The 115,343-nt window shown below is 62.9% G+C and carries 102 protein-coding genes and 1 pseudogene (2 of these 103 only partly in view); 66 read left to right on the forward strand and 37 right to left on the reverse strand.

Annotated features, from left to right (window positions below):
- On the forward strand, positions 1-3 hold the 3' end of the coding sequence (locus tag NKI15_RS08195; RefSeq protein WP_352886025.1) for an ATP-dependent DNA ligase. 1,044 nt of this gene lie to the left of the window's left edge; 3 of the gene's 1,047 nt are visible here — the last part of the coding sequence; its start codon lies beyond the left edge, outside the window; the stop codon is at positions 1-3.
- 653 nt (positions 4-656) lie between these two features.
- Here NKI15_RS08195 and ku read toward each other — a convergent pair.
- Entirely contained in the window at positions 657-1,484 is an 828-nt protein-coding gene (ku, locus tag NKI15_RS08200) for a non-homologous end joining protein Ku (protein WP_352513824.1), read from the reverse strand.
- Between the two features lie 80 nt (positions 1,485-1,564).
- Here ku and NKI15_RS08205 point away from each other — a divergent pair, with 80 nt between their 5' ends.
- From NKI15_RS08205 to NKI15_RS08235, 7 genes are all read left to right on the forward strand, one after another.
- Positions 1,565-2,110 carry a hypothetical protein gene (locus NKI15_RS08205; protein WP_352513823.1) on the forward strand — a complete coding sequence of 182 codons (546 nt, stop codon included), beginning with the start codon at positions 1,565-1,567 and terminating at the stop codon, positions 2,108-2,110.
- Between the two features lie 5 nt (positions 2,111-2,115).
- Positions 2,116-2,724: a LysE family translocator gene (locus tag NKI15_RS08210; protein ID WP_352513822.1), complete on the forward strand. Its 609-nt coding sequence runs from the start codon at positions 2,116-2,118 to the stop codon at positions 2,722-2,724.
- A gap of 101 nt (positions 2,725-2,825) precedes the next feature.
- Positions 2,826-3,311 carry a DUF6894 family protein gene (locus tag NKI15_RS08215; protein WP_352838879.1) on the forward strand — a complete coding sequence of 162 codons (486 nt, stop codon included), beginning with the start codon at positions 2,826-2,828 and terminating at the stop codon, positions 3,309-3,311.
- A gap of 23 nt (positions 3,312-3,334) precedes the next feature.
- Positions 3,335-3,955 carry a cysteine hydrolase family protein gene (locus NKI15_RS08220; protein WP_352885984.1) on the forward strand — a complete coding sequence of 207 codons (621 nt, stop codon included), beginning with the start codon at positions 3,335-3,337 and terminating at the stop codon, positions 3,953-3,955.
- Between the two features lie 296 nt (positions 3,956-4,251).
- Positions 4,252-4,527: a hypothetical protein gene (locus NKI15_RS08225; RefSeq protein ID WP_352513819.1), complete on the forward strand. Its 276-nt coding sequence runs from the start codon at positions 4,252-4,254 to the stop codon at positions 4,525-4,527.
- A 581-nt stretch (positions 4,528-5,108) separates the two neighbouring features.
- Positions 5,109-10,820, forward strand: coding sequence for a HAMP domain-containing protein (locus NKI15_RS08230; RefSeq protein ID WP_031198412.1), 5,712 nt, complete (start codon positions 5,109-5,111; stop codon positions 10,818-10,820).
- 10 nt (positions 10,821-10,830) lie between these two features.
- Positions 10,831-12,906: a PAS domain-containing hybrid sensor histidine kinase/response regulator gene (locus NKI15_RS08235; RefSeq protein WP_352513817.1), complete on the forward strand. Its 2,076-nt coding sequence runs from the start codon at positions 10,831-10,833 to the stop codon at positions 12,904-12,906.
- A gap of 118 nt (positions 12,907-13,024) precedes the next feature.
- Here NKI15_RS08235 and NKI15_RS08240 read toward each other — a convergent pair whose 3' ends face one another.
- The 6 genes from NKI15_RS08240 to NKI15_RS08265 all read right to left on the reverse strand — a co-directional run bounded on the left by NKI15_RS08240 (position 13,025) and on the right by NKI15_RS08265 (position 18,511).
- Positions 13,025-13,453, reverse strand: coding sequence for a GFA family protein (locus NKI15_RS08240; protein ID WP_081731301.1), 429 nt, complete (start codon positions 13,451-13,453; stop codon positions 13,025-13,027).
- Between the two features lie 142 nt (positions 13,454-13,595).
- On the reverse strand, positions 13,596-13,913 hold the full coding sequence (locus NKI15_RS08245; RefSeq protein WP_023687854.1) for a hypothetical protein: 318 nt from the start codon (positions 13,911-13,913) through the stop codon (positions 13,596-13,598).
- A 269-nt stretch (positions 13,914-14,182) separates the two neighbouring features.
- Positions 14,183-15,154 carry an SDR family oxidoreductase gene (locus NKI15_RS08250; protein ID WP_023687856.1) on the reverse strand — a complete coding sequence of 324 codons (972 nt, stop codon included), beginning with the start codon at positions 15,152-15,154 and terminating at the stop codon, positions 14,183-14,185.
- A 183-nt stretch (positions 15,155-15,337) separates the two neighbouring features.
- Positions 15,338-15,979 carry a hypothetical protein gene (locus NKI15_RS08255; RefSeq protein ID WP_352513816.1) on the reverse strand — a complete coding sequence of 214 codons (642 nt, stop codon included), beginning with the start codon at positions 15,977-15,979 and terminating at the stop codon, positions 15,338-15,340.
- Between the two features lie 452 nt (positions 15,980-16,431).
- Positions 16,432-17,412, reverse strand: coding sequence for a cell division protein FtsZ (gene ftsZ / locus NKI15_RS08260; RefSeq protein ID WP_023712173.1), 981 nt, complete (start codon positions 17,410-17,412; stop codon positions 16,432-16,434).
- Positions 17,413-17,641: 229 nt separating this feature from the next.
- Positions 17,642-18,511 (reverse strand): LysR family transcriptional regulator, encoded by an 870-nt coding sequence (locus NKI15_RS08265; RefSeq protein WP_352513815.1) that lies wholly within the window; start codon positions 18,509-18,511, stop codon positions 17,642-17,644.
- 237 nt (positions 18,512-18,748) lie between these two features.
- Between NKI15_RS08265 and NKI15_RS08270 the strand changes: the two genes are divergently transcribed.
- Both NKI15_RS08270 and NKI15_RS08275 read left to right on the forward strand, forming a co-directional pair.
- Positions 18,749-18,904 carry a YjiS-like domain-containing protein gene (locus NKI15_RS08270; protein ID WP_352513814.1) on the forward strand — a complete coding sequence of 52 codons (156 nt, stop codon included), beginning with the start codon at positions 18,749-18,751 and terminating at the stop codon, positions 18,902-18,904.
- 102 nt (positions 18,905-19,006) lie between these two features.
- Positions 19,007-20,143 (forward strand): DUF930 domain-containing protein, encoded by a 1,137-nt coding sequence (locus NKI15_RS08275; protein WP_245271886.1) that lies wholly within the window; start codon positions 19,007-19,009, stop codon positions 20,141-20,143.
- A 73-nt stretch (positions 20,144-20,216) separates the two neighbouring features.
- On the opposite strand, the gene NKI15_RS08280 is transcribed toward NKI15_RS08275, so the two are convergent.
- The 6 genes from NKI15_RS08280 to NKI15_RS08305 form a co-directional block, all read right to left on the reverse strand.
- Positions 20,217-20,960 (reverse strand): ribonuclease activity regulator RraA, encoded by a 744-nt coding sequence (locus tag NKI15_RS08280; protein WP_023712169.1) that lies wholly within the window; start codon positions 20,958-20,960, stop codon positions 20,217-20,219.
- A gap of 23 nt (positions 20,961-20,983) precedes the next feature.
- On the reverse strand, positions 20,984-22,147 hold the full coding sequence (locus NKI15_RS08285; protein ID WP_023748090.1) for a mandelate racemase/muconate lactonizing enzyme family protein: 1,164 nt from the start codon (positions 22,145-22,147) through the stop codon (positions 20,984-20,986).
- A 31-nt stretch (positions 22,148-22,178) separates the two neighbouring features.
- Entirely contained in the window at positions 22,179-23,276 is a 1,098-nt protein-coding gene (locus tag NKI15_RS08290) for an ABC transporter ATP-binding protein (RefSeq protein WP_023739523.1), read from the reverse strand.
- Positions 23,277-23,400: 124 nt separating this feature from the next.
- The gene (locus NKI15_RS08295; protein WP_023714612.1) at positions 23,401-24,291 is read right to left on the reverse strand and encodes a carbohydrate ABC transporter permease; all 891 of its coding nucleotides are present in this window, start codon (positions 24,289-24,291) and stop codon (positions 23,401-23,403) included.
- On the reverse strand, positions 24,288-25,247 hold the full coding sequence (locus tag NKI15_RS08300) for a carbohydrate ABC transporter permease (protein WP_023704648.1): 960 nt from the start codon (positions 25,245-25,247) through the stop codon (positions 24,288-24,290). Before NKI15_RS08300 ends, NKI15_RS08295 begins: the two co-directional genes overlap by 4 nt.
- 80 nt (positions 25,248-25,327) lie before the next feature.
- Complete coding sequence (locus NKI15_RS08305; RefSeq protein ID WP_031243165.1) at positions 25,328-26,806, reverse strand: ABC transporter substrate-binding protein; 1,479 nt, start codon at positions 26,804-26,806, stop codon at positions 25,328-25,330.
- Between the two features lie 206 nt (positions 26,807-27,012).
- Between NKI15_RS08305 and NKI15_RS08310 the strand changes: the two genes are divergently transcribed.
- From NKI15_RS08310 to NKI15_RS08330, 5 genes are read left to right on the forward strand one after another with little or no spacing between them, the layout of a single operon-like run.
- Positions 27,013-27,723, forward strand: coding sequence for a GntR family transcriptional regulator (locus NKI15_RS08310; RefSeq protein WP_023748094.1), 711 nt, complete (start codon positions 27,013-27,015; stop codon positions 27,721-27,723).
- A 53-nt stretch (positions 27,724-27,776) separates the two neighbouring features.
- Positions 27,777-28,943 carry a mandelate racemase/muconate lactonizing enzyme family protein gene (locus NKI15_RS08315; protein WP_023748095.1) on the forward strand — a complete coding sequence of 389 codons (1,167 nt, stop codon included), beginning with the start codon at positions 27,777-27,779 and terminating at the stop codon, positions 28,941-28,943.
- Positions 28,944-28,999: 56 nt separating this feature from the next.
- The gene (locus tag NKI15_RS08320) at positions 29,000-30,358 is read left to right on the forward strand and encodes a mandelate racemase/muconate lactonizing enzyme family protein (protein ID WP_023748096.1); all 1,359 of its coding nucleotides are present in this window, start codon (positions 29,000-29,002) and stop codon (positions 30,356-30,358) included.
- Positions 30,359-30,405: 47 nt separating this feature from the next.
- Positions 30,406-30,732 (forward strand): NIPSNAP family protein, encoded by a 327-nt coding sequence (locus tag NKI15_RS08325; protein ID WP_023748097.1) that lies wholly within the window; start codon positions 30,406-30,408, stop codon positions 30,730-30,732.
- Positions 30,733-30,740: 8 nt separating this feature from the next.
- The gene (locus tag NKI15_RS08330) at positions 30,741-31,943 is read left to right on the forward strand and encodes a mandelate racemase/muconate lactonizing enzyme family protein (protein WP_023748098.1); all 1,203 of its coding nucleotides are present in this window, start codon (positions 30,741-30,743) and stop codon (positions 31,941-31,943) included.
- 74 nt (positions 31,944-32,017) lie between these two features.
- Here NKI15_RS08330 and NKI15_RS08335 read toward each other — a convergent pair whose 3' ends face one another.
- A complete protein-coding gene (locus tag NKI15_RS08335) occupies positions 32,018-32,656 on the reverse strand; it encodes a MarR family winged helix-turn-helix transcriptional regulator (RefSeq protein WP_023704652.1) in 639 nt (212 codons plus the stop codon).
- A gap of 117 nt (positions 32,657-32,773) precedes the next feature.
- Between NKI15_RS08335 and NKI15_RS08340 the strand changes: the two genes are divergently transcribed.
- Together NKI15_RS08340 and NKI15_RS08345 are read left to right on the forward strand one after the other, a co-directional pair.
- Positions 32,774-34,303: an MDR family MFS transporter gene (locus NKI15_RS08340; protein ID WP_050587667.1), complete on the forward strand. Its 1,530-nt coding sequence runs from the start codon at positions 32,774-32,776 to the stop codon at positions 34,301-34,303.
- Between the two features lie 68 nt (positions 34,304-34,371).
- Complete coding sequence (locus NKI15_RS08345; RefSeq protein WP_023681200.1) at positions 34,372-35,208, forward strand: amidohydrolase family protein; 837 nt, start codon at positions 34,372-34,374, stop codon at positions 35,206-35,208.
- Between the two features lie 49 nt (positions 35,209-35,257).
- On the opposite strand, the gene NKI15_RS08350 is transcribed toward NKI15_RS08345, so the two are convergent.
- The gene (locus NKI15_RS08350; protein WP_023681201.1) at positions 35,258-36,043 is read right to left on the reverse strand and encodes an SDR family NAD(P)-dependent oxidoreductase; all 786 of its coding nucleotides are present in this window, start codon (positions 36,041-36,043) and stop codon (positions 35,258-35,260) included.
- An 83-nt stretch (positions 36,044-36,126) separates the two neighbouring features.
- On the opposite strand from NKI15_RS08350, the gene uxuA reads away from it, so the two are divergent.
- The 5 genes from uxuA (at position 36,127) to NKI15_RS08375 (ending at position 43,464) form a co-directional block, all read left to right on the forward strand.
- Positions 36,127-37,311 (forward strand): mannonate dehydratase, encoded by a 1,185-nt coding sequence (gene uxuA / locus NKI15_RS08355; protein WP_023704654.1) that lies wholly within the window; start codon positions 36,127-36,129, stop codon positions 37,309-37,311.
- Between the two features lie 201 nt (positions 37,312-37,512).
- Positions 37,513-38,802, forward strand: coding sequence for a D-arabinono-1,4-lactone oxidase (locus NKI15_RS08360; RefSeq protein WP_023704655.1), 1,290 nt, complete (start codon positions 37,513-37,515; stop codon positions 38,800-38,802).
- The gene (locus NKI15_RS08365) at positions 38,799-39,971 is read left to right on the forward strand and encodes an alanine racemase (RefSeq protein ID WP_031195786.1); all 1,173 of its coding nucleotides are present in this window, start codon (positions 38,799-38,801) and stop codon (positions 39,969-39,971) included. The genes NKI15_RS08360 and NKI15_RS08365 overlap by 4 nt, the downstream gene beginning before the upstream one ends.
- A gap of 79 nt (positions 39,972-40,050) precedes the next feature.
- On the forward strand, positions 40,051-41,763 hold the full coding sequence (locus tag NKI15_RS08370; protein ID WP_023707703.1) for an aldehyde dehydrogenase family protein: 1,713 nt from the start codon (positions 40,051-40,053) through the stop codon (positions 41,761-41,763).
- Positions 41,764-41,811: 48 nt separating this feature from the next.
- Entirely contained in the window at positions 41,812-43,464 is a 1,653-nt protein-coding gene (locus NKI15_RS08375; protein ID WP_352673011.1) for an FAD-binding dehydrogenase, read from the forward strand.
- Between the two features lie 239 nt (positions 43,465-43,703).
- Here NKI15_RS08375 and dgoD read toward each other — a convergent pair whose 3' ends face one another.
- On the reverse strand, positions 43,704-44,852 hold the full coding sequence (gene dgoD / locus NKI15_RS08380) for a galactonate dehydratase (RefSeq protein ID WP_023668116.1): 1,149 nt from the start codon (positions 44,850-44,852) through the stop codon (positions 43,704-43,706).
- Positions 44,853-44,859: 7 nt separating this feature from the next.
- The gene (locus NKI15_RS08385; RefSeq protein ID WP_245259915.1) at positions 44,860-45,549 is read right to left on the reverse strand and encodes a FadR/GntR family transcriptional regulator; all 690 of its coding nucleotides are present in this window, start codon (positions 45,547-45,549) and stop codon (positions 44,860-44,862) included.
- 245 nt (positions 45,550-45,794) lie between these two features.
- On the opposite strand from NKI15_RS08385, the gene NKI15_RS08390 reads away from it, so the two are divergent.
- From NKI15_RS08390 to NKI15_RS08405, 4 genes are all read left to right on the forward strand, one after another.
- The gene (locus tag NKI15_RS08390) at positions 45,795-46,784 is read left to right on the forward strand and encodes an arabinose ABC transporter substrate-binding protein (protein WP_023668118.1); all 990 of its coding nucleotides are present in this window, start codon (positions 45,795-45,797) and stop codon (positions 46,782-46,784) included.
- 70 nt (positions 46,785-46,854) lie between these two features.
- Positions 46,855-48,366: an L-arabinose ABC transporter ATP-binding protein AraG gene (araG, locus tag NKI15_RS08395; protein WP_352515233.1), complete on the forward strand. Its 1,512-nt coding sequence runs from the start codon at positions 46,855-46,857 to the stop codon at positions 48,364-48,366.
- 11 nt (positions 48,367-48,377) lie between these two features.
- On the forward strand, positions 48,378-49,328 hold the full coding sequence (araH, locus tag NKI15_RS08400) for an L-arabinose ABC transporter permease AraH (protein WP_023815856.1): 951 nt from the start codon (positions 48,378-48,380) through the stop codon (positions 49,326-49,328).
- Between the two features lie 24 nt (positions 49,329-49,352).
- The gene (locus NKI15_RS08405) at positions 49,353-50,132 is read left to right on the forward strand and encodes an SDR family oxidoreductase (protein ID WP_352885992.1); all 780 of its coding nucleotides are present in this window, start codon (positions 49,353-49,355) and stop codon (positions 50,130-50,132) included.
- A gap of 62 nt (positions 50,133-50,194) precedes the next feature.
- Here NKI15_RS08405 and NKI15_RS08410 read toward each other — a convergent pair whose 3' ends face one another.
- Positions 50,195-51,142 (reverse strand): GlxA family transcriptional regulator, encoded by a 948-nt coding sequence (locus NKI15_RS08410; protein ID WP_352515231.1) that lies wholly within the window; start codon positions 51,140-51,142, stop codon positions 50,195-50,197.
- Positions 51,143-51,228: 86 nt separating this feature from the next.
- Between NKI15_RS08410 and NKI15_RS08415 the strand changes: the two genes are divergently transcribed.
- From NKI15_RS08415 to NKI15_RS08445, 7 genes are all read left to right on the forward strand, one after another.
- Positions 51,229-51,936 (forward strand): DJ-1/PfpI family protein, encoded by a 708-nt coding sequence (locus NKI15_RS08415; RefSeq protein ID WP_023691357.1) that lies wholly within the window; start codon positions 51,229-51,231, stop codon positions 51,934-51,936.
- A 121-nt stretch (positions 51,937-52,057) separates the two neighbouring features.
- The gene (locus NKI15_RS08420; protein ID WP_352515229.1) at positions 52,058-52,792 is read left to right on the forward strand and encodes a FadR/GntR family transcriptional regulator; all 735 of its coding nucleotides are present in this window, start codon (positions 52,058-52,060) and stop codon (positions 52,790-52,792) included.
- Positions 52,789-53,985, forward strand: a complete 1,197-nt coding sequence (locus NKI15_RS08425; protein ID WP_023741783.1) for a PLP-dependent transferase — start codon at positions 52,789-52,791, stop codon at positions 53,983-53,985. Before NKI15_RS08420 ends, NKI15_RS08425 begins: the two co-directional genes overlap by 4 nt.
- A 26-nt stretch (positions 53,986-54,011) precedes the next feature.
- Positions 54,012-55,289, forward strand: a complete 1,278-nt coding sequence (locus NKI15_RS08430; protein WP_023685297.1) for an ABC transporter substrate-binding protein — start codon at positions 54,012-54,014, stop codon at positions 55,287-55,289.
- Between the two features lie 230 nt (positions 55,290-55,519).
- On the forward strand, positions 55,520-56,443 hold the full coding sequence (locus NKI15_RS08435; RefSeq protein ID WP_023736033.1) for a carbohydrate ABC transporter permease: 924 nt from the start codon (positions 55,520-55,522) through the stop codon (positions 56,441-56,443).
- The gene (locus NKI15_RS08440; protein ID WP_023741782.1) at positions 56,443-57,291 is read left to right on the forward strand and encodes a carbohydrate ABC transporter permease; all 849 of its coding nucleotides are present in this window, start codon (positions 56,443-56,445) and stop codon (positions 57,289-57,291) included. The genes NKI15_RS08435 and NKI15_RS08440 overlap by 1 nt, the downstream gene beginning before the upstream one ends.
- A 3-nt stretch (positions 57,292-57,294) precedes the next feature.
- On the forward strand, positions 57,295-58,362 hold the full coding sequence (locus NKI15_RS08445) for an ABC transporter ATP-binding protein (protein ID WP_023741781.1): 1,068 nt from the start codon (positions 57,295-57,297) through the stop codon (positions 58,360-58,362).
- 2 nt (positions 58,363-58,364) lie between these two features.
- Here NKI15_RS08445 and NKI15_RS08450 read toward each other — a convergent pair whose 3' ends face one another.
- Positions 58,365-59,207, reverse strand: coding sequence for an AraC family ligand binding domain-containing protein (locus NKI15_RS08450; RefSeq protein WP_081725414.1), 843 nt, complete (start codon positions 59,205-59,207; stop codon positions 58,365-58,367).
- 247 nt (positions 59,208-59,454) lie between these two features.
- On the opposite strand from NKI15_RS08450, the gene NKI15_RS08455 reads away from it, so the two are divergent.
- The 6 genes from NKI15_RS08455 (at position 59,455) to NKI15_RS08480 (ending at position 68,427) form a co-directional block, all read left to right on the forward strand.
- Complete coding sequence (locus NKI15_RS08455; RefSeq protein ID WP_023687911.1) at positions 59,455-60,921, forward strand: alpha-glucosidase/alpha-galactosidase; 1,467 nt, start codon at positions 59,455-59,457, stop codon at positions 60,919-60,921.
- A gap of 97 nt (positions 60,922-61,018) precedes the next feature.
- The gene (locus tag NKI15_RS08460; RefSeq protein ID WP_352885997.1) at positions 61,019-63,130 is read left to right on the forward strand and encodes an ABC transporter substrate-binding protein; all 2,112 of its coding nucleotides are present in this window, start codon (positions 61,019-61,021) and stop codon (positions 63,128-63,130) included.
- An 82-nt stretch (positions 63,131-63,212) separates the two neighbouring features.
- A complete protein-coding gene (locus tag NKI15_RS08465) occupies positions 63,213-64,220 on the forward strand; it encodes an ABC transporter permease (RefSeq protein WP_023668135.1) in 1,008 nt (335 codons plus the stop codon).
- Positions 64,221-65,357, forward strand: coding sequence for an ABC transporter permease (locus NKI15_RS08470; RefSeq protein ID WP_023687914.1), 1,137 nt, complete (start codon positions 64,221-64,223; stop codon positions 65,355-65,357).
- Between the two features lie 10 nt (positions 65,358-65,367).
- Positions 65,368-67,035 (forward strand): ABC transporter ATP-binding protein, encoded by a 1,668-nt coding sequence (locus NKI15_RS08475; RefSeq protein ID WP_023704663.1) that lies wholly within the window; start codon positions 65,368-65,370, stop codon positions 67,033-67,035.
- A 21-nt stretch (positions 67,036-67,056) separates the two neighbouring features.
- Positions 67,057-68,427: an alpha-glucosidase/alpha-galactosidase gene (locus NKI15_RS08480; protein ID WP_023702138.1), complete on the forward strand. Its 1,371-nt coding sequence runs from the start codon at positions 67,057-67,059 to the stop codon at positions 68,425-68,427.
- Between the two features lie 29 nt (positions 68,428-68,456).
- Here NKI15_RS08480 and NKI15_RS08485 read toward each other — a convergent pair whose 3' ends face one another.
- Positions 68,457-70,103, reverse strand: a complete 1,647-nt coding sequence (locus NKI15_RS08485) for an acetolactate synthase large subunit (RefSeq protein WP_023752111.1) — start codon at positions 70,101-70,103, stop codon at positions 68,457-68,459.
- Positions 70,104-70,210: 107 nt separating this feature from the next.
- A complete protein-coding gene (locus NKI15_RS08490; protein ID WP_023739495.1) occupies positions 70,211-71,098 on the reverse strand; it encodes an AraC family transcriptional regulator in 888 nt (295 codons plus the stop codon).
- A 147-nt stretch (positions 71,099-71,245) separates the two neighbouring features.
- Between NKI15_RS08490 and NKI15_RS08495 the strand changes: the two genes are divergently transcribed.
- Together NKI15_RS08495 and msuE are read left to right on the forward strand one after the other, a co-directional pair.
- On the forward strand, positions 71,246-71,902 hold the full coding sequence (locus tag NKI15_RS08495; protein ID WP_023752109.1) for a glutathione S-transferase family protein: 657 nt from the start codon (positions 71,246-71,248) through the stop codon (positions 71,900-71,902).
- A gap of 125 nt (positions 71,903-72,027) precedes the next feature.
- Positions 72,028-72,588 (forward strand): FMN reductase, encoded by a 561-nt coding sequence (gene msuE / locus NKI15_RS08500; RefSeq protein WP_023739493.1) that lies wholly within the window; start codon positions 72,028-72,030, stop codon positions 72,586-72,588.
- Between the two features lie 164 nt (positions 72,589-72,752).
- On the opposite strand, the gene NKI15_RS08505 is transcribed toward msuE, so the two are convergent.
- The 9 genes from NKI15_RS08505 to pcaQ form a co-directional block, all read right to left on the reverse strand.
- Positions 72,753-73,784, reverse strand: a complete 1,032-nt coding sequence (locus NKI15_RS08505) for a hydroxyacid dehydrogenase (protein ID WP_023739492.1) — start codon at positions 73,782-73,784, stop codon at positions 72,753-72,755.
- A 253-nt stretch (positions 73,785-74,037) separates the two neighbouring features.
- Complete coding sequence (locus NKI15_RS08510; protein WP_023739491.1) at positions 74,038-75,483, reverse strand: aldehyde dehydrogenase; 1,446 nt, start codon at positions 75,481-75,483, stop codon at positions 74,038-74,040.
- Positions 75,484-75,577: 94 nt separating this feature from the next.
- On the reverse strand, positions 75,578-76,363 hold the full coding sequence (locus NKI15_RS08515) for a coniferyl-alcohol dehydrogenase (RefSeq protein WP_023739490.1): 786 nt from the start codon (positions 76,361-76,363) through the stop codon (positions 75,578-75,580).
- A gap of 2 nt (positions 76,364-76,365) precedes the next feature.
- Positions 76,366-77,430, reverse strand: a complete 1,065-nt coding sequence (locus tag NKI15_RS08520; protein ID WP_352886000.1) for a branched-chain amino acid ABC transporter permease — start codon at positions 77,428-77,430, stop codon at positions 76,366-76,368.
- Complete coding sequence (locus tag NKI15_RS08525) at positions 77,427-78,323, reverse strand: branched-chain amino acid ABC transporter permease (protein WP_023729446.1); 897 nt, start codon at positions 78,321-78,323, stop codon at positions 77,427-77,429. The genes NKI15_RS08520 and NKI15_RS08525 overlap by 4 nt, the downstream gene beginning before the upstream one ends.
- The gene (locus tag NKI15_RS08530; protein ID WP_352515226.1) at positions 78,320-79,048 is read right to left on the reverse strand and encodes an ABC transporter ATP-binding protein; all 729 of its coding nucleotides are present in this window, start codon (positions 79,046-79,048) and stop codon (positions 78,320-78,322) included. The genes NKI15_RS08525 and NKI15_RS08530 overlap by 4 nt, the downstream gene beginning before the upstream one ends.
- Positions 79,045-79,719 (reverse strand): ABC transporter ATP-binding protein, encoded by a 675-nt coding sequence (locus NKI15_RS08535; RefSeq protein ID WP_502898679.1) that lies wholly within the window; start codon positions 79,717-79,719, stop codon positions 79,045-79,047. Before NKI15_RS08535 ends, NKI15_RS08530 begins: the two co-directional genes overlap by 4 nt.
- 89 nt (positions 79,720-79,808) lie before the next feature.
- Complete coding sequence (locus tag NKI15_RS08540; protein WP_023739488.1) at positions 79,809-81,107, reverse strand: ABC transporter substrate-binding protein; 1,299 nt, start codon at positions 81,105-81,107, stop codon at positions 79,809-79,811.
- Between the two features lie 276 nt (positions 81,108-81,383).
- The gene (gene pcaQ, locus NKI15_RS08545; RefSeq protein ID WP_023685275.1) at positions 81,384-82,301 is read right to left on the reverse strand and encodes a pca operon transcription factor PcaQ; all 918 of its coding nucleotides are present in this window, start codon (positions 82,299-82,301) and stop codon (positions 81,384-81,386) included.
- A 92-nt stretch (positions 82,302-82,393) separates the two neighbouring features.
- Here pcaQ and pcaD point away from each other — a divergent pair, with 92 nt between their 5' ends.
- Genes pcaD through pobA form a run of 6 tightly spaced genes read left to right on the forward strand, consistent with a single transcriptional unit; the run spans position 82,394 to position 87,209 of the window.
- Complete coding sequence (gene pcaD / locus NKI15_RS08550) at positions 82,394-83,203, forward strand: 3-oxoadipate enol-lactonase (RefSeq protein WP_023696241.1); 810 nt, start codon at positions 82,394-82,396, stop codon at positions 83,201-83,203.
- Positions 83,196-83,609 (forward strand): 4-carboxymuconolactone decarboxylase, encoded by a 414-nt coding sequence (gene pcaC / locus NKI15_RS08555; RefSeq protein WP_023685273.1) that lies wholly within the window; start codon positions 83,196-83,198, stop codon positions 83,607-83,609. The genes pcaD and pcaC overlap by 8 nt, the downstream gene beginning before the upstream one ends.
- A complete protein-coding gene (pcaH, locus tag NKI15_RS08560) occupies positions 83,599-84,354 on the forward strand; it encodes a protocatechuate 3,4-dioxygenase subunit beta (RefSeq protein ID WP_352515224.1) in 756 nt (251 codons plus the stop codon). The genes pcaC and pcaH overlap by 11 nt, the downstream gene beginning before the upstream one ends.
- Positions 84,354-84,968, forward strand: coding sequence for a protocatechuate 3,4-dioxygenase subunit alpha (pcaG, locus tag NKI15_RS08565; protein ID WP_023668155.1), 615 nt, complete (start codon positions 84,354-84,356; stop codon positions 84,966-84,968). The genes pcaH and pcaG overlap by 1 nt, the downstream gene beginning before the upstream one ends.
- Before the next feature lie 16 nt (positions 84,969-84,984).
- A complete protein-coding gene (locus NKI15_RS08570) occupies positions 84,985-86,037 on the forward strand; it encodes a 3-carboxy-cis,cis-muconate cycloisomerase (RefSeq protein WP_023749938.1) in 1,053 nt (350 codons plus the stop codon).
- Positions 86,037-87,209: a 4-hydroxybenzoate 3-monooxygenase gene (gene pobA, locus NKI15_RS08575; RefSeq protein WP_352515222.1), complete on the forward strand. Its 1,173-nt coding sequence runs from the start codon at positions 86,037-86,039 to the stop codon at positions 87,207-87,209. Before NKI15_RS08570 ends, pobA begins: the two co-directional genes overlap by 1 nt.
- A 13-nt stretch (positions 87,210-87,222) precedes the next feature.
- Here the strand turns inward: pobA and pcaF are convergent, their stop codons facing one another.
- The 3 genes from pcaF to NKI15_RS08590 are packed head-to-tail and all read right to left on the reverse strand — an operon-like array spanning position 87,223 to position 90,072.
- Positions 87,223-88,428, reverse strand: a complete 1,206-nt coding sequence (gene pcaF, locus NKI15_RS08580; protein ID WP_031205590.1) for a 3-oxoadipyl-CoA thiolase — start codon at positions 88,426-88,428, stop codon at positions 87,223-87,225.
- A gap of 1 nt (position 88,429) precedes the next feature.
- Positions 88,430-89,218, reverse strand: a complete 789-nt coding sequence (locus NKI15_RS08585; RefSeq protein ID WP_023729436.1) for a CoA-transferase subunit beta — start codon at positions 89,216-89,218, stop codon at positions 88,430-88,432.
- Positions 89,215-90,072, reverse strand: coding sequence for a CoA transferase subunit A (locus tag NKI15_RS08590; protein WP_023729435.1), 858 nt, complete (start codon positions 90,070-90,072; stop codon positions 89,215-89,217). Before NKI15_RS08590 ends, NKI15_RS08585 begins: the two co-directional genes overlap by 4 nt.
- Before the next feature lie 116 nt (positions 90,073-90,188).
- Between NKI15_RS08590 and NKI15_RS08595 the strand changes: the two genes are divergently transcribed.
- The 12 genes and pseudogenes from NKI15_RS08595 (at position 90,189) to NKI15_RS08650 (ending at position 101,944) form a co-directional block, all read left to right on the forward strand.
- Positions 90,189-90,959: an IclR family transcriptional regulator domain-containing protein gene (locus NKI15_RS08595; RefSeq protein ID WP_023729434.1), complete on the forward strand. Its 771-nt coding sequence runs from the start codon at positions 90,189-90,191 to the stop codon at positions 90,957-90,959.
- Between the two features lie 209 nt (positions 90,960-91,168).
- Positions 91,169-91,894: a GntR family transcriptional regulator gene (locus tag NKI15_RS08600; protein WP_023685264.1), complete on the forward strand. Its 726-nt coding sequence runs from the start codon at positions 91,169-91,171 to the stop codon at positions 91,892-91,894.
- A gap of 3 nt (positions 91,895-91,897) precedes the next feature.
- Positions 91,898-92,932, forward strand: coding sequence for an ADP-ribosylglycohydrolase family protein (locus NKI15_RS08605; RefSeq protein WP_023821828.1), 1,035 nt, complete (start codon positions 91,898-91,900; stop codon positions 92,930-92,932).
- Positions 92,929-93,903 (forward strand): PfkB family carbohydrate kinase, encoded by a 975-nt coding sequence (locus tag NKI15_RS08610; protein ID WP_352515220.1) that lies wholly within the window; start codon positions 92,929-92,931, stop codon positions 93,901-93,903. The genes NKI15_RS08605 and NKI15_RS08610 overlap by 4 nt, the downstream gene beginning before the upstream one ends.
- 33 nt (positions 93,904-93,936) lie before the next feature.
- Positions 93,937-94,998, forward strand: coding sequence for an ABC transporter substrate-binding protein (locus NKI15_RS08615; RefSeq protein WP_352886007.1), 1,062 nt, complete (start codon positions 93,937-93,939; stop codon positions 94,996-94,998).
- A gap of 66 nt (positions 94,999-95,064) precedes the next feature.
- Positions 95,065-95,934 carry an ABC transporter permease gene (locus NKI15_RS08620; RefSeq protein ID WP_352791002.1) on the forward strand — a complete coding sequence of 290 codons (870 nt, stop codon included), beginning with the start codon at positions 95,065-95,067 and terminating at the stop codon, positions 95,932-95,934.
- Entirely contained in the window at positions 95,934-96,722 is a 789-nt protein-coding gene (locus NKI15_RS08625) for an ABC transporter permease (protein ID WP_352497992.1), read from the forward strand. The genes NKI15_RS08620 and NKI15_RS08625 overlap by 1 nt, the downstream gene beginning before the upstream one ends.
- Entirely contained in the window at positions 96,722-97,786 is a 1,065-nt protein-coding gene (locus NKI15_RS08630) for an ABC transporter ATP-binding protein (RefSeq protein ID WP_352515218.1), read from the forward strand. The genes NKI15_RS08625 and NKI15_RS08630 overlap by 1 nt, the downstream gene beginning before the upstream one ends.
- Before the next feature lie 103 nt (positions 97,787-97,889).
- A complete protein-coding gene (locus tag NKI15_RS08635) occupies positions 97,890-98,978 on the forward strand; it encodes a Gfo/Idh/MocA family protein (protein ID WP_352515217.1) in 1,089 nt (362 codons plus the stop codon).
- Between the two features lie 54 nt (positions 98,979-99,032).
- Entirely contained in the window at positions 99,033-99,947 is a 915-nt protein-coding gene (locus tag NKI15_RS08640) for a sugar phosphate isomerase/epimerase family protein (RefSeq protein ID WP_023668170.1), read from the forward strand.
- An 18-nt stretch (positions 99,948-99,965) separates the two neighbouring features.
- A pseudogene (locus tag NKI15_RS08645) lies at positions 99,966-101,055 on the forward strand (fatty acid desaturase family protein).
- An 85-nt stretch (positions 101,056-101,140) separates the two neighbouring features.
- Positions 101,141-101,944, forward strand: a complete 804-nt coding sequence (locus tag NKI15_RS08650; protein ID WP_023725437.1) for a 3-methyl-2-oxobutanoate hydroxymethyltransferase — start codon at positions 101,141-101,143, stop codon at positions 101,942-101,944.
- Here NKI15_RS08650 and NKI15_RS08655 read toward each other — a convergent pair whose 3' ends face one another.
- Positions 101,945-103,453: an HAL/PAL/TAL family ammonia-lyase gene (locus tag NKI15_RS08655; RefSeq protein ID WP_352886011.1), complete on the reverse strand. Its 1,509-nt coding sequence runs from the start codon at positions 103,451-103,453 to the stop codon at positions 101,945-101,947.
- Entirely contained in the window at positions 103,450-104,451 is a 1,002-nt protein-coding gene (locus NKI15_RS08660) for an ornithine cyclodeaminase family protein (protein WP_023746982.1), read from the reverse strand. The genes NKI15_RS08655 and NKI15_RS08660 overlap by 4 nt, the downstream gene beginning before the upstream one ends.
- A 109-nt stretch (positions 104,452-104,560) precedes the next feature.
- On the opposite strand from NKI15_RS08660, the gene NKI15_RS08665 reads away from it, so the two are divergent.
- The 7 genes from NKI15_RS08665 to NKI15_RS08695 all read left to right on the forward strand — a co-directional run bounded on the left by NKI15_RS08665 (position 104,561) and on the right by NKI15_RS08695 (position 113,731).
- The gene (locus tag NKI15_RS08665) at positions 104,561-105,994 is read left to right on the forward strand and encodes a DHA2 family efflux MFS transporter permease subunit (protein ID WP_352515214.1); all 1,434 of its coding nucleotides are present in this window, start codon (positions 104,561-104,563) and stop codon (positions 105,992-105,994) included.
- Positions 105,995-106,265: 271 nt separating this feature from the next.
- Entirely contained in the window at positions 106,266-107,252 is a 987-nt protein-coding gene (locus NKI15_RS08670; protein ID WP_023668176.1) for an ABC transporter permease, read from the forward strand.
- 59 nt (positions 107,253-107,311) lie between these two features.
- A complete protein-coding gene (locus tag NKI15_RS08675) occupies positions 107,312-108,337 on the forward strand; it encodes a sugar ABC transporter substrate-binding protein (RefSeq protein ID WP_023668177.1) in 1,026 nt (341 codons plus the stop codon).
- A 78-nt stretch (positions 108,338-108,415) separates the two neighbouring features.
- Positions 108,416-110,539, forward strand: a complete 2,124-nt coding sequence (locus NKI15_RS08680; protein ID WP_352459566.1) for an ABC transporter permease — start codon at positions 108,416-108,418, stop codon at positions 110,537-110,539.
- Positions 110,536-111,579, forward strand: coding sequence for an SMP-30/gluconolactonase/LRE family protein (locus NKI15_RS08685; RefSeq protein WP_023696217.1), 1,044 nt, complete (start codon positions 110,536-110,538; stop codon positions 111,577-111,579). Before NKI15_RS08680 ends, NKI15_RS08685 begins: the two co-directional genes overlap by 4 nt.
- A complete protein-coding gene (locus NKI15_RS08690; protein ID WP_023736014.1) occupies positions 111,579-113,075 on the forward strand; it encodes a sugar ABC transporter ATP-binding protein in 1,497 nt (498 codons plus the stop codon). The genes NKI15_RS08685 and NKI15_RS08690 overlap by 1 nt, the downstream gene beginning before the upstream one ends.
- Before the next feature lie 248 nt (positions 113,076-113,323).
- Positions 113,324-113,731, forward strand: coding sequence for a carboxymuconolactone decarboxylase family protein (locus NKI15_RS08695; RefSeq protein ID WP_023736013.1), 408 nt, complete (start codon positions 113,324-113,326; stop codon positions 113,729-113,731).
- Positions 113,732-113,776: 45 nt separating this feature from the next.
- On the opposite strand, the gene NKI15_RS08700 is transcribed toward NKI15_RS08695, so the two are convergent.
- Together NKI15_RS08700 and NKI15_RS08705 are read right to left on the reverse strand one after the other, a co-directional pair.
- Entirely contained in the window at positions 113,777-114,664 is an 888-nt protein-coding gene (locus tag NKI15_RS08700) for an amidohydrolase family protein (protein WP_023687944.1), read from the reverse strand.
- A protein-coding gene (locus NKI15_RS08705; protein ID WP_023752948.1) for a vWA domain-containing protein crosses the window boundary here: on the reverse strand, positions 114,664-115,343 show its 3' portion. Its footprint extends 457 nt past the window's final position; the window shows 680 of its 1,137 coding nt (coding positions 458-1,137); its start codon lies off the right edge, out of view — the gene reads right to left on this strand; it ends in the stop codon at positions 114,664-114,666. The genes NKI15_RS08700 and NKI15_RS08705 overlap by 1 nt, the downstream gene beginning before the upstream one ends.

Below are 115,343 nucleotides of genomic sequence, written 5' to 3' on the forward strand. Positions count from 1 at the left end.
TGAGGCTTGGCGAAGCGTCGGCAGGTCCACACTATGGAGACCAAATCCGTCAAGCATTCGGCGCAGCCAAATCCAGTCGCATTTCACTGGCGATCTTGAACCCGGCGGCGAGATAAACGCCTTTGCAGGAGGATGCCGGACCAAACCCGTTGTTCAGTCGGTCACCACGCCTCGCTTTGGCGGATCACGGTTCTCGTCCGGATTAGGAACTGGCACTTCGTCGGGAAGAAGATCCGGCTCAGGCTCGCGTATGTCCGGCGTCCACGTCGGCGCATCCACTGGCGGCTCTTCGGTTGGCTCTGGTTTGGGGGGCACATCTATTCTCCGGGTTTCGCTTGGGCGTGGGGTTCGGCCCGCCACAGGTCGCGCGTCGCCGCGTCTGGAGGCGAAAGGGTCTTTTCACACCCCATGTATTTTACCGATGGCCAGCGGTCCTGGGGCTTGTCGGCGCTCGATCAGAGTCCTGCGTTCCGGCTCCTTTGAGCGCAATGTTGGCATCCGCTGCCTCTGGCTCTTTGAGGACTGCCCTGTCGACGTTCTTGATCTCGGCCATAAGGAATCGTCCTTGGTGGCCAACGGGCAACCGCGAGAATTGTTCCGAGCGATTTAGGGCGGCTGGGGCTGCTGTGCGGACCTTCTGGCTGGGCAGTTATCAACTATGCTGTCTTGCGTTTCGGTGAGGCTCTCTTTGTGGATCTCGCCAGCCCTTCCTGTTTGAGGCTCTTCTTCAGCACCTCAGCGAGGTTGATGACATTCTCCTGTGGCCTTGGTGCGGGCTTCGGCAGCTTCTTGCCTTTGCGCTTTGCATCGATCATGGCGATCAGCGCGTCTTCATAGGTGTCTTCAAATTTCGAGGGATCGAAGGTCGTCACTTTTTTGTCAATAAGCATGCCGGCGATTTCGAGCAGATTGGGGTCGTATTTCTGCTTGGCCAATCCATCGAACACAGTGCTTTCCGAAACCATTTCGTTGTGGTTGCGAAGCTCGGTCATCACCATCCCCTTGCCATAGGGCTGAATCAGCACTTCGCGGCCGCGCTGGTAGAGCACCACGCAGGATCGAGCGGCCACGCCCTTGTTCTTCATGGCATCGCGGATCACTCCGTATGCTTCGATTGCGGCGCCGTCGGCCGGGATCAGATAGTAGGGCTTCTCGAGATAGCGCGTATCGATATCGTCAATCGATACGAATTCGCCGACTTCGAGCGTGTGCTTCGACGTCAGCTTCAACGCCTTTATGTCGTCAGGTTCGATCTGGAGAAATTCGTCCTTTTCGATCTCGAAACCCTTCACCTGATCCGCTGCATCCACCAGCTTTCCGGTCTCCTCATCGGCGTAGACGCTCCTGACCGGCAGACCGTCCTTGCGGTTCAAAATCTTGAAATGGATCTTGGATGCTTCGCTGGTTGCGCCGACAATCTTCACGCCGCAAGTAACCGAGCCAACCTTCAAGAAGCCCTTCCAGGCAGCACGTGGCGCGGCCATTTTGCGCTTATCCCGTTTCCAGCTAGGGCAACGCGTTTCCGTTCGAATTGTTCCTGCGGTGGGGGCTCGGTGCACCGTGAATGTCCGGTGGGGGAAATCCTGTCGGTCTCGACAGCGATTTTCATTGGCACGGTGCATCTTTTGGCAACCTGTCGGCGTTGGAAGTGAGCCCATTTGCCGAGGTGATTTCCATGAAAGTGTCCACGAGGGACGATTTGAAAAGCGAGGCGCAGCTCTCGGAAGACGCTGACCTCATCGTAAATCGTACAGTCCATTTCGTCGGAGTATGGATTGAGGAGCATGTGATCGAAAAGCCTGCTCTCATGCGGAAGGGCGTCGATGCCGCAGAGGAACTCGCAAGCCAATGCATCGCGGATGCAGACGAGGAAGGCATCGCCCCAGAGGACATTCAGGACGAAGTCGGGGACCTCAAGGAGTACATTGCCGAGATGATCGTGGAGCAAGGCGGTCGCGGCTCTGCAGTTAATTCTGAACCAGACATGAGCTACTTCTGCGCAACGGCCTCGGCGCCGCAGCTTCGCGTTGACCGGCTATATCGCCGCTCCAAGTCCAACAAGAGCATCATTGTTGAGAGGAACAAGTCATCGATCCCGCCCATTGGATAGCATTCGTGGGAACGGTCGTCCTGCTGCAGATGCCGCCCGGGCCGGATAGCATGCTGGTGACGGCGCGCGGCATAGGGCAGGGACGCAGGGTTGCGCTGTTCACGGTATTGGGGATGACGGCCGGCGCCGGCATGGTTCAGCTTCCTCTCATAGCGTTCGGTATTTCGTCTCTCGTGCGAACCTCCCCACTAGCTTTTGGAGCACTGCAATGGCTTGGGGCGGCGTATCTCGTATGGCTCGGGCTAGGGCTGGTCTTTACGAAGCCGGAAACACAGACCCGGCCGGATACGACCCCGATCAAGGCCGTTGCCGCGGCACGGGAAGGCATGATTGCCAATCTGTTCAATCCGTGGCCCATCACGTTTATGGTAGCGTTCCTGCCTCAGTTCGTTGATCCGCATGGGAGTTCCGTGACGCTTCAACTGTTGCTGCTGGGAGCAACTCAGAAAATGACGGGCGTGTTGGTGTTGGGGACCTATGCCGTGGCCTCCGGCAGCATAGGCGCCTGGATCCTGAAGCGCCCTCGTGTGCGGCTTTGGCAGCAGCGGATCGCCGGCCTTCTCATTGTTGGCCTTGGGTTCCGAATGGCCTTTGGCGGCGGCGCAGGCCGTTAAGTTGCCGGGCCGGCGCCTGCATCCGCAGGAACCGAAAGCGCACCATGAACATTGTCAGACACAGGCAGGAGAGTGTCATGCAAGTCGTTCGGACCGAAGTGGTGAATGCCAGGGCGCCAGACGGGCAGTCGGTTCGCCGGGTGATATTTTGCGGCGAGGGCGGCGACTGCGTTACGGTGGACATGGCAAACGTCGGGATACAAGCTGAAGATGACGTGCTTGCCCGCGCGAAGGCAATCCTGGTCCAGACAGCGACCTTTGATCTCGCAGCCAATGAATATGACGCGAGCAGCAACGGCAATTTCGACCAGGTCGAGATAACCTCTGCAAGCGACGGCGCCGGCGACGTATATGTCTTTGAGTATCGCGATGGCGGAACCAGCCGACGCATACCGCCGTCGAGGATGGCGAGCCTTGAGGCGGCCCGGTCCGAAGCTATCCGCTGCGCAATCGATCTTCTCGCCGACCTGCAGCCTGGCACGGACGCTCTGTCCGGCTGGCTTGTGAGGGTATCCAACGAAAACGGTGAATTGCTTTACACTGTTGATGTGGCTGAGGCCGATGCAGCGCGGCAGGCAGGCCAGTAACCCAAACCCGACGGAATCCACCAGTGGCCGCCCAAGGATTGATTCACGGACCAATAGGCGACGATGGCCTGCATCTGTGCGTCGACATGCAGCGCCTGTTTGCGCCGGGTGGACCTTGGCCCGTGCCGTGGGCTGAAAAGGTGGTCCCGGCGATCGAAGAACTGGTCGCCAGACATCCCACCCGTACCCTGTTCACGCGCTTCATTCCTGCCGCCCGCCCGGGCGAGGCGCCGGGAATGTGGGCAAACTACTATCGTCGGTGGGCGGAGGTAACCCTTTCCAACATCGATCCGCGCCTGATCGAGCTGATGCCTCAACTTGCACGATTTGTACCGCCGGCGACGGTGGTCGACAAACATGTCTATTCGCCCTGGACCGAGGGGCGGCTCGACGCGCTGCTGAGTGGCTCCGGCGTGCGTGCGCTCGTGATCACCGGTGGCGAAACCGACTTTTGCGTTCTCGCGACCGTGCTTGGCGCCATCGATCGTGGCTTCCGCGTCATTCTCGTCACCGATGCCATCTGCAGCTCTGCCGACCAGACCCATGACGCACTGATGGAAGTATACCATTCCCGCTTCAGTGAGCAGATTGAGGCGGCCAGCATGGCGGAGGTGTTGGAGTGTTGGCCACAACTCACTCGCTGACCTGGGGGGCTTGAAGTGAAAGGGCCGACAATCGTCATTCTGGTCGGGCGGACTGTTTCAGTTGGCGGACGGCACTACAGTGAACCGGAAAACGTATATGAACGGCACGATTGCCTGATTGGGTCGCTCGCGTGAATCAGTGTCTGGAAGCGTACAAAGCCTTGCAGAGCTATCGACAGCGCGGCCAACCGTCATAGAATGAAAAGGATACAGCGCCGAAGACTCGATGCCGGCGTCTAGCAATCTTTGCGAGACATCCGGCGCCTCTGCCGTCGGCCTTCCGCACGGAGGGTGATGTGCTGAAAACCGAAGTCATTGACCTTGAGACCTATAGCGCAGTCTACGCGGTGATCTCTGGCTATCGCGCTGACGACATTATCTCGACGGCGTTTGCGGTCGATGAAATCCGCGCAAGGTTTCCTGAGTGTCGCTGCGACGACGAGGAATTGGTCGGGCTTATGGTCCATGCCATGTCCGGCAAGAAAATTGCCGTGAGCTTCGACCACCGGGTGGAACCGGTCAGGCGGCGTGCTGCGCTGCCGATCGCTTCGGAGAGCAAAGGACCGCGATAATTGGACCACCATAGGTCCGTTGCGATTTTGGAAGACGAGGCGTTTAACGCGCTCGAACTTGAAGACATGTTGCGCGACGCGGGGTTCGACATCGCTGGGGTCTTTTCGTCCTGCGCCGACGCGCTGGAATGGTTCAGGGCAGTTCTCCCGACATTGTTGTCATGGATATCGGCCTGGCGGACGGGGATTGCGTACGAATAGCTACGTTGCTTGACGCCCGAAACATCCCCTTTGTCGTCCATTCGGCAAGCTCCGCCAATTCGGGTTTTCACGATCCGATCTTCCTTCAAGGACATGGGTCGCAAAGCCTGCCTCGCCTTCCGAGTTGCGCAACGCAATTCATGCCTCTCTGGCAATGGCAAACGGCGATGACGTGTCGTGGTCGGCTAAAGCCCGATAAATCCACAACCGCATCATGAATCCGGCGTTCAAACCAAGGCGCAATCGTCGGCCTGGAATTCGCGGCACGATGGAACAAAATGGAAAATGCGGCGTTTGGGGTCTCGCGGCGCGATCCACCATTGGCCGCGGGGGCAACTTTATCCGTATAAATCCATAGGGCTGGGAGTGGCGCTGTGACCGTGCAGGCATCCAAGAAGCAATTGGACCGTCGAAGCATCCTGAATTCTCTGAAAGCCTTCCGGCGCGGCGATTTCTCCGTCCGCATCGACAATGTTTATGAAGGCCTCGATTCCGAGATAGCTGAGACTTTCAATGAGATCGCTGACCTCAACGACCAAGTGACGCGCGAGTTCGAGCGCTTGAGCCGGGTCGTCGGCAAGGAAGGGCGGATAGGCGAGCGCGGCCGGGTTCGCAATGCCACCGGCAGTTGGGAATCCAGTGTCCGTTCAGTCAATGATCTCATAGAAGACATGGTTCAGCCAACGGCTGAGGTTGCGCGCGTTATCGGCGCCGTCGCCAAGGGCGACCTGTCGCAGACCATGATGGTCGAAATTGACGGCCGACCGCTGCGCGGCGAATTCCTGCGCATCGGCAAGATCGTCAACACCATGGTCGGCCAGTTGGCCTCCTTCGCCTCTGAGGTGACGCGCGTGGCGCGCGAGGTCGGTACGGAAGGCAAGCTCGGCGGCCAAGCCCGGGTCAAGGGCGTCGCCGGCACGTGGAAGGATCTGACCGACAACGTCAACGCGATGGCCACGAACCTGACCGGGCAAGTGCGCAACATCGCGGAGGTTACGACCGCAGTCGCGTCGGGCGACCTGTCGAAGAAGATCACAGTCGATGTCAAGGGCGAAATCCTCGAACTGAAGAACACCATCAACACGATGGTGGACCAGCTCAATTCCTTCGCTTCGGAAGTGACGCGCGTGGCGCGCGAGGTCGGCACTGAAGGCAAGCTTGGCGGCCAGGCGCGCGTTGAGGGTGTTGGTGGTACGTGGAAGGATCTGACCGACAATGTGAATTCCATGGCCGAGAACCTGACTGGCCAGGTGCGCAACATCGCCGAAGTGACGACCGCGGTGGCTTTGGGCGACCTGTCGAAGAAGATTACGGTCGACGTGAAGGGCGAGATTCTCGAGCTGAAATCCACGATAAACACGATGGTGGACCAGCTGAATTCATTCGCGGGCGAGGTCACGCGCGTGGCCCGCGAGGTTGGCACCGAAGGCAAGCTTGGCGGCCAGGCGCAGGTGCGCGGCGTCGCCGGCACCTGGAAGGACCTCACCGACAACGTCAACTCGATGGCCGAGAACCTGACCGGTCAGGTGCGCAATATTGCCGAGGTGACGACGGCGGTCGCGTCGGGGGATCTGTCGAAGAAGATCACGGTCGCCGTGCAAGGCGAAATCCTGGAACTCAAGGACACCATCAACACGATGGTCGACCAACTGAACTCCTTTGCCTCGGAAGTGACGCGCGTGGCACGCGAGGTCGGCACCGAAGGCAAGCTGGGCGGCCAGGCAGAGGTGAGGGGCGTCGGCGGCACATGGAAGGATTTGACCGACAACGTCAATCTCATGGCCGCCAACCTGACTGGCCAGGTTCGAAACATCGCAGAAGTCACCACCGCCGTGGCGCGCGGCGACCTGTCGAAGAAGATCACCGTCGACGTCAAAGGCGAGATCCTGGAGCTCAAGGACACCGTCAACACGATGGTCGACCAACTGAACTCCTTCGCCTCTGAGGTCACGCGTGTGGCCCGCGAAGTGGGATCGGAAGGCAAGCTTGGTGGCCAGGCGCATGTCGAAGGCGTCGGTGGCACCTGGAAGGATCTGACCGACAACGTCAACGCCATGGCCGGCAATTTGACGGTGCAATTGCGCGACGTGTCCAAGGTGGCAACGGCCATCGCGACCGGCGACTTGACCCAGAAGATCACCGTCGACGCGCTGGGCGAGATCTTGCAGATCAAGGACGTCATCAACACGATGGTCGACCAGCTCAATTCCTTCGCTTCGGAAGTGACACGTGTGGCGCGCGAGGTCGGCTCCGATGGCAAGCTCGGCGGCCAGGCCCAGGTGCGCGGCATCGGCGGCACGTGGAAGGATCTGACCGAAAACGTCAACGCCATGGCGGCCAACCTGACCGGCCAGGTGCGCAACATCGCCGAGGTAACCACCGCCGTGGCGCTCGGGGACCTTTCGAAGAAGATCACCGTCGATGTCCGCGGCGAGATCCTGGAGCTGAAGGACACCATCAACACAATGGTGGACCAGCTTAATTCCTTCGCTTCGGAAGTCACGCGCGTGGCACGCGAGGTCGGCACGGAAGGCAAGTTGGGAGGCCAGGCGCAGGTGCGCGGCGTTGCCGGCACGTGGAAGGATCTCACAGACAATGTGAACTCGATGGCCGAGAATCTGACCGGCCAGGTGCGCAACATCGCCGAAGTCACGACCGCCGTGGCGCGCGGCGACCTGTCGAAGAAGATCACCGTCGATGTGAAGGGCGAAATCCTGGAGCTCAAGTCGACCATCAACACCATGGTGGACCAGTTGAACTCCTTCGCCGGCGAGGTCACCCGGGTCGCGCGTGAGGTTGGCACCGAGGGCAAGCTTGGTGGCCAGGCGCGCGTCGAAGGTGTTGCCGGTACCTGGAAGGACCTGACCGACAACGTCAACCTGATGGCGACGAACTTGACCAATCAGGTGCGCGGCATCGCCGATGTCGTGACGGCGGTCGCGCAAGGCAATCTCAGGCGCAAACTGACGGTCGACGCGAAGGGAGAGATCGCCCTGCTGGCCGACACCATCAACGGCATGATCGAGACGCTTGCCACCTTTGCCGACCAGGTGACCAACGTCGCCCGTGAGGTGGGGATCGAGGGCAAGCTCGGCGGTCAGGCGCGTGTGCCAGGTGCCGCCGGCCTCTGGCGCGACCTCACCGACAACGTCAATCAACTCGCTGCCAATCTGACCACCCAGGTGCGTGCCATCGCCGAGGTTTCGACGGCGGTGACCAAGGGCGATCTTACCCGTTCGATCAGCGTCGAAGCGTCCGGCGAGGTCGCCGCGCTAAAAGACAACATCAACGAAATGATCCGCAATCTGAAGGATCAGACGCTGAAGAATGCCGAGCAGGACTGGTTGAAGACCAATCTCGCCCGGTTTTCGCGCATGCTGCAAGGCGAGCGCGACCTTGCCACCGTCTCGCGGCTCATCATGTCCGAACTCGCTCCTCTGGTGAACGCCCAGTATGGGGTGTTCTACGTCACCAATCGCGACGAGGAGGAATCCTATCTTGAGCTGGCGGCTTCCTATGGCGCCGAGAGCAAAGCTGCCATCAAGCAGCGGCTTGATCTGCGAGAGGGCCTGGTTGGGCAAAGTGCCGCCGACAAGCGCGCCATCATGCTGGACAATGTGCCGCCAGAATTCCTTCGGGTCACATCTGGTCTTGGCAGCGCCTCGCCAGCCAATGTCATCATCCTGCCTGCCCTGTTCGAGGATGAAGTCAAAGCCGTCATCGAGCTCGCCTCGTTCGGCGAGTTTCGTGACACACACCAGTCGTTCCTCAACCAGCTCATGGAATCCGTCGGCATCGTTCTCAACACCATCGCTGCGACGATGCGCACGGAGGGCCTGCTCAAGCAGTCGCAACTGCTGACGTCGGAATTGCAAGCGCGTCAAACCGAGCTGACAAAAAAGCAGGAAGAGCTGCATGCGACGAACGAGGAGCTGCAGGAAAAGGCGCAGCTGCTCGAGAACGAAAAGAAGCAGGTCGAAAACAAGAATCTCGAAATCGAGATGGCGCGACGCGCGCTGGAGGAGAAAGCCGAGCAACTGGCACTCACGTCGAAATACAAGTCCGAGTTCCTGGCCAATATGAGCCACGAACTGCGCACGCCGCTCAATTCGCTGCTCATTTTGTCAAACCTGCTGGCGACCAACCAGCACGGCAACCTCAACGAAAAACAGGTAGAGTTCGCCCGCACCATCAATTCGGCAGGAACCGATCTTCTCAGCCTCATCAACGATATCCTCGATCTGTCGAAGATCGAGTCGGGCACTGTTTCCATCGACATCAACGATATGCCGGTGACGCATCTTCGCCAGCATATGGAACGAACTTTTCGTCAGCTGGCAGCCGACAAGGGACTTGGCTTCACCATCAAGGTCGATCCGGCGCTTCCCGACACGGTCCGCACAGATGAGAAACGCTTGCAGCAGATTGTCCTCAACCTGCTTTCCAACGCATTCAAATTCACCTCGGAAGGCGAGGTCAGCCTGAACTTCCGGGTTGAGAAGGCCGGCCGCCGCAATGGCGCGACGCAGCCGGTGAAGGCTCTCGCGATCGCCGTCACCGACACCGGCATTGGCATTCCAGAAGACAAACAGAAGCTGATTTTCGAGGCCTTCCAGCAGGCCGATGGCACCACCAGCCGCAAGTATGGCGGCACCGGCCTTGGGCTCTCGATCAGCCGCGAGATCGCTCGCTTGCTTGGCGGCGAATTGCGGGTCGAAAGCACGCCGGGCAAGGGGTCGACATTTACCCTCATCATCCCGTTCGACGGCCCCCGCGTGACGACAGTACAGTCGACCTTGGCTCCGGCGGCGGAGGCGGTTGCTGCGACAGCTCTGCTCAGCAGTCCGCCCTCGGCAGAGCTGATCGACGACCGCGATTCAATCCTACCCACCGATCGGATCGTGTTGATCGTCGAAGACGATCCGACCTTTGGCGGGTTGCTGCTTGGCCTCGCCCGGTCGGCCGGGCTGAAAGGCGTTCTGTCGACTGCAGGTTCCGGCACGCTGGCATTGGCCCGCAAGCTCGTTCCCGACGCAATCACACTTGATCTCGGACTTTCGGATATCGATGGCTGGGTGCTTTTCGATCTGCTGCGGCATGACCAGAAGACGAGGGGAATTCCTATCCATGTCATCTCGGGTGCCGAAGACATCGACAGTCTCGCACGCAAGGGGGCGTCCAGCATTTCCACCAAGCCCGTTTCCTCGGACGAGCTGATGAAGGTGTTTCAGGATATCCACTCGAAGAAGCTCCGCGTTCAGCGCCGCGTTCTGGTCGTGGACCCTGACCCGGAGCGGCGTCTGGCTCTGGTCGAGGCAATCCGCGACGGCGTAACGTCGGTCACCGCGATCGGTCGTGTTGCGGCAAATGCAGAAGACGTTGGCCTCGCCTCCTATGATGCCGTCGTGCTCGGCTTTGGACGCTCCGCCAAGGACAACGCAAAGGCGCTGGACGAGATCACCGGCCAATTCGGCGAAGCCTTGCCGCAGCTGCTGTTCTTTACGCCTCACCCGGACGCGCTTGAACAGGTACTGGCATTGAACCCGGCCTTGGCGGAAGCACCGCGGGCGGAGAACTTCGCTCAATTGGCGCTGCATATTTCGGCAACGCTGCCGGGAGAAGGTCGCCAAGAGGCCTGGGCAGGAACTGAACACAACGGCAAGTCCGATCTCGCCGGGGCGAAGGTTCTCATCGTCGACGACGACATTCGCAATATCTATTCGCTCACCAGTGTTCTGGAGACCTATGACATACAGGTTCTGCATGCCGAGCGGGGCCGTGATGGCATCGCGCTTCTTGAACAGGCGCCCGATGTCGACGTGGCATTGATCGATATCATGATGCCGGAGATGGACGGCTACGAGACGATGCGGCGGATTCGCGGCACACCGGCGATTGCTCATATCCCGCTGATTTCCGTCACCGCAAAGGCGATGAAGGGGGATCGGCAAAAATGTCTGGATGCCGGGGCTTCCGACTATATCGCCAAACCCGTCGACCTGGATCTCCTGCTGGCGCTGCTTCGTGTCTGGATCGGGCGTGCCCGATCCCGTGTCGAGAGCCCGGAAAAAATTCTCCTGGCAGCGAACTGACGGCCGTTCGATGCAAAAGCTGGCAAGAAACAGGGTAAGGAAACTTGAGGTCGCAGCTCTTGCCGAAGGGCCGGCAAGAGCCCGTATCCTGGCGGTGGACGACGATGAGCGCAATCTGCTGGCGATCAGCGAAGTGCTCGCGACTATCGGGGAGGTCATCTGCGCCCAATCGGGCGAAGAGGCTCTGCGCTTTCTGCTGAAAGAGGAGTTCGCCGTCATTCTCCTGGATGTCCTCATGCCAGGGTTGGACGGGTATGAAACGGCCGCACTTATCCGCCAGCGCGAGCAATCCAAGCGCACCCCAATCATCTTCTTGACCGCCATCAACAAGGAGGATGCGCATATGCTGCGCGGCTATGATGCCGGCGCGGTCGACTATGTGTTCAAGCCATTCGATCCGATCATGCTGCGTTCGAAAGTCGCGGTTTTCGTCGAACTCCACGAGAAGACGCTCGAGATCCAGCGCAAGGCGGAGGTCGAGCAGGGACTATTGGCGCAGGCGTTGCAGGCGCACAAGGACAAGCTTCAGGCCGAACGCGCGCTGCGCAGCGCCGAGCAACGGCAGGACGCCATCCTGAATTCGTTGCCGGTCTGCTTTCATGCTCGGGCAGCCGAGCCGCCCTTTGCGGCGCGCTTTGTTACGGAGGGCGTCGAGCGCTTGACCGGCTTTGCGCCTGAATACCTGACATCGGATCCAGAGTTCGGTCTCAGCCGCGTTCATCCGGACGACCTGCCGCGATTGAGGGAAGCGCTGCTGGCGGCAAAAACCACCGGCTCCTATACGTGCGAGTTCCGCTGGCAATGCGCCAATGGCGAGTATCGCATTTTTCTCGACCAGGGGGTGATGTCGGACGGCTCAGATGGCCGTGAACCGGAAATCATCGGCACATTGCTTGACATCACCGAGCGGCGCGGTCTTGAGGATCAGCTGCTTCAATCCCAGCGCATCGACGCTATCGGCAAGCTAACCGGCGGCCTGGCGCATGATTTCAACAACCTGCTCGCCGCAATTCTCAGTGGGTTAGGGCTGCTTGAACGCCGAGCCACGTTGGATGATCAGGCGCAACAGGTACTCGACCTGACGCGGCGTTCTGCAAAACAAGGCGCTGACCTTGTCGCGCGAATGCTGGCATTCTCGCGGCGCCAGACCCTGAAGCCGGAAGCGGTGCGCCTTGCTGCGCTGAACGACACGATGAACGGATTGGTGGCGCCCGTACTGGGGGGGTTGATCCGTTTCGACTGGCAGATCGATGACACGATCTGGCCGGTGCATGTCGATGCAGGCCAACTTGAATTGGCCCTGATGAATCTGGTTTTCAACGCGCGTGACGCCATGCCCTCTGGCGGGACAATAACCGTGCATGCGCAGAATCGATCGATCGTGACGCAAACAGAGGATATTCCGCCGGGCGACTATGTCCTGATCGCCGTCAAGGACACCGGATCCGGCATACCACCCGATCTTGTCGCCAAGGTCGTCGAACCGTTCTTCACCACCAAGCCGGTCGGTAAGGGAACGGGCCTCGGTCTCAGCACGGTCTACGGCTTCATGAAGCAGTCAGGTGGGACACTTCGCATAGAAAGCGTCGTCAACCGCGGAACTACCATGCAACTCTGGCTGCCACGTTCGACCGAACAGCCGGTGGATCCTGCGGTGGAACCCGACATTGAACGAGCGTTCGCCGATGCCGGAATGGAGCACCCATCAATCCTCCTGATCGACGACAGCCATGTTTTGCGGCAATTGACCGCCGAGTCCCTTCGCCAGCGCGGTTTCGAGGTGACCTGCGCGGGAGGAGGGGCGGAGGCGCTGGCCATGATGGAGCGCACTCCCGACAAGTTCGACGTCATTATCACCGACTTCGCCATGCCACTCGTATCCGGCGTCGACGTAATCCGCTTCGCGCGCAATTTGCGCTCGGACTGGCCAGCGGTCATGATCACGGGCTATGCCGATGCCCGGGAGATTGCCGATCGGCCAGCCGACGTGCCCTTGCTCGGCAAGCCCTTCCGCGACGAGGATCTGTTCGAAGCGATTTTCTTCGCGATAGAGAATGCGGCCCCCCAAAGGATCAAAACCGGCTAGCGCTTAGGGATTGTCGACGGTCTGGCGACGTCGGCAGGCCGGGCAGATCGAGACCGCACTTTCGGGGCACGGCGACAAGGGCCGCATTCCTGATCGGCAATCTGGGTCGTTCGCGGCGCTACCAGCGCTCCTCGGTGTCGCGGTCCGGTAGGTCTATTCCGCAGCACACCCAACCAAGGCGCTGCGCTGAACCGTAGTTGTACCGAGGCACCAGGTGAGCCGGATCATCGAAGGTACCGACGTGCAGCGCGATCTCGGTTGGCGACGCGTCGTAGCAAAGGCTGAGCGGCGACCCGCATTCTGGGCAGAAGCCTCTTTGCGCGATCGGCGAAGACCTTCGATATGTTGGCGTTCCGGAATTCCAGCTCAGGCTTTGGCAGGGCATCCAGGCAAGAACTGCAAACGCGCTGCCGGTCGCTCGTCTGCACATATCGCAGTGGCAGTAGTGAACCCTCGGTTCGATCCCGGCGCTGAATCGGATCCTGCCACAGAGACATCCGCCCTTGATGGCCAAGGAGCCGGGTAGGCGCTTGCCAACCTCACGCATCAAGATCGATCAAGGCGGCGCCGAACGCTCCGATCGCAGTCAAAGAGGCACTGCCGATGTTCTTGTCGGCGATGCTCTTGTCGGTTGCGAAGGCGGTCAGCGAGCTTGAGTTTCATGGCGTTCCGAACCTGTTGCGGGGCAGTTAATGGGCATGGTGCTCGGCATTCCGCTTGCGTGTTGCCGCTGCCTTCTTTGCCGATTCCGATCGGCTTGCGGCTGACCGTGAAGCCGATGCCTTGCCGCCGCTTTTCCCACCCTTGTGGGCCGCGGGGTGTCCGGTGTGTTTACCACGACCCGAGCCGCCTTCTTTCTTGCCGCCGCCATCGTCCTTGTTGACGGTCGCCCATGCCCGGCGCTCGGATTCCTTCTCGGAAACACCGCGCTTCTCATAGCCTGCGGCAATGTGGTCGGCTTTGCGTTCCTGTTTGTCACTGTATTTCGATTTGTCGCCTCGTGGCATGGTCGTTCTCCTGGCTCAATGATGTTTGAACGGGATGCCGGCGGGAGAGTTCCAAGCGGAAATTCAGAAAACTGAAAACGCGGGCGAGGATTTCGACCAACGCGGAGCGCTATTGCTCCGGAGCCGTGGCGGGTGCCGTGCAGCGGCGGCCCACGGCACCGATCACGCGTTTCTTGAAGCGACCGAGCACGGCAAGCGTCTCCCTGGAGACGACGTCGTCGCGTGCCGTCTACTCGGTAGCCCAATGCAATGAAATACGTTCCGCGACCTCAGTAGCCACCGACCACCGGCAGGATCTCTCCCGTGATGTAACTCGAGCAATGCGACGAGGCGAGGAACACGTAAGCCGGGGCAAGTTCTTCCGGTTGCGCTGGCCGTTTCATCGGCGTATCCGCGCCGAATTTCGAGACGTCGTCGGCTTCCTTGTCCGAAGGGTTGAGCGGCGTCCACACCGGACCTGGCGCGACCGCGTTTACCCGGATGCCCTTGCCGATCAGATTGCCCGAAAGCGCTCGCGTGAAGGCATGAATGCCGCCCTTGGTCATCGAATAGTCAACCAGTTGCTTGGAACCGTCGATGCCGGTCACCGAACCGGTATTGATGATCGCGGAGCCCGGCTCCATGTGCGGCACGCTCTCCTGCGCCATATGAAAATAGCCGTAAAGATTGGTCTTCAGCGTCGTGTCGAAATGTTCCTCGGTCAGGTCGTTGAAGTCACTGGAATGGATTTGGAAAGCGGCGTTGTTGACCAGCACGTCGATCCTGCCGAATTTTTCGACCGTCAGCGCCACGGCGTTGCGGCAATGCTCGCGTTCACTGACATCGGCTTTTATCAGTATGCAACGCCGGCCTTCCTTTTCGACGGCGTTTTTGGTCGCTTCGGCGTCCCTGTCTTCACTCAAGTATACGATCGCAATGTCGGCGCCCTCGCGGGCGAACAAGACTGCCACCGAACGGCCGATGCCGGAATCACCACCCGTGATAAGCGCTACCTTGTCATCGAGTTTTTTCGATCCGAGGTAGTAAGGCGCATCGTAGAGCGGAGCGGGCTCGATCGCCCATTCATGCCCCGGTTTGGGTTGATGCTGCTCGGGAAAAGGTGGCTCGGGATATTTGCGAGCGCCGGCTTGCATCGCTTGTTGCATTTTGCCATTGCTCTTCGTCTCGTCTTTGGCGTCGATACCACGCTGGATATGGCGTTGCTTGGCGGCTTCGGCTGAAGTCTGCGACTTAGTCTGCATGGCTTTCTCCTGTGCTCGGAGAACGAACAACGCATGCCGGGCAAAAAAGTTTGCGCAAATATCTCGATCCCGAAAGGGCTCGCCATTGCGAACAGCCTGTGAAGAGCGTGGAGCATTGGTCGTCAATGAGATCGGAACTGCCATGCCGGCGGCGTTCAGACAAACACCACATTCATTACCCGCTCAAAGCACGCTTTTTTCAGAACCATAGGGTTTGGCAATGCGGACCATGCCTTTCGTCCGAAGGCGCTGGTATAAATAGAAAATCGTCATCAAGCCGATTGCTGTTCCAGCACCAAGACACAGCGCGAGCAATAGTTCTGCACCGACACGAAACGCAAGCAGAGTAACGCCCGCCGCAGCGACGATGGCATTTATGAATGCGATCATAGTCGCTGCGGTGGTCAGGTAGGCCAGGAGAGGCCCAGTACGAAGAGAAGGTTCGGCGTCATTTTCGGGCCAGCGACCGAATTCCTTGGAAAACTGGAAGGCAGCCTCGTCGCCCAAAGTTCGATAGTAGGCTCTGATCCGGGCAATGCCGATATGGGCCTGCATGTTCTCAGCGGCGATGTCGACCAACCTCAAGACGGTAAAGGCACCCAGTAAAAAGACCGATGGCAGCACAACCGCGACAAACGGCAGGAAGAACTCGGAGGACTGCGTAACAAAGCCCGTTGCCACCAGAGCGCTCGACAGAGACATAATGTAGATGGTCGTTCGCGACGCCATTTCACTTATGGACGTGCTGATCGCTGTCTGCTGCACGAAATGCTCTGTCGTCAGGGCCGCGAGAAACGAAGCATCGGGTGTCGACGTGTCAGCCATGGAGTATGCTCCTGTCGGATAGACCTGTGTTTTTCTTCGGTATAGTGCTTGCGAGGCTGGCCGCCACTGGATGCCGACGTCTGACCCATGCCGGTTTTATTGTGCCATATCCAGCGAGCCCGCATCACCGATCAGAAAGGGCCGATCATGTGGTCAGCAGATGCTGGCCATATCGCAGGCGAAATGTCTGCCGTGGTCAATCTGTATGGCTTCCTGTTGGGGATCCGGGTCGAAGCGCATTCGCGGCGCGGTTGCAGTTGGGGGCGGTTCCGCGGCGGCGCTGATGCGAGTTCGCGCATTCGTGGCAGCGGCCTCGAAACAAATTCGGTCTCTAGGCCGGCAACGCGAATTCACCGGCAAGTTCACTGGTGCGGGCTTGCGGGTCGACTTTTCGGTGGCGAAGCCCATGACCACGGTCCACCACACTCATAAATCAGCAGCCCGGATCCTGCTTACTGCGGCATCGCCAGGCCCTGCCGCAATCCTGTCGCCACGACTGAGACCCTGAATTTTCCGGCGAGTGCCCGGTCGAATATGGCGCCGACGATGATGTCGGCGTCGGCGTCGACCTCCTCGCGGATGCGGGTGGCGGCCTCATCGACTTCGAACAGCGTCATGTCCATGCCGCCCGAGATCGAAACCAGGACGCCCTTGGCGCCGATCATCGAGGCTTCGTCGAGAAGCGGGTTTGCTATCGCCGCTTCGGCGGCCTTCCTGGCGCGGTCCTCGCCCGTGGCTTCCCCGGTACCCATCATTGCGCGGCCCATGTCGCGCATCACCGACTTCACGTCAGCGAAGTCGAGATTGATCAGCCCCTCCTTGACGATGAGATCGGTTATGCAGCCGACGCCGGAATAAAGGACGCGATCAGCCATGGCGAAGGCGTCCGCGAAAGTCGTCTTTGCGTCGGCGATCCTGAAGAGGTTCTGGTTCGGAATAACGATCACGGTATCGGCGCATTCGCGAAGCTGCTCGATGCCCTCTTCGGCGGCTTGCATGCGGCGCTTCCCTTCGAAGGTGAACGGCTTGGTGACGACGGCCACGGTCAGGATGCCGGCTGCCCGTGCAGCGTTCGCTATGACGGGCGCGGCACCGGTTCCAGTTCCGCCTCCCATGCCGGCCGTCACGAAGCACATATGGGTTCCCGCAAGGTGGTCCCTGATCTCGTCGATCGATTCCTCGGCTGCCGCGCGGCCGACCGCCGGCAGGGACCCGGCGCCCAGGCCTTCCGTGACATGGGCACCCAACTGGATCAGCCGCGATGCTTTCGACATGGTCAGTGCCTGGGCATCGGTGTTGGCGACGATGAACTCCGCCCCCTGCAGATTTTCGGCAATCATGTTGTTGACCGCGTTGCCGCCGCCACCGCCGACACCAATAACGGTTATCTTCGGTCGCATTTCAGAGATGACGGGCCTTGCCGCGGTGCTCATCGTCTTGTTCTCCTTGGAATTGGTCGACAAAAGGTTTCCGGAACGCGCCGCTTGAACACGCCAGGTGCAAGAATCAGGTTCTATCGCCTTGGCACAGGGAATCAGAGGGTGAACTTTGCGGCAAGACAAGATGTGGGACTTGTACCATATACGCCTGCACGAACCGACGTTTTGAATGGGTCTCCAGTCCGATGTTCCGGAATTCGCTCGGCCGATCGACGCCTGAGGCTTACCGGATCGGCATCTTGCCGCCAAACAGTGGCTGATGGGCCCGCATCAGGGCGGCAATCCGGTCGGCAACCTTTCGTACCGGCGGGGAGTGGCGTTCCTCATGATGGGTGACGATCCACTGGTCGGTTTCGAGTTCGGGGATAGGCTGAGCGACGCGAACCAGCCGCGGATCGCTGTCACCGACAAAGCACGGAAAGACGGAAAGGCCGGCGCCGGCGGCCACCAGTTCGCGCACTGAATGGGTGTTGTTGCCGCGCACGGCGATGCGATCGCCGTGATGGGCTTGCAGCCAGCGCGCCGAGGCAATGTTTGCCCCTTCGCCGGTGACGCCGACGAACAAGCCGGCGGCGATGCCGTTGATCAGGTGGCGTCCGGAATAGATGGCATAGGCGACCTTGCCGCTCTGGCGGCCGGCCAGCCACTGGTCGGTTGGGCGCTCGCTGCGGATGCCGATATCGGCGGCGCGGCGACCGATGTCGACCCGGTCGGTGGTGGTGACGAGTTCCACCCTGATGCCGTCATCGACGGTCCAGATTTCGCCGATGTGGGCCGAAACGAAGGCCGAGGTCCAAGGCCCGGCCGAGACGCGGACAATGCGGTCGGGCAGGTTTCCCTCGCGCCAGCGGGTTAGCGACTGCATTGCTGCTTCGACGTCTTCGGCGCGCCGCAGCAGTTCTTCACCGACCGGGGTTAGTCGGTAGCCGGTCTGCTGACGTACGAACAGCGCTTCGCCGATCTGCTTTTCGAGCGCGGTGACGCGTCGTCCGAGTGTGGCTGCGCTGAGGCGCGTGGTTGCCGTCGCCGCGCTCAGGCCACCCAGCCGCGCAACGTCGAGAAACAACCTCAGATCGTCCCAGCCAATATCCATTTTGCAGAAATGAAAAACTCCTTGCGACCGTGGCTGTAGCGCGAAGCGGACATCATGCGCAAGTATGCAGCCATTGGAGGCGTTGGATAATCCTGCCCTGGCAGGAAAATGACAGGCACGCCTCGGTGGCCAGGAAGTCAGCCCAATCCGTTCGATCGTGCATACGCTTTGCGCGATTGCTTTGCGTTTTCGACCAACTCAAGAGCGTGAGGTATTTCGCTCACCAAGGAGACGATCATGTTGCATGCACTTCGACACCGTTTCGCCCGATGGCTTGCCTATCGCCAGACGATTGCGAGCTTGAGGCGGCTTCCAGACAGCATATTGGCGGATGCGGGCCTTTCTCGCGAAGAGATCCGCGAGCGTGCCCGCGACGCCAGCCTGCGTCGCTGAGATTGGAGGCGGGCATGCAGAGAATGGAGCCGGCGGCGAGAAGCAATCAGGCGTCGTCTCCTCACTGCTGAGCTGCGGCTAGAATGCGCCAATACGGCCGCCATGCTTGATGCGGCCGCAGTTTCGCTCCACATCGTGAGGATGAAGACCGATATATCCGAGCGGCGGCGGACTTTGCTGTGGGCCTTGCCCGCATCGCTGGTCCTGCATGCGCTCATCACCGCGTTCCTGGTCTATGGCCTGCCCGTTCCTGCCCAGCAGCCGCAGGAGGAGCAAGCGGTGAACGTCGCGCTCGTGCCGCCGCCCGAACCGCCAAAGCCGAAACCCGCTCCCGCGCCGCGTCCACCGCAACCCGAAAAGCCGCCGGAGCAGAAGGTTGAAAAGCCGGCACCGGAAAAGCTGCCGCCAATCGAGGTCCTGAAGCCTGTTTTTCAGTTCGGCGACAAAGACACTGGCCCCAAAAAATCCTTAAATGGAGGCAGCGCTCAAGACAATGTGCCATCGCCGGCCAAGGATAACGAGCCACAGTCGGCTGTTGCGCCAAAGGATGCGGAGAGTAAACCCGCCCCAGCGCCAGACGCCGGAGAGCCGACAGAGTCAGCCAAGACTAATGAGAAGCCGGAAGCGGACAAACAGGAGGCTGCGACCCCACCCTCTGACAAACAGGCATCCGCGGCCGCAATGCCTTTGGCTGCCCCTGGGGACGACGGTGAGATCGAGCTTCCCGCGTCGGCTCAGGCGCCTCGGACCAAACCCGAAAACGTGCCGAAACCCCGCCCCGCAAAGGCTACGAAGTCAGGACGCGGAATCACCGAAGAGCCAAACTCCACGGACGTGGCCGCGGCTACACCGCGGCCATATTCGGGCCTTCCGGGCGTTCGCAAACTCTTTTCGCAAGGCGCCACCGGTGATGTGTTCGCAACGAACTCGATGGCCGACGTGCCTCGCGATCAACGGGCCGCCAGACTTTGCGCCAGCGTTCTGGAGCAAGAGTTGAACGACGCCTCTTATTCTCCCCAATTGATCCCAAGCATTCCGCTTAAGGCCGGCAATGTTCTTGACGCCCCCGACACCGCTTTCCGGACGGCAACGACATGGTACCATCTGAGCTTCCGATGCGGTATCGACATCAATGCGACGCGGGTCACGTCGTTCGCCTTCCGTGTCGGAGCCGCCGCCTCGCCCGACGAAAGCGCCTTTCTTGATCGGGACGTTCGTCGGCGGCGCGGTCCCGGCTGAGACGGCTTCCCAGTAGTCTGTCGGGGCGCACATCAAGTTTCACCGCACATATGGATCGTCTTGAATGCCTGCTTCAATCCGCCGGGCGATTGGCTTTGCGCCACTCCTCATATTCGCCGCGGGCATCGTCATGCAGCGGATAGTATCGCTGCAGCGGTGCGCCCTGCATCAGCTTCTCTCGCGAGAACTCTTCCCAATCGTGATGCTTCTGGGATTCCTCGATCACCTTTGCGGCCATTGCGACGGGAAGCACAACCGCCCCGTCGTCGTCCGCCACTATGATGTCGCCGGGGATCACTGTGACACCGCCGCAGGCGATCGGAACGTTGACGGCGTTCGGATAGATGCTGGTTTGCACATGGTAGTTGGGCGTCCAGCCGCGCAGCCATAGGGGCAGATCGAGCTTCTCGACATTGGGCCGGTCGCGCATGCAGCCGTCGATGACGATGCCCGCGCCGCCTCTGCCCTTGAAATAGGTCGACATCATATCGCCGAAGACGCCCGAGCTCATGTCACCGCGCGCGTCGACGACGACCACATCGCCTTCCTGCGCGTGATAGAGCACGTGCCGGTGCAGTTGCGTTTCCGGGTCGGCGTATTCTCCCTCGCTGAAGAGGTCCGGCCGCTGCGGCAGGAACTGCAGCGTCAGCGCCGGCCCGACGATCGACTTCCCATGGTTCTGCGCCACCGGACCGACCATGTGAGGATTGCGGAAACCCATATGGCCAAGCGTGCCGGCGACCGTCGCGGCGCCGATTTCCCTCAGGGCGTCAATGAGGTCTTTGGGCGGTCGCGTGATGTCAGGGATATGCGTCATCGTGGACTCCGGTTGAGATGGAACTACCAGTTCGTAACAGACCCGTCCCGGCGCCTGAGGTGAGGCGCTTCCCAGAAACGAAAAGCCTCCGCCTGGACCGCCGCTTCGTTGACCTCGACGCCGAGGCCCGGCAGGTCGCTGACCGGATAGTCGGCACCGTCGAGCCGTGGCTGCACGGGGAAGAAGTCGGAATTGTCGAAGCCCAGCTTCGTCTCGGGTTCCCTGGTCTCGAGCCACGCGAAGTTGGGTACGGCGGCGGCGAGATGCAGGGTCGCGGCCGTGCACACCGGACCAAGCGGATTGTGCGGCATCAGGTCGACATAGTGCGCCTCGCTCCAGCCGGCGACTTTCATCGCCTCGGTGAGCCCGCCCACATTGCAGACATCGAGACGGTTGAACTGATGGATGCCGCGCTCGATGTAGGGCAGGAACTGCCACTTGCTGGCAAATTCCTCGCCGATGGCAAAGGGAATGTCGGTCATCCTGCGCAGGGATTCGTAGGCTTCAGGTGTCTCGTCGCGGATCGGCTCCTCGAGAAAATCAAGCACGCCGCGGCCGAGCTTGTTGCAGAAGCTCGCCGCCTCTGCCACCGACAGCCGATGATGATAGTCGATGCCGAGGACGACGTCGTCGCCCAGCGCCTCGCGCGCCTTCTTCAGCATGCTTGCGGTAGCGCCGATCGACTCGCGGGGTTCGAAGATGTCCCTGCTGCTTTGCCCTGCGGGGAAGAAGCGGATCGCCTGCCACCCCCGTGCGCGCAGCTCCCGGGCTCGTTCGACGGCGGCATCGCCCTCGGCCTCGTCTCCGGTCGAGGCGAAGGTGGGGATGCGATCGCGCTGCTTGCCGCCCAGCAGTTCGTAGACCGGCACCCCCAGCGCCTTGCCCTTGATGTCGTGCAGGGCGATGTCGATGGCGGAGATCGCCGCCTGCAGAACGCGCCCGCCTTCGAAGTACTGGCTGCGATATGCCTCCTGCCAGATCCGCCCGATCTGCGTAGGATCGCGGCCGATGAGAAATTCGCGATAATGCTCGACCGCGCCGGCAACGGCCTTTTCGCGCCCGCTCAAGCCGCTCTCGCCCCAGCCGAAGACGCCTTGGTCGGTCTCGATCTTGACGAGCATCTGATTACGCGTTCCAACCCATACAGGATAGGGTTTGATCGCGGTGATCTTAAGCTTTTCAGTCATCCCCAACGTTCCCAATGAACCCCGTCTTGTCTCAGCCGGCCTTGAGGGCCAGTTCAGTTTCGCCATCGAACAGATGCAGCCGCTCCTGGTCGAACTCGAGCCAGATCTGCTCGTCAGGTGCGACGGCGATGTTGGGGGACACGCTGATGTTGACGATGGCGCCTGACAGCAACGCCTGCACGAAGGTGACGTCTCCGGTCGGCTCCACTGTATAGGCCCTGGCCGGGACGCTGCCTGGCACCGCGCTCTTGTGGAGCCTGATGGTCGAGTGACGTGCGCCGAGCACGACTTTCCTCGACGTTGCCTTCGCAACCTTCCGGGCGTTGAGCGGCGAGAGCTCAAGGCTCCAGCCCTCCGCGCCGGTCAACGCAGTGTTGCCGTTTGCTGTCGATGCCTCCAGTGGAACAAGGCTCATCGCCGGGCTGCCGATGAAGCTGGCGACGAACATGTTCACCGGATGGGCAAAGACCTGCGCCGGAGAATCGTATTGCAACAGGTAGCCGCCGTTCATCACCGCCATCTTGTCGGCCATGGTCACGGCTTCGAGCTGGTCGTGCGTGACATAGATGATGGTCGCCTTGAGGTCCTGGTGGAAGCGCTTGATCTCCGAGCGCATCTGGACGCGCAGTTTGGCGTCGAGGTTGGAGAGCGGCTCGTCCATGAGGAAAACGGCAGGGTCGCGGACGAGGGCGCGCCCCAAGGCGACACGTTGCTGCTGCCCGCCTGAAAGTTCGCGCGGCTTGCGCTCGAGCAGGTGCGTCATGTCGAGCACGCGCGCCGCTTCCTTGACCTTCCTGTCGATCTCGTCCCTGGGCAGCTTGCGCATCTGCAGCGGGAACGCCAGGTTCTTGTAGACCGATTTCTGCGGGTAGAGCGCGTAGTTCTGGAACACCATCGCGATGTCCCGGTCCTTGGGGTCGAGGTCGTTGACCACGCGGTCGCCGATGACGATGTCGCCCGATGTGACCGGGATCAATCCCGCGACAAGATTGAGCGTGGTTGTCTTGCCGCAGCCCGAAGGGCCGACGAGCGCAACGAACTCGCCGTCATTGACCGTCAGCGAAACGTCGTTGACAGCCTTGAAGCCGCCATAGGTCTTGACGAGATCTCTCAGGACCACGTGGGCCATCGGCAACTCCCTACGGCATGATGCCGAAAAGTGTGAAGCGGTTTTCGGACGACATCATGCTCTATCTCTTTGATTTAGAGGCGGATTCAGATTTCAGGTCGAACAGACCTGAAATCATCCGGCTCTAGTGTTTGACCGCGCCTTCTGTAAGGGCGCGTACGAAGTATCGTTGCAGGAGGAGGAACAGCACCACGACGGGCACGCTCATCATGAAGCTGGCCGCCATCAGGCCCGGAAAGTCCGTCGTATTCTCCGAGAAGAAACGCTGTATGCCGACCGGCAGGGTCAACTGCTCGTTCTTGGAAAGGAAGGTGTAGGCATAGATGTACTCGTTCCAGGCGCCAATGAAGGAATAGATCGCGGTGGCGATGATACCGGGCGTCGACAGAGGCATCACGATCAGGATGAAGGCCTGGAACCGGGTCGCCCCATCGATCCGCGCCGCCTGCTCGAGCTGCACCGGAATGTTGTCGTAAAAGCCCTTGAGCAGCCAGATCGCCAGCGGCAGGCCGAAGGTGAGATAGGTGAGAATGAGCGAGCCATGCGTGTTCACCAGCCCGATCGCGCGCATCAGGATGAAGAGCGGCACGAGAAAGATCACCGCCGGGAACATGTTGCGCAAAAGCACGGTGAAGAACAGGAAGTTTCGACCGGGGAAACGAAAGCGCGAAAAGGCGTAGGCCGCAGGAACGGCCACGATCACCGAAAGGATTGTGGTGACCGTCGACACGTAGAGGCTGTTCCAGAAAAAACGCAGGAAGTCCTGACCGACGCTGTTTTGCGGATCGAGCAGCTTCTGGTAGCTGGCCAGGGTAGGCTCTTCCGGCCACCATTGCGGCGGGAACTGCATCGCCGCGAAGCCGGACTTGATCGAGGTGATCAGCATCCAGATCATCGGCAACGCGGTGTAAAGCAGCATGAACACGAGGAAGATGCGCCCGGCCCAACGCCATCCGTCGATGCGCATGCGGCGCCGGGCCGGACGTCGAGGGACTGTCTCGACGATCGTGCTCATGCGCTCCCCTCTTTGCGCTCGTTGCCGGCCAGCGCACGGACGTAGAAGTAGCCCAGCACCATCAGCATGAGGAACAGGAGTACCGAATAGGCCGATGCGACGCCCCATCGCTGCCGGCCGAAGGCGAGCTCATAAATGTGGGTGATCCAGATGTGCGAAGCGTTCGACGGCCCGCCACCGGTCATGATCCACGGGATGATGAAGGAATTGAAATTGGCCACTGCGAGCAGCAGGATCGTCACCGTCGAGACGTTGCGCAGATGCGGGAAGGTGACGTGCCAGAAACGCTGCCATGCATTGGCCCCGTCGACTTCCGCGGCGCGCAGCAACTGGTCGGGGACCGTCTGCAAACCGGCCATCATCATGATCATGGCAAACGGAAACTCGCGCCAGATATTGACGACGATCAAGGAGGGCAGCACCGTGCTGACGTTGTCGATGAAGTTCGGCGGCCGGTCAGCCAATCCGAGGCCGACCAGCACCGCGCCGATGATGCCGAAGTCCGAATGGTAGATCCACTTCCAGATATAGGAGGCGGCAACCGCGCTGATGACCCAGGGAATGATCAGGATAGCGCGCAGGACACCCCGGCCGATAAACTCGCGGTGGAGGGCCAGCGCGGCGGCAAATCCCAAGGCAAAGGCAACGAAGGTAGATGCGATCGTCCAGATCAGGGTGTTCAAGGTGACTTTCCAGAACACCTGACTGGTGAGGATGGCCGTGTAGTTGTCCAATCCGATGAAGGTCTTGTCGCGGAGCTGCAGGCCAGGCGGCGTCTTAAAGAACGACAGCTCGACCGTGTAGTAGATCGGATAGGCGATGACGATGAGCATCACGGCGATCGCTGGAAGCACGTATGCGTAGTCGGCGCGATGCTCCCAGATATTCCGCAGCATGCCGGAGCTACCGGGTTGCAATCTTCGGCGAGCCTCGGCCTTGCCGGTCACGATCGTCACGATGGCGTGCCCTTGTTGTTAGGAGCAAACCGGCTGCACGCATGTCGGCACAGCCGGTCGGATCGCAGGTCAGGCCCGGACTAGAGTCCGTCCATCAGGTTTTTCACCTTCTCGGCCGCATCGTCGGCAGCCTGGTCGACGGTCATCGCTCCGGTCAGGGCGTTCTGCAGCATGTCCGGGACGATGATATTCATGATCTCGGGCGATTGCGGCAGCGCCGGGAACGGAATGCCGTATGGCAACATCGAGGTGGTGACATCGAGGAACTTGATGTTGTCCAGACGTTCCTTCATCCATTTGGTCTTGAAGCCGTTGAGGTTGCCCGGGTTCGAGCCGGCATACGCCATCTTCAACGACCATTCAGGGCTCGTCCACATGCAGATGATGGCCTTTGCGGCCGGCTCGTCCACCTTGCCGCCCTCGACATATTCGGGCTTCAGGATGTGAATGTTCGAGCCACCAAACACGACGGCCCGCTTGCCGTCGGGGCCGGTCGGAATCAGGCCATAGCGCATGTTGTCGATGACAGTCTGCGCCTTGTCCTTGTCGGCGCCCGTTGCCTTCTTCTGCAGGTCGAGCATGACGTTATAGTCGGACGGGTGCGAGACCATCATGCCGAGTTGGCCGGCGACGAACAGGGGCTGGTTATCGGCCTGCTGGTTGGTGAGGGCCGAAACCGGAACCGACTTGTCGCGAACATACATGTCGTAGGAGGCTTGCAACGCCGCCTTGCTCTGCGGGCTATTGAGCTCGACCTCCTTATAGGTCGGGTTCGCGGAGGCTTCGTCGAAGACACCGCCGCCATAGGCCCATAGCTGCGGCATGAAGCGGTACGGCGTGTTGCCGGCGTTCTTTCGCGCCACGAGGCCGTAGCCGGCAATGCCGAGCTTGTCATGGATCTGCTTGGAATATTTGACGACGTCGTCCCAGGTCGCCGGAGCCTTGTCCGGATCGAGGCCCGCACGCTTGAAAATGTCGGCGTTCCAGATGAACGCCATCGTCTCATTGTTGGTGGGAATGCCGTAGGTCACGCCATCCCAGGTTACCGCCTTCATGGCGCCGGGCCAGAAATCCTCTGTGGGATAGCCCACATCTTCCGGCTTGAGCGGCTGCAGATAACCCTTCGAGGCGAACTCGGTTCCGCCCAGGATTTGCAGGCGGACCGCCATCGGCGCGGCGTTGCCCAGCAGCGCCGTGCGGAATTTGTCGAGAAGGTCGTTGTAGGTGAGGGCCTGATCCTCGAGCTGGATGTTCGGATAGGTCTTGCGGAACGTCTCGAAGAAATCCTTGTAGTACTGACGCAGCAGGTCGGGGTCGCCCTCGAACACGCCCTGATACCAGAACGTCAGTCGCCCCTTGTAGTCGAGCGGGGTGACCTTGCCGCAATCGGCGGCCGTGTCGAAATTCTGTGTGCCGGCGATGGAGCGCACATACTCCGGCGACCACTTGCTCAAATCGACCGGCGGCGCACCCAATGCCGATCCCGACATCAGCGACGCCATCAAAGCAGTGGCTACAGTGCCGCGCAGGACGGCACCGCCGAGTGTAATCCTCGTCATAGTATCCTCCCAGATTCTCCCATGCCGCTATGCGCCAAGGGGCTCGTCCGACCGTGCGGGATGCGTCCTTCTGCTCAATGTATCCCTTCGATCATCTGGTACGTTTTCAGATCGTGGATTGCCTGTCAACGCACCCGATCGTACATTGTTTGCGAAACCCGTGTATGATATCGGGCTAAATGATGTACTAATCGGGGGAGCCGGCTTTGGCCGAAACAAGCGATTTCAAAGCAGAGCCACCCGCGGGGATTGATCCCATCGCGGCGTCCAGCGAGGGCGCCTCGCTTTATGAGCTGATCCGGGAAGACATCATCGAGGGACGGCTCGCCGCCAACGAACGGCTTGTGGTCACCGATCTCGCCCGGCGTCACGGCACCTCGACCAACCCCGTACGCGAGGCGCTGCAGCTGTTGCGAGGGGAGGGCTTCGTCACCTTTGTCGCCAACCGTGGCGCCCGCGTCCGACCCATCGATCAGGATTTCGTCCGGGATATCTACGAGATCGGAGTCCTAATCGAGCCGGCCCTGACGCGATGGTTCGTGAACATGGCGACCAGCGAGGACATCGCCGAACTCGAACGCATCCAGGCTCTGATCGAAGAGAACAACTTCACCGACACATTGCGGCACAGTGAACTGGATACCGCCTTCCACACCGTAATGTACCAGCGTCACTACAACCGCCATGCCGCCGAGCTTTGGTGGAAGCATCGCGAAGTGCTGCGGGCCGTGAGCCGCCGTTTCAATTTCACGCTCGCGCGGCGGGCCGCCATCATGCGTGAACACCGCGAGCTCATCGCGCATATCAAAGCGGGAAATGCCGACGAGGCCGCCGAACTCATTGCCCGCCATGTCGAGGGCTCCGGCCGGCACGTTCTCGAACAGATGCGTGCGCGCAATGCCGCTCGGGCCGGATAGAATTCCAGCCCAGAACATCATTGGTCCAGCCATCAGACAGAGGTAGTTGAGAGATGAAAATCACGAGCGTTCGGCCGTGGCTGATCAAGTCCGATGCTTCCTATTGGGGAGAGTTCCTGTTCGTCGAGGTGACGACCGACGAAGGGGTGAGTGGCTGGGGGGAAATCACCACCACCACAAGGCTCGCCAACCGCGCGCTCTGCACGATCCTGCGGCAGATCGGTGTTGCCGTCACAGGCGAGGATCCGGCGCGCATCGAGCATCTCTGGCACAAGATTTTCCGCAGCTTCACCTATATGGGCAGCCGCGGCGCCGCTGTCGAATGCGTGAGCGCTATCGACATAGCGCTCTGGGACATTCGCGGCAAAGTTCTCGGCAAGCCGATCTACGAGCTGCTGGGCGGTCCGGTACGCGATGAAATCGCGCTCTATACCCACCCCAACCAGGCCAAGTTTACCAGCAAGGAGGCTGTGGTCCGCGAAATTCGAGACATCGTCGAATCCGGACACACCGGGCTGAAGTTCGATCCTTTCCCCCACCAGGGTCGCACCGCCGATGGCGTGGCGCGCGAACAGCGGGACGGCTACCTGGATGGCAGCATGACCCGCAAGGACGAGCGCGAGGCCGCCGAACTCACGGCCCTGATCCGCGAAACGGCGGGGCCCGATGTCGACATTCTGATCGATGCGCATGGCCGCTTCGATGTGCCCACCGCCATTCGCCTCTGCCGGAGCCTCGAGGAAGCCGGCCAGATCGACTGGTTCGAGGAGCCTTGCCCGCCCGAGAGCCTCAATGCCCTCAAGCAGGTGCGTGAGAAGGTCAGCGCCGCCATCTCGTGGGGCGAGCGCGGCCACACCAAGTGGGATTTCGTGCCCGTGCTCGAGAACAGGCTTGCGGACTACATCATGCCGGACGTTACCTGGACCGGCGGCATTACCGAACTGAAGAAGATTTCCGCCCTGTGCGAAGCCTACTATATCCCGGTCTCGCCCCATGACGCCGCGGGACCGATCAACGTGGTTGCGGGAGCGCAGGTGATGATGACGGTTCCCAACTTCTACAAGCTCGAAACGTCGGAGTGGAACCTCGATAAATACAATCACCTGATCGACAGACCGCTCGAGGTTTCGAACGGCAGTCTCAAGCTCACGTCGAAGCCGGGCCTGGGCGTCGAGATGAACCGCGACTACCTGCAGGCCCACGAGATAGAGCTTGGCTAGCAACGCTTGTGCCGGCCGGGCGTGCGGGGCGCCACCAATCAGAACGAGGATCAGCCATGGCAAAGACGGGTAGCGCCGGCGAGGCGCTCAATCGGGCAAATACGAACTCCAGGCCGAGCGACCTGCGCATCACCGACCTGCGCGTCGCCGAGATCGTCGGCGCACCGTTCACCTCCGCGCTGATCAAGATCTACACCAACCAGGGCATTGTCGGCCTGGGCGAAGTGCGCGACGGCGCCAGCGCGACCTATGCGCTGATGCTGAAGAGCCGGTTGCTGGGCGAGAACCCTTGCGACGTCGACCGGCTGTTCCGGCGCATCAAGCAATTTGGTGGCCATGGACGGCAAGGTGGCGGCGTCTCGGCAGTCGAGATCGCGCTTTGGGACCTCGCCGGCAAGGCGTACGGCGTGCCGATCTACCAGATGCTGGGCGGGCGGTTTCGCGACAAGGTGCGTGTCTATTGCGACACCGATGCGGACAAGCCCAGCGGCACGGAGACCGGAAAGCGGCTCAAGGCGCGGATGGATCTCGGTTTCACCTTCCTCAAGATGGACCTCGGGCTGGCGCAGATCTCCCATATCCCGGGCGCAGTGGTGGCGCCGGCCGGCGTGCTCGACGGTTTCCGCAGCCATGCCGCTCGCGGCCCGGCACGCACGCTGGACGAGCGCCGGGCGCGCAACGCCGCCTATGATGCGCAGAACGTGCCGCATCCCTTCACCGGCCTCCATTTCACCGAAAAGGGCCTCGACCTGCTCGATCGATATATCCACGAGGTCCGCGAGGTGATCGGCTACGAGGTCCCGCTCGCCATCGACCATGTCGGCCACATCTCGCTGCAGGACGGCATCCGTCTGGCCCGGCGGATCGAGAAATACGCACCGGCCTGGCTCGAGGACGTGATCCCCTGGCAGTACACCGAGCAGTATCGGCAGTTGCAGCAGGCGACCTCGGTGCCGATCTGCACGGGTGAGGACATCTACCTCAAGGAAGGCTTCGAGCCGCTGCTCAACGCCGGCATCTCGGTCATCCATCCGGATCTGCTGACCACCGGCGGCATTCTCGAGACCAAGAAGATCGGCGACGCGGCGCAGGAGCATGGCGTCGCCATGGCCATTCACATGGCGGAAAGCCCGATCGCGGCAATGGCCGCCGCGCATGTCGCGGTGGCGACGGAAAACTTCATGGCGCTCGAATATCACAGCGTCGAAGTCGACTGGTGGGACGATATCGTCACCGGCCTGCCCAAGCCGCTGGTCAAGGACGGCTTCATCACCGTGCCCGACAAGCCTGGTCTGGGCATCGACGACATCGTCGACGAAGTGATCAGCCAGCACCTGCAGCCCGGCGTCACCGGCATCTGGCAACCGACCGATCACTGGGACGACGAATATTCCTGGGACCGCACCTGGAGCTGACTCTACACTTCTCTCCTCGGAGGGAGAGGTGAACAGAAGGATGGACCATGATCTACGAACTTCGCATTTACGACTGCGTGCCGGGCCAGCTGCCGGCGCTGCTCAAGCGTTTCAACGACCATACCTTGGCGCTGTGGGATAGACACGGCATCCGCCAAGCCGGGTTCTTCACCACGGTGGTCGGCGAAAACAGCAATCGACTGACCTATTTCGTCGCCTGGGAATCCCTTGCCGAACGCGAAGTGAGATGGAAGGCCTTCACCACCGATCCGGCATGGCTCAAGGTCCGCGACGAGTCCGAGCGCGATGGCCCGATCCTGGCCAATATTTCCAGCCAGTTTCTCGCGCCAACCGCCTTCTCGTCGGTGAAATAGAGGACATCATGAAGATCACCGATCTCAGGTGCGCCGTCATCGGCAGGCACCCCATCGTGCGCATCGTTACCGACGAGGGCCTGTATGGCCTCGGCGAGGTCGAGTACACCAAGCCTTATCTGAAACCTTGGGTGCTGCATTTCCGCGACGCGCTGATCGGCGAGGACCCGACCGATGTGGAACGTTGCATGCTGAAGATCCGCCAGCGCGGCTCGTTCAAGCCCTACGGCGCCGCCGTCAGCGCCATCGAGCACGCGCTGTGGGACATCGCCGGCAAGGCCGCCGGCGTCCCGGTCTACAAGCTGCTCGGCGGCAAGGTGCGCGACAAGGTGCGGGTCTACAACGGCTCCATCCGCAAGAAGCGCACCGGCGACAGGCCGGAGGATTACGCGGCCGACGTCAAATGGATGATGGAGCGGCCGGAAGGTTTCTTCATGGTCAAGCAGGGCATCTCCTTCCATTCCAACATGAAGACCACCGTGCCCGACTTCCACTACGGCGTGCGCCAGCCGCCGACCTATCACGGCGCGATGGACCAGGGGCAGATCAGCGAGCGCGGCATGGCGCATATGATCGACTGCGTCATCGCCATGAAGGAGGTGCTCGGCGACAAGGTCTCGCTGGCGCTGGATTGCGGCCCCGGCTGGTTCCTGCCGGACGCCATCCGCTTCGCGCAGGCGGTGGAAAAATACAATCTGATGTGGCTGGAGGACATGTTGACCGGCGACTACGTGCCGTGGGTCAATCCGCAGGCCTACCGCGAACTCACCACATCGACGTCCACCCCCATCCACACCGGCGAGCAGATCTACCTGCGCCATAACTTCAAGGAACTGATCGAGACCCAGGCGGTCCGTGTCATCGGTCCGGACCCCGCCGATATCGGCGGCATCGCCGAGCTCAAATGGGTGGCGGAACACGCCTATATGCACTCCATCATGATGGCGCCGCACGGCACGGCGAACGGCCTGCTGGGCCTCGGCGCGCTGATCAATGTCTGCGCCACGCTGCCGGCCAACTACATCGCCTTCGAATATCCCAGCGCCTCCGACCCGTGGTGGGAGGACATCGTCATCGGCCTGCCCAAGGGGCAGATCGTGAAGGACTCCATGATCGACCTGCTCGAAGCGCCGGGACTGGGTGTCGACATCGATGCCGAAGCAGCGAAGAAGTACCTTGCGGAAGAGGACGCCGGTTTCTTCGACCGATAACGATCCGACGCGACCTGAGCGGCAAGGGCTATCGAAGGGCTCGCATACATGGGTTAGCGTCCACGCGGTGCCGCCTATTTCGTTTCGGGCAGCATCTCGTCCATCAACTGCTTGACGGCGTCGGCAGATCTTTTCATCCCGGTTTCGTCCATGGTCCAACCGGCGAAGCGTTCCAGCAAGGTGGCGAACGTTACCAGGTCCTGCTCATCCCATTGTGCCAGTGAGCCGGCGAAAATCCGCCATTTGGTCTGGCGCACCGCCGCCACCAAGCGCTCGCCCTTGGCGGTGAGTTTGAGGCAGATGCGCCGGGCATCGCGTTGCGATGCGACACGGCACGCATAGCCGCGCTCGACGAGGTCGGCAGAGATGCGGCTGGCGCGCGACGGGTCGATCTCGAGGCGCTCGGCGATGACGCCAACCGTCACCTCGTCCTGCTGGTTATCGCTGAAAACCGGATTGTTCGCGATGGCGCCGATCGCATCGAGATGGCTCACTTCCAGCGAAGGGTCTACGCGCGCCAGGATCATGCGGCCGAAGTTGCGGCGCTGGATAGAGCGACGCACCTTGCTCATTACCGCATCGATGGCGGCCACGGCCTCGGCCGCCGGTTCGGACAGGCCGCTGCCGCGCGCCAGATCGGCGAGATCCCGGTCGCCGCGCGTCTGGAACAGGGCTGGAAATCGGTCCGGACTGCCCGATGCGTTGCTGCTCATCCCATAGCGCGTTAGCAAGATTATATGTAGATGTCAATTATATGCTACGCGCACATATCTGGTTGACACCTCCTGGTTGCGGGCACATAAATCGCGCCCCAAGTTACGGAGACACCGATGACTGTCGAGCAGACGCTGCCGGATGCGCGGCCCGTGGAGGCCCAAGCCAGGCCCGACCTTACGACCTTGATCGTCTATTTCGGCGCGTTGGTCGCCATGTTCATGGCCACCATCGACATGCAGATCGTCGTCACCGCCTTGCCCACCATTGCCGGCGAACTCGGCAATCTGCATTTGTTTGGCTGGGTCGGTGCCGCCTACCTGCTCTCGACCGCCGCGGTCTCGCCATTCTACGGCAAGCTTGGCGACATGTATGGCCGCAAGAATGTCGTGCTGACGGCGATCGGCTTGTTCCTGGTGGGCTCGCTGGTCTGCGGCATGGCTTGGTCGATGGAGAGCCTGATCGCCGCGCGCGTGCTGCAGGGCATCGGCGGTGGCGGCTTGATGGTCTCGGCCTTCGCCATGATCGGCGAACTGTTTTCGCCGCGCGACCGCGCGAAATACCAGGGCTACAGTTCGGCGGTGTTCGCGCTGTCATCAGTGCTCGGCCCGTTGGCCGGCGGCTACATCACCGGCCTGTTCGGCTGGCGCTGGGTGTTCCTGGTCAATCTGCCGATAGGGATCATCGTGCTGGCTGTGCTGGCCTTCGCCATGCGCAGCCGGTTCAACGAAAAACGGCACCGCATCGACTATCTCGGCGGCGCGCTGCTCGCCACCGGCACGACGGCGATTGTTTATTGGGGCTACCACGTGCTCGACCCCAGCGGACCGGACCTCATCACCTTCGCGCTGCCGCTGCTGGCACTAGGCGCCATCACCTTGTTCGTCATGGTCGAGCGGCGGGCCGAAGAGCCGATCGTACCTCTGCGGCTGTTCGGCAATTCGACGGTCAGCATCGTCTCGGGCGTGTCGCTGGTCGCCGGAACGGTGACGCTGGGCATGTTCTTCTATTTCGCCCTCTACATGCAGACGCTGACGGGTCTCAGCCCGGCCGAAGTCGGCTTCCTGTTCCTGCCGGCGTCGCTGACATCGATGGTCATCTCGATCGTGGCCGGGCGGGTGATCGCGGCAACCGGCCGCTACAAATGGATGCCGGTGGTCGCCATGGGTATTGGCGGGTTTCTGATGCTGGGCTTCGTCCTCACCAACCAGCACACGTCGATCTGGGTGCTGGCGACGATGATGGCAGTGTTCGGCATCAGCATGGGTCTGCAGTTCCAGGTGCTGATCGTGGCGATCCAGGCGGCAGCACCGCTGCAGGATATCGGCGCGGTGACATCGCTGATCACCCAGGCGCGGACGCTCGGAGCATCGCTCGGACTGGCGCTGAACGGCGCGGTGATGATCTGGGCGCTGAACCGGCAGACAGCCGAGCTTCCTGCAGACGCCGCCGCCCTGCTGCCGGGTGGCCTGAACGGGTTGACGCCGCACCTCGCATCGAGCCTGCCGGGCGCGATCCGCGAAGTGGTGCTCGACCATTACTCCAGTGGCTTCAACGTGATGTTCATCTGGGTGGCGGCGCTCTATTTCGTGGCCATGGGGCTGACGCTGCTGCTCGAGGACAAAGAGATCCCGAAGCGGGGCTGAGCCAGAGTATGTCCATGCGCTGGGTTTAGGCATTTGGCGATGATCTGAAATCACCGAGGAGGACAGCCATGATCATCGACACTCATCTGCACCTGATCGACCTGTCGGCGCTGCGCTATCCCTGGCTCAGCCGCGAGCCGGCGCTCAACCGCGATTTCCCGCACGCAGAATATGCGATCCAGGCCCGCCGCGCCGGCATCGAGGCCGCGCTGCATATGGAGGTCGACGTCGATGAAGCCGACATCCAGGCCGAGACCAGCCATGTGAAGGCGCAGTCGCTGGAAAAGGGCACGCTGTTGCGCGGGGCGATCGCCTCCTGCCGTCCGGAGGAGGCCGGCTTCGCCGCCTATCTCGAGCGCCAGCAAGCCGATCCCTTCGTCAAGGGGTTCCGCCGCGTGCTGCATGTCATGCCGGACGAGCTTTCGGACAGCGCGCTGTTTCGCGAAAACATCAAGCGGCTTGCCGGCACAGGCCTGACCTTCGACTTCGTCGTCCTGCCGCATCAGATTCCAAGGGCGGTTGCGCTCGCCGATCTGGCGCCGGATGTGCAGTTCGTGCTCGACCATTGCGGCGTGCCCGACATCAAGGCCAGTGCGGAACATCCGTGGCGCGAGCATATGAGTGAGATCGCGCGGCGTCCCAATGTCATCGGCAAGATCTCCGGCGTCGTCGCCTATGCCGATGCCGGCTCATGGACAGTCGAGACCTTGCGCCCCTATGTCGAGCACACGATCGGCTGCTTCGGCTGGGACCGCGTCGTGTGGGGCAGCGACTGGCCGGTGTGCACGCTTGGCGGTGGCCTTGCGACCTGGGTGGCGGCGACGCATGCGTTGATCGCTGGAGCAAGTCCTGAGGAGAGAACGAAACTGCTGTCGGGCAATGCCAAGCGGATGTGGAAGCTGTAGCGCGGTCGGACACCGATTGCCTGCAAGCGCGCAGAACGCCATGATAGCGCTACTTCACGCCAATACCTGCCGTCAGGCCGCCATCGATCCTGTAGTCCGCGCCGGTGCAGAAACCGGCCTTCGACGAGCACAGGAAGGCGATGAGTTCCGCCACTTCCTCCGGTTCACCGATACGGCCGAGCGGATGCGCCGCGCCGAAGCGCTTGTAGGCCTCTTCGACATCGGCATCGCTGCCGCCGTCACCGCGCGCAGCCTTCTCCAGGATCGGCGTGCGGATCGAGCCCGGGCTGACCGAATTGACGCGGATGCCTGATGCCGCGTAGTCGAGCGCCAGCGAGCGCGTCAGCGTGTGGATGGCGCCCTTGGTCGTGGCATAGGCGGCGACGTTCTGCTGGCAGGCAAAGCCCTGCACCGAGGCGACGTTGACGATGGCGCCGCCTCCGCGCTTGATCATTTCCGGAATGCCGAAATGCGCGGTCAGGTAGATCGAGCCGACATTGACCGTCATCGTTCGGTTCCAGGTTTCCCAGTCGGTGGTCGTCGCCGTGCCATAGGGATGGACGGCGGCTGAATTGACGATGACATCAAGGCCGCCGAACCTTGCGACGCCAGCCGCCACCGCGTCGCGCACCTGGTCGGAGATGGACACATCGGTTTCGATGACCAGCACCGCAGCTCCAGCGCTTTCCAGTTGCGCTTTCATCGCCGCATTGGCGCTGCGGTCGATGCCGCAGGCGATGATTGCGGCGCCACCGGCCGCAAGGCGTCTGGCGGTTGCCAGGCCAATGCCGGTCGTCCCCGTCACCAGGGCGACCTTGCCGTCGAAATCCATCATTTCTAAAAACTCTTCCATTTTCTATCGACTCCCATCGAGGTCCAACAATAAGTTGCCAACCTCTCGCAGAAGGAAAGCCGAAAATGGAACAATGCTGGCGCTGGTATGGGCCCGATGATCCGGTGACGCTCGATCATGTCAAGCAGGCGGGCGCCACCGGCGTGGTCTCGGCGCTCCACCATATCTATGACGGCCGGGCGTGGCCTGAGGCCGAAGTGCTGGAGCGCAAGCGCATTATCCAGGAAGCAGGACTGACCTGGTCGGTCGTCGAGAGCATTCCGGTCCACAATTCCTTCAAGATCGGCGCGCAGGAACGCGAGCGCTATGCCGGCTATTACCGCGATTCGATCCGCGCGCTGGCCAAGGCCGGCATCGCCACGATCTGCTACAATTTCATGCCGGTGGTGGACTGGACCCGCACCGATCTAGCCTGCCGTCTGCCGACGACAGGCTACGCCCTGCGTTTTGATGCCGTTGATTTCGCCGCCTACGATCTGTTCGTGCTGAAGCGCAAGAACGGAGCTGACAGCTACACGCCGGCGCGTATTGCGCAGGCGGAAGCGCGGCTGAAGGAATTGCCGCCCGAGAAGATCGACCAGATCGAGCGCAATCTGATCGCCGGCCTGCCGGCTACAGAGCGCAAGTATGACCGCGACAGTTTTCGCGAGGCGCTTGCGGACTATGACGGGATCGGGCCGAAGGAGTTGCGCGACAACCTCGCGTGGTTCCTGCGCGAGATCATTCCGGTGGCGGAAGAGGAGGGGGTGCGCATGTGTATCCACCCCGACGATCCGCCGTTTTCGCTCTACGGCCTGCCGCGCGTCGTTTCGACCGCCGAGGATGCGCGTTTCATTCTCAATGCCGTCGACAGCCAGGCCAATGGGCTGACGTTCTGCACCGGGTCCTACGGCACGCGCGCCGACAACGACATCGTCGCCATGGTCAAGGAATTCGCCGACCGCATCCACTTCGCCCATTTGCGCAACATCACCATCGAGGATGACGGCTCGTTCTACGAGGCCGAGCATCTCGAAGGCGGCACCGACATGGCGCATGTCATCCTGGCGCTGATGCAGGAGGAGGCGCGCCGCCGCAAGGAGGGCCGCGCCGACTGGCAAATCCCGATGCGGCCGGACCATGGCCACCTGCTCGCCGACGATATCGGCAAGACAAGGATCAATCCCGGCTACTCGCTGATCGGCCGCCTGAAGGGCTTGGCCGAATTGCGCGGCATCATGCGGGCCGTGGAAACGTTTGGGCTGGCTTGAAGGGGCAACGACTGCGTTCAATGCCGACGCCGGCTCAGCGTGCGTCGCTGTAGATAATGCGGCCGGCGCGGACGCAAGACACCTCCGATTGCCAGGTTGACAGAAAGCTGACAATGTATCATATCCGGAAAAGCTGACTATGTATCATATTATCTAGCGCTAGGAGAAAGACCGGCAAAGCCGGCGCCCCAGGGAGGCATCGTGGGAGAGGCTATCAGCCAGTGGAGCAATTGGTCGGGCTATGTCACGGCCACGCCGCAGGCTTTTGCCGAACCGCAGAGTCTCGATGAGCTGAGTGGTGCCATTCGCAACGCGCCGGGACCAGTTCGATTTGTCGGCACGGGCCATTCCTTTACGCCGCTGGTCAAGAATGACGGCACCATCCTGTCGCTCGACCGCTTCGAGGGCCTGAGGTCGCACGATCCCGAAAAACTGACGGCGCGGGTCGGCGCCGGCACCAAGATCGGCGCGCTGGCAAAGCTGTTGCACGGCGTCGGCCAGGCGCTGCCGAACATGGGCGACATCGACAAGCAGGCGTTCGGCGGGGCGCTGGGCACCGCCACCCACGGCTCGGGCATCACGCTCGGCGCTTACCATACCCAGCTCGAGGCGATGCAGATCGTCGACGGGCGTGGCGCCGTGAAAGAGTTCGACCGTGCCAAGAGCCCCGACATGATCGAAGCCATGGGCGCTTCGCTCGGCGCTTTCGGCGCCGTCACCGAAGTGACGATCCGCAACGTGGCGAGTTACCGGATGCGGCACCGCCGCTGGACGGCGCCGATTGCCGATGTGCTTGCGCAATTCGAAAGCACCATGACGGCGCATCGTTCGGCCGAGTTCTACTATGTGCCGTTTTCCGGCCAGGCGCTGCTGATTGCCAGCGACATCACCGAGGCGCCGGCGACGGTGCGTCCGCCGACGGAAGACGACGATGCGGTGACGACGCTGAGAAAACTGCGCGACTATCTCAGCTGGCTCCCTTGGCTGCGCCGCCGTCTCATCGGCTCGGCCTTCGCCAAGGTGCCGGCCGAGGATTATATCGAGGAGTGGCTGAAGGTCTTCACCTCCGAGCGCAACGTCAAGTTCAACGAGATGGAATACCACCTGCCGTTCGAGGAAGGGGCGGCCGCACTCAGCGAAATCATTGCGCTGCTCGAGACGCGGTTTCCAGAGGTCTATTTTCCGATGGAGGTGCGCGTCGTCGCGCCCGACAATGTCTGGCTCAGCCCCTTCTACAAGCGCCCAACCTGTTCCATCGCCATCCATCACGGCGTCGAGCGCGATCCGATGGCGTTCTTCAACGCCGCCGAGCCGATCTTCAGGAGGCGCGGCGGCCGCCCGCATTGGGGCAAGATGCACAGCCTGACATCAAGGGAATTGAGCGCGCTCTATCCGCGCTGGAACGATGCGATGGCGGTCCGCCGCGAGATGGACCCGGACAACCGCTTCGTGTCGCCCTATATTGCCAGGCTGCTCGGCGTCGCGGCATGAGCCTGACCGACACCTATTTCGCGGAAATGTCGGGCGCGCTCAGGGCAGCCGGGATCTTTCAGCCTTGCCTGGTGCTCGATCTCGACCGGCTCGATCACAACATCGCTGCGATCAAGGCGAAGTTCGCCACGGGCCTCGATCTGCGCCTCGTCGACAAGTCGCTGCCATGCCTGCCGCTGATCGACCATATCCGCGCGGCGTTTGCGACCGACAGGCTGATGACCTTTCATCTGCCGATCAGCGCCGAGATGCTGAAAGTGTTTCCCCAAGTCGATCTCCTGTTGGGCAAGCCGATGCCGGTTGCCGGCGCCAGGCACGCGCTGACGAAGGGCGTTCTCGCCGGGCTCGGCGAAGCTACGTCGCGCATCGTCTGGCTGATCGATACCGAGGAGCGGCTGGCCGCCTATGGCTCGCTTGCCGCCGAGCTCGACCGCGAGCTGCGCGTCTGCTTCGAGGTCGATGTCGGCCTTCATCGCGGCGGTATCAGCGATCCCGACTCACTGGCCCGGGCAGTTTCCGCGTTGGCGAATTACCCGCGGCTGAAATGCGAAGGCGTCATGGCCTACGAGGCGCATATCGGCCATATCCCCAAACTGCTGGGAGGACCGGCCAAGGCGCGCGTCAAGGCGATCAGCCTGTTTCGCCAGTATGTCGCTTGCCTTGCCGCCGACCAGCGCAAGATCCTCAATCTTGGCGGCAGCAGCACCGCATTGCTCTATGACAGCTGGGTCGGCGCCAATGAATTGTCCATCGGATCGGCTTTTATGCTGCCGACCGATTTCGATGTGCCGAGCCTCAGCCAATTGCGGCCTGCCGCATTCATCGCGACGCCGATCCTGAAAGTGGTCGATGTCCAGGCGCCGGGCCTCGACCAGCGCTCCTGGCTGCTGCAGAAGCTCGGGCTGTTGCCGCGGCGCGGCTGTTTTCTCTATGGCGGAAAATGGATGGCGAAGCCCGTCCATCCCGTGGGGATGAAGACCGACAAGACGTTCGGCTTTTCGACCAATCAGCAATTCATGGCGCTGCCCGACAACGTCAATGTCGGGCCTGACGACTACGCCTTCCTGCGTCCGACGCAGAGCGAATTCGTGCTACAGCAGTTCGGTTCGATCCAGGTCTATTCCGGCGGGAAATTCGTCGAGCAATGGGCCGCACTGCCGTTTTCGTAGAGCAATTCCAGGAAAAGTGTGAAGCGGTTTTCCCACAGGAATTGCGTCAAACAAAGAGATCGAAGTGGAGGAGGATAGGATGGTTGCCAAGGCAGTCAAAACCCAGCCCGTGCAGCCTGAATGGGCAGCCGAACTCGACCTCGCGCTCACCGATCTCGACGCCAGGAAGGACGACTGGGCGCAGACCTCGAATGGCGAGCGGATCGCCTTGCTGCGGCAGGTCAAGGATCACATCCGCGAGGTCGCCGAGGCGTGGGTCAAAACCGCGACGCGCAAGAAGGGCATCCCGACCGGCTCGCCGCTGGAAGGTGAGGAATGGCTGGCTGGCCCGGCGGCGCTGATGGATGGCTGCAACCAGTTCATCCACACGCTCAGCCTGATGGAGGGCAAGAAGTTCCTCGACAGACTGCCGGTCCGCACCTTGCCTAGCGGACAGGTGGCGGTGACGGTGGTTCCGAATTCGCTCTGGGACAAGGTGTTGTTCACCGGGCTGAAGGCCGAGATCTGGATGCAGCCCGGCGTGACCAAGGCGAACCTGGCCGCAAACACCGCATCGGCCTATGACGCGCCGCGCACCAGCCGCAAGGGCAAGATCGGCCTCGTGCTCGGCGCCGGCAATGTCGCCTCGATCGCGCCGCTCGACTGCCTGCACAAGCTTTTGGTCGAGCACCAGGTGGTTCTGCTCAAGATGAACCCGGTCAACGACTATCTGATCGATTTCCTGCGGCCGGCGCTGCGGCCGCTGATCGAATTCGGTGCGCTGCGCATCGTGCGCGGCGGCGCCGATGTCGGCGCGTATCTGTGCAACCACGATCTCGTCGACGACATCCACATCACCGGTGCCGCCGCTTCGCATGACGCGATCGTCTGGGGGCCTGGCGAGGAGGGCCGCAAGAACAAGGCGGCGGGCACGCCGCGCAACAGCCGGCGTATCACCTCTGAGCTTGGCGGCGTGGCACCGACCATTGTGGTGCCCGGTCCGTGGTCGGATGCCGATATCGCCTACCACGCCGAACTGATCGCCACCCAGAAGCTCAACAATTCCGGCTTCAACTGCATCGCCTGCCAGATGCTGGTTCTGCCCGAAGGCTGGGACAAATCCGACGCGCTTCTGGCGGCCCTCGAAAAGGTGATGCAGAAAGCCCCGTCGCGCCCGGCCTATTATCCCGGCGCGACCGAGCGCCTCGCCGCCTTCGAGGCGCATGCCGACAGCGTACAGAAATTCGAGCGGCCCGGCGGGCCGGCCTGCGTGGTGGTGCCGTTCCGGCCGGGCACGGATACCTATCTCGAAAATGCCGAGGTGTTCGCGCCGGCGCTCAGCGTCATGCGGCTGCCGGCGGGCAATGCGGAATCCTATCTGCGCGCCGCTGTCGCCTACGCCAATGAAAAGCTGCACGGCACGCTTGCCGCCAACATCCTCATCCATCCCAGGACGATCGCCGAGATCGGCCGGCAGCGCTTCGAGGAAATCATTGCCGAACTGCGCTATGGCGGCATCGGCATCAATTCCTGGAGCGGCGTTCTGTTCGCGCTGCTGCGCCCGACCTGGGGTGCTTTCCCTGGCCACACGCTCGACGATGTGCAGAGCGGCATCGGCGTCGTCCATAACACCTATTTGTTCGACAAACCGGAACGCAGCGTGCTCGAAGCGCCGTTCCGCATCATGCCGAAGCCGGCCTGGTTCCTGACCCACAAAAGGGCACACATGGTCGGCCGCCTGATCACCGACTTCAACTACCGGCCGAGCCTCATGAAGCTGCCGCGCATCATCTGGAACGCGCTGCGCGGCTAGCAATGAGCATCCGATATCAAAAACAAAGCCGGGGCAGGAGTTACGACAATGGCTGACGCGGACGCAATCATCGTTGGCGGCGGGCTGGCCGGCCTGGCCGCAGCTGCGGAACTCGGCGATGCCGGCAAGCGCGTCATCATCGTCGAGCAAGAGGGTGGCGGTTTTCTCGGCGGCCAGGCATTCTGGTCGCTCGGCGGCCTGTTTTTGGTCAACACGCCCGAGCAACGCCGCCTGCGCATCAAGGACAGCCGCGACCTCGCCTGGCAGGATTGGCTGGGCTCTGCCCAGTTCGACCGGCCCGAGGACCATTGGCCAAGGAAAGTGGCGGAAGCCTATGTCGATTTCGCCGCCGGCGAGATGCGGCCGTGGCTCTACGCCATGGGCATGCGCTGGTGGCCGGTGGTCGGCTGGGCCGAGCGCGGCGGCGCGCTGGCCAATGGCCACGGCAATTCAGTGCCGCGCTTCCACCTGACATGGGGCACTGGGCCGGGCGTGGTCGCGCCGTTCGAAAGGCGCGTGCGCGAGCACGTCGCCAAAGGGCTGATCACGCTGAAATTCCGTCATCAGGTCAGCCGGCTGGTCAAGACCAATGGTGCGGTCACCGGCGTCGCGGGTGAAATGCTGGAGGCGTCCAATGTCGAGCGCGGCAAGCAGTCGAGCCGCACGGCCGTCGGCGATTTCGAGCTCTCGGCCGGTGTCGTGATCGTCACCTCCGGCGGCATCGGCGGCAATCATGAGTTGGTTCGCAAGGTCTGGCCGGTCGGGCGGCTGGGGCCAGCGCCGAAGCGTATGGTTGCCGGCGTGCCGCACCATGTCGACGGCCGCATGGTGGCGATCACCCAGGACGCCGGCGGGGCCGTCATCAACGCCGACCGCATGTGGCACTATGTCGAGGGGATCAAGAACTGGAATCCGATCTGGCCGAACCACGGCATTCGCATCCTGTCGGCGCCGTCGCCGCTATGGTTCGATGCGCTCGGACAACGCATGGAGGCGCCGTTCTTCCCGAGTTTCGATTCGCTCGGCACCTTGAAGCGCATCCTGTCGACCGGCCACGATTATTCCTGGTTCGTGCTGAGCAAGACGATCGTCTCGAAGGAGTTCGTGCTGTCGGGCTCGGAGCAAAACCTAGACTTTACGGCCAAGGATTGGCGGGCCGTGCTGAAGAACCGGCGCGGCGGCAAGGCGCCGCCATCGGTGGCAGCGTTCCTGGAAAAGGGCGAAGACTTTGTCGTCCGCGACAACCTGGCCGACCTGGTCGCCGGCATGAACGCGCTGTCAGGCGACAATCTGCTCGACTACGACGGGCTCAAGGCCCAGATCGTGGCGCGCGATCGCGAGGTCGACCATGCCTATACCAAGGATGCGCAGGTCACAGCCATCCGCGGCGCCCGCAACTACATCGGCGACAAGATCTTCCGGGTGACCAAGCCGCACAAGATACTCGATCCCAGGCACGGGCCGCTGATCGCGGTGCGCCTCAACATCCTGACGCGCAAAACGCTTGGCGGCCTGCACACCAATCTCAATTCGCAGGTTCTCGACGGCAATGGCGAACCCATTGCCGGGCTCTATGCGGCAGGCGAGGTGGCCGGCGGCGGTGGCGGCGGCTATCACGGCTACAATGCGCTGGAAGGGACATTTCTCGGCAGCTGCATCTTCTCCGGCAGGAACGCAGGCCGGCACGCCGCGGGCAGGTGACGCGGCTGGCGGGCCAAGAAAAGGTCGATAAGAACAGGACATCCGCCATGTTCCATGGATAGCGACTGCTTTCGATCGCTTGCCGCAACCCAGGCGGTCAGCCAGTTGCGGCTTGCCGGCGCCGACGGTTCCCATGCGCTGGTGCTCGGCGCTGCGGCACATCAGAGGCCTGCGTTACGCTGGCGCCACCGCGAAATTGAGCTCGAGGTCCTGAAGGCCTGGCCGCAAGGTCGGCCGGGCTACCACTCGGCGAAGGAGCCGTCCTTGTGACGCCAGACCGGGTTGCGCCAACGGTGGCCTTCCTTGGCCCTTTCCTTGACGTAGTCCTCGTCGATCTCGACGCCGAGGCCGGGACCATCGGGGATTGCGACATAGCCATCCTCGTAGCGAAAGACGTCCTTGTTGGCGGCATAATCGAGCAAATCGTTTGCGGCGTTGTAGTGGATGCCGAGGCTCTGTTCCTGGATGAAGCAGTTGTAGCTGACGGCATCGAGCTGCAGGCAGGCGGCAAGCGCGATCGGCCCGAGCGGGCAGTGGGGCGCCACCGCAATGTCATAGGCCTCGGCCATCGCCGCGATCTTGCGGCATTCGGTGATGCCCCCGGCATGCGACAGGTCCGGCTGGATGATGTCGACGGCGCCTTGTTCGAACACCGACTTGAAATCCCAGCGGCTGTAAAGCCGCTCGCCGAGCGCGATCGGCGTCGAGCCCAGGGCTGCGATCTCCTTCAGCGCCTCGCGATTTTCGCTGAGCACCGGCTCCTCGATGAACATCAGCCGGTAGGGTTCCAACTCCTTGACCAGCATGCGCGCCATCGGCCGGTGGACGCGGCCGTGGAAATCGACGGCGATGCCAATGTTGGACCCAACGGCCTCGCGCACCATGGCGACTCGTTCGACAGCCGCATCTATTCTGTCATGGCTGTCGACGATCTGCAGTTCCTCGGTGCCATTCATCTTCAGCGCCTGGAAACCGCGCGAAACGACCTCCCTGGCGCCAGCAGCCACTTCCGCCGGCCGGTCGCCGCCGATCCAGGAATAGACCTTGATGCTGTCGCGCAACTTGCCGCCGAGCAGTTCATGCACAGGCACGCCGAGCGCCTTGCCCTTGATGTCCCACAGCGCCTGGTCGATGCCGGCAATGGCGCTCATCAGGATCGGCCCGCCGCGGTAGAAGCCGCCGCGATGCATCACCGTCCAATGGTCCTCGATCAGGCGCGGGTCCTTGCCGATCAGATAATCGCCAAGTTCCTTGACCGCTGCCTCGACTGTCAGCGCACGGCCTTCGACGACAGGCTCGCCCCAGCCGGTGACGCCGGCATCCGTCTCGATCTTCAGGAACAGCCAGCGCGGCGGGACGATGTAGGTGGTGAGCGAGATGATTTTCATGCTGGTCTCAGTTGTTCTTGAGTTTCTTGGCGCTGACCAGGTCGCGCGCCGCAAGGTCGAGGATCCGGCCTGCCGCCGCACGCGCCGCCGCGGCATCGCGCATGCGCAGTGCCTCCACCACCTCACGGTGCGCCGCCACTGCTTCCATGCGCCGGGCGAGCGAAATGGTCGCCGTTGCTTCAAGCGAGAATTTCAGCCCGGTGTCGATCAGATTGCCGATCTGGCGGAAGATCGGGTTGTGGCTCGCGGCATAGACGATCTGGTGGAAGGTGATGTCCGAGCGCGAGAAGGCGGCGAGATCCTCGCCGGCATTGGCCATGCCGCGCCAGGCGGCTTCGAGATCGGCGATCTCCTGCAGCGTCGCACGAGTCGCCGCCAGTTCAGCTACCAGAGGTTCGATGGCGCGGCGCGTTTCGAGGATGGCGTCGAACAATTTGTCGTCCAGCGCATGCGGCGCGTGCCAGGCCAGCACCTGCGGGTCGATGATGTTCCAGTTGTCCTGTTCACATACAACCGTGCCGATGCGCGGCCGCGACAGCACCAGCCCCTTGGCGGCCAGCACCTTCAGCGCCTCGCGGATGACGGTGCGGCTGACGCCATATTCGACGCCGAGTTCGTTTTCGGTCGGCAGAGACGAGCCGGCGGGATAGCGTCCGGAAAAGATGTCTGAGGCAAGCGCCTTGGTCACATCGGGCATGACGCGCGGGCGGCGGGTGTCGCCTGATGCCTTCTTCGAAGTTTCGGTCACCTCAGCCCTCCTCCAAGGCGGCGAAACCACTGATCTCGCGTCCCCGGCCTTACCGGATGCGGATGATTTGCGCCAGCGATCCCTGGTCAGAGCATGTAGCTCAATTATCATACCAGATCAATTGACGAGTATGATAAAAAGAATTAGAGACTCTGCATCCGGGCTGAGCGCCCGGCCATCGCTGGGAGGTAATCATGCGACTTCTGAAGACCGCGCTCGTCGCGGGCGCCCTTGCCGTGCTGTCCGTCACGACCATCGCTGCATATGCTCAGGACACCAAGATAGGTTTTATCGTCAAACAGCCCGAGGAGCCGTGGTTCCAGGACGAATGGAAGTTCGCCGACCAGGCCGCCAAGGAGAAGGGTTTTACCCTGGTCAAGATCGGCGCCGAGGACGGTGAGAAGCTGATGTCGGCGATCGACAATCTCGGCGCGCAGGGCGCGCAAGGCTTCATCGTCTGCACGCCTGATGTGAAGCTCGGCCCCGGCATCGTCGCCAAGGCCGCCGCCAACAATCTCAAGCTGATGACGGTTGATGACCGTCTGGTCGGCGCAGACGGGAAGGCGCTGGAAGACGTGCCGCATATGGGCATTTCGGCGACCAAGATCGGCGAGGCCGTCGGCCAGGCGATCGTCGACGAAATGAAGGCGCGCGGCTGGAAGGCCGACGAGGTCGGCGCCATCCGAGTCTCCTATGATCAGTTGCCGACCGCCGTCGACCGGGTCGAAGGCGCCATTTCGGTGCTGAAGGCCAACGGCTTCAAGGCCGAAAACATCTTTGACGCGCCGCAGGCCAAGACCGATACCGAGGCTGCGCTCAATGCGGCGACGGTGGTACTCAACGCCCATGCCGACATCAAGAAGTGGGTCTCCTTCGGCCTCAACGACGAAGCCGTTCTCGGCGCCGTGCGCGCTTCCGAAAGCGTCGGCATCCCGGCCGAAAACGTGATCGGCGTCGGCATTGGCGGCGCGGATTCGGCGATCAACGAGTTCAAGAAGCCGACCGCCACCGGCTTCGTCGGCACGGTGATCATCTCGCCGAAGCGTCACGGCTACGAGACTGCGCTCAACATGTATGACTGGGTCGCCAACAACAAGGAACCCGAGAAGCTCATCCTGACCGCCGGTGCGCTGGCCAAGCGCGACGACTACCAGACGGTCCGCAAGGGTCTCGGCATCGAATAATCCTCCCTGTACAAACAGGCGGCGGCTCACAGTCGCCGCCTGTTTGGCATGGCAAAAGGATAGGCGCCCCATGTCCTTTCTCGACTTCTCGGAAATCACCAAGACCTATCCGGGCGTCAAGGCGCTGTCGGACGTCTCGTTCGGCGTCGACAAGGGCGCCGTGCACGGCCTGATGGGCGAGAACGGCGCCGGCAAATCCACGCTGATCAAGATCCTGTCCGGCGACCAGCATGCCGATGACGGCGAGATCCTCATCGACGGCAAGATGCAAGCCTATGCAACGACGCGAGATGCCTTCGACAATGGCGTCATCGTCATCCACCAGGAACTGCAGCTGGTTCCCGAGCTCACTGTTGCCGAAAACCTCAGCCTCGGCCGCTTCCCCGCCAACGCCGGCATCATCGCCCGTGCCAGGATGCTGGACGATGTTGGCGCCAAGCTGAAATCAGCCGGCATCGACATCGATCTCAGCCGCAAGGTCAAGACGCTGTCGATCGGCGAGCGCCAGATGGTCGAGATCGCCAAGGCGATCATGCTCGACGCGCGCGTCATCGCTCTGGACGAGCCGACCTCGTCATTGTCGTCGCGCGAAAGCGAAATCCTGTTTGCCCTGATCGACCGCCTGCGCGGCGAGGGCAAGGTCATCATCTATGTCTCGCACCGGCTGGACGAAGTGTTCCGCCTCTGCGACAGCCTGACCGTGCTGCGCGACGGCAAGCTCGCGGCGCACCATGCGTCGCTGAAAAACGTCACACGCGACCAGGTCGTCGCCGAAATGGTCGGCCGCGAAATCTCCGATATCTGGGGGTTTCGCCCACGCCCGGCCGGCGATGTCCGGCTGAAGGTCGACGCTGTTTGCGGAGTAAAACTGACGACGCCCGCCAGCTTCGAGGCGAGGGCGGGCGAGATCGTCGGCTTCTTCGGCCTGATCGGCGCGGGGCGCTCGGAACTGATGCGGCTGGTGTTCGGCGCCGACCCGCGCTCAGGTGGCACCATTACCGTTGATGGCAAGGTCGTGCATGCCACCGATCCGCATGACGCGATCCGCGCCGGGATCGTTTTGTGCTCGGAAGACCGCAAGCATGACGGCATCATCCAGGGCCGCTCGATCGAGGAGAACATCAACATCTCGTCGCGGCGTCATCACACACGCTTCGGAATCCTGAACCGCGCTAGCGAGATCGCCACCGCCGAGACCTTCATTAACAAGCTCAAGGTGCGCACGCCGTCGCGCAAGCAGGACATCATCAACCTCTCCGGTGGCAACCAGCAGAAGGTCATTCTCGGCCGCTGGCTGTCGGAGCAGGGCGTGCGCGTGCTTATCGTCGACGAGCCGACACGCGGTATCGATGTCGGCGCCAAAGCGGAAATCTACGAACTGCTCTACCAGCTTGCCGAAGACGGCATGGCGATCGTCGTCGTCTCGTCCGAACTGCCGGAAGTGATGGGCATTTGCGACCGCATCCTGGTGATGTGCGGCGGGCGCATCAGCGCCGAACTCGCGCGCGACCAGTTCGCCGAAAAAGCGATCCTGGCCGCCGCTCTTCCCGATCAGAAAACCCCCGACGCGATCGCATCCTGAGGATCTTTGCCATGACCGATCAGTTGAAGAAGATCCTGCTCGGCGAACAGGGCCTCGTCGTGATCTTCATCGTCGCCTTCGCGCTGGTGTCGCTGCTGGTGCCGAATTTTCTGACCGACCGCAACATGCTCGGCCTGCTGCAATCGGTGGTCACCGTCGGCATCGTCGCCTGCACGATGATGTTCTGCCTCGCCGCGCGCGACTTCGACCTCTCGGTCGGTTCGATCGTTGCTTTCGCCGGCATGGTCGCGGTGATGGCGTCGAACTATACCGGATCGATCATCCTCGGGCTTCTTGCGGCAATCGCCTGCGGCGCCTTCGTCGGCTTCATCAACGGCGTCGTCATCGCCAAGTTCCGCATCAACGCGCTGATCACGACGCTTGCTACCATGCAGATCGTGCGCGGCCTTGCGCTGATCGCATCCGATGGCCGCGCCGTCGGCATCAACAGCCCGGATTTCTACCAACTGGCGCTGTCGAAGCTGTTCGGCATTCCGACGCCGGTCTGGGTCCTGGCCGTGCTGTTCTGCATCTTCGGTTTTGTCCTCAATCGTACCGTGTTCGGCAAGAACACGCTGGCCATCGGCGGTAACCCGGAGGCTTCGCGCCTGGCCGGCGTCAATGTCGACTGGACGCGCATCTGGATCTTTGCGCTGCAAGGCGTGGTTTGCGGCATCGCCGGCATCCTTTTGGCCTCGCGCATCACGTCGGGCCAGCCCAATGCGGCGGTCGGGCTTGAACTCTCGGTCATCTCGGCCTGCGTGCTCGGCGGCGTCTCGCTTGCCGGCGGCCGCGCCACCATGTCGGGCGTCATCGTCGGCGTGCTGATCATGGGCATCGCCGAAAACGCCATGAACCTGCTCAACATCCCGGCGTTCTACCAATACATTGTGCGCGGCGTGATCCTGCTGCTTGCCGTTTTGCTCGACAATCTGCGTTCGTCGGCACTGGGCCGGCGCTGACCATCTTCCAGTGGAGTGACAGCCATGGCTGAGCGCCTGTCCGGCAAACGCATCTTCCTCACCGGCGCCGCGCAAGGCATTGGGCTTGCCATCGCTGAAGCTTGCCTCGCCGGAGGGGCAAAACTGTTCCTGGTCGATCGCGACGGCGCGCTGCTGGACAAAGCGGTCGCCGGCCTAGCAGCGCCGCAGGGCCATGTCGGGCATGTCTCAGCCGACATCAGCGACGGTGCCGCGATTGCCGCAGCCGTCGGTCAAGCGACCGACGCGATCGGGCCGATCAACGCGCTGATCAACAATGCCGGCATGAATGTGTTCTCGACGCCGCTCGAGGCGACCGAGGAGGAGTGGAACCGCAATTTCGACGTCAACGTCAAGGGCGCCTGGAACTGCGCCAAGGCGGTGCTGCCGGCAATGATCGCAAATGGCGGTGGCGCCATCCTTAACATCGCCTCGACGCACAGCTTCACCATCATCCCTCATACCTTCCCCTATCCCGTGGCCAAGCACGCGCTGCTTGGGCTGACCAAATCGCTGGCGCTGGAATATGCCGGGCAGGGCGTGCGCGTGAACGCCCTGGCGCCCGGCTATGTCGAGACGCAGAAGGCGACCGACTATTGGAACAGCTTTGCCGACCCGGCGGCCGCGCGCGCCAGGACGCTGGCGTTGCATCCAGGCGGCCGCATCGCCTCGGCGCGCGAGATCGCGCTGGCCGCTGTGTTCATGATTTCTGAGGAATGCCCGTTCATGAACGCCGCGACCCTCGTTGTCGATGGCGGGCTCAGCCAGCTACAGCATCCCGCCTGAACGCTGGAGAGGCTCTATTTCTACGGCGTCGACCGCCGGCTTAATGGCGCGAGCCGTCGCGATCAGAAACGCTCGCGGTAGGCGCGCGGATTGGTGCCCAGCACGCGCAAAAAACCGCGCCGCATGGTTTCTTCCGAGCCGAAACCGCAGCGGCGGGCCGTCTGGTTGACGGGCTGGCCCCGCTCCAGCATCCGTCGCGCCGCCTCGATCCGGATCTCCTCGATCGCGCGGGCGGGTGTCCGGCCCGTGGCCTCGCGATAGCGCCGCGAGAAGCTGCGCGGGCTCATATTGGCGCGGTCGGCCAATTGCGTCAGCGACAGGTCGCCGGCGAGATTCTCAAGGATCCAGCCATGCAGTCGGTCGAAGCGTCCGTCGCCTTGCTGCAGCTTGAGGGTCTGGCTGAATTGCGCCTGGCCACCGGGACGTTTCAGGAAAACCACCAACTCGCGCGCCACGCCGAGCGCCGTGTGCCGGCCAAGGTCGGCCTCGACGAGGGAGAGGGCGAGATCGATCCCCGCCGTTACGCCGGCGGATGTCCAGACATTGCCGTCGCGGATGAAGATCGGATCGGGTTCGAGCCGGACCGCGGGAAAGCGCCGGGCGAACTCCGCGCAGCGTCCCCAATGGGTCACCGCGCGGCGGCCGTCGAGCAGGCCAGCCGTCGCCAGCAGCATGGCGCCGCTGCAGACGGAAGCGGTTCGGGTGGCATCGCGCGAGCGACCGGCGATCCACTGGACCAGCACGGGATCGTCGCAGGCCGCGTTGACGCCCCATCCTCCGGGGACAAGCAGCGTGTCGATCTTACCTCCGTGGGTTGGCAGCACTGCTGCCTCCAGCACGAGACCGGCCGATGTCCGGATGCGCGGTGAGGCGGCGACGACCACGACCTCGTAAGGAGCCGGTTCGCCGACCTGCCTTTTGAAATCATTGGCGCTGGCAAAGACCTGCAGCGGTCCGCTGACGTCGAGGAGCTGGATGTCGGGATAGGCAAGCACTTCGATACGGCGCATTGGTTTGGCCCGAAGCGAGGGATGAATGGCAATCGTGCCAAACCATGATGCCGTAGATTGCCGGAAGTCAACCCACGGAGATTTCCATGCCCCTTCGTTTCGGCATCCTCGTATTCCCCGACGTCCAACAACTCGACCTCACCGGCCCATACGAAGTCCTGGCATCGGCCAAGGATGCCGAGGTGGAACTGATCTGGAAGGATCGCAACCCGGTGACGTCATCGACGCGCCTCTCGCTGACGCCAACCGCGACCTTTGACGATTGCCGGCCCCTCGACGTGCTGTGCATTCCTGGCGGGGGCGGGGTCAACGCGCTGCTGGAGGACCAGACAGTCCTCGATTTCGTGTGGGAGCGCGCGGGGCAGGTGCGCTACATCACCTCCGTTTGCAGCGGTGCCCTGGTGCTTGGGGCGGCCGGACTGCTGAGGGGCAAGCGCGCGACCACGCACTGGTATGCGCATGATTTCCTTGAGGAGTTCGGAGCGATCCCGGTCGACGAGCGTATCGTCGAAGACGGCAAGCTCATCACCGCCGGCGGCGTCACTTCGGGGATCGACTTCGGCCTGGCGCTGGTTGCGAGGCTGCTTGGACAGGAGGAGGCCGAGATCGTGCAGCTCTCGCTCGAATACGCCCCGGCTCCTCCCTTTCGGTCCGGCACGCCCGCCGAGGCGTCGCCTGCGGTGCTGGCGCAGGCAAAAAAGCGCCTCTCTGGTTCGAGGCGGGTTCGCGAGGCAATCTTCGCTCGCTGGCGCGAGGCTCGCGCCGCCGCTGCGCCAGCGCGCATCCACGGCTGAAGCAGCAAGGCCGAAGGTGCATCCCCTGGCCCTTCGGCCTTGCTGCGTTTCCACTGTTGACAGGTCCCTTCGTCTGTGCAGAAATTGGTTGGACCATTGAACCACTTCGGTAATAGCCCCGGTGACCGAATTCAGCCTTCCGCCGATCCAGACGACGGCCCGCGACGACGCGGTGCTGAAGGCGTTGGCCGGCTTCGTCATGCGCGAGAAGCTGGAACCCGGTGAGAGGCTGCCGACCGAACGCATCCTCGCTGAGCGTCTGAAGGTCAGCCGCAACACGGTGCGCGAGGCGCTGACGCGCTGGGAAGAGCTTGGCCTGGTCGAGCGCCGGCAGGGCTCGGGCACCTATCTCAAGGCCGCCGTCTCGCTCGACATGCTGCACATGCCGCTGACGCTTGCCGGCGGCAATGATTTCACCGGCCTGATGCGCACGCTGGAAATCCGCCGCGCGCTGGAAGCGGAAGCCGCCGCCCTTTGCGCCATTCGTGCCGACAAGGACGACCTCGCCGAGATCGAGCGCAAGCTCGACATCATGGAGGAAGAGTTTCTCAGCCGCGCCGGCATGTCGTCGGAAGAGGACTGGGAATTCCATCAGGCGATCTACCGCGCCTGCGGCAATCCGCTGTTCGAGCAGATTATCGCCGCCATGCACGAACTGTTCCACCGCTTCTGGGAACATCCGCTCGGCGTGCGCGATTTCGGCCACGCAAGCTTTCCCTACCACCGCACCATGTTCGACTGCATCGCCGCGCACGATCCGGAAGGCGCCCGGGCCGAAGCGCTGAAGCTGATCGCCACGGTCGAGGACGATTTGAAGCGCGGCGCCGCCAACCTCAAACTTTCGGTCCGCACATGAACGAGCTCAGCTTCGACCCCGGCATTTCCGGCAGCGACTATCTCGCCGAGGCGGCGACGCTTCTGGCGCATGACGACCCGTTCCCCGGCAATGCGGTGGTGCCGCCGATCTACCAGACCTCGCTGTTCACCTTCGCCAGCTATGCCGACATGGCCGACACCTTTGCCGGGCGCAGGAAACAGCCGATCTATTCGCGCGGCGACAATCCGACGGTGATGGAATTCGAGTCGCGCGTCGCAGCGCTTGAAGGTGCTGAAGCCGCGCGTGGTTTTTCGAGCGGCATGGCTGCGATCAGCGCGACGTTGCTGGCTTTCGTCGGCGCAGGCGAACGCATCCTTGCGGTGCGCAATTGCTATGGCGACGCCTACCGACTGTTCGAGCGGCTGTTTCCGCGCCTGCATATCAAGGTCGACTATGTCGACGGCTCCGATCCGGATGCGGTGGCCGCGGCACTTCCCGGTGCGAAACTGCTCTACCTGGAAAGCCCGACCTCGATGATGTTCGAGCTGCAGGATCTCGAACATCTGACGCGGCTGGCGAAAGAGCAGGGCATCGTCACCACAATCGACAATTCCTGGGCGACGCCGGTGTTCCAGAAGCCGATTCTGCACGGCGTCGATCTGGTGCTGCACTCGGCCTCGAAATATCTCGGCGGCCACAGCGATACCGTCGCCGGTGTGGTGGCGGGCTCGGCCGCCCATATCAAGCACATCAACGACCAGACCTACTCGCAGCTTGGCGCAAAGCTGTCGCCCTTCGAGGGCTGGCTGCTGTTGCGCGGCCTGCGCACGCTGCCGCTGAGACTGCCGCATCACATGAAGAGCGGGCTCATCATCGCCGAGCGCTTGAAGGCGCATGACAAGGTCGAGCGGGTCAATCATCCCGCCTATTCCAACCATCCCGGCAAGAAGACGCTTGCCGGCTATGCCGGGCTGTTCTCCTTCGAGGTGACGGAGGATGTCGACATTCCCGCTTTCGTCGATGCGCTGAAATTTTTCCGCATCGGCGTCAGCTGGGGCGGTCATGAAAGCCTCGTCGTGCCGGCAAAGGCCTCGCTCGAGCAGACACCGGGTCTCAATTCGATGGCGCGCTTCGGCGTCAGCCCCCGAACCATCCGCTTCAATGTCGGATTGGAAAGCGTCGAAGACCTCTGGGCCGACATCGGCCAGGCCTTCGACAAAGCAAAAAAATGACTGGGTTCAAAATGGGAGTTCTGAACATGAAACGACTGAGCATCATGCTTGCCACCGCTGCCGGCCTGGCGATGTCCGCCAGCGGCGCATTGGCCGACACCACCCTCAAGCTGGTCGAGGTCATCACCAGCCCGCAGCGCACCGAATTCCTGAAGAAGCAGATCGCCGAGTTCGAGGCCGCCAATGCCGGCGTCAAGGTCGAGGTGGTCTCGCTGCCCTGGGGGCAGGCCTTCGAGAAATTCCTCACCATGGTGCAGGCCGGCGATACGCCCGACATCGTCGAGATGCCGGAGCGCTGGATGGGCCTGTACGCCACCAACGGCCAGCTCGAGGATCTCGGCCCTTACATGGCCAAATGGGACGACGCCAAGACGCTGGGCGACCGCGCCAAGCAATTCGGCTCGACCGTCAACAACACCCAGTTCATGATCCCGTACGGCTACTATGTGAATGCGCTGTTCTGGAACAAGAAGCTGTTCAAGGAGGCCGGTCTCGACGGCCCGCCGGCGACGCTCGACGACTTCATCGCCGATTCCAAGAAGATCTCCGCCATTCCGGGCAAGTACGGCTACTGCCTGCGCGGTGGCCCGGGCGCCTTCAACGGCATGCACATGTTCATGAACATCGCCGCTGGCAAGGGCGGCTACTTCAACGAGGACGGCACCTCGACCATCAACGAGGAGGGCTCGGTCAAGGGCCTGCAGATGCTGGCCGACATGTACAAGGACGGGCTGGCGCCCAAGGATGCGGTGAGCTGGGGCTTTAACGAGACCGTCACCGGCTTCTATTCCGGCACCTGCGCCATGCTCAACCAGGATCCGGATGCGCTGATCGGCATTGCCGACAAGATGAGTGCCGACGATTTTGCCGTGGCGCCGCTGCCTGTGGGGCCAAGCGGCAAATCCTATCCGACGCTGGGCTATGCCGGCTGGGCGATGTTCGCCAATTCGCAGCACAAGGACGATGCCTGGAAGCTGATGGCGACGCTGTTGTCGCCCAAGGACAATCTCGAATGGGCCAAGGAAGTCGGCGTCGTGCCGATCCACAATGGCGCCGACCAGGATGCCCACTTCAAGACCGAGCAGTTCAAAGGCTGGTTCACCGAACTCAGCGACACTTCCAAATATGAAATGGTGACGCCGCCGACACATCTGGAGAACCTCGGCAATTTCGTCGACCAGGTGGCGATCAAGAATTTCCAGGAAGTGCTGCTCGGCCAGAAGTCGGCCAAGGACGTCGCCGATCAATGGGCCGCGTTCCTGACCAAGGAGCAGCAGGACTGGCTGGCCAAGAACAAGAAGTAGTTCTTCTTCCTTCTCCCGTTTACGGGGAGAAGGTGGCCCGAATGCATGTCGCCCAAAAGTGCGTAGCGGTTTTGGGACAACGACATGCACAGACAGGCCCGGATGAGGGGCAGCGCGAGCACCCCAAGGCTGGCGCCGCCCCTCATCTGCCTGCCGGCATCTTCTCCCCGTGAACGGGGAGAAGGGTGCTGTTGCCGCTGTCGGCACCCACCCATGACTGTTGAGCGCTAATGACCTATGCCGTGTCCGAAATACGATCCGCAGGCCGGCCGCGAAAGAAGCGGCTGACGCATGCGGCCATCGAGCCCTGGCTTTATCTCAGCCCGGCGATCGTTCTGCTGGTCGTGGTGCTGCTGGTGCCGCTGATCATCGGCATCAGCTATTCGTTCCGGAAGTTCTCCGCCTTCAAATCCGAATATGTCGGTCTAGGCCAGTACCAGGCGATGCTGACCGACCAGGTGCTGGGGCAGGCGCTGGTCAACACGCTCTGGTGGACCGTCGCCAGCCTGTTCTTCCAGTTCTTCCTCGGCCTGGGTCTGGCGTTGCTGCTCGACAAACCGTTTGTCGGGCGCAAGTTCGTGCAGGCGGTGGTGTTCCTGCCCTGGGCGGTGCCATCCTTCCTGTCGGGCCTGACCTGGGCATGGCTGTTCAACCCGATCATCGGCCCGCTGCCGCACTGGCTGTTTGCGCTCGGGCTGAAGGCCGAGCCGACCAATGTGCTGTCCGATCCGGCCACCGCCATGTGGGGGCCGATCATCGCCAACATCTGGTTCGGCATTCCGTTCTTCGCCATCACGCTGCTGGCGTCGCTGAAGTCGATCCCGTCGGAACTGCATGAGGCGGCCGCAATCGACGGCGCTTCGCCTTGGCAGCGCTTCACCAAGGTGACGCTGCCGTTCCTGGCGCCGACCATCGTCATCACCGTCATGCTGCGTACGATCTGGATCGCCACCTTCGCCGATCTGATCTTTGTCATGACCGAGGGCGGGCCGGCAGGCTCGACCAGCACGGTGCCGGTCTACATCTATGTCAGTGCCTTCAAGTCGCTGGACAAGGGCTATGCCTCCGCGGTGGCGGTGCTGCTCTTGGTCTTGCTCATCGCCTATGCGATCGCGCTGATCGCCATCCGCCGCTTGCTGGTGAGGCACGTCTGATGATCGCCGGACGCTCCACCTCCTCGCGCATCTTCAGCGGCATCGGCCTCTACACGGCGATTGCCGCCTATATGATCTTTGCGCTGTTTCCGATCTTCTGGACGCTGAAGATCTCGGTGACGCCGGAGCGGCTGCTCTATTCCGAGGGCATCACGCTGTGGCCGTCGCAGACCACCTTCCGCAACTTCATCACTGTACTTGAAGCCTCGGATTTCCCCCGCTATTTCCTCAACAGCGTCATCGTATCGGTGTCGACGGCGGCGCTCGTCACGGTCATCGCCACGCTCGCCGGTTACGCCATGTCGCGCTTCACCTTTCGCGGCAAGGCGACACTGGCGATCATGCTTTTGCTGACGCAAACCTTCCCGCTGGTGATGGTCATTCCGCCGATCTACCGTGTCATGGGCGAGCTTGGCCTGACCAACAGCCTGGTTGGGCTGATCATCATCTACACCGCCTTCAACACCGCCTTCGCCACCTTCCTGATGCAGTCCTTCTTCGACGGCATTCCGAAGGATCTGGAGGAGGCGGCGATGATCGACGGCTGCACTCGCGCCCAGGCGATGCGCAAGGTGATCGTGCCGCTGACCTTGCCCGGCATGGGCGCGACGCTCGGCTTTGTCTTCACCGCCGCCTGGAGCGAATTGCTGTTTGCGCTGATGCTGATCTCCAGCGATGACCAGAAGACATTTGCCGTCGGCCTGCTCACCTATATCGGCAAGTTCGCCGTCGACTGGGGGCAGATGATGGCGGCATCGATCCTGGCGCTTATCCCGGTCTGCATCTTCTTTGCCTTCCTGCAACGCTATCTCGTCACCGGCCTCACCGCCGGCGCGGTCAAAGGATAATCGATGGCTTCCGTAACGCTGCAAAACGTCGAGAAGGACTACGGTTCGCTGCGCATCCTGCATGGCGTCGATCTCGAAATCGCCGATGGCGAGTTCGTCGTGCTCGTCGGTCCCTCCGGCTGCGGCAAGTCGACCCTTTTGCGCATGATTGCCGGGCTGGAAGAGGTGTCGGGCGGCGAGATCCATATCGGCGATCGGCTGGTCAACGATGTCGCGCCGAAGGACCGCGATATTGCCATGGTGTTCCAGTCCTACGCGCTCTATCCGCACATGGATGTGTCGTCGAATATGGGCTTCAGCCTGCTGTTGAAGAAGGCGGAGAAGACGAGGATCGACGGCAGGGTAGGGGCGGCGGCCAAGCGCCTCGGCCTCGACAGTTTCCTCGGACGTCTGCCCAGGCAACTGTCCGGCGGCCAGCGCCAGCGCGTCGCCATGGGCCGCGCCATCGTGCGCGATCCCAAAGTGTTTCTGTTCGACGAGCCGCTCAGCAATCTCGACGCCAAATTGCGCGTGCATATGCGCGCCGAGATCAAGGCGCTGCACCAGCAGCTCAAGACCACATCGGTCTATGTCACCCACGACCAGATCGAAGCCATGACCATGGCCGACCGCATCGTCGTCATGCATGACGGTTACGTCCAGCAGGTCGGCCATCCGCTCGAACTCTACGATCGGCCGATCAACACCTTCGTCGCCGGCTTCATCGGCTCGCCCGGCATGAACTTTTTTCCGGCGACAATCGCCAAGGGCGGCAAGGTGGACGCGGTGCTGGCCGACGGCCAGAAGCTGCGGTTGCCTGATGGCTTGCCGTTGAAGGATGGCGATGTGCTCACCGTCGGGCTACGGCCGGAGCACATCCAGCTTGCCGACGATGGTCCGCTCAAGGCAGAGGTCGAGGTGGTCGAGCCGCTCGGCCTGTCGACGCAGTTCTATGTCCGGCTCGCCAACCAGCTGGTTTGTGTCTTCGTCATGGGACGCAGCACTATCCGGCCTGGCGATAAGGTGCGGCTGTCTGCCGATCCGGCGGCGCTGCATCTGTTCGATCCCGCAAGCGGCAACCGCATCGGGTAATCCTATCGAAGGCTGCCCAGGCTGGCATACATGCCGGTGGTGCGGAACTGCGTCGGGTTGATGCCGTAGAGCCGGCGGAAGACTTTCGAGAAATAGTTGGCGTCCTCGAAGCCGCACAGGATGGCGACCTCCTTGACTGGCAGGAAATCGGCTTTGGTTAGCAGCTTCGCCGCCCGCTGCAGCCGCTGCTGCAGCACGAACTCGGCCGGCGGAACGCCTTCGCTCTCGGCGAAGCAGCGCGAGAAATGGGCGCGGCTGAGGCCGCTGATCTGGACGAGCTCGGCCACGGGCAAGGGCTTGTCGAGATTGGCGTTGATATGATCGATGACCGGCTGCATGACGCTCTGTTTCTCAGTGAAGGCGTGCGAGCCGAAGACATCGTCGTAAAGCGCCATCGCCGCCTCATAGGCGATTGCCGAAGCAGCGCCAGGCGAAGCGCCACCCTTGATCAGGCGCAGGCTGCAATCGGCGAGATGATCGATCGTCTCCGGCTGCAGCCGAAACACCGGGCCGGAGACGCTGAGTATGGATTTGTGGACGCGCAGCGCCTCCTCGCCATTCATCGAGATCCAGAAATATTCCCAGCGGTCGCCCTTCTCCAGCCAGTAGCGATGGTTGTGTGGCACCAGCACCAGCAGCGTGTCGTTGGCCTGCAGGCGGTAGTTGCGGTTCTCGTAGCGCAGCTGGCCGGTGCCGCTGATCGTGTGCTGCAGCACGGTGAACGGTGTCTGGCCGCGCTTGCGCCCATCCCAGTCATAGGTCACGCCCTCGCGTACTTCATAGCCGGTGCTGGTTGGCATGGCATGCAGGCGCTGGCGGCCGCGCGGCAGCGAGATGGTGCGCATCAACTGTCCGTTGGCGATCAGATCATGCAGCACAAAATTACCCTCGAAAGCATAATCGTTCTCTGGCCGCGCCCTGGAATAACGGCATAATCCAAATCCTGAGAACGCGAAAGACCCGCGGTCGAGGAGCGGGCGGGGAGGAGAACGAGCCGGAATTCCGGCTCGAATGGCATGCGCGCCGAGGCGAGCCGCCATTCCCTTTCCTGTTGCTCCTTACCCGGCATTTCGAATGCATCGAGGTGAGGTGATGAGTTTCAAAATCGCTATTATCGGCGCCGGCAGCGTCGGCTTCACCAAGAAGCTGTTCACCGATATTTTGTGCGTCCCGGAATTCAGCGACATCGAATTCGCGCTGACCGATCTCAGCGAACACAATCTGCAAATGATCAAGGCGATCCTCGACCGCATCGTCGAGGCCAACAAGCTGCCGACCAGGGTGACGGCGACGACCGACCGCCGCAAGGCGCTGGAAGGCGCGCGCTACGTCATCAGCTGCGTCCGGGTGGGCGGGCTCGAAGCCTATGCCGACGATATCCGCATTCCCTTGAAATACGGCATCGACCAGTGCGTCGGTGACACGATTTGCGCCGGGGGCATCCTCTACGGCCAGCGCAACATCCCGGTCATCCTCGACTTCTGCAAGGATATATTGGAGGTCGCCGAGCCAGGCGCCAAATTCCTCAACTATGCCAACCCGATGGCGATGAACACCTGGGCGGCGATCGAATATGGCAAGGTCGATACGGTCGGCCTCTGCCACGGTGTCCAGCACGGCGCCGAACAGATCGCCGAAGTGCTCGGCGCCAAGTCGCACAGCGAACTCGATTATGTCTGCTCCGGTATCAACCACCAGACCTGGTTCATCGATTTGCGGCTCAACGGCCGCAAGATCGGCAAGGACGAACTGGTGGCTGCCTTCGAGGCGCATCCGGTCTATTCGCAGCAGGAAAAGCTGCGCATCGACGTGCTGAAGCGCTTCGGCGTCTACTCCACCGAAAGCAACGGTCATCTCTCCGAATATCTGCCCTGGTATCGCAAGCGGCCGGACGAAATCACCCGCTGGATCGACATGTCCGATTGGATCCATGGCGAGACCGGCGGCTATCTTCGCTACTCCACGGAAACCCGCAACTGGTTCGAGACGGAATATCCGCAATTCCTCGAAGCGGCGTCGAAGCCGCTCGACGTATCGAAGCGCTCGAACGAGCATGCCAGCCATATTCTCGAAGCGCTGGAGACGAACCGCGTCTATCGCGGCCACTTCAACGTCAAGAACACCGGCATCATCACCAATCTGCCGCAGGACGCGATCATCGAATCGCCCGGTTTCGTCGATCGCTTCGGCATCAACATGGCGTCAGGCATCACGCTGCCGGAAGCCTGCGCGGCCACCTGCATGGCTTCGATCAACGTTCAGCGCATGTCGGTGCATGCGGCTGTTACGGGCGACATTGACCTGCTCAAGCTCGCGGTGCTGCACGATCCGCTGGTGGGTGCGGTGTCGACGCCGGAAGAGGTCTGGCAGATGGTCGACGAGATGGTCGTCGCCCAGGCGCGTTGGCTGCCGCAATACGCCGATGCCGTGCCGGCCGCCAAGGAGCGGCTTTCGAAATCGATGGTGAAAACCCGCGACTGGGCGGGTGCGGCGCGGCGCAAAGTGCGCTCGATCGAGGAACTGCGCGCCGAAAAAACGGCCCTGAAACAGGCCGGCTGAGAATGCTGGCAGGCGGACAGCGGGAGGCCGGTTCGCCAATCAGCCGTCATGAATAGATGCGGCAGCAGCAGACGTCGAAACATCTGGGAGGAACACAATGAGGAACTTTCGTGGAATTGGCATTCTCGCCGGTCGAAGAATTGGCATTCTCGCCGGGCTGGCGCTGAGCGTCTCGGCATCGGCGCTTGGCAGTGCATACGCGTCCGAGCCGACCACGCCGCCGGCGCCGGCGGCGTTTCCCGCCGAGGGCAAGATCAAATACGTCGCCCGCGATTCCATCCTGGAGTTCAAGGCGCTGCCCGAATATCACGAGCCCGAGTGGGTCACCGAGAAATACGTCAAGACTGGCAAGCTGCCGCCGGTCAAGGATCGCCTGCCGAAGGAGCCGCTGGTGTTCAAGACCGGCAACATGCCGGACGGCATCGGCGTTTATGGCGACACCATGCGCCACGTCATTGGCGGCCGGCCGGAAGGCTGGAATTATGGCGCCGGCCAGACCCAAGGATGGGGCGGCATCGACATCGGCCTTTCGGAATGCCTGACGCGCACCGCGCCTTTGTTCCAGGTCGAGGCCAAGGACACCGAGCCGCTGCCCAACCTCGCCAGGAGCTGGGACTGGTCGAAGGATGGCCACACGCTGACCATGCACCTGGTCGAAGGCGCCAAATGGTCTGACGGCGTTGCCTTCAATGCCGACGATGTCATGTTCTACTGGGACGATGAGGTCGTCGACCCCAATGTCTCGCCGTTGAACGGCGCCACAGCGGAAACCTTCGGTGTCGGCACGACGCTGAAGAAGGTCGACGACTACACCGTCGAGTGGACCTTCAAGGACGCCTTCCCCAAACAGTATCTCTACGCCATGGCCTATGGCACCTTCTGCCCCGGCCCGGCGCATGTCCTCAAGCCGCAGCATCCGAAGTACTCGAAGAATACCTACGAGCAGTTCAAGAACGCGTTCCCGCCGGAATATATGAACATTCCGGTGATGGGCGCCTGGGTGCCGGTGGAATATAGGCCCGACGACATCATCGTCTTGCGTCGCAATCCCTACTACTGGAAGGTCGACGAGAAGGGCAACCAGCTGCCCTATCTCAACGAACTGCACTACAAGCTGTCGACCTGGGCCGACCGCGACGTGCAGGCGGTGGCAGGGGCCGCCGACTTCTCCAACCTCGAGCAGCCGGAGAATTTCGTCGCTTCGCTGAAGCGAGCGGCGGACAAGGACGCGCCGGCCCGGCTCGCCTTTGGCCCGCGCCTGATCGGCTACAATCTGCGCATGAACTTTTCCGCCAATGGCTGGGGCAATCCCGACGAACGCGGCCAGGCGATCCGCGAGCTCAACCGCAATGAGGACTTCCGCAAGGGCATCACCATGGCGCTCGACCGCAAGGCGCTCGGCGACTCGCTGGTCAAGGGGCCGTTCACCGCCATCTACCCCGGTGGCTTTTCCTCGGGCACCAGCTTCTATGACCGCAACTCGACCGTCTACTATCCCTTCGACATCGAGGGCGCCAAGGCGGAACTGGCCAAGGCTGGTCTCAAGGATACGGATGGCGACGGCTTCGTGAACTTCCCGGCCGGGACCGCCGGCGGCAAGAATGTCGAGATCGTGATGCTGGTCAACAATGACTACGGCACCGACAAGAGCCTCGCCGAAGGCGTCGTCGGCCAGATGGAAAAGCTTGGCATCAGGGTCGTGCTCAACGGCCTCAACGGCACCCAGCGTGATGCCTCGCAATATTCCGGCCGCTTCGACTGGCTGATCAGGCGCAACGAGCAGGAGCTGACTTCCGTCGTGCAGAATACCGTGCAACTCGCGCCCGTCGGACCCAAGACCAGCTGGGATCACCGCGCGCCCGAAAGCGGCGTGGTCGACCTGATGCCGTTCGAAAAGGAGCTTGTCGACATCGTCAACAAGTTCGTCTCCTCGTCAGACAATGACGAGCGCGCCAGCCTGATGAAGACGTTCCAGAAGATCTCGACGGAGCATGTCTACAATATTGGACTGACCGAATATCCCGGCGCCCTGATCATCAACAAGCGCTTCTCCAACATCCCGCAGGGAACGCCGATCTTCATGTTCAACTGGGCCGAGGATTCGATCGTGCGCGAACGCGTCTTCGTCGCCGCCGACAAGCAGCAGAAATACGAACTCTTTCCCGACCAGCTTCCCGGCAAGCCCGGCGACAAGGGTCCGACGAACTGAGTTTCCTCCCCTGGCTGACGCCCGGCCGGGACGGAGTAAGGTCAGCGGCAACAGATTAGATCCAAGGAGGAGAAACGGTCCGATGCTGCGATTCCTGGCCATGCGCATAGCATCGGCGGTGCCGGTCATGGTCATCCTGAGCCTGGTCACCTTTGCCATCATCCAGGCGCCGCCGGGCGACTATGCCGACTATATCCGTTCGCAGCTCATCAACCAGGGCGGGGCGTCTTTTGCCGAAGCCGACGCGCAGGCGCAGGCCTATCGGGTCGAGCACGGCCTCGATAAACCGCTGCCCGTCCAGTACCTGAACTGGGTCGCCGGCATCATCACCCGCGGCGATTTCGGCTACAGCCTCTATTACAACAAGCCGGTCGCCGCAGTGGTCGGCGAGCGGCTGCCGCGCACGCTGCTGCTGGCATTGGTCTGCCATCTGCTGGCGTCGGTGCTCGGCATCACCTTCGGCATCTGGGCGGCGACCAGGCAATACACATGGATCGACTCGGTGCTGTCGGCCATCTCCTTCCTCGGCATGACGGTGCCGCGCTTCCTGATGGCGCTGATCATCGTCTATCTCCTGGTCTTCCAGTTCAACGTGTCGGAGATCGGCAGCTTCTTCTCGCCGCAATATGGCGGCGCGCCGTGGTCGTGGGCGAAATTCGCCGACCTCGTCAAGCATGTCTGGCCGGTGGTGGCGATCGCCACCTTCGGCGGGCTCGCCTACAATATGCGCGTCATGCGCGGCAATCTGCTCGATACGCTGAACGCGCAATATGTCGAGACGGCCAAGGCCAAGGGCCTGACCGGCAGCGCCGTCGTCATGCGCCATGCCGTGCCCAACGCACTGCACCCGCTCATCATGTATCAGGGCGTGGTGCTGCCCTACATGCTGACCGGCGAGATCGAGACGGCGATCATCTTTGCGCTGCCGACGGTCGGGCCCGCCATCGTCGGCTCGATGGCGGTCGGCGACGTTTATGTCACGGCGACCTTCATGATGGTGCTGTCGGCAACGCTGATCGTCGGCAACATCATCGCCGACATGCTGCTCGCGCTGCTCGATCCGCGCGTACGCCAGTTCAGGGAGAGCTAGATGCTGGCGCGTGACCCATCCCCGCCGCCGCCCCCGGCTGAAGCAACCGCGATTGCGACCCCACGCGGCAATGAGAGCTATATGGCGCTGGTCTGGCGCCGGCTGAGGCGCTCCTGGACCGGCATGGCCGGGCTGATCCTTGTCGTGCTTCTGGTGCTGATGGCGCTGTTTGCCGATTTCTTCGCGCCGATGGACCCCAAGGTGACCGATGTCGCTTTCGCCCCGCCGCAAGTGATGAGTTTTCACGACAGAGACGGGAATTTCGTGCTCCAGCCGCGGGTCTATGCGCTGGCGGATTCTGCAGACCTCGACCCGGTCACCTTCCAGCCGGTCGTCGGGCCGGATTACGAGCATCCGCGCCTGCTCGGCTTCTTCGTCAAGGGCGCCGACTACCGGCTGCTTGGCCTGATCCCCGCCAACCGGCATTTCTTCGCTTCGGCCGACGGCCAGCCGGTGCATTTTCTCGGCACCGACAAATTCGGCCGCGATGTGTTGTCGCGCGCCATCCAGGGCTCGCGCGTCTCGCTGATGATCGCGCTGACGGTGGTGTTCATCATCACCGTCATCGGCACCACAGTCGGCATGGTCTCGGGCTATTTCGGCGGCCGCTTCGACGTCTGGATGCAGCGCTTTGTCGAGCTGGTGCTCGCCTTCCCGCAATTGCCGCTCTATCTTGCGCTGACGACGCTGATCCCGGTGACCGCGCCGACCAACGTCTTCCTCGCCTTCGTCATCATCGTCATGTCGGCGCTGGGCTGGGCGCAGATGTCGCGCGAGGTGCGCGGCAAGACGCTGGCGCTGGCGCGGATCGACTATGTGCGCGCTGCCATGGCGGTTGGCGCCACCGACATGCGTATCATCATGCAGCACATTTTCCCCAATGTGATGAGCCACGTCATCGTCGCCGTGACGATCGCGATCCCGACGGTGGTACTGCTCGAAGCCTTTCTCGGCTTCCTCGGCTTCGCCGTGAAACCGCCGCTGATCTCATGGGGGCTGATGCTGCAGGACACGGCTACCTATTCGGTCATCGGCACCTATCCGTGGATCCTGTCGCCGGTCGGCTTCGTGCTGATCACCGTCTTTGCCTTCAACGCGCTGGGCGACGGCCTGCGCGATGCCGTCGATCCCTATTGAGGTGGCCGGGATGACCGTAGCGCTCGCAGCCACCTTCGCACCAGCCGTCCGGCTCGACCATGCCGGCCGCCACGACCAACCCATCATCGATGCCCGCAACATCGAGGTCGCCTTCAAGGTCGAGCACGGCGTCGTCGACGCGGTGAAGGATGTCTCGTTCCAGCTCTATCGCGGGGAGACGATCGCCATCGTCGGCGAGTCCGGTTCCGGCAAGTCGGTGACGGCGCGCGCCGTCATGGGGCTCTTGTCAAAGCGGGCCACCGTGTCGCCGAAATCCACCATCGACTATTGCGGGCAGGACATACTGAAATTCCCCGAGAGCGCCCGGCGCAAGTTGCGCGGCAATCGCATCTCGATGATCTTCCAGGAGCCGATGAGCTCGCTCAACCCGATCTATACGGTCGGCAGTCAGATCGTCGAGGCGATCAGAGTGCATCGAAAGGTCAGCCGCAAGCAAGCCTGGGCGCGGGCGCTCGAGCTTTTGCGGCATGTCCAGATCCCCGAGCCGGAAGCGCGCATCAAGCAGTATCCGCACCAGATGTCGGGCGGGCAGCGCCAGCGCGTGATGATCGCCATGGCGCTCGCCAACGACCCCGATGTGCTGATCGCCGACGAGCCGACGACAGCGCTCGACGTCACGGTCCAGGCGCAGATCCTCAATTTGATCCGCAATCTGCAAAAAGAACTCAGGATGGCGGTCATCCTGATCACCCACGACCTCACCGTGGTGCGGAAATTCTCGGACTATGTCTATGTCATGCAGCATGGCGAGATGTGCGAGCACAACGTTACCGAGCGGCTGTTCGCCGACCCGCAGCATGCCTATACCAAGCGGCTGCTCGCTTCAGAGCCGCACGGCAAGCCGCAGCCGCTGCCGGAAAACAGCGGCACCATCCTCGAGGCCCGCAATATGCGCGTCTGCTTCATGCTGCGCCATGGCAGCTTCCTGAAGCCGGACTGGCGCGAGCTGGTCGCCGTCGACGATCTCGGCCTGAAGCTTTGCCGCCACGAGACACTGGGGCTGGTCGGCGAATCCGGCTCCGGCAAGACCACGTTCGGTCTCGCCTTGCTCAAGCTCACCGAGGCCAAGCGCGGCGAGGTCAGCTTCGACGGCCAGCCGATCCACGGCCTGTCGCGCGCCGGGATGCGGCCGCTGCGCTCGCGCATGCAGGTCGTTTTTCAGGATCCGTTCTCGTCGCTTAACCCGCGTATGACGATCGGCCAGATCATCGAGGAAGGGCTGGTCGTCAACAGGATCGGCGCGACACGGCGCGAGAGGGTCGGTCGGGTGCGCGACGCCCTGGTCAGCGCCGGCATGCCCGGCGATATCCTGTCGCGGTTCCCGCACGAATTTTCCGGCGGCCAGCGGCAGCGCATCGCCATTGCCCGAGCCATCGCGCTGGAGCCCGAATTCATCCTGCTCGACGAACCGACATCGGCGCTCGACCTTTCGGTGCAGGCGCAGATCATCGACCTGTTGCGCAAGCTGCAGGACGAACGCGGCCTTAGCTATCTCTTCATTTCGCACGACCTCAAGGTCGTGCGCGCGCTCTGCCACCGTGTCATCGTCATGCAGAACGGCAAGATCGTCGAACAGGGGACTGTCGACGAGGTCCTCACCCATCCCAAGACCGCCTACACCGAACGGCTCGTCAGGGCCGCCTTCGACGTGGCGTAGCAAAGTGCCGGAGGTTTAATAGTGGCAAGACATCCCAGGATCACCTTCATTGGCGCGGGTTCGACCGTGTTCATGAAGAACATTGTCGGCGACGTGCTGCAGCGCCCATCGCTGTCAGGCGCGACGATCGCGCTGATGGACATCAATCCGCAGCGGCTGGAAGAGAGCGCCATCGTCGTCAACAAGCTGATCGCGACGCTGGGCGTGAAGGCGAAGGCCGAGACCTATTCCGACCAGCGCAAGGCGCTCGCCGGTGCCGACTTCGTGGTCGTCGCCTTCCAGATCGGCGGCTTTGAGCCCTGCACCGTCACCGATTTCGAGGTGCCGAAGAAATACGGCCTGCGCCAGACCATTGCCGACACGCTCGGCGTCGGCGGCATCATGCGCGGCCTCCGGACCGTGCCGCATCTGTGGAAGATCTGCGAGGACATGCTGGCCGTCTGCCCCGACGCGATCATGCTGCAATACGTCAACCCGATGGCGATCAACACCTGGGCGATCTCAGAGAAATACCCTGAGATCAAACAGGTAGGCCTCTGCCACTCGGTGCAGGGCACGGCGATGGAACTGGCGCACGATCTCGACATTCCCTACGACGAGATACGCTACCGCTCGGCCGGCATCAACCACATGGCCTTCTACCTGAAGTTCGAGCACCGGCAGCCGGATGGCTCTTACCGCAACCTCTATCCGGACCTGGTCCGCGCCTATCGCGAGGGCAGGGCGCCGAAGCCGGGCTGGAACCCGCGCTGCCCCAACAAGGTGCGCTACGAGATGCTGACGCGTCTCGGCTATTTCGTCACCGAAAGCTCCGAGCATTTCGCCGAATACACGCCCTATTTCATCAAGGAAGGCCGCCCCGACCTGATCGACAAGTTCGGCATTCCGCTCGACGAATATCCCAAGCGCTGCATCGAACAGATCGAGCGCTGGAAGGGCCAGGCCGAGGCCTATCGCTCGGCCGACCGCATCGAGGTCGAGCAATCGAAGGAATACGCGTCCTCGATCATGAACTCGGTGTGGACCGGGGAGCCTTCGGTGATCTACGGCAATGTCCGCAACAATGGCTGCATCACCTCGCTGCCGGACAATTGCGCCGCCGAGGTGCCGTGTCTAGTGGACGCCTCCGGCATCCAGCCGACCTATATTGGCGAGCTGCCGCCGCAACTCACCGCGTTGATACGCACCAACATCAATGTGCAGGAGCTGACGGTGCAGGCGTTGATGACCGAAAACCGCGAGCACATCTACCACGCGGCGATGATGGACCCGCATACGGCGGCCGAACTCGATCTCGACCAGATCTGGGCGCTGGTCGATGAGTTGCTGGCGACACATGGCGACTGGCTGCCAACCTGGGCGCGTGGGAGCGCCAAGGTCCGGGCCGCCTGAGCGCTGCTGCGGCGGTATCTACTCCACCGTCAGGCCTCCGGTGGCGCCGGCAACCGGTGGCGCAGTTCCTCGACCAGCACGCGCTCGTTCTCCGAATAGTCGATCGGAACGACGACGAGATGGACGCCACCGCCGGCAAAAGCCTGTTCAAGCGTCGATTGTATTTCTGAGACGGCGCCGACCCTGGTTCCCTTGGCGCCATAGGCCTCGGCATATCTGACGAAATCGGGATTGCCGAAGGTCATGCCGAAATCGGGGAACTGGTCGACCGCCTGCTTCCAGCGGATCATGCCGAAAGCATTGTCCTCGATGATCAGCACGACGAGGTTAAGTTTCAGCCTGACGGCGGTTTCCAGTTCCTGGCTGTTCATCATGAAGCCGCCATCCCCGCAGATCGCCATGACGCGGCGGCCGGGATAGAGCATCGCGGCCGTCATCGCCGAGGGCAGGCCGGCGCCCATCGTGGCCAGGGCGTTGTCGAGCAGCAAAGTGTTGGCGACGCGCGTGCGGTAATTGCGCGCAAACCAGATCTTGTACATGCCGTTGTCGAGCGCCAGGATGCCATCGGCCGGCATCACAGCGCGCACATCGTGCACCAAGCGCTGCGGCGTGAAACGGTCTTCGGTGGCGCGGGCGGCAATGCGGCTCAAAATCCCTTCGCGCAGCGGCAGTAGCGCCTGCGCGTTGGGGATCTTGCCCTCGAGGCGGTCGGCAAGCAGCCTGAGCGAAGCGCCGATGTCGCCGACCACTTCGGTCTGCGGGAAATAGACCTGCTCGACATTGGCCGGCTGGTAACCGACATGGATCACCTTCGGTCCCTTGTCGCCCATAATGAAGGGCGGCTTCTCGATCGTGTCGTGGCCGATAGTGATGATGAGGTCGGCCTGTTCGATGGCCTCATGCACATAGTCGCGCTCGGAGAGCGCGGCGGTGCCCATGTAGAGTTCGGTGCCGCCGGGCACCGTGCCCTTGCCCATCTGCGTGGTGAAATAGGGAATGCCGGTCCTGATCACGAACTGGGCGAGGTCGGACGTCGAGCGCGGCCGCGATGCGGCGGCGCCCAGCATCGCCAGAGGACGCTGCGCCTTGATGATCATCTCGGCGGCGCGGTCGAGCGCAAGCGGGCTGGCCAGCGGAAGCTCGACCGGATGCGGCGGGATCAGCGCGACATCGTCGCACTCCTCGGCCGCGATGTCTTCGGGCAGTTCCAGATGCACCGGTCCCGGACGCTCCTCTTCGGCAATCCGAAACGCTTCGCGCACCACGGCGGGAATGGTCTTCGCCGAGATGATCTGGCGTGACAGCTTGGTCAGCGGCTTCATCGCGGCGACGATGTCGACGATCTGGAAGCGGGCCTGGCGCGACGACCGGATGCCCTTCTGCCCGGTGATCATGATCATCGGCATGGCGCCGAGCAGCGCATAGGCGGCACCCGTCGTCAGGTTCAGGGCGCCGGGTCCCAGCGTGGTGATGCACACACCTGGCTTGCCGGTGAGCCTGCCATGGGTGGCGGCCATGAACGCCGCCGCCTGCTCATGACGGGTGAGGATGAGCTGGATCGAGGATTTGCGGATGGATTCGACGACGTCCAGGTTTTCTTCGCCGGGAATGCCGAAGATGCGATCGACGCCCTCATTCTCGAGGGCGGCAACAAGCAGGTCAGAACCTTTGGGCACGAAGCATCTCCTGGGCAAAGCGGCGGCGAACCGCGTCGGGATATGATCAGACATAGTGCTGGCAAAGCCCTAGCGCGAGGCGCGGCCGCCGCCAATATCGCTCTGCCTTACAGATCCTTCCGTTTCCTGAATTGGCCGGGCGAGACGCCGGCGTGGCGGCTGAAGGCGGTGGAGAAGGCGGCTTCCGAGCTGTAGCCGACCGCCTCGGCGACTTGGCCCAGGCTCTTGCCCTCGTGCAGCAGCCGGCTGGCCTGCCGCATGCGGCAGCCGAAGAGATAGGCCATGGGCGCTTCGCCGACGAGATCGCGAAAGCGGGCGGCAAAGGTTGCCCTGGAGAGCCCGACCGCGCGTGCCAGGGTCTCGATCGTCCAGTCGTGGTCATAGGCTTCATGCAGGGTCGCGAGCGCTCTGGCGATCGCGGGGTCCTGCAATCCCCTCAGCCAACCTGGATTGTCCATGCTTTCCAGACCGGAGCGCAAGGCGCGCGTGACGATGGCCCCAGACAGGCGAGCCATGACTACGTCGCTGCCGGGACCTTCGTCGGTCGCTTCCACCAGCAAGGCCTCGACATAGCCACGCAGCCATTTGGGCAGACGGCCATTCGATCCCCGGATGTGAACGATGCGCGGCAGGCCGGCAAGTGCCGGATGGTCGGCGTCGCGAAAGGCGAAGGCGCCGCACAGGATGACGGTCTTTTCGCCTTCGCCGCCGCTGCGAATACGCCCGGCTGCGGTTTGGGTCGCCAGTTCGGCGGCGGGGACGTTCGCGCTTTTGAGCGCGCCGGGCGACCGCAGCACATGCGGATCGGCGCGCGGTGCAATGATCAGGTCGCCGGCATCGAGAGGCTCGACATCTTCCTCACCGAACACCGCCTCGCATCGCCCCTTGATGACGACGTGAATGCCGCGAAGCCCAGCCTGGCTGAACGAGATCGCCCAGGGCGCGGCCAGTTCGAGGCGCCGGTACCCGGCGGCTGCGAAGTGCAATTCGCGCATGAGGGTAGCCAGGAGGTCCACGCTTCGCTCCAGAAACAGACGATCGATATATCAATCCAGACGCTGTCGAATAGCGCGCCGGCCTTACTGGACCTAGCTATGCCCGACAGGCCGCTTGTCGGCGATAACGAAACTCAGGAGTTATTCATGCCGCCAATCGAGCTTTTTGTCGCGCAGCTTTGTCCCTATGCGCACCGTGTCAGGCTCGCCCTTGCCGAGAAAGGCCTGCAGGCGACGGAAATCGAAATCGATCTGCGCAACAAGCCGGCGTGGTTCCTGAAACTCACGCCGACGGGAAAGGTGCCGCTGCTGCGCCATCAGGGGCAATATGTCAGGGAGTCGTCGATCATCTGCGAATATCTCGATGATGCATTCCCCGAACGGCCGATTTTCCCCAGGGATGCTCAGGCCCGCGCTGAGGCGCGCATCTGGATCAGCTTCGCCGACACGCAGCTTTACGCCCGGACGGCAACCATGATGCACAGTTCCGACGCTATGGTTCATAAGCGGATCAAGGCCCAGCTTGCCGACGATCTGCGCTTTGTGGAACAGCATGCCTTCGCCCTGCGAGGGGCGGACGAACGGTTTTTGCTGGGCTCGGAATTCAGCGCCGCCGACATCGCCTTCTATCCCTGGTTCGAACAGCTGTGCGTGCTTGAGAAATATCTGGGCTTCGTCATGCCGACCGAATGCGAGCGCCTGCTGCGGTGGCAGGAAACGGTTGCCGCCAGGGAGGCGGTGCGGACCTGCGCCAGGTCGCCCGGCTTCTACCTGGAATCCTATGGCCCGCTTCTCGCCGCCTGAGACGAGCGGGCAAACGGAAAAAAATTCCTCACTATGGTGCTGCAAGGTCAGTCATTTGCTTCTTGCGGCAGGCGCAAGCCTGTAAATATGCGGTATGAAACCCCGCCGCGAGAGGTGAGAGAAACATGCCCAATCCAACCGTCGTCGGGTTTTCCGGCAATTTCACCAGGCCGTCCAAGACGCGTGGTTTTGTCGACCAGGTTGTCAGGGATATTGCGCGCCAGCATGGCCTGTCGGCGAGCACCTATGACATCGAAGACCTCGGCCCGTCGCTCGGCGCTGCCAAATGGGCGCGCGATCTCGACGGCCAGTCCCGGGCAGTCTTCGACAGCGTCGTCAATGCCGATGTGCTGGTGGTGGGGTCACCGACCTACAAGGGCAGCTACACCGGCCTGTTCAAGCACTTCTTCGACCTCTTCGATCCCGCTTCCTTGCGCGGCAAGCCGGTGGTGCTGCTTGCCACCGGCGGCAACGATCGCCACGCGTTGATCGTCGAGCACCAGTTGCGGCCGTTGTTCGGCTTCTTCGAGGCGCTGACGCTGCCGACAGGGGTCTATGCCACGGACAAGGACTTTTCCGACGGCGTGCTGCGGGCCGAACCCATCCTGAAGCGCGTCGATCAGGTTGTCGGCGAGGTCGGGCTGGTGCTGGCCAATCGCTCGGCAGCCGGCGTTGCTGCCGGATAGAGCGAGGCGAGCGGGCCGCCTCCGGCTTTGCTCGGAGTGAATAAAATGGGAGCGATCCGGCTGAAAAACGCCAATGCCGGAAGGTTCCCGGTCATCCTGAGCGGCGATGACAAAGGGGTTTTGGCCAACTGCGAAATCCATCTCAGGCGGATTTCTCGCGACAACTAGTTCCTGTCCGCCGGCTTCGAACGCATCCTTGACACCGTCTCGCGCTCGGCGCGCTTGGAGCGCAGAGGCGGCAGGCCGCGGTCGATCAGGTCCATGTCCTCCAGCACCATGTCGCCCATGCGCTTGAAGGCGATGTCGAGCGCACCGGCGCGGTGGGCGGAGCGCAGGAAGCCGGGGATCGTGCGGACCGGATGGTCCTGCGCTAGCGGTTCTTCTGGGAAGACATCGCTGGCGGCGACGATGTGGCCGCTTTTCACCGCCGCCATCAGGGCAGGGAAGTCGACGACGCCGGCGCGGCTGAGCAGGATGAAGGCGGCGCCCTTGCGCATACTTGCAAAGGCCTCAGCGCCGAGGAAACCCTGGTTCTCCGAGGTCACCGAAGCGACGACGAAGACGAAATCGCTTGATGTCAGCACCTCGTCCAGCGAGGCCGGCTTGACCCCATTGTCGATCAGGATCGACGGCGGCAGCCAAGGGTCGAAGACCTTGGTGCGGGTGCGAAAACCCGACAGCAGCCGGTTCAGCGCACGGCCGAGATCGCCGAAGCCGATGATGCCGACATCGGCGCCGGACAGAAGCCGCGCCGTCAAATTGCCGTCACCGCCCCACAGCTCCTCGCCTTTGCGGAAGGCGAGGTCAGCATCGACGATGTTGCGGGCGAGGTTGAGCGCCATGGCGAGGCCAAGCTCGGCCACCGGCTCGGCGAAGACGAGGCCGGTGGTGACGACATGGATGCCGCGCACAAACAGCGTCTCATAGGGCATGTTGTTGATGAGGTTGGTCTCGACATTGAAGACGCAACGCAGCGCCTGCATCTGGTCCAAAGTCTCGGGCGAGATCGGCGGCTGGCCGATAATATAGCGGGCTTCGGCCAGCACGTCGGCGGGCAAGTTCGCCACGCCCTCGGCCGTCGTCTCGACGACGCGGTAATGCGCCTTGAGGCGCGCCAGCTGCGGTGGGGTGAAGATCAGGTCGAGCGTGCGTGGTTCCGGCGCGCTGATGACCAGCGGCAAGGCCTTGTTTGGCATGACGATTCCTCCCCGGCGCGATCCGCATCGCGTATTTTGCTTTGCACTTGTGGTAGTCCCAAAACCACTTGCCGCTTTCCGGCGGCATGTGCTTGAGGGGTAAAATACCCACCATCAAACGATTTACAACTCCGGGAGGGGCCGCCGATCGCGCGGCTCGAGCCTTGCCGGGTTTTGATGCGGGAATCCGTTGGCTCGCCAGGCAACGGCCCTGAGGGCTCCTTTCCTTCTCCCCCTGTGAGAGAAGGTGCAGTCAAAACGGATAGTGCTGCCCCGGATCCTCGATCGTCAGCCAGCGCAGGTCGGTGAACTCGGCGATCGAGGCCTTGCCGCCGAAGCGGCCGTAGCCTGAACCCTTGACGCCGCCGAACGGCATTTGCGCCTCGTCGCCGACGGTCGGGCCGTTGATGTGGCAGATACCGGCTTCGATGCGCGCGGCAACCGCCATGGCACGGCGGATGTCGCGGCTGAACACGGCCGAGGACAGGCCGTATTCGGTATCGTTGGCGACACATACCGCTTCGTCCTCGCCCTTGACGCGGATCACCGGCTTGACCGGGCCGAAGGATTCTTCCGAATAGACGCGCATCGCCGGCGTCACGTGGTCGAGCAATGTCGCCTCGACCACGGTTCCGGTGCGCTTGCCGCCGGCCACAAGCCTGGCGCCCTTGGCGACGGCGTCGGCAACCAGTTCTTCCATCTTGTCGGCGGCCTGGCTGCTGATCAGCGAACCGAGCACGACATGGCCGCGCGGGTCACCGGCAGGCAGCTGCGCCGCGCGGGCGGCGAGCTTGGCGACGAACTCGTCGGCGACCTTTTCATCGACGACCAGACGCTCGGTCGACATGCAGATCTGGCCCTGATGCATGTAGGCGCCGAAGGTCGCCGCATTGACCGCCGCATCGATGTCGGCATCGTCGAGCACGACCAGCGGCGCCTTGCCGCCGAGTTCGAGCAGCGCCGGCTTCAAGTGACGGCCGGCGAGTTCGGCAATGATTCTGCCGACCTTGGTCGAGCCGGTGAAGTTGACACGCCTGACTGCAGGGTGCGCGACCAGTGCCTCGACGATTGCCGCTGCGTCCTTGGGGTCATTGGTGACGACATTGATGACGCCCTTGGGCAGGCCGGCCTCGACCAGCACCTGGCCGATCAGCCGGTGTGTGCCTGGGCACATTTCCGAAGCTTTCAGCACAACCGTGTTGCCGCAGGCGATCGGCATGGCGATGGCACGGGTTCCGAGGATGACCGGTGCATTCCACGGCGCGATGCCGAGGCAGACGCCGGCCGGCTGGCGGATCGCCATGGCCAGCGTGCCGGGCTTGTCGGAGGGAATGACCTCGCCCGAAATCTGCGTCGTCATGGCGGCTGCCTCGCGCAGCATTTTGGCGGCGAGCATGACGTTGAAGCCGGCCCAGGGGCCGGTGGCGCCGGTTTCTTCCATCATCAATCTGGTGAATTCGCCGACCTTGGAGTCCATGACATCGGCCGCCTTGGACAGAAAAGCGCGGCGCTCGCCCGGTCCGGTCTTCGACCAGCTCTTGAAGGCGAGGGCCGCGGCTTCCACCGCGGCATTGGCGTCGGCGATGCTGGCTGCGGCAGCGCGGGTGGCCAGCTTGCCGGTGAACGGGTCCATGCGCTCGTAAGAGGCGGAGCCTGACGCATCCCTTTTGTCGCCGTCGATCAGAAGTCCGATGTCCATTGTTCTCTCCCTCGCTCGCCGTCGAGCGTCTTTTCTATCTATTATCGACCACGATCTGATCCGAACACCGGCTCCCACTTTTCGGGATCATGGTCTAGAAGCCGAGCACCTCGGCATTGATCGATGCTTCAAGCCCACCGTCAACCGGCACATTGGCGCCGTTGACCCAGCGTGCGCCGTCCGAGCACAGGAACAGCACGACAGGCGCGATGTCGCCCGAGGTTCCGGCGCGCCCGACCCTGGCGATGTCGCTGTCGACGCGGGCGTCACCCAGCACATTGCGGAACTGTTTGAGGATCGGCGTCTCGACCGGGCCGGGGCTCACTGCATTGACGCGGATGCCGCGGCTCCTGAACAGGTCCTGATGTGCGGCGCGCTGCGTCCACAACAGCAGCAGTTCCTTGGAAACGGAATAGCCTTCCTCGTTCTTCACCTGATGGTCGGCGACCACCTCCGCCACATCGGGAAAGCCTTCGATGCCGATCATCGATGCCGCGCGGTTGAGATTGGCGCGCCAGCCATAGCCGGCGATCGAGGCGACGTTGACCACGGCGCCGCCTTCACGAAGTCTTGGTGCGAGGCCTTCCGAGAGCGCGCGCAGGCCGTAGAAGTTGACGGTCAGTGTCGACACCGCACCGGTGTTGCCGGGGAGGCCGGCGACATTGCAGAGCGCATCGATGCGCTCCGGCAGGCGCCCGATGAGATCGACGACGCCGGCCTTGAACGAGATGTCGGCCTTGACGAAGAAGCCGACCGGTGCGGCAGGTTCACGCACGTCGACGCCGATCACGTCAGCGCCCAGTTGGCCGGCAAGTTCCGCGGTGCGGGCGCCGATACCGGACGCGACACCGGTGATGAGGATGGTCTTGCCGAACAGCATGGTCACGCCTTTTCAGTATGTGTTGCGGTCTGTTGCGGCGAAGGCGTGGCGTCGCCATCTGCGGCGTTTGGCGGGAGCCTGACACGGTAGCCGACCGGCAGCAGGCGCAGGCCAAAGCGCTCCTCCAGCGTTCCCCACAGGCCGCGCGGCAGGAAGAGCGAGAACAGCACCGCCGTGGCGCCAAGGCCGATCAGATACCAGACGCCGGTGCCGCCGAACCAGGTCTCGATGAGGAAGAACAGCAGCGCACCCAGAATGGCGCCCTCGAAGGTGCCGATGCCGCCGACCAGCACCATGAAGATCATGTAGGCGGTCCACTGGACGTTGAAGTAGGTTTTCGGCTGGAAGGTGATCGACGTGGCCAACCACAGCGCGCCGGCCATGCCGATGCCGAAGGCGGCGAGCACGAAGAGCAGCCGCTTGGTTCCGGTGACGCGCACGCCGACCGATGCCGCGGCCTCCTCATTGTCCCTGATGGCGCGGATGGCCGCACCTGTGCTGCCACGCAGCAGGCTAAACAGGGTGGCGAGCAGCGCCGTCATCGCGGCCAACGCCAGCCAGTAGATCGTCGCCCGCCTGACGCCGGCGTCATAGACGTTGAGCGAGATCAGCGACGTCCCGGTCTCGCCTTGCACCAGCCGGTCGAGATTGACCAGGAGATGGGTGAGCGCCGCGATCACCCACATGCCGATGGCGAACTCGCCGTTCCTGAGCCGCAGCATGAACAGCGACATCGGCCAGGAGATCGCGCCGACAATGATCGCGGAGACGAACAGCGAAGCGAACGGGTTGAGGCCGGCATCGGCCAGGCGGATGGTGAAATAGGCGCCGAGGCCGAAGAACACTTGCTGTCCCACCGAAACCAGCCCGCCGAAGCCGGCCAGCGCGTTCCACATCGCCGCCAGGATCACATAGATGAACAAGGCGGTCACGCGGTCGACGGCGCCGGCCGAAAGGAAATGCGGCGCGACGCCAAGTAGCGCGATGATGACGACGACCGCAATCGCCGAGATGCGCGAGGCGGAGGTGCCGCGCTCGATAACGGGGGCGTTTAAAACCGCGCTCATGATGCTTTCCTCGCGGGCAGGCGCAGCAGGCCGCGCAGGCCGAGGCCGGAGGTGGAGAGCCGGATGAACAGCACGATCAGGAAGGCGACATGGCCGCCGATCAGAAAACCTTGCGGATGGATCTGCGCGCCGAGCGTCTGGGCGAGCGCCAGAACGATGCCGCCGACCAGCGTGCCCCATAGCGAACCGGCGCCGCCGATCACCGCCGCCTCGAAAGCGAACAGCAATTGAGGTGCGCCGGTATAGGGATCGAAGGTGGCGCGCATGCCGAGGAAGGCACCGGCAAGACCGACCGTGACCATGGCGATGGCGGCGGCGAGGGCGTTGGCGCGGCGCGCATCGACGCCGACGAGACCGGCCGTGTCGGGATCTTCCGACGTGGCGCGGATCGAGCGGCCAAGCCTGGTGTTGGTAAGGAACAGCTGCAGTCCGCCAAGCAATATGACGGCGGCGGCGAACATGATCACGGCAAGCTTGCCGACATAGATGCTGCCCGGCCATTCCCAGGAATCGTAGGAGAGGCTGCCGATATAGGGCGCCAGCGAACGTGTGTCGGCGCCGAACTGCTCGAACAGCGCATTGTCGATGACGATGGCGAGGCCGAACGTGGTCAGGATCGGCAGCAGCGCGCCTCCGCGGGCGCTGCGCTCGAGCAGGAAGCGCTGCAGCGCCCAGCCGATGGCCGCCATCAGCGGCAGCACGATGAGCAGGCCGACGAAGGGCGAGATATGGAATTGCGAGGCGAGCCACCACAGCGCGTAGGCGGAAAACACGGCCAGGCTGCCATGCGCGAGGTTGATGATGCGCATCACCGAAAACATGAAGGAGAGGCCGCAGGCGATCAGCGCGTAGTAGCCGCCGAGCAGGATGCCCTGGACGATCTGGTTGCTCATGCCGGCACACTCCCGGCGCTTTTTCTGTGCAGGCCGAAATAGGCTTTCGTCACTTCATCGCGGGACATGCCCTTGCTCGGGCCTTCCAGCGCGACGCGTCCTTCGAGCATGCAGATGACCTTGTCCGAGACCGAGAGCGCGCGATTGAGGTCCTGTTCGACCAGGATGATCGTCGTGCCGGAGCTGATCAGCCCTTGCAGCGAAGCGTAGACGCGATCGACCACCAGCGGCGACAGGCCGAGCGAGACCTCGTCGAGCAGCAGCAGCTCCGGATTGCTCATCAACGCGCGGCCGATGGCGGTGGCCTGCTGCTCGCCACCGGAGAGATGCCCGGTCTTGGCGTGGCGGCGCGGCTTCAGATTGGGGAACGTGTCGAGCACCCTTTCCACGCTCCAGTCGCCGGGCCGGCCGGCGGTCTTGCCGAGCAGAAGGTTCTCCTCGACCGTCATCTGCACGAACAGCTTTCGTCCTTCCGGCACCAGCGCCACACCCATGCCGACGCGCTTGTGCGACGGCACGCCGGTGATGTCGGTGCTGTCCAGCAGCACACGGCCGGCAGTCGGCTGATGCGCGCCGGCGATTGCCCGCAGCAGCGTCGTCTTGCCGGCGCCGTTGGCGCCGACCAGCGCCAGCGTTTCGCGGCGCTCGATCGTAAAGCTCACACCGCGCACCGCCTGCAACAGGCCGTGGCGGACGACCAGATTCTCGATTGCGAGCAGGCTCATTTCGGGCCTCCACCGAGATAGGCGCGCACGACTTCGGGATCGGCCATCACGGCTTGCGGCTCGCCATCGGCAATGATCTTTCCGGCATCCATGCAGATCAGCCGCTCGGCCACCTGCAGCAGGATGTGGACGATGTGCTCGATCCAGACGATGCCGATCTTGCGGCGGCGCAATTCCTTGATGGTATCGACGAGTTCGCTCGCCTCGCCATCGGTCAGTCCGCCGCCGATCTCGTCGAGCAGAAGCAGGGTCGGCCTTGCGGCAAGCGCGCGGGCCAGTTCCAGCCGCTTGCGGTCGAGCAGGCCGAGTGTCTCGGCGCGTCGGTTGGCGACGCCCAGCATGCCGCACAGTTTCAGCGACGCCAACGCCGCTTCATAGGCCTCGTCGCGGGCGAGACCCGCCCCATGCGACGCGGCGACGAAGACGTTTTCGAACGTGGTCATGCCGCTGAACGGTTTCGGCACCTGGTGCGTGCGCACCAGGCCGAGACGACAGCGCGCCGTGGCCGGCAGCGCCGTCACGTCGCCGCCCTTGAAGGCGACCGTGCCGGCGCTCGGCGGGAAGGCGCCTGACAAGATGCTGAGCAGCGTCGTCTTGCCGGCGCCGTTCGGGCCGACGATGCCGACGGCCTCAGCGGCATTCATGGCGAAGTCGACACCGTCGAGCACCACCAGCGCGCCGAAGCGTTTCTGGATGCCGGCAGCGCGGAGGATCGCGGCGTTTGCTGAACCGTTCACGATGCGACCCCCGTAGCCGTCCGTCAGCCGTTATACGGCTGGAGCTTGGCCTCGACCGGAACCTTCGGGTCGGTGGCGTTCTCGGTCACGACGTAGTCGAGCGGGAATTTGCCGCCTTCCTTGGCCGCCACCCATTGGGTGCCGATGATCGGGCCGGGAGAGACATTGGCGACCGGGCCGCTGGTGAAGTCGACCTTGCCGATCATGGTCTCGGTGTTGAGCGTGCTCAGCGCCTTGGCGACGGCCGCCTTGTCCTTGGCGTCGGTGCTTGCCTTCAGGGCCTCGAAGCCGGCGTCGAGCAGCGACATCGAGGCGCCGAGCTGCTGCGTCCATTGCTTGCCGCTGGCGGCCTCATAACCGTCGGCCAGTTCGGTCCCCGAAACGCCGGTCAGCGGCGACTTGTAGGGGAAGGCCTTGTGCCAGTAAGCGGCGCTCGAAATCTTGTTGCCGAGATCGCCGAGCGCCTCGATGTCGGACGGGAACAGCCCGGTCTTGGCGACCTGGCAGATCTTGATCTGCTTGATCAGGCCTTGCTGCGCGGCCTGGCGCCAGAAGGCGGCGAAGTCCGGCGGGATCGGGAAGGAGTTGAAGATCTCGACGCCTTCCTGCTTGAACAGAGCGATCTGCGAGGAATAGTCGGTGGTGCCGGTCTCGTAGGCGCCGGGATCGACGATGGTGAAACCCTGCTTCGCCAGCAACGGCGCCAGATGGGTGCGGATGGCATTGCCGTCGGCGTCGTTGGGATACATGACGCCGACCTTCTTGTTGGTCTCGATCAGGTTCCATTGCGAGATGTAGGTCCGGAAGAACTCGTCGACGCCGAAGCCGAAATGATAGGTCCATTTGAACGGCGAGGGTTCGCCGGGCTTGGCGCCGCGGCCGAAATACCAGGCCTCCCACGGCATAACGGTGGAGAGGCAAGGCACGCCGGCGGCTTCGCAGGCGTCGGCGACCGGGTTGATCACCTCCGGCGTCGACACCGCCAGCATCAGGTCGACGGCCTGGTTGTTGATGAGGTCCTTGGCGAGCTGGCCGGCGCGCGACGGGTCGGATTGCGTGTCCTGGTCGATGATCTCGACACTGTATTTCTTGCCGCCGATGTCGAGGCCGTTGGCGAGCGCCTTGCGGGCGAGATCGAGCACATAGCCGTCGGTCTGGCCGAAGCCGGCGAGCGGCCCGGTGCGCGGGCTGACAAAGCCGACCTTCAGCGTGTCGGCGGCCTGCGCGAATGCCTGGCCGCGGCTGAGCGCAAGTGCCGCGCCGCCGGCGAGCGATGTGGCGATGAACTGGCGCCGCGAGACGCCGGATTTGCTTGAGGTCATGCTGGTATTCCTCCCTTTCCTGACGGCACCTGGAGGTCACCGCCGGCCTGCTCAAAATCGATGCCGCCCGTTCTTAAGATCGGAGATCGCCCCGGCAGGCCTTGAGGCGGCAGCGGAACGCCGCCAATGCCGATAACGGCACGATTTCGATCCTCCCATCGTCACAGTGCCCTAGGTGTTTGGTTTGGTAAAATGATATTTTGCGGTGTTTCGTTAACCAACAGGTTATGGAAATACGGCTGAAGGCCCGCTCTGCGCCAGATTGGCGAAAGGTGCTCAGGCGTTCTGGCTGGCCGCCTCGCGAATTGTCTGCAGCAGGATGGTGAAGGCCGGCGAAGGCGCAGTGTCGGTCCGCATCGTCAGGCCGACCGGCCCTTTGGTTTCCTCGGTGTTGACGGGCAAGGCGACGAAGGCGCCGCTGGAGAGTTCGTTGGCGACGACGCCTGTCGATATGATCCAGACCGCATTGCTTTGGCGCAGGAAGGCACGGCCGAAGGAATCCGAGACGGTCTCGATCTCGGTCGCAGGCGCCGTCATGCCGTTGGTGATGAACAGGCGGTCGACGAACGGGCGGATGACCGACTCCCGCGTCGGCATCAGCACCGGGAATTCATCGAGCCGGGCGAAGATGTCCTGGCCCGGCTGCAGCAGCGGATGGCCGGCCCTCACCACGAACAGCACCGGTTCGGAATAGAGATGCTCGAAGAAGAAGCCGGTCATGTTTTCCGGCGCCGCAAGCCGGCCGACGACGAGATCGAGCGCACCGACGCGCAACTGTTCCAGCAGGACCGCGTTCTCGCCGGTGACTATCTTGATCGCAGCACCGGTATTTTCACTCAGGAACAGGCTTATGGCGCGTGGCATCACCTTGGCCGACACTGTCGGGAGCGCGCCGATGCGGATCGGATGCCGGTTGATGGCGCCGTCCTGGCGGACGGAATCGACGCCGCGCTTCAGTGCCGTGATCGCCGTGCCGGCATGGCCGAGAAAGATTTCGCCAAGCCGCGTCACCCTGATGCCGCGGCCGTCGCGTTCGACGACAGCGATGCCAAGCGCCTCCTCCAATTCGCGCAACGTCTTGGTCACGGCCGGTGGGCTGACATGGAGAAAGTCGGCCGCCCTCGCCACGCTGCCTTGCCGCGCTACCTCAAGGAATGCCTGCAGGTGACGGAACCTTATGCGGCTTTCGGACATGTTCTCATAACCTAGCAGTTAATGAAACGGCGTAAAATATCATTTTACCAAACTAAATGCCTTGTGCAATGTGAACACGGAGGATTGAAATCGTGCCATTCGTCAACATTGGCGGCATCACGCTGCACCATCGCCATATCAAGGCGAAGGGAAATGCGCGGCCGATCGTGTTCATCAATTCGCTGGGCACCGACTTCCGCATCTGGGACGAGGTGTTGTCCGAACTGGGTGGCGAAATGCCTGTGTTGGTCTACGACAAGCGCGGCCATGGCCTGTCCGACATTGGTGGCGTCAGCTCGATCGACGAGCATGTCGATGATCTGTCGGGCCTGATCGATCATTTCGAACTGAACAATGCGGTGCTGTGCGGCCTGTCGGTGGGCGGCCTGATTGCGCAAGGGTTTTATGCCCGGCGCCCCGAAATCGTCGACGGCCTCATCCTGTGCGACACCGCCCACAAGATCGGCACGGCCGACAGCTGGAACACCCGCATCGAAACGGTCGAAAGCAAAGGCATCCAGGCCATCGCCGATGCCGTGCTCAAAATGTGGTTTACGCCTGCCTTCCACGCGGACCGTGTCGCCGAGCTCGACGGTTACTGGAACATGATGACCCGGCAAGCCGTCGCCGGCTATGTCGGCACCTGCGCCGCGGTGCGCGATGCCGATTTCACCGAGGCCGCGCAGGGGATCGCGGTACCCACGCTTTGCGTCGTTGGCGACCAGGACGGCTCGACGCCGCCGGATCTCGTCCGCTGGCTGGCCGATCTGATCCCAGGCGCACATTTCGAAATCATTCGTGACGCCGCGCACATCCCTTGCGTCGAACAGCCCAAGGCGCTGACCACCCTGATCCGCGATTTCGTCGCGGCGCTTCCCCTGAGAAAGCAGACCCATGGATGAACTGCCCAAAAACGAAACCAGATACCAGACAGGGCTGACCGTCAGGCGCTCGGTGCTCGGCGACCCGCATGTTGATCGCAGCGAGGATGCCGTCACCGATTTCGACCGGCCGTTCCAGGAGCTGATCACCGAGGCAGCCTGGGGCACTGTGTGGGCGCGTCCGGGCTTCAGCAGGCGCGAACGCTCGATCGTGACGCTGGCATTGCTGGCCGCCCTTGGCCATGATGAAGAGGTCGCCATGCATGTGCGCGCCACCGCCAACACCGGTGCGTCGCGCGACGATATCTGCGAAGCGTTCCTGCATGTCGCGATCTATGCCGGCGTGCCGGCCGCCAACCGCGCCTTCAGGATCGCCAAGGAGGTGTTTTCGGAAATGGACGGAAGCAGGGCTGGCCATGCCAGCTGATGCCGGCTCGAACCGCAGGCCCGAGAGCGGAGCCTTCTTCCAGCGCGACCGCGGCTGGCATCCGCCGGCGCTGACGCCCGACTACAAGACGTCGGTGCTGCGCTCGCCGCAAAAGGCGCTGCTGGCCTTCGACAACACGGCGTCGGAAATCACCGGTCCGGTGTTCGGCCACGCCATGCTCGGCGAACTCGACAATGACCTGATCCACAACTTCGCCAAGCCCGGCGAGAGCGCAATCGGCGAGCGTATCATCGTCTATGGCCGCGTGCTCGACGAGCGCGGCCAGGGCGTCTCCGGCGCGCTGCTCGAATTCTGGCAGGCCAATGCGGGCGGCCGCTACCGCCACAAGAAGGACGGCTATCTGGCGCCGCTCGATCCGAATTTCGGCGGCTGCGGCCGCACCATCACCGATGCCGACGGCGGCTATGCCTTTCGCACGGTGAAGCCAGGTCCCTATCCCTGGCCGAACGGGCCCAATGACTGGCGGCCGTCGCACATCCATTTCTCGGTGTTCGGCCACGGCTTCGCACAGCGGCTGATCACCCAGATGTATTTCGAGGGCGACCCGCTGATCTGGCGGTGCCCGATCGTGCGCGGTATCCGCGACAAGGCGGCGATTGAGACGCTGGTTGCCGCGCTCGACATGCAGGCGACGATCCCGTTCGACGCGCGCGCCTACAAGTTCGACATCGTGTTGCGCGGACGCCGCGCCTCGCTGTTCGAAAACCGTCCGGAGGGCAATTGATGGCGCAATCGCTGACCCGGCTGAAGGAGAGCCCGTCGCAGACCGCCGGGCCCTACGTGCATATCGGGCTGACGCCGAATTTCGGCGGTATCGGCGGCGTCTACCCGACAGACCTGGGCGCCACGATGCTCAACGACAACGCCAAGGGCGACCGCATCGGTTTGCGCATTCGCGTGCTCGACGGCACCGGCACGCCGCTCAGGGATGCGTTGATCGAGATCTGGCAGGCGGATGCCAATGGCTTCTACAATTCGCCGGCCGAATTGCGCGGCGATGCCGATCCGGATTTTCAGGGCTGGGGCCGTCAGCCGACCGACATGGAAACCGGCCTGTGCAGTTTTCAGACGATCAAGCCGGGACGCGTGCCGTATGGCGACGGCCGGCTGATGGCGCCGCATATCAGCCTGTGGATCGTCGCCCGCGGCATCAATATCGGCCTCCACACGCGGCTCTATTTCTCCGACGAGGCCAAGGCCAATGCCGAGGATCCGATCCTGGCCCGCATCGAGCACAAGGTGCGCGTGCCGACGCTGATCGCCGAGCGGCAAGGCGACGACTATATTTTCGACGTCCATCTCCAGGGGGAGAAGGAAACGGTCTTCTTCGACAGCTGACGGAGGAAACCAGCACATGACCGTATCGCCCTTCGACCATCCGCTGCTTTCCGGCCTGCTCGGCGACGAGGAGGCGGCTCGGCATTTTTCGGTGGATGGGGAAATCGCCGCCATGCTCGATTTCGAGCGCGCGCTGGCGCAAGCGGAAGCCGAAAGCGGGATTATCGGCACGGATGCCGCCGCGGCGATTATACCTGTCCTGTTGTCATACAAGCCGGACACCGCGCGGCTGCGGGCCGGTGTGGCGAAGGATGGCGTGATCGTGCCCGAACTGGTGCGCCAGTTGAAGGCAGCGGTCGGGGCGCCGCACGACGCCGGCGTGCATTTCGGCGCAACCAGCCAGGACGTCATCGACACTGGCCTGGTGCTTCGGCTGCGCCGGCTCATTGAACATCTCGACCTGCTGCTGACTGAAAACATTCTGCGGCTGGTGGGGCTGGAAGAACGTTTTGGCAGCCGTGCATTGACAGCGATGACGCGCATGCAGCCGGCGATCCCAATTCAGGCGTCGGACCGCGTGGCGGTGTGGCGCACGCCGCTGCAACGGCATCAGCAGAGACTGTCGGAGCAATCCAAGCGTCTGATCGTGGTGCAGTTTGGCGGCGCCGCCGGCACGCTGGAGAAGCTGGGCGACAAAGGACCTGCCGTGCGCGCGGCCCTTGCCGCAAAGCTCGGCCTTGGCGACGCGCCGCAATGGCACAGCCAGCGGGATGCGCTGGCCGAATTCGCCGGGCTGCTATCGCTCATCGCCGGCAGTCTCGGCAAGTTCGGCCAGGACGTTGCGCTGATGGCGCAAGGTGGAACCGACATCAAGCTGTCCGGCGGCGGCGGCTCGTCGGCCATGCCGCACAAGCAGAACCCGGTGAAGGCGGAAGTGCTGGTGACGCTGGCGCGCTTCAACGCCACCCAGCTTTCCGGCATGCACCAGGCGCTGGTGCATGAGCAGGAGCGCTCCGGTGCTGCCTGGACGCTGGAATGGCTGCTCTTGCCGCAAATGGCGATAGCGACCGCGGCTGCGCTACGGCTCGCCGCCGAACTCGCCGGACAGATCGAAAGCCTGGGACACTGATGCGCACAAAGATCGTCATTGTCGGCTCCGGACCGTCCGGGCTGCTGCTTGGCCAGCTTCTCGGCACCATTGGCGTCGAGACGGTGATCCTCGAACGTTCGAGCCGGCAGCATGTGCTTGGCCGGGTGCGGGCAGGGGTGCTCGAACAAGGCACCGTCGAGTTGCTCGAAGAGGCGGGCGCAGCTGTAAGGCTGCATGCCGAGGGCCTGCTGCATGCCGGCATCTCGCTTGCGTTCGGCGGCGGCCTGCACCGGCTCGACCTCACGGCACTGACCGGCGGCAAGCATGTCACCGTCTATGGTCAGACCGAAGTGACGCACGATCTGATGGACAAGCGCGAGGCGGCCGGGCTGACCACCGTCTATGAGGCGGCCAACGTCGCGCTGCATGGTTTCGATGGCGAAGCGCCCTACGTCACCTACGACAAGGACGGCGTCAGCCATTGCATCGACTGCGACTTCATCGCCGGCTGCGACGGCTATCACGGCGTTAGCCGCAAATCGGCGCCTGGGCGGGCGCTGAAAACCTTCGAGCGGACCTATCCCTTCGGCTGGCTCGGCGTGCTGGCCGAAGTGCCGCCGGCCGATCACGAACTGGTCTACGCCAACCATGAGCGGGGCTTTGCGCTATGCTCGATGCGGTCGACGCATCGCAGCCGCTACTATGTGCAGGTCCCCGCTGACGAACAGGTCGAGTCCTGGAGCGACGACCGCTTCTGGGACGAATTGCGCAGTCGCCTGCCGGAACAGACCGCAGCCGCGGTCGTTACCGGCCCGTCCTTCGAAAAATCAATCGCGCCGCTGCGCTCCTTCGTCGCCGAGCCGATGCGCTTCGGCCGGCTGTTCCTGGTCGGCGACGCCGCCCATATCGTGCCCCCGACCGGCGCCAAAGGGCTCAACCTCGCTGCCAGCGACGTGCGCTATCTCTTTGCCGGACTTCGCGAATTCTATGTGGACAAATCGCAGGCCGGGCTTGACGCCTATTCGGCCAAGGCGCTGGCGCGGGTCTGGAAGGCGGTACGCTTCTCCTGGTGGATGACGACGATGTTGCACCGCTTTCCTGATACGGGCGAGTTCGGCCAACGCATCCAGGAAGCCGAGCTCGACTATCTCGTGCATTCGCAAGCGGCGTCGACCGCGCTGGCTGAAAACTATGTCGGTTTGCCCTATTAAGGGCGGTGCAAACTCAAACCCGTTCGAGCGCCACCGCGATGCCCTGGCCGACGCCGATGCACATGGTGGCCAGCGCATAGCGGGCGCTGCGCTCGCGCAGTTCCAGTGCCGCGGTGCCAGTGATACGCGCGCCCGACATGCCCAAGGGATGACCAAGCGCGATGGCGCCGCCATTCGGATTGACGTGCTCCGCATTCTCGGAGATGCCGAGTTGACGGAGCACGGCGATCCCTTGGGAGGCGAAGGCTTCGTTGAGTTCGATGACATCGAATTGGTGCGGTGTCAGGCCGAGGCGGGCGCAGAGCTTTTGTGTCGCCGGGGCAGGGCCGATGCCCATGATGCGTGGCGCCACGCCGGCAGCAGCGCCGCCGAGGACGCGGGCGATCGGCGTCAGGCCGTATTTTTTCACAGCCGCTTCGGAGGCGATGATCAGCGCTGCCGCGCCGTCATTGACGCCGGACGCGTTGCCGGCGGTGACGGTGCCGCCCTGGCGGAACGGCGTCGGCAATTTGGCCAGCGACTCGACCGTGGTGCCGGCGCGGGGATGCTCATCCTTCGATACGATAATCGCATCGCCCTTTTTCTGTGGGACCGTCACCGGGGTGATCTCCTTCGCCAGCCGGCCATTGGCCTGTGCCGCGACGGCCTTGTCCTGGCTGCGCACGGCAAAGGCGTCCTGGTCGGCGCGCGACACTGAAAAATCCTCGGCGACGTTCTCGCCGGTCTCCGGCATGGAATCGACGCCATAGTGTTTCTTCATCAGCGGGTTGATGAAGCGCCAGCCAATCGTGGTGTCGTGGATCTCGGCGTGGCGCGAAAAGGCTGTCTCGGCCTTGGGCATGACGAAGGGGGCGCGGCTCATCGATTCGACGCCGCCGGCGATCATCAACTCGGCTTCGCCCGCCTTGATGGCGCGGGCGGCAATGGTGAGCGCATCCATGCCGGAACCGCAGAGGCGATTGACGGTCGAGCCTGAAATTTCCTTCGGCAGTCCGGCCAGGAGCAGCGACATGCGGGCTACATTGCGGTTGTCCTCGCCGGCCTGATTGGCGCAGCCATAGACGACGTCGTCGACAGCCTGCCAGTCGATGCCGGCATTGCGCTCGACCAGCGCCTTCAGCGGGATGGCGCCAAGATCGTCGGCCCGCACCGACGACAGCGAGCCGCCGAATCGGCCGATCGGGGTGCGGATGTAATCGCAGATGAATGCCTCGGTCATGTCATGCGGCCTTTTCTTTACCGCTTCCCTCATGCGCCGCCTTGGTGCGGGCCTGCAGGTCGCGCAATGTCGTCAGCTCGAGTTCCGTCGGCGCCGGCGTTTCGTCAAGCGCCTCGGCGAACTTTACGATCCAGCCACAGCTGTCCTGCACCTGCTGCCGCGTTGCGCCGGGATGCAACGACACCACGGTGAATTCCTTGCTCACCGGATCTGGCTTCCAGATGGCAAGGTCGGTGATCAGCAGCGTCGGCCCTGATGTCTCGATGCCGAGGCGCTGGCGATGGTCGCCGCCATCGCCATGGCCGAAGGAGGTGAAGAAGTCGATCTTCTCGACCATGCCGCGCTTGGACTGCGCCATGGTGATGTAGATCTCCTTCGACGAGGTGGCGATCTCCGGCGCGCCGCCGCCGCCGGGCAGGCGGGTCTTGGGATGCGCATAGTCGCCGATGATGGTGGTGTTGATGTTGCCGAACTTGTCGAGCTGGGCGGCACCGAGGAAACCGATCGAAATGCGGCCGCCCTGCAGCCAGTAACGAAACATCTCCGGCACCGAGACGGTCGTGACGGCGGTGTCGCAAAGTTCGCCGTCACCGATCGACAGCGGCAAAACATCGGGCGCGGTGCCGATGGTGCCGCTTTCATAGATCAGCGTGATGTCGGGCGCATGCGTCAGTCGCGCGACGTTGCAGGCGGCTGACGGCGCGCCAATGCCGACGAAGCAGACATCGTCGTTTTTCAGGGCTCGGCTGGCGGCAATCGTCATCATCTCATTGGGAGTAAAGCCGCTCATCCTGCGCTCCTCAGATGCTTTACGCGGCCGGCGAAATCGTCCGCCGTGCGATCGAGGACATTGGCCTGCATCCAGGTCTGGAATTTTTCACGGTCGGCGGCGATGTCGTCCCATTCGAGATAGGCGGCGTTGTCCCTGGCATAGTAGCCGTGCGCGTAGGAGGGATGCGAACCGCCTGATACCACCGAGATCGCAGCGATGGTCCAGCGCGGCAGCACGGTGAGGTTGGGATGCAGGTCGTCGAAATTGTCGACGACTTCCTCTACCGTCACCACGGCGCGCTTGGCCGCGAGCACCGCTTCCTTCTGGATGCCGATAATGCCTTCGACCAGAACATTGCCTTTTTTGTCGGCCTTCTGAGCGTGGATGAAGGTCACGTCCGGGCGGATGGAAGGAACGGCGGCAAGCACCTCGCCGGTGAACGGGCAGGTGACCGAGCGGATGTTGGGATTGACTGCCGCCAGCCCGGCGCCGCGATAGCCGCGGAACACCGCGCAAGGCAGGCCGGCAGCTCCCGCCTCGTAGGCGTTGGCCATGCCGGCATGGCTGTGCTCCTCGATCTCGATCGACCGGGGGAAGCCGTTCTCGATGGCGTCGCGGGCGCGGCGCAGCAGGCCGACGCCGGGATTGCCGACATAGGAGAAGATGATCTTCTTGGCCATGCCCATGCCGATCATCTGGTCGTAGATCAGGTCGGGGGTCATGCGGATGAGCGTCAGGTCGCGAAAGCCCTGGCGGATGGCCTCATGCGCCGCCGCCGTCGGGATCAGATGCGTGAAGCCTTCGAAGGCGACCGTATCGCCATCATGCAGGTTCTCAGCCACGGCCTGTTTGAGCGGCAGGAAATTGACCATCGCCAAGAACTCCGAAGTTCAAAAAGTTCGTATTGCGAACATTTGTTTTGTATGAGATATTTTTACATCGCGCCGCCGAGACGAGTCAAGGCGGCGCATTGTCTTGCGGAGGCCGCATGGAGGACAAGGCAAAGACGCGCGACCATGTCGGCTCGCTGGAGCGCGGCCTTGCAGTCATGGAGATACTGGCCCGGCATCCGGCCGGGATGACGCTGACCGAAATGGCGGAGGAGGCGGGGCTGACCCGCGCCGGCGCGCGTCGCTTCCTGCTGACGCTGACCGCCACCGGCTATGCCACGCAATCCGGCCGGCAGTTTTCGCTGTCGCCGCGCCTGCTCGCCATCGTGCGCTCTTGGCTCGGCGGCGCCTCGCTGTGGACATTCGCGGCATCCATCATGCGCGACGTCGCGGGCCAATTCGACGAGGCCTGTAACGCGGCGGTGCTGTCGGGCGAGGAAGTCGTCTATGTCGCGCGCATTCCTGGCCGCCGCATCCTCAGCGTTTCGCTCGATGTCGGCACCAGGCTGCCGGCGCATTGCACCTCGATGGGGCGCGTCCTGCTTGCGGGGCTGGGCGCGGATGAGCTGAAGGCCTTGCTTGCAGAGGCGAGGATCGAACGGCGCACGCCGAAGACGATCACCAGCCGCGCCGCGCTGGCCAAGGCCATCGACGCGGCGAGGGTGGATGGCTTTGCCGTCGTCGATGAAGAGCTGGAACTTGGCCTGCGCTCGATAGCGGTGCCGATCTATGACCGCGCCGGCAAGACCGTGGCGGCGATCAACGTCTCGACGCAGTCGGCGCGGTTCTCCGTCGAGGCGATGGAGCGGGATATCCTGCCAGCGCTGCGGACGGCCAAGCAACGGATTGAGGAATTTTTCTTCGTGTGAGCGCAAGGCTAATCGCCTGAGGGAAGCGCTGCCCCCGCTCTGTCTCGGAGACGGGACGCCCTGCGCGGTTAGCGTCGCCATGCGAACAAACGATGCCCGGGGCACCTCCTGAGCACAACGCATATGCGTGAATCCAAATATATGGTTGACGTCGCCCTTCAACTCCAATATCGAACAGGACTATACAGGTTTATTGAACAGGTACCCATATGAAGCGGCGCGCGGTTCAACTTTCTCCCGGCACGGGCAAGCCCGAGCAGATCGCCACCGTTCTCGAACATGAGATCCGCTCCGGCGTGCTTGGCTTCGGCGACCGCCTGCAAAGCGAGAACGAACTCGTCCAGCGCTTTTCCGTCAGCCGCAACACGGTCCGCAAGGGCCTCGAGGAGTTGTCCAGCCGTGGGCTGATCACGACCAAGGTCGGCATCGGCTCCTTCGTCACTTTCGACGGCAAGCCGGTCGATGACAGCATTGGCTGGTCGCGGGCGCTGGCCAATGCCGGCGCCAATGCCGAGACGCGGACGCTGCGGCTTGAAGTGATCGAGGATGCCGATCTTGCCACGCTGCTTGGCATCGAAAGCCCGTTCTTCATCGCCGTCGACCGGGTGCGCACCAATGCAAGCGACGGCCATGCGATCTCCATCGAACGCAGCCGCCTGCCGCTGTCGCCCGAACTGGAGGACGTGCCGCTGCGCGGTCTGCGCGAAGGCTCGCTGCACCAGACGCTGCGCGGCGCCGGCCTCATCCCAGACCATGGCGAGGAATGGGTCGGCATCGAGATGCTGAATGCCGAAGACGCCGCCATTCTCGGCTGCCCGCAAGGCACGCCGTTCCTGCGCGGACGCCGGCTGACGCGTGCGGCCGACGACCGGCCGATCGAATATGTAACCAGCCTGCTCAACCCGGCGCATTTCGCGCTGCATATGAGGTTTTGAGCGATGCCGGACAGAACCAACGACACGCTCGATCGCGCCATGGGCGCGCTTGTCGGTGGGGCGCTCGGTGATGCGCTGGGCATGCCGACGCAGCTTCTGTCGCCGGCGCGGATCGCCGAGCTATACGGCCATGTCGAGGATTTCGTGGCGCCGTTTGCCGATCATCCGGTGTCGAAGGGGCTCGTTGCCGGCACCATCACCGACGATACCGAACAGGCCCTGCTGCTTGGTCGCATTCTCGTCGAGTCCGGCGACCGCTTCGATCATGCGCGCTGGGTGAACGCACTGCTCGACTGGGAGCGCGAGGTCAAGGCGCGCGGCAGCTATGACCTGCTGGGACCATCGACCAAGCGCGCCATCGACGCCATCAATGACGGCGTGCCGGCGGAAGAGGCGGGAAGCCGGGGCGACACCAATGGCGCGGCCATGCGCATCGCGCCGGTCGGCATCATGATGCCGCTGGAACCGCTCGACGCTTTCGTCGCCAAGGTCGCCGACACTTGCCGTGCCACGCACAACACCTCGATCGCCATCGCTTCGGCCGCAGCAGTTGCCGCCGCCGCCAGCCACGGCGTCGCCGGTGGCGACTGGCGTGCCGCTTCCGACAGCGCGGTAGCAGCCGCGCGGCGAGGCGCCCGGCTCGGACATTGGGTGACTGGTGGCGATATCGCCGCGCGTATCGCCTGGGCGCAGGAGCTCGTGCGCGGCAAGACCATGCGGGATGCGATCGGGCTCATCACCGATCTCGTCGGCACCGGTGTGGCCAGCCAGGAGTCCGTGCCGGCAGCTTTCGCCGTGCTTGAAGTCGCGCAGGGCGATCCCTGGCAAGCGGCAATCATCAGCGCCAATCTCGGCGGCGACACCGACACGATCGGCGCGATTGCCTCAGGCATGGCCGGCGCCTGCGTCGGCTTTTCGCAACTGCCGCAACAACACATTGCCGGGCTCGTCGGCATAGATATGGGGGAGGTGCGCTCGCTTGCCGAAGACCTCGTCGCGGCGCGCACGGCAAAGGCCAGCAAGGATGCCGCGGCATGAGTGGGCGTCTGGTCCATATCGGCAGCGCCGTCGTCGACTATGTCTACCGCATCGACGCCTTGCCGGCGCCGGGCTGCGAGAAGACCGCGTCGAGCTTTGCGCAGGTCGCCGGCGGCGGCTTCAACATGATGGTCGCGGCCAGCCGCACCGGCATGACGGTGGTGTTCGGCGGCCAGCTCGGCAGCGGACCGAATGGCGATTTTTTGCGCACCGCGTTTGCGGCCGAAGGCATCATAACGCTGACGTCGCCATCGCCGGTCATGGACAGCGGCAATTGCGTCGCCATGATCTCCGGCGATGCCGAGCGCACCTTCGTGTCGTGGCCCGGTGCGGAGAGCATTCTCAGCCTCGAGATGATGAGGCCCGTGGTGGTCACGTCTGATGATTGGGTGTTCACGTCAGGCTACACGCTGAGCTATCTCGGAAGCCACAACGCGCTGACCGACTGGATCGAGGCGCTGCCAGAAAACATTCCCTTCGTTTTCGATCCAACGCCGGTCATCGCGGATATCCCACGTCCCATCCTGTCGCGGGTACTTGCCCGTACGACATGGCTGAGCTGCAACATGACGGAAGCGGTCGAGATCGCTGGGCAAGGCGATGTCGAGGCACTCGCCGCCCGGCTGCTCGCCGACCACTGCCCAAAGGCCGAAGGCGTCGTTATCCGCGCCGGCGCCAAGGGCTGTTTCGTGAGGTTGGTCAATGGCGAGACGCAGACCATTGCCGGCTTCAAGGTCGATGCCATCGACACCAATGGCGCCGGCGACACCCATATCGGCGGTTTCGTCAGTGCACTCTCGCGCGGCGTGCATCCCTTCGAGGCGGCGCGCTATGCCAATGCGGCGGCAGCACTTTCCGTCACCCGCCATGGCGGCTCATCGGCGCCGACCGACAGCGAGATCCAGACTTTCCTGAGCCAGGCCGCCACGGGCGAGCCGGGCCAGAACCAGAAGGCCCATCAGACAGCCTGACCCGCCAAGCGGGCAAACAAGAGAGGAACGAACATGCGCATGCCAAGACTGACTGCCCTGCTGACGGCGACCGCCGTCATCACCTCCGCGCTCACGCTGGCCGCCAGTGCCGCCGAAGTGCATGTGCTCAACTGGAAGGGCTACGGCGCCGACGAGCCGTGGGCGATCGAAGCCTTCGAAAAGGCGACCGGCAACAAGGTCGTCAACGACTTCTTCAATTCCGAACAGGAAATGCTGACCAAGATCCGCACCAATCCGGGCCTCTATGACGTGGTCATGATCAACGCCGCCTTCAACGATCAGGCGATGGCCGAAAAGCTGATCCAGCCGATCGATGTCTCGAAGCTGCCGAACTATGCCGACATCAGCAAGGACAAGGCGCAATCGCCGATGCTCGACCATGACGGCAAGGTCTATGGCGTGCCGTGGGTGTGGGGCCTGACGGCGCTGGCAATCAACGAAAAGTCCTTCGACAAGCCACCGACCTCGATCGCCGAAATGTGGGACCCAGCGCATAAGGGCCGGGTCGTCATTCGCGACGACGCTGTCGAAGCGGTGCAGTTCGGCGCCATTGCCACCGGTCAGAATATCAACGACATCAAGGATATGGAAGCGGTCAAGGCGAAGCTGACCTCGCTGATGCCGCAGATCAAGACGTTCTGGAGTTCGGAGAACGACTGGAACCAGATGGTCGCCTCCAACCAGATCGACATCGGCACCTATTGGAGCGGCTCGGCCGATCGCGCCAAGACCCACTTCAAGCTGCCGGTCTCGCTGGTCGTTCCGCAGGAAGGCGCCGTCGCCTGGCTCGACGCGTTCTCGATCCCGGTGGGCTCGAAGAATGTCGAAGGTGCGCAGGCCTTCATCAACTGGATGATCGATCCGAAATTCTATGTCGAATGGGTCACCAAGGTCGGCGCTCCGGTGTCGGCCAGCACCAAGGCGGTGGAAGCGCTGCCTGAAGACTCCTTCAACCGCAAGGTGATGGGCGATCCCGAGGTGGCCAAGCGCATCCAGTTCCAGGCGCCGATCACCGACGCGCAGCGCGAGGCCTATCTGGCGCTGTGGCAGCAGCTCAAAGTCGACGTGAAGTAACGCTCACGTCCGGACCAGCCGGCGGTTGGCGCCGGCTGGCCCTTCAATCCTGGGGAGGAGGGTATCATGGCAGTACAGGGTGCGGTCGCGTCGCGCGGCGGGCTGAGATCGGCCCTGCCGCTGCTGGCGCCGGCCTATCTCTGGCTGACGGTGGCGATCTTCCTGCCGCTCTCGGCCATGGTATTCTTCTCCTTCATGACCGACCTGCCGCTGTCGGGAAAGCCGTGGGCGTTCACCCTTGGCAATTACGCCGCCTTCTTCTCGCAGAGCCTGTACCTGACGCTGCTGCTCGCTTCGCTGCGGCTCGGCCTCGAAGTGACTTTGTGGTGCGTCGTCATCGGCTACCCCGCCGCCTATGTGCTGGCCAAGGTGCTGAAGGGGCGCAGCCGCGAGGCGATCTTCCTGCTGGTCATCCTGCCGTTCTGGTCGAACGGGCTGGTGCGCATCTTCTCCTGGGCGATGGTGCTGCGCGAGGGCGGCATCCTCGACACGGCGCTCAACGCCGTGCTGCCGTTCAAGATCAACATCGACCTGATGTATTCCTATCCCGCAATCATCATCGGCCTGGTGCACTCCTACGTGCCCTATATGGTGCTGACCTGCTATCTCACGCTGCAGGCAATCGACGACTCGCTGATCGAGGCCGGGCGCTCGCTCGGCGCCTCGCGGCTGCAGGTGCTGAAGCGGGTGATCATCCCGCTGTCTATGCCCGGCCTGGTGGCAGGTGCGGCACTGATCTTCGTGCCGGTCGTCGGCTCGTTCATGGAGCCGCGCATTCTCGGCGGTCGCACCGGCACCTTCTACGGCACGGTGATCGAAGACCAGTTCGTCGCCGTGTTCAACTGGCCGCTTGGCGCGGCATTGTCGTTCATCCTGCTCGCCGTCGTGCTGGTCATCCTCGCAGTTGCCTCGCCGGTGCTGAAGAGGGCCGCGTGATGAAGACCACCCGCATCCTCCAAGGGCTGGGCCGGTTTTACATCTTCCTGCTGCTCGCCTTCCTCTATCTGCCGATCATCATCATGGCGCTGATGTCGTTCAACGTCTCGCCCTTCTACCAATTGCCGTTCGAATGGACGACGGAATGGTATGCCTCGCTCTGGCAGAACGACCAGCTGATCGCGGCCACCTGGAACAGCCTCAAGATCGCGGTCATCACCACGCTCATCTCAGTGGTGCTTGGCTCGGCCGCTTCGCTGGCGCTGTTCCGCTATGATTTCCGCGGCAAGAAAGTGCTGCAGGCGCTGCTGTTTCCGCCAATCGCCATTCCGTGGCTGATCACCGGCACGGCGATGCTGATCTTCTTCTTCGGCGTCGGCATTGGCCGCGGCCTGTTCGCCATCCTGCTCGGCCATGTGGCGCTAGCGCTGCCCTATGTCATCGTCGTCGTCTCGGCCCGGCTGCAGACTTTTGCACCGGAGCTGGAAGAGGCGGCGCGCTCGCTCGGCGCCAACCAGTGGCAAGTGACGAGGCGTGTGACGCTGCCGTGGATCATGCCCGGCGTCATTGCCGGCGGCTTGTTCGCATTTGCCGTGTCGTTCGACCAGTTCGTCGTCTCCTACTTCCTGGCGACGCCGGGCCAGACGACGCTGCCGGTCGAAATCTACGCCGCGATCCGCAAGGGTTTCACGCCCGAGATCAACGCGGTCTCGACCATCATCATCGTCGTGTCGATGGCGCTGATGCTGCTCACGGCGCGCTTCTTCAAATTCGGCGGAGAGAAATAATGGCCGGCGTGCAGGTATCGAACGTCTCCCGCAGTTTTGGCGCGCACAAGGCGCTGGACGACGTCTCCATCGATTTCGCCGATGGCGGTTTCTATGGGCTGCTTGGCCCCTCGGGCAGCGGCAAGACCACGCTGCTGCGCCAGATCGCCGGCTTCGACTTTCCCGATACTGGCCGCATCACCATTGGCGGTGAGAGTGTGGAACGCGTGCCGGTCGAAAAGCGACGCATCGGCATGGTGTTCCAGAACTATGCGCTGTTTCCCAATATGAGCGTCGCCGATAATGTCGCCTTCGGCCTGTCGGTGCGCGGCGAAACGAAAGCGACGATCGCCACCGAAGTGCAGCGCGCGCTCGATCTGGTTCAGCTCGGCAAGCTCGGCGAGCGCCGGCCGCACCAGCTCTCCGGCGGCCAACGCCAGCGTGTGGCGCTGGCACGGGCCATCGTCACCAAGCCGCGAGTGCTGCTGCTCGACGAGCCGCTCGGCGCGCTCGACAAGGCGCTGCGCGTCGACATGCAGATCGAGCTGAAGCGCATCCAGCGCGAGATCGGCATCACCACCATCTTCGTCACCCACGACCAGGAAGAGGCGCTGACGATGAGCGACCGCATCGGCATATTGCGGGACGGCAGGCTCGTGCAGGAAGGGCCGCCGGAGGAAATCTACGACCGGCCGAAGAGTGAATTCGCCGCCACCTTCCTCGGTGACGCCAATATCCTTCGCGGCGATGCGACCAGCAACGGCATCCGGCTGCCTGATGGCACGGCGATTGCCGCCGGGGTGGGTGGTCGGCTTGCCGCCGGCACAAAGGCCAGCTGCGCCGTGCGACCCGAACGCATTCGTATCGCCACCGATGCCGAGGCATCGAGCGGCAATGCCAACACGCTGAAGGGGCAAGTCTCCAAGCGCATCTTCGCCGGCAACAACAGCACCTATTTCGTCGAGCGCGCCGGCCAGACGTTGAAAGTCATCGTCCAAAATACCGGCAGTGACCGGCTGGCCGAGGGCCAGGATGTGGTGCTCAGCTGGTCGCCGGAAAGCACCGTGCTGATTGCCGCAAACTAGTTCGCACCGTCACCCCGGCATGGTTCTGATGGGAATTGATGGAGCGGACCTTGGCTGATGGGCCTGCCATGGCGTTATATCCTGTCGTCCAAGGGAGGAATGGATGGCAGGCCAGGGTTTCGAGCCGGATGTGAGGGTTCGCACCAGCGAATACCGGATCGGTTGCATCGGCGCCGGCATGATCATGGCCGAATGCCATCTTGCCGCCTATGCGCAGGCCGGTTTCCCAGTCGTCGCCATCGCCTCGCGCACCAAGGCCAGCGCCGAGAAGGTAGCTGCACGCTGGAGCATTCCGACCGTCCACGACACGCCGGAACAACTGATCGAGAATCCCGAGATCGAGATCGTCGACCTTGCGTTTCCGCCCGATCTGCAGCCGGCGCTGATCCGCCATGCGCTGAAGCAGCCTCACATCAAGGCGATCCTGGCGCAGAAGCCACTGGCGCTGTCGGTCGATGAAGCCGTGAAGCTGCGCGACGAGGCAGCCAAGTCAGGCAAGATCCTCTCGGTCAACCAGAACATGCGCTACGACCAATCGATGCGCGTCTTGAAGCAGATCATCGACAGCGGCGCGCTGGGCGACATCGTCTTTGCGCAGATCGACATGCATGCGATCCCGCACTGGCAGACTTTCCTTCAGGACTACGACCGGCTGACGCTCGCCAATATGAGCGTGCATCATCTCGACGTGCTGCGCTTCCTGTTCGGCGATCCCTCGGAAATCACCACGCTGACACGCAAGGACCCGCGCACGACATTCGAGCATAGCGACGGCATCACCGTCTCGACGCTGCGCTTTCCCTCCGGCGTGCTCGCCGTGTCGTTGGAGGATGTCTGGTCCGGACCGCGCCAGGAGGGCTATCTGGACGACCAGCACATCAACTGGCGCGTCGACGGCACCAAGGGTGTCGCGAAGGGCACCATCGGCTGGCCGAAAGGCGCTGCCTCGACGCTGACCTATGCGTCGACCGAGACGACGGATGGCAAGTGGGTCAGCCCGAGCTGGGACACGATGTGGTTCCCGCATGCCTTCATCGGCGTGATGGAGCAATTGCAGCATGCGGTAAAGACAGGCGCGCCGCCGGCATTATCGGTTGCCGACAACGTCAAGACGATGGCGCTGGTCGAGGCCGGCTACCGCTCGATGGCGCAAGGCCGCACCGTCAAGCTGTCCGAGATATCGATCGACTGAACATGCCGCCGAATAGCGTGGCGGCTGAATCGCTCACAGGGAGAAGTTCACATCATGATGCAGGCAGGTATATTCACCGGCTATTTCCCCTATGAGCTCGCCGAGGCCGCCCGCCGCATCCGTGCACTCGGCTTCAACACGGTGCAGCTCGACATGCATTTCAGGGATGTCGATCTCACGGCCGGGCAGATCACCGGGGACAAGGCGAGGACAGTGCGCGACACGTTTCGCGACCACAATCTGCCGGTCTGCTGCATCTCGGGCTACACCAACATCATCCATCCCGACAAATCCGAGCGCGAGAAGCGCGTCGGCTATCTCAAGGAAATCATCCGCAATGCGCGCGACTTCGGCTCGCCCTACGTGATCTCGGAGACCGGCACCTACAACACCGAATCCGACTGGGTGCATCATCCCAAAAACAAGACCGAGGAAGGCTTCGAGGAATGCCGCAAGGTGATCTCGGATCTTGCCCAGACGGCTTACGACCATGGCGCGGTGTTCCTGCTCGAAACTTATGTCAACAATGTCGTCGGTTCGGTCGAGGAGACGGTCAAAATGTTCGCGCAGGTCGACCATCCGGGCCTCGGCCTGCTGATGGATCCGACCAATTATTTCGAGGCGCACAATATCGACCGCATGGACCAGGTGCTGAACCAGGTGTTCGACACGCTGGCCGACAAGATCCGGATCGCGCATGCCAAGGATGTGAAACGCTCCGGCAGCGACAAGACGGAAAAGCATGCCGATATCGGCGATGCGGATGCGCATGAGGGGCTGACCTTCCGCGGCGTCGGCGAGATCGAATTGCCGGCGCCCGGTCTCGGCTCGCTCAACTACGACCTCTATCTGAAGCGGCTCAGCGAAAAGCACCCGAACATCCCGGTCATCATCGAGCATCTGACCGAGGACGACGTGCCGCGCGCAAAGACATTCCTCGACGGGAAATTCCGCGCCAACGGTCTCTAAGGGCAGGGCGAGACGGTGATGCCGGCGGCCAAGACAAAGCGCGATTACAGCCTGGTCGGCGAAAGCACCCGCCGGGCGATCGAGACCGGGCTGGCCTCGGCCGAGTGGTATCACACCGACGTGCCGCGCAAGGCAATGAAGGAACTGATGCAGCGCTCCGATGGGCCGGCGATCCGCGATACCATCATCTGGATCGCTGCGATCCTGGGCTCGGCCGCCGGCATCATCTGGTTCTGGGGCACGTGGTGGGTGGTGCCGTTCCTGCTCGTCTATGGCGTGCTGTATGGATCGTCGAGCGACTCGCGCTGGCATGAATGCGGCCATGGCACCGCCTTCCGCACACGCTGGATGAACGATGCGATCTACGAAATCGCCAGCTTCATGGTGGTGCGCAATCCGGTGCAATGGCGCTGGAGTCATGCGCGGCATCACACCGACACGATCATCGTCGGCCGTGACGCCGAGATCGCGGTAATGCGGCCGCCAAATCTGGTCAAGGCGGCGCTTGCCTTCACCGGCATTCTCGATTTCCGTTATTCGCTGCCGATTCTGGCGCGCCAGGCGTTGGGCAAGCTGTCGGACGACGAAAAGAGCTACATTCCTGAGACCGAACAGGGCAAGGCCATCACGGCGGCGCGCTGGCATGCCGCCGTGTACGTTGCGACGATCGCCCTCGCGATCGCGCTGGGTTCATGGCTGCCGCTGGTGCTGATCGGCCTGCCGCGTCTTTATGGCAGCTGGCACATGGTTCTGACCGGCCTGCTCCAGCATATCGGGTTGGCTGACAATGTCGTCGACCACCGGCTGAACACGCGCACCGTCTACATGAACCCGGTCAGCCGCTTCATCTACTGGAACATGAATTACCACGTCGAGCATCACATGTTTCCGATGGTGCCCTACCATGCTGCCGAGGCTGCACGAGCTGATCAAGCACGACCTGCCGGCGGCGAACCCGTCCATATGGCATGCCTATCGCGAGGTCGGGCCGGTGCTGCTGAAGCAGCTGCGGTACGAGGATTATTTCCTCAAGCGCGAATTGCCGCCGACGGCGCGGCCCTATCGCGGTGAATTTCACGAGCTCGATATGTCGGCGGCGGCCGAGTAGCGAATAAACCACCCGCCTTCTATCCGGCCTGTTACGGGGCCGGTAAGGTGACCGGGAAAAGCAACCAGCCAACAGGGACATCCCGATGAGCCGAAAGAGACCGACCGTCGCCGATCTGCGCGCCATGAAGGGCAAGCGCCAGCTGACCATGCTGCGCGTTCTGACCATGGACGAGGCCGAGGCTGCCGAGCGGGCAGGGGTCGATATCGTCTCGGTGCCGCCCGAGCTGGTGCTCAACCCTGAGTATCGCGATGCGGCGCCTAGCCTGTTCACCATGCCGGGCGAGAACTTCTATGAAATAGGCACGGCGGACGATTTCCTGCGCTGGGCGTTCCGGCTCTACAAGGCCGGAGCCGACGCCGTTTATTGCAGCGCCGGTTTCGCCACCGTGAAGCGGCTCGCCGACGACGCGATCCCCGTGATCGGCCATGTCGGCCTCATTCCGTCCCGCGCCACCTGGACCGGCGGCTTCAAGGCCGTCGGCAAGACCGCCGACACCGCCATGCAGATTTTTGAGGCGGTCAAGCAGTATGAGGCCGTTGGAGCGCTTGGCGCCGAGATCGAAGTGGTGCCGGTCGAGGTGGCGAAGGCGATCTCAGAACGGACCTCGCTGATCATGCTGTCGATGGGTGCCGGCACCGGCTGCGACGCGCAGTATCTGTTCGCCGACGATATTCTTGGCCAGAACCGGGGCCACATGCCGCGCCATTCCAAGGTCTACCGCAACTTCGCCGCCGAGTACGATCGCCTGCAGGCCGAACGCGTCGCGGCGTTTTCCGAGTACGTTGCCGACGTCGATAGCGGCGCCTATCCGGAAGACAGGCATGTCGTGCGCATGGATCCGGCCGAGCTCAGCCTGTTCATGAAACGGGTGGACGCAAAGGGCTGACTACTCGGCCTCTTTGCCGGTCGTCGCAGCGCCTTGCCATGTTCCGTCGGCGAGCATTGCGTGGAGCACCTCGGCGTCTGTTCCCAGCGGCCGGTCTTCCCTCGGCATCGCTACATGCGCGCGCACCGCGGTATGGACCGCTGCTGTGCCGGGCGCCAGCTTGAGACCGTCGCGCAGGTCCACGGCTTGCGCGGCGGCCATCAGTTCGAAGGCGATCAGCCGTCGCCACAGCGCGATCATCCCGGCGCATTTCGACACGGCAAGCGGCGTCTGCGTGGCGTGGTCCTCTACGCCTTCGGACACGGCCAGGAAATCCAGCATCACCGGATTGGCCTTGTGGCGGATGCCGGCCAGGATTGCCGTTGCCGTCTTTTGCAGCGGCACGAAACCGGCCGAGGCGCCGCCAACCGGCGACAGATATCTGGGCAGACCGTTGCGGCCGGAGCCGGCGAGCTGGATGAAGCGGGCAACGCTTGCCGCGGCGCATTGTGCGATCGCCAGGCCGAGCGTCTCGAAGGCCAGCGCCAGCGATGCGGTGTGGAAATTGCCGGTCGACAGAACCAGCCCGTCATCGCCCAGCACCAGTGGATTGTCGGCGGCGGCATTGAGTTCGATCTCCAGCGCCAGCCGCGCCTGGTCGATCGCCTGGATCAATGCACCATGGATCGACGGCATGCAGCGGATCGACAGCGGGTCCTGCAGGGTGGTCGGCGCCGGCTCTTCGTCGCGGGCAAGCAGGTAGCGCAAGCCCTTGGCCGCGAGTTGCTGGCAGGCTGCCGGCCGCGCCAGATGCAGGCGCGGATCGAGGATGGTGCGGTTGGCGCCAAACCCTTCCATGGTCAGCGCGCCGGCCTGCTGCTGTTGCGCAAAGGCCGACAGCGCGTCGGCCAGTACCAACGCGCCAGTGCCGGCTGATACCGCCGAGGCGTTGATCAGCGACAGGCCGTCTTTCGGCGCCAGGCTGATCGGAGCCAACCGCGCCATCATCAACGCCTTGGCCGCCGGCATGCGCCGACCCTGATAGTCAGCTTCGCCGTCGCCGGTCAGCAGACGGGCGAGCGCCGCCATCAGCACGAGATCGCCGGCGCCGATCGAGCCCAACTGCGGCATTACCGGATGCACGCCGGCATTGAGCGCATCGACAAGGGCGGTGAAAGCCGCCGGCGAAATGCCGGAGCCGCCGACTGCCAGCATCGCTGCGCGCGCAAGCATGGTCGCCCGCACCGCCTCTTGGGGCAACGGTTCGCCGACAGCGCCGCTTCGCCCTTCCAGCAACTGGCGCTGGAAGGCGCTGGCATCGCCCTCGACCGATGTGCCGAGATTGGCGCCGAGCCCGGTGTTGAGCCCATAGATTTGCTGACCGGACGCGGCGACCTGATCGAGCACTTTTCGCGCTTTGTCGAGCCTCTCGATGACAGCAGGCTCAACCTCCACCTTGCGGCCGGCGCGGGCGACCGCCGCGACATCCTCGACGCTGACGCCGGCGCCGGTGAGGACGAGCGCGCTCATGCGAAGCGCAGCCTCTGGCCGATGCCTTTATCAGCAGCCTTGGCCAGCATCGCCTTGCCCAGCGCAATGTCGGACAGCGACAGGCCGCGATGCCAGAACAGGATCGTCTCGTCGTCGCTTTCGCGTCCAGCTTTGAGGCCGGCGGCGATCTGGCCGAGTTCGGCATGCAGCGTCTTTTCGCTCAGCCTTCCGGTTTCGACATGGGCGCGCAGCGAGCCGAACTTGCCGCCCTTGCACTGGCCCCAATCGTCGACGACCATTTTCTGCATGATGTCGGTCAGCGACAGCTCCACCGCGCTCATCGTGCCGTAGGGCACGACCAGTGCACCAGGCTTGATCCATTCGGTCTTGAGCAGCGGCTGCGGCTCCGGCAGCCGCGAGGCTTCGACGACGATGTCGGCGCCCTTGATGCAGCTTTCCCAGTCGGCAACCGCGGTAACTTTCTTGCCGAGATCGGCCGAGAGTTTGGCAGCGAAGCCGTCGCGGCTTTCCGGGCGGCGCGAATGGACGCGGATCTCGTCGAAGTCGAAGAGATGGTCGAGCAGGCGCACATTCCAATAGGCGGTGCCGCGCGCGCCGATATGGGCCAGCACCTTGGAGTTCTTGCGCGCCAGATGTTTGGCGCCGATAGCGGTGACGGCGCCGGTGCGCATGTCGGTGATGACGGTGGCGTCGAGAATGGCGCGCGGCGTGCCGGTGCGCGGATCGAACAGGTTTAGAATGCCAAATTCTGAAGGGAGCCCGTGCAGATAATTGTCGACATAGTCGCCGACGATTTTCACGCCCGCCGTATCGAGCGGCGCAACGTAGCCGCGCAGAACGTTGAAATGGCCATGGAAGGAAGGGTCGGGTTCAAGATGGACGCGCGGCTCGATCACCGTCTGGCCATTGCCTTGCGCGATAAGCCCGGCTTCGACAGCGGCAATGATTTCGCCGTCGGTCATCTCCAGGGCTTCGATATCTAGGGCATTGAGGTAGTCGATATAGATAGGCTTCATGCAATGTCCTTGGCCGCCCGCCCATCCATAACAGGCTGCGAGCCGACACGGAAGTTTGTTGGATAAGCTCTGGACGGGGCCAGCCATATGCTGTTCAACGCGGTTCGCTATGACTGCCGTTCCCGACACCGAGGCCTCCGCCGCAACCGCCAGCAATGCGCGGCGCGTGGCGTTGATCGTTGCCATCGCGTTTTTCATGCAGCTGCTGGATTCGACGATCATCTCGACCTCGCTGCCGCAGATGGGACAATCCTTCGGCGTGACGGCGGTGGCGATGAGCATCGGCATCACCGCCTACATGCTGACCATGGCGGTGTTCGTGCCGCTGTCGGGCTGGCTTGCCGACCGCTTCGGCGCGCGCAACATCTTCCTGCTGGCGATCGTACTGTTCACGCTGGCCTCGCTGGCCTGCGGCTTCTCGCAAAGTCTGCCTCAGTTCGTTGCCGCTCGCGTCGTGCAAGGCCTTGGCAGCGCGCTGATGACGCCGGTCGGGCGAATTCTGGTGCTGCGCAATGCGTCGAAATCGGAGCTGCTCAACGCCACGGCGCTGATCACCTGGCCGGCGTTGTTTGCGCCCGTGGTCGGGCCGGTGCTTGGCGGCTTCATCACAACCTATCTCTCCTGGCACTGGAATTTCTTCATCAACGTCCCGCTTGGGCTCGTCGGGCTGGCGCTGGTCGCGCGCTTCATTCCGGGCGACCGCGCGGCCGATCCCAAGCCGCTGGATTGGCCGGGGTTTTTCCTCACGTCGCTGGGGCTCGCGCTGCTGCTCTACGGCCTTGAGCGCATCGCACATCCGGAAGACGGCGCCTTGCCCGCCGTGCTGCTGGTTGCCGCCGGCATCGTCATCGGCTGGCTGGCGGTGCGGCATCTCCGGCGCGCGCCGCATCCGCTGCTCGATCTCAGCGCGTTCAGGGTGCAGACCTTCGCCATCTCTACGCTTGCCGCCGGCACCATTTTTCGCGTGGCGATCAACGCCACGCCGTTCCTTTTGGCGCTGCTGTTTCAGGTCGGCTTTGGCCTTTCGCCGGTCGATGCCGGCTTGATGATCCTGGCCTATTTCCTCGGCAATCTCGGCATGAAGACGGTGACGACGCCGACGCTGCGGCGCTTTGGTTTTCGCACGGTCATGGTCGTCAACGGCCTGATCGCCTCGGCCTCGATCATGGCCTGCGCTGCGATCTCGCCGGAGACGCCGCAGGCGCTGGTGGTAGCGCTGATGCTGATCGCCGGCCTGACGCGCTCGATGCAGTTCACAGCGCTGAATACTCTGGCCTTCGCCGATATCGATGCGGCGCAGCGCAGCTCGGCGGCAACTTTGTCGTCCATGCTGCAGCAGATGTCGATGCTGTTCGGCGTAGCGGTGGCGGCTGCCATTCTGAACCTGTCGCAGATCGTCAGGCACCGGCCGGCGCTCGACCTCGTCGATTTTCGCATCGCCTTCCTGGTCATCGGCGCCATCGGGCTGGCGGCGGCGTTGCGGTTCCTCGTGCTGCCGCCCGGTGCAGGCGCCGAAGTTTCAGGCCACACGTCCAGGACCTGAATTCGCAATTTTCGCCGCTCAGGCGGCAATTAATTCCGCCTTGTGCTTTCGCCTCAGAACGGCACCTTCGCGCATACGCGCAATGGTGCAACCAAATGCCAAAAGCGCAGCCTTTTCCTAGGATTGCGCCAGTTCTAGCAATCGGTGCGTCCACTGGAAGATTATCACTGCCAACGGGTGTTCCGAGCGCGGATTCATTTGACGAAGCGGCGCCGAGCCGATTAGCTTTCTCGGAAGGGGTGGCAGAGCTGCCATCGGGGCGAATGCAGACATGAACACGATTGGCTGGCCAAATGTCAGGAGCCTGAATCAGGAAGGCATTGTCTTTGCCATCGCCGTGGTGCTGTTCGTCGCCGCTGCCATTGGGCTGCCTGGTTTCATCGCTGCCAACAATCTCGTTGCCATCGTCCGCTCGGTGTCGGTGCTGGGCATTTTGGCGCTCGGCATGGCGGTCGTCATAATCGGCAGGGGCATCGACCTGTCGGCGGTGGCGATCATGGCGATGTCGGTCGCCTGGTATCTACAATTGCTCAACGCCGGAACGCCTGATGGGCTCGCCTTCGCCTATGTGCTGGCAGGCGTGCTCGCCATCGGCCTGCTCAACGGTTTTCTCGTCGCTTATGCCGACGTGCCGGCGATCTTCGTGACGCTGGCGACCGGCTCCTTCGTCTTCGGCTATGTCCGCTCGCAACTGATCACACAGGATGCGGTGCCGGTGCCTCAGGGCCATTGGGTGGAGTTGCTCGGCGGCCTGCGTTTCCTCGACATTCCGATCGAAGTGTTCGTCTTCGCCGGGCTCGCCTTCCTGTTCTTCCTGTTCCTGCGCTACACCAAATGGGGCCGCTACATCTATTTCGCCGGCGACAATCCGGTCGCCGCGCGCAACATCGGCATTCCGGTGCGGCCAATGCTGGTGCTGCGTTATGTGGTTTCGGCCTTCGTCGCGCTGATCGCCGGCCTGCTGACGGCGTCGAGCCTGCACTCGATCAACACCCGCGTCGTCAACTCGACGCTGCTCTATGACATCGTGCTGGTGGCGGTGATCGGCGGCATCGGCCTGTCCGGCGGGCGGGGCGGAGTGCGCAATGTGCTGGTGGGCGCTGCACTTATCGGCATCCTGTCGAACGCGATGACCATCATCGACATTCCGCTGCTCTATCAAAACCTGATCAAGGCGGCGATCCTGCTCGGAGCCATCATCGTCGACGGCATCATCAATCCGCGCGACGAACAGACCGCGCAGCAGGGCGACATCTAAGGGGTACCCGACGGGTCATGCGGACCGGCCGGCAATAAGTGAAAAACAGAGGATGTGACATGAAACTGATCAGAACACTGATGGCGGCCGCCACGGCGCTTGCCGCTACCGCCTTCGTCGCGCCGACCTTCGCCGCCGACGATCCGGGCCCGGCCGCATACGCGCAGGCGCTCAAGGGCAAGCGCGTCATGCTGGTGCCGCTGGCGATGGGCTTCGACCTTGCGCAGGGCTGGTCGCACTATCTGAAGACGGAAGTCGAGGCCTGGGGCGGCACCTTCGAAACACGCGATCCGAACTGGGTCGTCGATGCCGGCGCACAGGCGATCACCGACGCGATCTCGTCCGACACAAGGCCGGACGTGCTGATCATCCATGCGCCGGATCTCAACTCCTATTCCAAGCTGATGAAGAAGGCGCAGGCTGCCGGAACCTACGTCATACTGGTCGACAATCCCGCCAACTTCCCGGCCGACGCCTTTGTCGGCAGTGACTGGGACCGGCTCGGCCAACTCGAGGCCGAAGCGGCGATCAAGGGCTGCGGCGAGAATTCGTCGAAGAAGATCGGCCTTGTGCAGGGTGATCAGGCCAACTCGTCCAGTCTCTACCAGTATGCCGGCATCATGAAGGTGCTGGAGAAGCACCCCGACTTCAAAGTCGTGGCCAAGCCCGACTCCAACTGGGATCCGACGACGTCGCGCAACGTGACGACGACAATGCTGCAGCAGAACCCGGACATCTGCTCTATCATCGACTTCTGGGATGGCGACGCCACCGGCGCATCCGCCGCCATCCGCGACGCTAAGCTCGACGGCAAGGTGTTTTTGGTCACCACCGGCGGCGGTGAAAAGGCGGCCGATTGCGACAAGCTGCAGGACGGCACCTATGGCGCCGTTGTCATGACAGACCTTGCCCGCCAGTCCGGCGACATGAACGCTATCATCAAGTTCCTGCTGCAGAGCGGCCAGCCGGCCGGCACGTCGCACACCTACATCTACACGCTGGAGAAGGCTACGACCAAGGCCGACCTCAAGCCCGACAGCTGCTGGGACCTGAAGGCGCTGCAGGCCGAAGCGGCGGCGAAGTAAGCCGCGCTTTTCGACTGAAATAAACGAGGTGACTGGACAATCCGGTCACCTCGTTCCCTCATGGAATAGCAGCCGCCGATGTCCTTTCGCGAACGCCTCCAGTCCTGGCGCTACAATCTCGTGCCCGACCATCTGGTCGGCGAGATCCTGACAAAACGCTGGACCGACAACGCCATTCCGTTCCTGGCGCTGGTGGCGACGCTCAGCGTGTTCGGCTCGATCATTCCCGGCTTCTTCAAGCTGACCTCGCTGCAGGAATCGAGCCGCCAGCTCGGCGAGTTCTCGATGGTGGTCACCGGCATGACGGTGGTGATGCTGGGCGGCGGCATCGATCTGTCCGTCGGTTCGATCTTCGCGCTGTCCTGCTTCTCCGCCGTCTATGTCTTCTTCATCCTCGAACAGTCTATCTGGCTGGCGCTGGCGGCATCGCTTGCCACCGGGCTCATCTTCGGCGCCGTCAACGGCTACCTCGTCGGCTATCTCAGGCTGCGCGCCTTTCTGACTACGCTGGTCACCTTCATTTTTGGCCGGGCGCTGTTCGATATTCTCGTCACCACCTATGCCGCAGACGTGCAGCTTTCCCAGGCGACATCCGATGTGCTCGACTTCATCGGCGACAGCACCTTCTGGGGGCTTTCGGTCTCGGTGTGGCTGGCGATCATTCTTGCCATCGTCACCCATATCGCGCTGACGCGCTCACGGCCGGGCTGGCATGTGCTGGCGGTCGGCGGATCCAGGCGCTCGGCGCACAATGCCGGCATTCGCGTGCGTCGCACCGTGTTCATGACCTATGTCTTTTCCGGCTTCTGCGCCTCGATCGGCGGCTTCCTGATCGCTTGCCGCCTGAGTGGGGCAGGGCCGGGCACCGGCCTCAACCTTGAGATCATGGCGCTGACGGCGGCGGTGGTCGGCGGCGTCAGCCTGGGTGGTGGCCGCGGCTCGGTCATCAAGGGGCTGATGGGCGCCATCATCGTGCTGACCATGACCAACGGGCTGATCCGGCTGGGCTATGGCACCGGCACCAACCAGATGGTGCTGGGCATCATGCTGGCGGTGGCGGTGACGATCGACATCCGCTGGCTGAAGAACCGCCATAAGGTGCTCAACGAAGTCTATGTCGCGCCGGTCTATCTCAAGATGGGCGAGACACAGTCTGCGGTGCCGGGCTCAGGCACGCCCTACGCGCTCGACAACCGGCTGTCGGCGGCCGACCATATCGGGCTCGGCGAGTTGGAAGGGCCGGAAGACGTCATCCTCGACCGCGACGACCATCTCTATTGCGGCACGCGCCATGGCGAGATCGTCCGCTTTTTCGCACCGGATTACGTTAAGTCGGAGGTGTTTGCCCATATCGGTGGTTTTCCGCTAGGCTTGGCCTTCGACAAATCGGGCAATCTGATCAGCTGCGTCGGCGCCATGGGGCTCTATTCCGTCTCACCGGATCGGGAAGTGAGGCGCTTGTCGGCCGAGACGTCGCGCTCCTGGACCTCGATCGTAGACGATGCGCGGCTGCGCGACCCCAATGATTGCGACATCGCGCCGGACGGGCGCATCTATTTCACTGACTCCACCAAGCGCTATGACGCCCACGATTGGGCGCTTGACTCGATCGAGAACCGCGCCACCGGCCGGCTGCTGGTCTATGACCCGAAGGACGGTTCGACGAAGACACTGCTCGACGGCTACCGCTACACCAACGGTGTGTGCATGGCGCATGACGGCAAGTCGCTGTTCTTCGCTGAGAGCTGGGCCTGCCGCGTGCATCGCTACTGGCTGGAAGGGCCGAAGGCGGGCGCCGCCGAATGCGTCATCCGCGACATGCCGGGCTATCCCGACAACATCAACCGCGCCTCCGACGGCAATTACTGGATGGCATGGCTCGGCATGCGCACGCCGAGCTTCGACCTGTCGCTGCGCCATCCCGATATGCGCAAGCGCATGACGCGCCGGCTGCCGCAGGACGAGTGGCTGTTCCCCAACATCAACACCGGCGGCGTGGTGAAATTCAACGACAAGGGCGGCATTATCGAGGCGATGGGCGACCTCACCGGCGGCGCGCATCCGATGGTCACCTCGATGCGCGAGCACAAGGGTTTCCTGTTCGTCGGCGGCATCCTCAACAACCGCATCGGCCGCTACAAGATTGCGGGCGCGGACCCGACCTGGACCAGCTCCGCTTCTTATTGGGGAACGCAGCCATGATCCTCGATCCCATCTTGGACATGTTTCGCGGCAAGGCCGTCACCATCCCGCCGCTCGACGGCGCCTTCCGGCCCAACACGCGGCTCGATGATGCGCCGGTTTTTGCCGGACTGATCGAACCCGACAATCTGCTGGTTGCCGATGGCCGGCTGCTCGCTTCCAGCGGCAACGCCATCTATTCGCTTGCCGCAGAAGTGGAGCCGAAGGTTGTCGAGACCTTTCCTTCCCCCATCACTGCGCTGGCTCTATCACTGTCGGGAGAACTGACGGTCGGACTTGAGAGCGGCAAGCTGCTGGTCGCCGGCAAGGAGGTTTCGCTGCCGTCTGGCGTCAGCTGCATCACCGCGCTTGCCTATGCCGAGGACGACACGTTGTGGCTGGCCAATGGCTCGGCTGAGCATGCGCCGTCGCTATGGGCCGCCGACCTGATGAAGAAGGGCGCGTCCGGATCGCTTTGGAGGCGGGACGCAGCCGGCGGCGGGTTCCGCAAAGTGGCCGGCGAGATCGCCTTTCCCTATGGGCTCCATCCCACGGGGCGAGATGTGCTGGTCAGCGAAAGCTGGCGTCACCAGCTTGTTCGCTTCGATGGTGCAACCGGTAGCCGCTCGACCGTGCTGACGCATCTGCCCGGCTATCCCGCGCGCCTTGCGCCGGCCGGCGATGGCGGCGCGTGGCTGGCCCTGTTCGCGCCGCGCAACCGGCTGATCGAATTCGTGCTGCAGGAAACGCATTACCGGCGCGACATGATCGACCAAGTGCCGCCGGCCTATTGGATCGCGCCGGCGCTGGCCTCCAACCGCAGCTTCCTCGAACCGCTGCAATGTGGCGGCATCCGCACCATGGGCATCCACAAGCCCTGGTCGCCGAGCCGCTCCTACGGGCTGGTGGTGAAGCTCGACCGGACCATGCAGCCGCAATTCAGCCTGCACAGCCGCGCCGACGGCACGCGCCACGGCATTTGCAGCGTGGCGGAGAAGGACGGACTTCTATTCATCGCCTCCAGGGGCGGCGATTGCGTGCTCGACGCGGGAGGTTTCTGATGGAACCGATCGTGCGCCTGGAAAATGTCACCAAGAACTATCGCGGCGTGCCCGCGGTCAGACAAGTCAGCTTCGAACTGCGCAAGGGCGAAATCCACGCGCTGCTCGGCGAGAATGGCGCCGGAAAATCGACACTGACCAAGATCATTGCCGGCGTCGTCGACGCCACTTCCGGCAAGATGTTCCACAAAGGCCGCGAGATCGCCTACGCCTCGCCGCATGCGGCGCTCGAGGCCGGCATCGCCATGGTGTTCCAGGAGACCAGCCTGGTGCCGTCGATGACAGTGGCGCAGAACCTCTATCTCGGCACCGAAAAGTTTCTCAACCGGCTGCGCGGCACCTACATTTCGGCGCAACAGTTTTTGCAATCGCTGAACTTCCCGGTCGACCCGAACGCCATGGTGGCAACGCTCGGCGCGGCCAAGCGTCAGATGGTCGAGATCGCGCGCGCCGTTCACCACAATGCCGAGATTATCATCTTCGACGAGCCGACGGCGACGCTGACGCCGGAGGAGAAGCGGCACTTTTTCGCACTGATCCGGCGGCTGAAGGCGAACGGCGTCTCGATCGTCTTCATCAGCCATGCATTGGAAGAGGCGCTAATGATCGCCGACCGCATCACAATCCTGCGCGATGGCGAGTTGGTCATAACCGACGACACATCGGCCTTCGATCGCGACAAGATCGTCGCCGCCATGGTAGGGCGCACTTTGTCGGGACAGATCTACCGCCAGCGCGACGAGGCGAAGCTGCGCAAGGCCGGCAAGAAGGTGCTGTCGGTGCAGGACATTTCGATGAGCAATGTCGTGCGCAACACCTCCTTCTCGATCTTTCAGGGACAGATCACCGGCGTGTTCGGGCTGATCGGCTCGGGCCGCACCGAGACCTTCAAGATCGTGTCGGGCATCTACAAGCGCGATTTCCTGCGCGGCGGCGCCATCGAGCTGGACGACCGGCCGGTACGCTATCTCGTGCCGAGCGAAGCGGTCGCCGACGGCATCGTCTACGTCTCCGAGGACCGCAAAAGCGAGGGCATTTTCGAGACGATGGGCATTGCCGAGAATTTGTTCGGCGGGCTCCTGGCGGCGGGCCGCGAAAAGGCCTGGGTGATCAACCAGCAGGAGATGCGCACGCTTTCCGCAGAATGGACGAAGACGCTGAACATCAAGGCGATAAACGACAACGCCCGCGTGGTCGAGCTTTCCGGTGGCAACCAGCAGAAGGTGGTGATCGGCAAGGGGCTGGTGCAGCAGCCGCGCATCGTCATCTTCGACGAGCCGACGCGCGGCGTCGATGTCGGCGCCATCGCCGAGATCCACCAGATCATCAACCGGCTGGCCGATGAGGGGCTGGCGGTGGTGGTGATCTCGTCCTACCTGCCGGAAATCATGAACCTGTCGGATCGGATTCTGGTGTGCCGACAGGGGCGCATCGTGGAGGAGTTCTCGCCGGCGGAGGCGACGGAGGAGAAGATCATGTATGCGGCAGTGCACTAGGTTGCCGGTCGGTGTTTGACGGTGCGCATACGTCACCAATTGGCGAAGGCCTCAGCGCCTTCGTCATCCTCGGGTCTCCGCGACGGCGCTTCGCGCCTGCTTCGCCCGTGAATGACGAAGCTGAGATGCTTCGGCCAATCGCCATGGTTCTGTCAGCATCAAAAACTGAATCGGAATAGCCGGTTAGCCGCCCTTGCTCGAAACCTGATTCAACCACCTGATCCACCGATTCAACGAAAGGAAACGCCATGGCCGCCACAAAACTCCTCAGCGATGCCGAGGTCGAAAAAATCCCGGTTGCGAAGGCTGTGTTCGACGACATCCGCGCGACGCGCAAGTCGGACTTCGTCAACAATTTCTGGCGCGGGCTGGCCAACGATCCGGCCTTGCTGAAACGGACATGGGACCAGGTGAAAGTGGTGATGGCTACGGAAAGCGCCATCGATCCGCTGACCAAGGAGATGATCTACATCGCTGTGTCGACCGCCAATGGCTGTTCCTATTGCGTCCATTCGCATACGGCAGCTGCCCGCGCCAAAGGCTTGACCGATGCGCAGCATGGCGAGCTGGCGTCGATCATCGGGCTGGCCGGGCAGACCAACCATCTGGTGACTGCGATGCAGATTCCGGTCGATCCTGAGTTTGAAGTGAAGTGAGGGGCGGCTTTCGCTTCTCCCCTGTGGGAGAAGGGAAAGCGTGCGCTATGCCGGTCTGTAAACCTTCTCTGCTGTATTCCAAAAGATATCCGCTTCCGCCACCGGACCGTGCTTCGCCACGGCTGCACGATGCGCCTTGATCAGTTCGGCGTGGCTGGTCCAGAGCTTCTCTATCGGGAAGTTGGAGCCGAACATCAGGTGGTCAGCGCCCAGAATGTCGATCGCATTGTCGACGATGTAGGCAATCAACGCCGGATCGTTGCGGTGGGCGAAGGTGCCGAGGCCCGACAGCTTGGCGTAGAAGTTCGGCGCTGTTGATAGAGTACTCAGGCCGGCTTTCCAGGCCTCGGTGGTTTCCGGCTCCATGCCGGTCAGCATGCCGGCATGGGTGAGGATGAAGTTGATCTGCGGGTTCTCGCCGACCAGCGTCAGCCCGTCCTTCATCTGGGCAGGGAAAAGCTGCAGGTCGAAGGACAGGCCATAGTCTTTAAGCCGCGCGACATTGGCCCGCACCTTGGGGTCGATGACCTGATCGGCCGAGGCAGCGAAGCGGAAGGCCGGCGTCTCGTGCCAATGCAGCTGCATGCGCACGCCGCGCAGCAGCGGGTACTTTTTCAATCGATCGATCTGGGGCCGGACATCGTCGACAGTCATATCGGTATAGCCGACGATAGCGTGCGGCCAGCCGGTCTCGTCGGCAGTCTTCTGCAGGAAGGCGACTTCTTTTTCGAAATCCTCCTTGGCCCAGTTGGTCTGGACATAGACGGCCTTCTCGACACCTGCGCCTTGCTGATCGGCGAGAAATTCCTCGATCGGATAGTCGCGGCGAATCGGCTCGTAGGGGCCAAAAATGCGCGGCACCATCGGGCCGACCAGCCAGGGCTGATCCTGCTGGCGCCAGATGTGGAAATGCGCGTCGATGGCTTTCTGCATCACGATACCCTTTTCCAGATTGCCGACGCCGCCGGGGCAGGGCGGGCGAGCGACAGGATGAAATCGGTGAGGCTCCCGGGCGACGAGCCGTCGATGAGATCGTCGAGATCAGGCAGGATGGCGCGGAGTGCTGCCGTGGCGGGAAGGAAACGCGGGTCACCGGCCAGCGGTGTGGCCAGCGACAGGCGAAAGGCGCGGGCGCTCAGGCGGCGTATCGCGGTCTCGAGATCGGCATGGTCGCCGCGCTCCAGCGCGTCCGACAGGATGATCACAGCAGCGCCGCGGGCGAAGGCTGAGAAACGGGGCACCGAGAGGAAGGCGAGCAGGGTCGGTCCCATGCGCGTGCCGCCGTCCCAGTCGTCGACGAGTGCCGCCGCGCGGGCGAGAGCCTGGTCGCGATCGCGGATACGCAGTGCGGACGTGATGCGGGTGAGCCGCGTGCCGAAGGTGAAGATTTCGGCACGGTCAGCACCTTGTACGGCGGCGTGCGCCAATTTGAGATAATCCGATGTGTGCAGCTTCATCGAGCCGGAGACGTCGATGAGGATCAGCAGTTTGCGCGGCACCGTCTGGCGGCGGCGGAGCTGCGGCGAGGGGATATCGCCATCGGCGCTGACGATTTCCCTGAGCGAGCGGCGCAGGTCGAGCTTGCCGCGCGAATGGGTGCGCACGGTGCGGA

Source organism: Mesorhizobium sp. M0862 (assembly GCF_040319795.1).
Taxonomy (GTDB): domain Bacteria; phylum Pseudomonadota; class Alphaproteobacteria; order Rhizobiales; family Rhizobiaceae; genus Mesorhizobium.

Bases quoted from the DNA above. Each gene is read 5' to 3' on its own strand.
- NKI15_RS08685 (WP_023696217.1), top strand. From the start codon at position 110,536: ATGATCCTCGATCCCATCTTGGACATGTTTCGCGGCAAGGCCGTCACC.
- NKI15_RS08315 (WP_023748095.1), top strand. From the start codon at position 27,777: ATGAAAATCACGAGCGTTCGGCCGTGGCTGATCAAGTCCGATGCTTCC.
- NKI15_RS08460 (WP_352885997.1), top strand. From the start codon at position 61,019: ATGAGGAACTTTCGTGGAATTGGCATTCTCGCCGGTCGAAGAATTGGC.
- NKI15_RS08275 (WP_245271886.1), top strand. From the start codon at position 19,007: ATGCTTGATGCGGCCGCAGTTTCGCTCCACATCGTGAGGATGAAGACC.
- NKI15_RS08635 (WP_352515217.1), top strand. From the start codon at position 97,890: ATGGCAGGCCAGGGTTTCGAGCCGGATGTGAGGGTTCGCACCAGCGAA.
- NKI15_RS08490 (WP_023739495.1), bottom strand. From the start codon at position 71,098: ATGCGCGAATTGCACTTCGCAGCCGCCGGGTACCGGCGCCTCGAACTG.
- msuE (WP_023739493.1), top strand. From the start codon at position 72,028: ATGCCCAATCCAACCGTCGTCGGGTTTTCCGGCAATTTCACCAGGCCG.
- NKI15_RS08370 (WP_023707703.1), top strand. From the start codon at position 40,051: ATGGTTGCCAAGGCAGTCAAAACCCAGCCCGTGCAGCCTGAATGGGCA.
- NKI15_RS08475 (WP_023704663.1), top strand. From the start codon at position 65,368: ATGACCGTAGCGCTCGCAGCCACCTTCGCACCAGCCGTCCGGCTCGAC.
- pcaF (WP_031205590.1), bottom strand. From the start codon at position 88,428: ATGACCGAGGCATTCATCTGCGATTACATCCGCACCCCGATCGGCCGA.
- NKI15_RS08250 (WP_023687856.1), bottom strand. From the start codon at position 15,154: ATGCAGACTAAGTCGCAGACTTCAGCCGAAGCCGCCAAGCAACGCCAT.
- NKI15_RS08695 (WP_023736013.1), top strand. From the start codon at position 113,324: ATGGCCGCCACAAAACTCCTCAGCGATGCCGAGGTCGAAAAAATCCCG.
- NKI15_RS08630 (WP_352515218.1), top strand. From the start codon at position 96,722: ATGGCCGGCGTGCAGGTATCGAACGTCTCCCGCAGTTTTGGCGCGCAC.
- NKI15_RS08570 (WP_023749938.1), top strand. From the start codon at position 84,985: ATGACCGTATCGCCCTTCGACCATCCGCTGCTTTCCGGCCTGCTCGGC.
- NKI15_RS08295 (WP_023714612.1), bottom strand. From the start codon at position 24,291: ATGAGCACGATCGTCGAGACAGTCCCTCGACGTCCGGCCCGGCGCCGC.
- NKI15_RS08290 (WP_023739523.1), bottom strand. From the start codon at position 23,276: ATGGCCCACGTGGTCCTGAGAGATCTCGTCAAGACCTATGGCGGCTTC.
- pcaC (WP_023685273.1), top strand. From the start codon at position 83,196: ATGGATGAACTGCCCAAAAACGAAACCAGATACCAGACAGGGCTGACC.
- NKI15_RS08450 (WP_081725414.1), bottom strand. From the start codon at position 59,207: ATGCGCACCATCTCGCTGCCGCGCGGCCGCCAGCGCCTGCATGCCATG.
- NKI15_RS08605 (WP_023821828.1), top strand. From the start codon at position 91,898: ATGCCGGACAGAACCAACGACACGCTCGATCGCGCCATGGGCGCGCTT.
- NKI15_RS08495 (WP_023752109.1), top strand. From the start codon at position 71,246: ATGCCGCCAATCGAGCTTTTTGTCGCGCAGCTTTGTCCCTATGCGCAC.
- NKI15_RS08525 (WP_023729446.1), bottom strand. From the start codon at position 78,323: ATGAGCAACCAGATCGTCCAGGGCATCCTGCTCGGCGGCTACTACGCG.
- NKI15_RS08670 (WP_023668176.1), top strand. From the start codon at position 106,266: ATGAACACGATTGGCTGGCCAAATGTCAGGAGCCTGAATCAGGAAGGC.
- araH (WP_023815856.1), top strand. From the start codon at position 48,378: ATGACCGATCAGTTGAAGAAGATCCTGCTCGGCGAACAGGGCCTCGTC.
- NKI15_RS08440 (WP_023741782.1), top strand. From the start codon at position 56,443: ATGATCGCCGGACGCTCCACCTCCTCGCGCATCTTCAGCGGCATCGGC.
- NKI15_RS08320 (WP_023748096.1), top strand. From the start codon at position 29,000: ATGGCAAAGACGGGTAGCGCCGGCGAGGCGCTCAATCGGGCAAATACG.
- NKI15_RS08620 (WP_352791002.1), top strand. From the start codon at position 95,065: ATGGCAGTACAGGGTGCGGTCGCGTCGCGCGGCGGGCTGAGATCGGCC.
- NKI15_RS08690 (WP_023736014.1), top strand. From the start codon at position 111,579: ATGGAACCGATCGTGCGCCTGGAAAATGTCACCAAGAACTATCGCGGC.
- NKI15_RS08375 (WP_352673011.1), top strand. From the start codon at position 41,812: ATGGCTGACGCGGACGCAATCATCGTTGGCGGCGGGCTGGCCGGCCTG.
- NKI15_RS08665 (WP_352515214.1), top strand. From the start codon at position 104,561: ATGACTGCCGTTCCCGACACCGAGGCCTCCGCCGCAACCGCCAGCAAT.
- NKI15_RS08365 (WP_031195786.1), top strand. From the start codon at position 38,799: ATGAGCCTGACCGACACCTATTTCGCGGAAATGTCGGGCGCGCTCAGG.
- NKI15_RS08675 (WP_023668177.1), top strand. From the start codon at position 107,312: ATGAAACTGATCAGAACACTGATGGCGGCCGCCACGGCGCTTGCCGCT.
- araG (WP_352515233.1), top strand. From the start codon at position 46,855: ATGTCCTTTCTCGACTTCTCGGAAATCACCAAGACCTATCCGGGCGTC.
- NKI15_RS08305 (WP_031243165.1), bottom strand. From the start codon at position 26,806: ATGACGAGGATTACACTCGGCGGTGCCGTCCTGCGCGGCACTGTAGCC.
- NKI15_RS08515 (WP_023739490.1), bottom strand. From the start codon at position 76,363: ATGCTGTTCGGCAAGACCATCCTCATCACCGGTGTCGCGTCCGGTATC.
- ku (WP_352513824.1), bottom strand. From the start codon at position 1,484: ATGGCCGCGCCACGTGCTGCCTGGAAGGGCTTCTTGAAGGTTGGCTCG.
- NKI15_RS08340 (WP_050587667.1), top strand. From the start codon at position 32,774: ATGACTGTCGAGCAGACGCTGCCGGATGCGCGGCCCGTGGAGGCCCAA.
- NKI15_RS08655 (WP_352886011.1), bottom strand. From the start codon at position 103,453: ATGAGCGCGCTCGTCCTCACCGGCGCCGGCGTCAGCGTCGAGGATGTC.
- NKI15_RS08280 (WP_023712169.1), bottom strand. From the start codon at position 20,960: ATGACGCATATCCCTGACATCACGCGACCGCCCAAAGACCTCATTGAC.
- NKI15_RS08235 (WP_352513817.1), top strand. From the start codon at position 10,831: ATGCAAAAGCTGGCAAGAAACAGGGTAAGGAAACTTGAGGTCGCAGCT.
- NKI15_RS08625 (WP_352497992.1), top strand. From the start codon at position 95,934: ATGAAGACCACCCGCATCCTCCAAGGGCTGGGCCGGTTTTACATCTTC.
- NKI15_RS08255 (WP_352513816.1), bottom strand. From the start codon at position 15,979: ATGGCTGACACGTCGACACCCGATGCTTCGTTTCTCGCGGCCCTGACG.
- NKI15_RS08285 (WP_023748090.1), bottom strand. From the start codon at position 22,147: ATGACTGAAAAGCTTAAGATCACCGCGATCAAACCCTATCCTGTATGG.
- NKI15_RS08410 (WP_352515231.1), bottom strand. From the start codon at position 51,142: ATGCGCCGTATCGAAGTGCTTGCCTATCCCGACATCCAGCTCCTCGAC.
- NKI15_RS08700 (WP_023687944.1), bottom strand. From the start codon at position 114,664: ATGCAGAAAGCCATCGACGCGCATTTCCACATCTGGCGCCAGCAGGAT.
- NKI15_RS08455 (WP_023687911.1), top strand. From the start codon at position 59,455: ATGAGTTTCAAAATCGCTATTATCGGCGCCGGCAGCGTCGGCTTCACC.
- NKI15_RS08590 (WP_023729435.1), bottom strand. From the start codon at position 90,072: ATGGTCAATTTCCTGCCGCTCAAACAGGCCGTGGCTGAGAACCTGCAT.
- NKI15_RS08445 (WP_023741781.1), top strand. From the start codon at position 57,295: ATGGCTTCCGTAACGCTGCAAAACGTCGAGAAGGACTACGGTTCGCTG.
- NKI15_RS08680 (WP_352459566.1), top strand. From the start codon at position 108,416: ATGTCCTTTCGCGAACGCCTCCAGTCCTGGCGCTACAATCTCGTGCCC.
- NKI15_RS08345 (WP_023681200.1), top strand. From the start codon at position 34,372: ATGATCATCGACACTCATCTGCACCTGATCGACCTGTCGGCGCTGCGC.
- NKI15_RS08595 (WP_023729434.1), top strand. From the start codon at position 90,189: ATGGAGGACAAGGCAAAGACGCGCGACCATGTCGGCTCGCTGGAGCGC.
- NKI15_RS08510 (WP_023739491.1), bottom strand. From the start codon at position 75,483: ATGGACATCGGACTTCTGATCGACGGCGACAAAAGGGATGCGTCAGGC.
- NKI15_RS08350 (WP_023681201.1), bottom strand. From the start codon at position 36,043: ATGATGGATTTCGACGGCAAGGTCGCCCTGGTGACGGGGACGACCGGC.
- dgoD (WP_023668116.1), bottom strand. From the start codon at position 44,852: ATGAAAATCATCTCGCTCACCACCTACATCGTCCCGCCGCGCTGGCTG.
- pcaG (WP_023668155.1), top strand. From the start codon at position 84,354: ATGGCGCAATCGCTGACCCGGCTGAAGGAGAGCCCGTCGCAGACCGCC.
- NKI15_RS08435 (WP_023736033.1), top strand. From the start codon at position 55,520: ATGACCTATGCCGTGTCCGAAATACGATCCGCAGGCCGGCCGCGAAAG.
- uxuA (WP_023704654.1), top strand. From the start codon at position 36,127: ATGGAACAATGCTGGCGCTGGTATGGGCCCGATGATCCGGTGACGCTC.
- pobA (WP_352515222.1), top strand. From the start codon at position 86,037: ATGCGCACAAAGATCGTCATTGTCGGCTCCGGACCGTCCGGGCTGCTG.
- NKI15_RS08240 (WP_081731301.1), bottom strand. From the start codon at position 13,453: ATGCGTGAGGTTGGCAAGCGCCTACCCGGCTCCTTGGCCATCAAGGGC.
- NKI15_RS08470 (WP_023687914.1), top strand. From the start codon at position 64,221: ATGCTGGCGCGTGACCCATCCCCGCCGCCGCCCCCGGCTGAAGCAACC.
- NKI15_RS08415 (WP_023691357.1), top strand. From the start codon at position 51,229: ATGCCCCTTCGTTTCGGCATCCTCGTATTCCCCGACGTCCAACAACTC.
- NKI15_RS08245 (WP_023687854.1), bottom strand. From the start codon at position 13,913: ATGCCACGAGGCGACAAATCGAAATACAGTGACAAACAGGAACGCAAA.
- NKI15_RS08330 (WP_023748098.1), top strand. From the start codon at position 30,741: ATGAAGATCACCGATCTCAGGTGCGCCGTCATCGGCAGGCACCCCATC.
- NKI15_RS08265 (WP_352513815.1), bottom strand. From the start codon at position 18,511: ATGGATATTGGCTGGGACGATCTGAGGTTGTTTCTCGACGTTGCGCGG.
- NKI15_RS08385 (WP_245259915.1), bottom strand. From the start codon at position 45,549: ATGCCCGATGTGACCAAGGCGCTTGCCTCAGACATCTTTTCCGGACGC.
- NKI15_RS08390 (WP_023668118.1), top strand. From the start codon at position 45,795: ATGCGACTTCTGAAGACCGCGCTCGTCGCGGGCGCCCTTGCCGTGCTG.
- NKI15_RS08650 (WP_023725437.1), top strand. From the start codon at position 101,141: ATGAGCCGAAAGAGACCGACCGTCGCCGATCTGCGCGCCATGAAGGGC.
- NKI15_RS08610 (WP_352515220.1), top strand. From the start codon at position 92,929: ATGAGTGGGCGTCTGGTCCATATCGGCAGCGCCGTCGTCGACTATGTC.
- NKI15_RS08270 (WP_352513814.1), top strand. From the start codon at position 18,749: ATGTTGCATGCACTTCGACACCGTTTCGCCCGATGGCTTGCCTATCGC.
- NKI15_RS08540 (WP_023739488.1), bottom strand. From the start codon at position 81,107: ATGACCTCAAGCAAATCCGGCGTCTCGCGGCGCCAGTTCATCGCCACA.
- NKI15_RS08600 (WP_023685264.1), top strand. From the start codon at position 91,169: ATGAAGCGGCGCGCGGTTCAACTTTCTCCCGGCACGGGCAAGCCCGAG.
- NKI15_RS08205 (WP_352513823.1), top strand. From the start codon at position 1,565: ATGTCCGGTGGGGGAAATCCTGTCGGTCTCGACAGCGATTTTCATTGG.
- NKI15_RS08520 (WP_352886000.1), bottom strand. From the start codon at position 77,430: ATGAGCGCGGTTTTAAACGCCCCCGTTATCGAGCGCGGCACCTCCGCC.
- NKI15_RS08615 (WP_352886007.1), top strand. From the start codon at position 93,937: ATGCGCATGCCAAGACTGACTGCCCTGCTGACGGCGACCGCCGTCATC.
- NKI15_RS08425 (WP_023741783.1), top strand. From the start codon at position 52,789: ATGAACGAGCTCAGCTTCGACCCCGGCATTTCCGGCAGCGACTATCTC.
- pcaQ (WP_023685275.1), bottom strand. From the start codon at position 82,301: ATGTCCGAAAGCCGCATAAGGTTCCGTCACCTGCAGGCATTCCTTGAG.
- NKI15_RS08430 (WP_023685297.1), top strand. From the start codon at position 54,012: ATGAAACGACTGAGCATCATGCTTGCCACCGCTGCCGGCCTGGCGATG.
- pcaH (WP_352515224.1), top strand. From the start codon at position 83,599: ATGCCAGCTGATGCCGGCTCGAACCGCAGGCCCGAGAGCGGAGCCTTC.
- NKI15_RS08585 (WP_023729436.1), bottom strand. From the start codon at position 89,218: ATGAGCGGCTTTACTCCCAATGAGATGATGACGATTGCCGCCAGCCGA.
- NKI15_RS08325 (WP_023748097.1), top strand. From the start codon at position 30,406: ATGATCTACGAACTTCGCATTTACGACTGCGTGCCGGGCCAGCTGCCG.
- NKI15_RS08405 (WP_352885992.1), top strand. From the start codon at position 49,353: ATGGCTGAGCGCCTGTCCGGCAAACGCATCTTCCTCACCGGCGCCGCG.
- NKI15_RS08530 (WP_352515226.1), bottom strand. From the start codon at position 79,048: ATGAGCCTGCTCGCAATCGAGAATCTGGTCGTCCGCCACGGCCTGTTG.
- NKI15_RS08660 (WP_023746982.1), bottom strand. From the start codon at position 104,451: ATGAAGCCTATCTATATCGACTACCTCAATGCCCTAGATATCGAAGCC.
- NKI15_RS08335 (WP_023704652.1), bottom strand. From the start codon at position 32,656: ATGAGCAGCAACGCATCGGGCAGTCCGGACCGATTTCCAGCCCTGTTC.
- NKI15_RS08640 (WP_023668170.1), top strand. From the start codon at position 99,033: ATGATGCAGGCAGGTATATTCACCGGCTATTTCCCCTATGAGCTCGCC.
- NKI15_RS08465 (WP_023668135.1), top strand. From the start codon at position 63,213: ATGCTGCGATTCCTGGCCATGCGCATAGCATCGGCGGTGCCGGTCATG.
- ftsZ (WP_023712173.1), bottom strand. From the start codon at position 17,412: ATGAGCACCGCGGCAAGGCCCGTCATCTCTGAAATGCGACCGAAGATA.
- NKI15_RS08505 (WP_023739492.1), bottom strand. From the start codon at position 73,784: ATGCCAAACAAGGCCTTGCCGCTGGTCATCAGCGCGCCGGAACCACGC.